The sequence below is a fragment of the Flavicella sp. IMCC45537 genome (assembly GCF_057197705.1).
Genome location: NZ_CM170067.1, coordinates 1,903,157 through 2,018,499 on the forward strand (window position 1 = coordinate 1,903,157; position 115,343 = coordinate 2,018,499).

The 115,343-nt window shown below is 33.9% G+C and carries 78 protein-coding genes (2 of these 78 running past the window's edge); 25 read left to right on the forward strand and 53 right to left on the reverse strand.

What is annotated here, in order from left to right:
• The 3 genes in view from AC2DGP_RS07950 to AC2DGP_RS07960 are tightly spaced (at most 34 nt apart) and all read left to right on the forward strand, a layout consistent with a single transcriptional unit that may run on beyond the window.
• Positions 1–684: the 3' portion of a mannose-1-phosphate guanylyltransferase gene (locus tag AC2DGP_RS07950; RefSeq protein WP_484492462.1), read on the forward strand. 387 nt of this gene lie to the left of the window's left edge; only the last 684 of its 1,071 coding nucleotides appear in the window; the start codon falls outside the window, past its left edge; it ends in the stop codon at positions 682–684.
• A 34-nt stretch (positions 685–718) separates the two neighbouring features.
• A complete protein-coding gene (locus tag AC2DGP_RS07955) occupies positions 719–2,182 on the forward strand; it encodes a DUF389 domain-containing protein (RefSeq protein ID WP_484492463.1) in 1,464 nt (487 codons plus the stop codon).
• Positions 2,183–2,197: 15 nt separating this feature from the next.
• The gene (locus tag AC2DGP_RS07960; RefSeq protein ID WP_484492464.1) at positions 2,198–2,695 is read left to right on the forward strand and encodes a metallophosphoesterase family protein; all 498 of its coding nucleotides are present in this window, start codon (positions 2,198–2,200) and stop codon (positions 2,693–2,695) included.
• On the opposite strand, the gene dnaG is transcribed toward AC2DGP_RS07960, so the two are convergent.
• Positions 2,696–4,783, reverse strand: coding sequence for a DNA primase (gene dnaG, locus AC2DGP_RS07965; protein ID WP_484492465.1), 2,088 nt, complete (start codon positions 4,781–4,783; stop codon positions 2,696–2,698).
• 140 nt (positions 4,784–4,923) lie between these two features.
• Between dnaG and AC2DGP_RS07970 the strand changes: the two genes are divergently transcribed.
• A complete protein-coding gene (locus tag AC2DGP_RS07970; RefSeq protein WP_484492466.1) occupies positions 4,924–5,487 on the forward strand; it encodes a DUF3575 domain-containing protein in 564 nt (187 codons plus the stop codon).
• Positions 5,488–5,542: 55 nt separating this feature from the next.
• Here AC2DGP_RS07970 and clpX read toward each other — a convergent pair whose 3' ends face one another.
• Both clpX and clpP read right to left on the reverse strand, forming a co-directional pair.
• Positions 5,543–6,781, reverse strand: coding sequence for an ATP-dependent Clp protease ATP-binding subunit ClpX (clpX, locus tag AC2DGP_RS07975; RefSeq protein WP_484492467.1), 1,239 nt, complete (start codon positions 6,779–6,781; stop codon positions 5,543–5,545).
• Positions 6,782–6,829: 48 nt separating this feature from the next.
• Complete coding sequence (clpP, locus tag AC2DGP_RS07980; protein ID WP_484492468.1) at positions 6,830–7,492, reverse strand: ATP-dependent Clp endopeptidase proteolytic subunit ClpP; 663 nt, start codon at positions 7,490–7,492, stop codon at positions 6,830–6,832.
• 296 nt (positions 7,493–7,788) lie between these two features.
• On the opposite strand from clpP, the gene AC2DGP_RS07985 reads away from it, so the two are divergent.
• From AC2DGP_RS07985 to AC2DGP_RS07995, 3 genes are all read left to right on the forward strand, one after another.
• The gene (locus tag AC2DGP_RS07985) at positions 7,789–8,391 is read left to right on the forward strand and encodes a tRNA (guanine-N1)-methyltransferase (RefSeq protein ID WP_484492469.1); all 603 of its coding nucleotides are present in this window, start codon (positions 7,789–7,791) and stop codon (positions 8,389–8,391) included.
• A gap of 122 nt (positions 8,392–8,513) precedes the next feature.
• Positions 8,514–9,848, forward strand: a complete 1,335-nt coding sequence (locus AC2DGP_RS07990) for a DEAD/DEAH box helicase (RefSeq protein WP_484492470.1) — start codon at positions 8,514–8,516, stop codon at positions 9,846–9,848.
• A 367-nt stretch (positions 9,849–10,215) separates the two neighbouring features.
• Positions 10,216–10,860, forward strand: coding sequence for a T9SS type A sorting domain-containing protein (locus AC2DGP_RS07995; protein WP_484492471.1), 645 nt, complete (start codon positions 10,216–10,218; stop codon positions 10,858–10,860).
• A 243-nt stretch (positions 10,861–11,103) separates the two neighbouring features.
• Here the strand turns inward: AC2DGP_RS07995 and tig are convergent, their stop codons facing one another.
• The 4 genes from tig to AC2DGP_RS08015 form a co-directional block, all read right to left on the reverse strand.
• Positions 11,104–12,426 (reverse strand): trigger factor, encoded by a 1,323-nt coding sequence (gene tig / locus AC2DGP_RS08000; protein ID WP_484492472.1) that lies wholly within the window; start codon positions 12,424–12,426, stop codon positions 11,104–11,106.
• Positions 12,427–12,498: 72 nt separating this feature from the next.
• A complete protein-coding gene (locus AC2DGP_RS08005) occupies positions 12,499–12,867 on the reverse strand; it encodes a phage holin family protein (RefSeq protein ID WP_484489541.1) in 369 nt (122 codons plus the stop codon).
• A gap of 121 nt (positions 12,868–12,988) precedes the next feature.
• Entirely contained in the window at positions 12,989–13,756 is a 768-nt protein-coding gene (locus tag AC2DGP_RS08010; RefSeq protein ID WP_484489542.1) for an alpha/beta fold hydrolase, read from the reverse strand.
• 10 nt (positions 13,757–13,766) lie between these two features.
• Positions 13,767–14,486 carry a pyridoxine 5'-phosphate synthase gene (locus AC2DGP_RS08015; RefSeq protein WP_484489543.1) on the reverse strand — a complete coding sequence of 240 codons (720 nt, stop codon included), beginning with the start codon at positions 14,484–14,486 and terminating at the stop codon, positions 13,767–13,769.
• Positions 14,487–14,588: 102 nt separating this feature from the next.
• On the opposite strand from AC2DGP_RS08015, the gene AC2DGP_RS08020 reads away from it, so the two are divergent.
• From AC2DGP_RS08020 to murI, 8 genes are all read left to right on the forward strand, one after another.
• A complete protein-coding gene (locus AC2DGP_RS08020) occupies positions 14,589–15,248 on the forward strand; it encodes an acetoin utilization protein acuB (protein ID WP_484489544.1) in 660 nt (219 codons plus the stop codon).
• Positions 15,249–15,273: 25 nt separating this feature from the next.
• On the forward strand, positions 15,274–16,170 hold the full coding sequence (locus AC2DGP_RS08025; RefSeq protein ID WP_484489545.1) for an NAD kinase: 897 nt from the start codon (positions 15,274–15,276) through the stop codon (positions 16,168–16,170).
• A gap of 125 nt (positions 16,171–16,295) precedes the next feature.
• Positions 16,296–16,997: a type IX secretion system protein PorG gene (gene porG / locus AC2DGP_RS08030; RefSeq protein ID WP_484489546.1), complete on the forward strand. Its 702-nt coding sequence runs from the start codon at positions 16,296–16,298 to the stop codon at positions 16,995–16,997.
• Positions 16,997–17,749: an undecaprenyl pyrophosphate synthase gene (gene uppS, locus AC2DGP_RS08035; RefSeq protein WP_484489547.1), complete on the forward strand. Its 753-nt coding sequence runs from the start codon at positions 16,997–16,999 to the stop codon at positions 17,747–17,749. The genes porG and uppS overlap by 1 nt, the downstream gene beginning before the upstream one ends.
• Complete coding sequence (gene bamA / locus AC2DGP_RS08040) at positions 17,742–20,330, forward strand: outer membrane protein assembly factor BamA (RefSeq protein ID WP_484489548.1); 2,589 nt, start codon at positions 17,742–17,744, stop codon at positions 20,328–20,330. Before uppS ends, bamA begins: the two co-directional genes overlap by 8 nt.
• A gap of 40 nt (positions 20,331–20,370) precedes the next feature.
• Positions 20,371–21,009, forward strand: a complete 639-nt coding sequence (locus tag AC2DGP_RS08045) for an OmpH/Skp family outer membrane protein (protein WP_484489549.1) — start codon at positions 20,371–20,373, stop codon at positions 21,007–21,009.
• Positions 21,010–21,046: 37 nt separating this feature from the next.
• Complete coding sequence (locus tag AC2DGP_RS08050; protein ID WP_484489550.1) at positions 21,047–21,547, forward strand: OmpH/Skp family outer membrane protein; 501 nt, start codon at positions 21,047–21,049, stop codon at positions 21,545–21,547.
• A gap of 108 nt (positions 21,548–21,655) precedes the next feature.
• On the forward strand, positions 21,656–22,444 hold the full coding sequence (murI, locus tag AC2DGP_RS08055; protein WP_484489551.1) for a glutamate racemase: 789 nt from the start codon (positions 21,656–21,658) through the stop codon (positions 22,442–22,444).
• 52 nt (positions 22,445–22,496) lie between these two features.
• Here the strand turns inward: murI and rho are convergent, their stop codons facing one another.
• On the reverse strand, positions 22,497–24,233 hold the full coding sequence (gene rho, locus AC2DGP_RS08060; RefSeq protein ID WP_484489552.1) for a transcription termination factor Rho: 1,737 nt from the start codon (positions 24,231–24,233) through the stop codon (positions 22,497–22,499).
• A 341-nt stretch (positions 24,234–24,574) separates the two neighbouring features.
• Here rho and AC2DGP_RS08065 point away from each other — a divergent pair, with 341 nt between their 5' ends.
• The 6 genes from AC2DGP_RS08065 to rpe all read left to right on the forward strand — a co-directional run bounded on the left by AC2DGP_RS08065 (position 24,575) and on the right by rpe (position 30,209).
• Positions 24,575–25,009 carry a DUF4293 domain-containing protein gene (locus AC2DGP_RS08065; protein WP_484489553.1) on the forward strand — a complete coding sequence of 145 codons (435 nt, stop codon included), beginning with the start codon at positions 24,575–24,577 and terminating at the stop codon, positions 25,007–25,009.
• Between the two features lie 213 nt (positions 25,010–25,222).
• Complete coding sequence (locus AC2DGP_RS08070; protein ID WP_484489554.1) at positions 25,223–25,888, forward strand: response regulator; 666 nt, start codon at positions 25,223–25,225, stop codon at positions 25,886–25,888.
• Positions 25,889–25,995: 107 nt separating this feature from the next.
• A complete protein-coding gene (locus tag AC2DGP_RS08075; protein WP_484489555.1) occupies positions 25,996–26,664 on the forward strand; it encodes a hypothetical protein in 669 nt (222 codons plus the stop codon).
• A gap of 15 nt (positions 26,665–26,679) precedes the next feature.
• Positions 26,680–28,473: an ATP-binding protein gene (locus tag AC2DGP_RS08080; RefSeq protein WP_484489556.1), complete on the forward strand. Its 1,794-nt coding sequence runs from the start codon at positions 26,680–26,682 to the stop codon at positions 28,471–28,473.
• 115 nt (positions 28,474–28,588) lie between these two features.
• Positions 28,589–29,452 carry a sigma-70 family RNA polymerase sigma factor gene (locus AC2DGP_RS08085; protein ID WP_152285620.1) on the forward strand — a complete coding sequence of 288 codons (864 nt, stop codon included), beginning with the start codon at positions 28,589–28,591 and terminating at the stop codon, positions 29,450–29,452.
• A 100-nt stretch (positions 29,453–29,552) separates the two neighbouring features.
• Positions 29,553–30,209: a ribulose-phosphate 3-epimerase gene (gene rpe / locus AC2DGP_RS08090; protein WP_484489557.1), complete on the forward strand. Its 657-nt coding sequence runs from the start codon at positions 29,553–29,555 to the stop codon at positions 30,207–30,209.
• Between the two features lie 144 nt (positions 30,210–30,353).
• Here rpe and AC2DGP_RS08095 read toward each other — a convergent pair whose 3' ends face one another.
• The 3 genes from AC2DGP_RS08095 to galK all read right to left on the reverse strand — a co-directional run bounded on the left by AC2DGP_RS08095 (position 30,354) and on the right by galK (position 33,369).
• A complete protein-coding gene (locus AC2DGP_RS08095) occupies positions 30,354–30,974 on the reverse strand; it encodes a hypothetical protein (RefSeq protein WP_484489558.1) in 621 nt (206 codons plus the stop codon).
• Between the two features lie 176 nt (positions 30,975–31,150).
• The gene (locus tag AC2DGP_RS08100; protein ID WP_484489559.1) at positions 31,151–32,191 is read right to left on the reverse strand and encodes a UDP-glucose--hexose-1-phosphate uridylyltransferase; all 1,041 of its coding nucleotides are present in this window, start codon (positions 32,189–32,191) and stop codon (positions 31,151–31,153) included.
• Between the two features lie 5 nt (positions 32,192–32,196).
• Complete coding sequence (galK, locus tag AC2DGP_RS08105) at positions 32,197–33,369, reverse strand: galactokinase (RefSeq protein WP_484489560.1); 1,173 nt, start codon at positions 33,367–33,369, stop codon at positions 32,197–32,199.
• 105 nt (positions 33,370–33,474) lie between these two features.
• Here galK and AC2DGP_RS08110 point away from each other — a divergent pair, with 105 nt between their 5' ends.
• Positions 33,475–34,176 (forward strand): NUDIX hydrolase, encoded by a 702-nt coding sequence (locus tag AC2DGP_RS08110; protein WP_484489561.1) that lies wholly within the window; start codon positions 33,475–33,477, stop codon positions 34,174–34,176.
• Here the strand turns inward: AC2DGP_RS08110 and AC2DGP_RS08115 are convergent, their stop codons facing one another.
• Entirely contained in the window at positions 34,177–34,599 is a 423-nt protein-coding gene (locus AC2DGP_RS08115; protein WP_484489562.1) for a CBS domain-containing protein, read from the reverse strand. It abuts the gene before it with no gap.
• A 121-nt stretch (positions 34,600–34,720) separates the two neighbouring features.
• Between AC2DGP_RS08115 and AC2DGP_RS08120 the strand changes: the two genes are divergently transcribed.
• Positions 34,721–35,134, forward strand: a complete 414-nt coding sequence (locus tag AC2DGP_RS08120) for a hypothetical protein (protein WP_484489563.1) — start codon at positions 34,721–34,723, stop codon at positions 35,132–35,134.
• A gap of 37 nt (positions 35,135–35,171) precedes the next feature.
• On the opposite strand, the gene AC2DGP_RS08125 is transcribed toward AC2DGP_RS08120, so the two are convergent.
• The 21 genes from AC2DGP_RS08125 to AC2DGP_RS08225 all read right to left on the reverse strand — a co-directional run bounded on the left by AC2DGP_RS08125 (position 35,172) and on the right by AC2DGP_RS08225 (position 75,554).
• The gene (locus AC2DGP_RS08125; protein WP_484489564.1) at positions 35,172–35,918 is read right to left on the reverse strand and encodes a hypothetical protein; all 747 of its coding nucleotides are present in this window, start codon (positions 35,916–35,918) and stop codon (positions 35,172–35,174) included.
• An 86-nt stretch (positions 35,919–36,004) separates the two neighbouring features.
• Complete coding sequence (locus AC2DGP_RS08130; RefSeq protein ID WP_484489565.1) at positions 36,005–37,066, reverse strand: T9SS type A sorting domain-containing protein; 1,062 nt, start codon at positions 37,064–37,066, stop codon at positions 36,005–36,007.
• Between the two features lie 59 nt (positions 37,067–37,125).
• A complete protein-coding gene (locus AC2DGP_RS08135; protein ID WP_484489566.1) occupies positions 37,126–38,574 on the reverse strand; it encodes an arylsulfatase in 1,449 nt (482 codons plus the stop codon).
• A gap of 175 nt (positions 38,575–38,749) precedes the next feature.
• Positions 38,750–40,432, reverse strand: coding sequence for a hypothetical protein (locus AC2DGP_RS08140; protein ID WP_484489567.1), 1,683 nt, complete (start codon positions 40,430–40,432; stop codon positions 38,750–38,752).
• Positions 40,433–40,442: 10 nt separating this feature from the next.
• Positions 40,443–42,200, reverse strand: coding sequence for a RagB/SusD family nutrient uptake outer membrane protein (locus AC2DGP_RS08145; RefSeq protein WP_484489568.1), 1,758 nt, complete (start codon positions 42,198–42,200; stop codon positions 40,443–40,445).
• 18 nt (positions 42,201–42,218) lie between these two features.
• Positions 42,219–45,311, reverse strand: a complete 3,093-nt coding sequence (locus AC2DGP_RS08150; RefSeq protein WP_484489569.1) for a SusC/RagA family TonB-linked outer membrane protein — start codon at positions 45,309–45,311, stop codon at positions 42,219–42,221.
• 121 nt (positions 45,312–45,432) lie between these two features.
• Positions 45,433–47,310 (reverse strand): right-handed parallel beta-helix repeat-containing protein, encoded by a 1,878-nt coding sequence (locus AC2DGP_RS08155; protein ID WP_484489570.1) that lies wholly within the window; start codon positions 47,308–47,310, stop codon positions 45,433–45,435.
• Positions 47,311–47,709: 399 nt separating this feature from the next.
• Positions 47,710–48,150, reverse strand: a complete 441-nt coding sequence (locus tag AC2DGP_RS08160; RefSeq protein WP_484489571.1) for a cupin domain-containing protein — start codon at positions 48,148–48,150, stop codon at positions 47,710–47,712.
• Between the two features lie 4 nt (positions 48,151–48,154).
• Positions 48,155–48,868 (reverse strand): DUF2490 domain-containing protein, encoded by a 714-nt coding sequence (locus tag AC2DGP_RS08165; protein WP_484489572.1) that lies wholly within the window; start codon positions 48,866–48,868, stop codon positions 48,155–48,157.
• A gap of 202 nt (positions 48,869–49,070) precedes the next feature.
• Positions 49,071–50,633 carry a sulfatase-like hydrolase/transferase gene (locus AC2DGP_RS08170; RefSeq protein ID WP_484489573.1) on the reverse strand — a complete coding sequence of 521 codons (1,563 nt, stop codon included), beginning with the start codon at positions 50,631–50,633 and terminating at the stop codon, positions 49,071–49,073.
• Positions 50,634–50,648: 15 nt separating this feature from the next.
• The gene (locus AC2DGP_RS08175) at positions 50,649–52,457 is read right to left on the reverse strand and encodes an alpha-1,3-galactosidase-related protein (RefSeq protein ID WP_484489574.1); all 1,809 of its coding nucleotides are present in this window, start codon (positions 52,455–52,457) and stop codon (positions 50,649–50,651) included.
• 186 nt (positions 52,458–52,643) lie between these two features.
• Complete coding sequence (locus tag AC2DGP_RS08180) at positions 52,644–53,495, reverse strand: T9SS type A sorting domain-containing protein (protein WP_484489575.1); 852 nt, start codon at positions 53,493–53,495, stop codon at positions 52,644–52,646.
• Between the two features lie 132 nt (positions 53,496–53,627).
• Positions 53,628–57,404, reverse strand: a complete 3,777-nt coding sequence (locus AC2DGP_RS08185; RefSeq protein ID WP_484489576.1) for a T9SS type A sorting domain-containing protein — start codon at positions 57,402–57,404, stop codon at positions 53,628–53,630.
• A 399-nt stretch (positions 57,405–57,803) separates the two neighbouring features.
• Positions 57,804–60,317 carry a glycoside hydrolase family 2 TIM barrel-domain containing protein gene (locus AC2DGP_RS08190; RefSeq protein ID WP_484489577.1) on the reverse strand — a complete coding sequence of 838 codons (2,514 nt, stop codon included), beginning with the start codon at positions 60,315–60,317 and terminating at the stop codon, positions 57,804–57,806.
• A gap of 18 nt (positions 60,318–60,335) precedes the next feature.
• Positions 60,336–62,123 carry an arylsulfatase gene (locus tag AC2DGP_RS08195; RefSeq protein ID WP_484489578.1) on the reverse strand — a complete coding sequence of 596 codons (1,788 nt, stop codon included), beginning with the start codon at positions 62,121–62,123 and terminating at the stop codon, positions 60,336–60,338.
• Between the two features lie 272 nt (positions 62,124–62,395).
• The gene (locus tag AC2DGP_RS08200) at positions 62,396–63,763 is read right to left on the reverse strand and encodes a sialate O-acetylesterase (RefSeq protein WP_484489579.1); all 1,368 of its coding nucleotides are present in this window, start codon (positions 63,761–63,763) and stop codon (positions 62,396–62,398) included.
• A 72-nt stretch (positions 63,764–63,835) separates the two neighbouring features.
• On the reverse strand, positions 63,836–66,427 hold the full coding sequence (locus AC2DGP_RS08205) for a VPS10 domain-containing protein (protein ID WP_484489580.1): 2,592 nt from the start codon (positions 66,425–66,427) through the stop codon (positions 63,836–63,838).
• Positions 66,409–69,018 carry a WD40/YVTN/BNR-like repeat-containing protein gene (locus AC2DGP_RS08210; protein WP_484489581.1) on the reverse strand — a complete coding sequence of 870 codons (2,610 nt, stop codon included), beginning with the start codon at positions 69,016–69,018 and terminating at the stop codon, positions 66,409–66,411. Before AC2DGP_RS08210 ends, AC2DGP_RS08205 begins: the two co-directional genes overlap by 19 nt.
• A 7-nt stretch (positions 69,019–69,025) precedes the next feature.
• The gene (locus AC2DGP_RS08215; protein WP_484489582.1) at positions 69,026–70,249 is read right to left on the reverse strand and encodes an SGNH/GDSL hydrolase family protein; all 1,224 of its coding nucleotides are present in this window, start codon (positions 70,247–70,249) and stop codon (positions 69,026–69,028) included.
• A 5-nt stretch (positions 70,250–70,254) separates the two neighbouring features.
• Complete coding sequence (locus AC2DGP_RS08220) at positions 70,255–71,883, reverse strand: sulfatase-like hydrolase/transferase (protein ID WP_484489583.1); 1,629 nt, start codon at positions 71,881–71,883, stop codon at positions 70,255–70,257.
• Positions 71,883–75,554: a VPS10 domain-containing protein gene (locus AC2DGP_RS08225; RefSeq protein WP_484489584.1), complete on the reverse strand. Its 3,672-nt coding sequence runs from the start codon at positions 75,552–75,554 to the stop codon at positions 71,883–71,885. Before AC2DGP_RS08225 ends, AC2DGP_RS08220 begins: the two co-directional genes overlap by 1 nt.
• A gap of 585 nt (positions 75,555–76,139) precedes the next feature.
• On the opposite strand from AC2DGP_RS08225, the gene AC2DGP_RS08230 reads away from it, so the two are divergent.
• Positions 76,140–77,264: a LamG domain-containing protein gene (locus AC2DGP_RS08230; protein WP_484489585.1), complete on the forward strand. Its 1,125-nt coding sequence runs from the start codon at positions 76,140–76,142 to the stop codon at positions 77,262–77,264.
• 63 nt (positions 77,265–77,327) lie between these two features.
• Here the strand turns inward: AC2DGP_RS08230 and AC2DGP_RS08235 are convergent, their stop codons facing one another.
• From AC2DGP_RS08235 to AC2DGP_RS08270, 8 genes are all read right to left on the reverse strand, one after another.
• A complete protein-coding gene (locus AC2DGP_RS08235; RefSeq protein WP_484489586.1) occupies positions 77,328–79,166 on the reverse strand; it encodes a sulfatase-like hydrolase/transferase in 1,839 nt (612 codons plus the stop codon).
• A gap of 11 nt (positions 79,167–79,177) precedes the next feature.
• Positions 79,178–81,001, reverse strand: a complete 1,824-nt coding sequence (locus AC2DGP_RS08240; protein WP_484489587.1) for a sulfatase-like hydrolase/transferase — start codon at positions 80,999–81,001, stop codon at positions 79,178–79,180.
• Positions 81,002–81,309: 308 nt separating this feature from the next.
• Complete coding sequence (locus AC2DGP_RS08245) at positions 81,310–83,082, reverse strand: hypothetical protein (RefSeq protein ID WP_484489588.1); 1,773 nt, start codon at positions 83,080–83,082, stop codon at positions 81,310–81,312.
• A 30-nt stretch (positions 83,083–83,112) separates the two neighbouring features.
• A complete protein-coding gene (locus tag AC2DGP_RS08250) occupies positions 83,113–84,948 on the reverse strand; it encodes a sulfatase-like hydrolase/transferase (RefSeq protein ID WP_484489589.1) in 1,836 nt (611 codons plus the stop codon).
• 260 nt (positions 84,949–85,208) lie between these two features.
• Positions 85,209–86,585 (reverse strand): family 43 glycosylhydrolase, encoded by a 1,377-nt coding sequence (locus AC2DGP_RS08255; protein ID WP_484489590.1) that lies wholly within the window; start codon positions 86,583–86,585, stop codon positions 85,209–85,211.
• A gap of 11 nt (positions 86,586–86,596) precedes the next feature.
• Entirely contained in the window at positions 86,597–88,951 is a 2,355-nt protein-coding gene (locus tag AC2DGP_RS08260) for a glycoside hydrolase family 3 N-terminal domain-containing protein (RefSeq protein ID WP_484489591.1), read from the reverse strand.
• A 5-nt stretch (positions 88,952–88,956) separates the two neighbouring features.
• On the reverse strand, positions 88,957–90,483 hold the full coding sequence (locus AC2DGP_RS08265) for a sulfatase family protein (protein WP_484489592.1): 1,527 nt from the start codon (positions 90,481–90,483) through the stop codon (positions 88,957–88,959).
• Positions 90,484–90,534: 51 nt separating this feature from the next.
• Positions 90,535–92,214 (reverse strand): apiosidase-like domain-containing protein, encoded by a 1,680-nt coding sequence (locus AC2DGP_RS08270; RefSeq protein WP_484489593.1) that lies wholly within the window; start codon positions 92,212–92,214, stop codon positions 90,535–90,537.
• Between the two features lie 473 nt (positions 92,215–92,687).
• Between AC2DGP_RS08270 and AC2DGP_RS08275 the strand changes: the two genes are divergently transcribed.
• Positions 92,688–94,283, forward strand: a complete 1,596-nt coding sequence (locus tag AC2DGP_RS08275; RefSeq protein WP_484489594.1) for a tetratricopeptide repeat protein — start codon at positions 92,688–92,690, stop codon at positions 94,281–94,283.
• A 43-nt stretch (positions 94,284–94,326) separates the two neighbouring features.
• On the opposite strand, the gene AC2DGP_RS08280 is transcribed toward AC2DGP_RS08275, so the two are convergent.
• The 12 genes from AC2DGP_RS08280 to AC2DGP_RS08335 form a co-directional block, all read right to left on the reverse strand.
• Positions 94,327–95,868 carry a sulfatase family protein gene (locus AC2DGP_RS08280; RefSeq protein ID WP_484489595.1) on the reverse strand — a complete coding sequence of 514 codons (1,542 nt, stop codon included), beginning with the start codon at positions 95,866–95,868 and terminating at the stop codon, positions 94,327–94,329.
• 42 nt (positions 95,869–95,910) lie between these two features.
• Positions 95,911–97,422, reverse strand: a complete 1,512-nt coding sequence (locus tag AC2DGP_RS08285; RefSeq protein ID WP_484489596.1) for a sulfatase — start codon at positions 97,420–97,422, stop codon at positions 95,911–95,913.
• A gap of 22 nt (positions 97,423–97,444) precedes the next feature.
• Entirely contained in the window at positions 97,445–99,916 is a 2,472-nt protein-coding gene (gene galB, locus AC2DGP_RS08290; protein ID WP_484489597.1) for a beta-galactosidase GalB, read from the reverse strand.
• Positions 99,917–99,995: 79 nt separating this feature from the next.
• The gene (locus AC2DGP_RS08295) at positions 99,996–101,483 is read right to left on the reverse strand and encodes a sulfatase family protein (RefSeq protein ID WP_484489598.1); all 1,488 of its coding nucleotides are present in this window, start codon (positions 101,481–101,483) and stop codon (positions 99,996–99,998) included.
• Between the two features lie 167 nt (positions 101,484–101,650).
• On the reverse strand, positions 101,651–103,084 hold the full coding sequence (locus AC2DGP_RS08300; RefSeq protein ID WP_484489599.1) for a carbon starvation CstA family protein: 1,434 nt from the start codon (positions 103,082–103,084) through the stop codon (positions 101,651–101,653).
• A 34-nt stretch (positions 103,085–103,118) separates the two neighbouring features.
• The gene (locus tag AC2DGP_RS08305; protein ID WP_484489600.1) at positions 103,119–106,148 is read right to left on the reverse strand and encodes a glycoside hydrolase family 2 TIM barrel-domain containing protein; all 3,030 of its coding nucleotides are present in this window, start codon (positions 106,146–106,148) and stop codon (positions 103,119–103,121) included.
• Between the two features lie 9 nt (positions 106,149–106,157).
• A complete protein-coding gene (locus AC2DGP_RS08310; protein WP_484489601.1) occupies positions 106,158–108,506 on the reverse strand; it encodes a glycoside hydrolase family 2 protein in 2,349 nt (782 codons plus the stop codon).
• Between the two features lie 182 nt (positions 108,507–108,688).
• On the reverse strand, positions 108,689–110,164 hold the full coding sequence (locus AC2DGP_RS08315; protein ID WP_484489602.1) for a sulfatase family protein: 1,476 nt from the start codon (positions 110,162–110,164) through the stop codon (positions 108,689–108,691).
• A gap of 6 nt (positions 110,165–110,170) precedes the next feature.
• Positions 110,171–111,571 carry an arylsulfatase gene (locus tag AC2DGP_RS08320; RefSeq protein WP_484489603.1) on the reverse strand — a complete coding sequence of 467 codons (1,401 nt, stop codon included), beginning with the start codon at positions 111,569–111,571 and terminating at the stop codon, positions 110,171–110,173.
• Between the two features lie 4 nt (positions 111,572–111,575).
• Positions 111,576–112,928 (reverse strand): sulfatase, encoded by a 1,353-nt coding sequence (locus AC2DGP_RS08325; protein WP_484489604.1) that lies wholly within the window; start codon positions 112,926–112,928, stop codon positions 111,576–111,578.
• A gap of 197 nt (positions 112,929–113,125) precedes the next feature.
• Positions 113,126–114,883: a sulfatase-like hydrolase/transferase gene (locus tag AC2DGP_RS08330; RefSeq protein WP_484489605.1), complete on the reverse strand. Its 1,758-nt coding sequence runs from the start codon at positions 114,881–114,883 to the stop codon at positions 113,126–113,128.
• A gap of 153 nt (positions 114,884–115,036) precedes the next feature.
• Positions 115,037–115,343, reverse strand: partial view of an L-rhamnose/proton symporter RhaT gene (locus tag AC2DGP_RS08335; protein ID WP_484489606.1) — the end only. The gene runs 689 nt beyond the window's last position; 307 of the gene's 996 nt are visible here — the last part of the coding sequence; the start codon falls outside the window, past its right edge; its stop codon occupies positions 115,037–115,039.

Consider the following 115,343-nt stretch of genomic DNA (forward strand, 5'->3'; position numbering starts at 1 on the left):
CAAACTTCTTATGACGCTTGTACAGAAGAAGATATCTTGATGACCTTAGGTATAAAGCCTAACTCGCCTAATACTGGATACGGCTATATACAGTTCAACGAGGAAGCATCAGAAATAAAAAAAGTAAAACAATTTACAGAAAAACCTAAGCTTGAAAAAGCAAAAGAATTTTTAGCACAAGGAGACTATCTTTGGAATGCTGGAATATTTGTTTGGTCTGCAAAAAGTATCATCAAAGCTTTTAAAGAACACTTACCGGAAATGTACCAATTGTTTCAAGCAGGAGAATCTACTTGGAATACAAACGAAGAACAAACCTTTGTCAATGCAAATTATGCTAAAGCAGAAAATATTTCTATTGATTTTGGAATCATCGAAAAAGCAAATAATGTTCACGTACTGCCTGTTGAGTTTGGTTGGAATGATTTGGGTACTTGGGGATCTTTATATGACAAAAAGGCCACTAATACATCTGAAAATATTACCATTGGAGGAGAAGCTATCTACAGAGAATCTGAAGGGAACATTGTAAAAACCCAAACACATAAAAAAGTAGTCATTCAAGGCTTATCTAATTTTATCGTTGCTGAGAAAGATGGTGTATTGATGATCTGCCCAAAAGAAAAAGAACAAGACATTAAAGAAATTGCATCTCAAGCAAACCAACAATTTGGAGAAGTATAAACAAACTACCTTCAACTGAAACTCGCTTTAAAGAATGGAAAACAAAGATCAGGAAACTGAAAAATTAGATGAACACAAAGAGGAAGTTAAAAAAACTTCCTCAGCATTAATTCAAAGTGTTAGAACATTTTTAGTAAACTTACTTGACATTAGAGAAGGAACTGATCAAAAAGAAACTATTCAAAAAATAAAGGATGGAATACAGGTTAAAAGTCATACTGCCTGGATTCTGATTTTCTCTATATTGATTGCCTCTATTGGATTAAATACCAGTTCAACGGCAGTTGTTATTGGAGCCATGCTAATATCTCCATTAATGGGACCTATTCTTGGAATTGGACTCTCTATTGGAATAAACGACATTGACACCTTAAGAAGCTCGCTTGTAAACTTAGGAGTGATGGTTGGACTTAGTTTAAGTTCGTCATTTATATTTTTTAGTATTCCTTTATTTCAAGAAGCCACCCCAGAAATTATCGCGAGAACGCAACCAGATGTGCGAGATGTACTAATTGCTATTACAGGTGGATTGGCATTAATTATTGCGTTAAGTAGAAAAAAAGAGCTAACCAATACAATTGCAGGTATTGCTATTGCTACTGCTTTAATGCCCCCTCTATGTACTGCAGGGTATGGCTTGGCAACCATGAATTTCAAATATTTTGGTGGGGCGATGTTTTTGTTTACCATCAACACTATTTTTATTGCATTGGCAACCTTTGTAATTGTGAAGTTTTTGAACTTTCCAATGGTTCGATATATCAACTCTGTAAAACGAAGAAAAATATCTCAAATAGCCTCTACAGTCGCTTTGATTATATTTGGCTTTAGTATCTATTTGTTTTATGGACTTTTTAAAAAAAACCAATACATTTCAAACGCACAAAGCTATATTGAACTCTTAGGAGAATCAACAGGAGCAGGAATCATCAATTCAAAAATTGACTATACCACTAGAAATATTACAATAATTGTATTAGGCCATAATATCAAAAGAAGTGAACTGCCTATATGGGAAGAAAAACTTCCAGCCTATGGATTAGAAAACACAACGCTGGAGATTCACCAAGATGAAGAAACTTCTAAGTTGATTGACGAAATAAATGTAATCAAAGGTTCTTATGTGAAAAACCAAGAATTGATAGCCTCGAAGGATGAATCGATTTTTGAAAAAGATGAAAAAATAAGAAAACTGAGCTATCAACTTGAAAAAATTGAAAAACGCCAAATTCCCTTTGTAAATATTAGCCAAGAGGCTAAAATTAACCACGCTGGGCTTAAAGCATTGAGTTTTTCAAACTTAATCAAAACAAATTTTGAAAGAATTGACACCATTCCCGTCTTCTATATTCAATGGTATGATAGTATTCCGAATACAGAGAAGCAAGAGGTACAGTTAAAAAAATGGCTCAAAAAACGTCTAGAATTAGACTCTCTTCAACTCTACCATTTTTCTGGTTCTAGTGATCAAAACTTTAAAGGCAAAAAAATAAAATAAGCCTATTTCAATTTCATGAAAAAAATTCTTTTATTATCGGATACGCATAGCCATATCGATGACGGTATTCTAAAATACATAGCTCAAGCAGATGAAGTTTGGCATGCCGGTGACATAGGTCAAATAAAAGTTGCTGATACCATTAAGAAGTTAAAACCATTTAGAGCGGTGTATGGCAATATTGATGACAAGACCGTTCGGGCAGAATATCCATTAGATTTACGTTTCACCGTAGAGAATGTTTCTGTTTGGATTACTCATATTGGAGGGTATCCAAATAAATATAATTTTAGAATTCTGGAAGAAATAAAAAACAATCCGCCAAAATTATTTATCAGTGGACATTCCCATATTTTAAAGGTTCAATATGATCAAAAACTAAATCTTTTACATATGAATCCTGGAGCAGCTGGCAAGCATGGTTTTCATCAAGTACGTACTATGCTGCGTTTTGAAATAGATAAGGAAGAAATTAAAAACTTAGAAGTTATTGAGCTTGAAAAAAGAAATTAACTACAGTATTCTATTCAATTTCTCAAAAAGTTTAGTTTTTAAGGAGGTATAATCTACCACCATTTCTAGGGAAGCCTCTCTACTTTTCCCTTCTACTAATTCTGCAGTTAGCTCTTTAATTTTTCTTTCAATCAAAACCCTTCTTAAATTAAGAATCGCGTCTGTTACCATTTTAGGCAACACCTCATCTTTCGCTGTCACAACAATATCTTTACTCTCCCAATCACTTAGAATATGTTTTTCATCATCCATTAAAATATCCGTAACAGTCTGTGAGATTTCTGTATCTTGATGGCTTGTCAATTCTTCTATGGAAATATTTTGTTCCACATTTAATTTATTAATTATTTCTAAATAAATTTTCTGAAATATAGAATGGGAAAATTCTACTTCATCATCCTGTAATTGCAGATACAATTCCTGAGATACAATATTAGAATACTCTTCCTTAACCATTTTAACAATCCCAAATTCATTTACCTCTTCAATCCAATCAATAAACTCTACTTGGTTATTTCCGTAAATCAATAATATTTTAATGATTTCTCTTTCATACAACTCTAATGTATTGACTTCCTTTGGTGCATTTTTTTTAGCGGCTAAACCAGCTTTTTCACTTGCTTTTCTTTGAGCACGTGACATAAGTGAAGGCTCTCTAGATTCACTTCTTCTAGATTCTGAACTTCCGCTTCTATCTCCTCTAGTTTCACCTTTTAAACTGCGTTGATTTTCTCTTTCAGCTTTTCTTATTTGCTGCTGCTCTTTCTGATAGGCTTCTCTTTCAAGTTTTTTACTAATCTGAGCCAACTCATTAAAAAGCACCGTTTCCGAGATTTCCATAATCCTAGAACACTCCTGTACATATACCTCTCTTTGTATATTATCTGGTATTTTAGAGATACTTGTAACTATATCACGAATCAGATTTGCTTTTTTTATAGGGTCGTTTTCTGCCTCTTTCATTAAAAGAGACACTTTGAAATTTATAAAATCTTTAGAATTGCTTTTTAGAAACTCTTTTAATTCTTCTGTGGATACGCGTTTTGAAAAACTATCAGGATCATCTCCGTCAGGAAATATTAAAACTCGGACATTCATTCCTTGTTCCAATATCAAATCTATCCCACGCATGGAAGCACGAATTCCGGCTGCGTCTCCATCAAATAAAACCGTAATATTAGGTGTTAATCTTTTGATCAATCTAATTTGATCTGGCGTAAGTGCCGTACCAGAAGAGGCTACTACATTCTCAACACCTGCCTGATTCATAGATATCACATCTGTATACCCTTCTACCAAATAACAAGTATCTTCTTTAGAAATGGCCTGTTTTGCATGATAAATACCATACAAAACCTTACTCTTATGGTAAATTTCGCTTTCCGGAGAGTTTAAATATTTAGCGGCTTTTTTATCTGCTTTTAATATTCTTCCTCCAAACCCCAAAACACGACCACTCATACTATGAATCGGGAACATTACACGACCTTTAAAACGGTCAAACTGCTTCCCTCCCTCTTTTACTATGGTGAGCCCTGTCTTAGACATATAATCAATGTCGTACCCTTTTCTGATGGCCGTATCTGTAAATGCAGACCAATCGTCTAAATTATATCCTAATTCAAACTTTTTTATTGTTTCATCAGAAAAACCACGCTCTTTAAAATAACTTAAACCAATGGCCTTCCCTTTGGGATTATTTAAAAGAACATCATGGTAATAGTCTTTGGCAAAGTTAGAAACCACATACATACTTTCTCTTTCATCTGCCGCTTCTTTTTGTTCGTTTGACTGTTCTTCTTCTTCAATTTCAATATTGTACTTTTTCGCCAAATATTTGATAGCCTCTGGATATGAAAAATGCTCATGTTCCATTAAAAATGTTACTGCATTCCCTCCTTTTCCAGTACTAAAATCTTTCCATATTTGCTTTACAGGTGACACCATAAAAGAAGGTGACTTTTCATCTGTAAACGGACTCAATCCTTTAAAGTTACTTCCCGCTTTTTTTAAGGTAACAAATTCACCAATTACCTCCTCTACTCGAGCAGTTTCAAAAACACGGTCTATGGTACTTCTTAAAATCATTGAATCTTCAAAATTTTGAAAAACAAAAATAACTAAGATTATTCATTAAAAAGAATTCTAGACTCTTTTTCATAGCGAAAACTTAACGTAATTAGGATTTAATCTAAATAATATATCATTACATTCGCTCAAAAATAAATATGAAGAAATTAAAACATAGGTTGATTTTATTATTAATAATAACATCAGTCACACAAAGTAAAGCACAAGAAGAGAACAAAAAAAACAACGAACTTAAAATCAATGCCCTAACTCTTATAGCATTTGGAGCGTTGGACTTTACTTATGAAAGAGTTTTAAATCATGAATCATCTATTGGTTTATCTGTTTACGTACTTGGTCAAAACAATTTAGATGCTGAAATATATAGAACCTTATCTATCACACCTTATTATAGATCCTATTTTTCAAGTAAATACAATCAAGGTTTTTTTATAGAACTATTCGGTATGTATTATGAAAGAAAAGATGAACAATATTACTACAATAATTATGACAACATAGACGGTTCTTTTCAATACCAGGATTATAACACTACCACCTATAAAGGCGGGGCTATCGGGATAAGCGTTGGTGGAAAATGGGTTACCAAACGTGGATTTATTGCTGAAATTAGCGGTGGTCTTGGACGTATTATGACAAGCAACAATGATGAAGTACCCGTAGTTGGTAGAGGAGGAATCACCATAGGAAAACGATTTTAATAAAAAAAGGGATTCAATTGCTTGAATCCCTTTTATATTATTTTTACCACAACTTTCAACTAGCTGCTTTCAATTTCTTTAAAGTAGTATTTGTCAGTTTTGCAACTGCATATTCCTTATCTACGTTAAATTCTTTTTCATCTGAACTTGGTAACTCAAACATGGCATCTGTTAATATAGCTTCACAAAGAGAACGTAAACCACGAGCTCCTAGTTTATATTCTAAGGCCTTTTCTACAATATAATCCAACGCTTCATCTGCTATTGTAAATGCAACATCATCCATTTCAAACAATTTAGTGTATTGTTTTACTAATGAATTTTTAGGTTCTGTTAAAATAGAGCGTAATGTTTTCGCATCCAAAGGATTCATATAACTTAGAACAGGCAAACGTCCAATAATCTCAGGAATCAATCCAAATGTTTTTAAATCACTTGGAATAACATACTGCAATAAATTTGTTTCATCAACATTATCCACGGCCATAGCCGCAGAATAACCAACAGCTTGTCTGTTCAAACGGTTGCTAATATTTCTTTCAATTCCTGCAAAGGCACCACCAGCGATAAACAAAATATCTTTGGTATTCACTTCTACAAATTTTTGATCAGGATGTTTTCTACCTCCTTTTGGAGCCACATTTACAACTGTTCCTTCCAATAATTTTAACAAAGCCTGTTGTACTCCTTCCCCAGAAACATCTCTAGTTATTGATGGATTATCCCCTTTTCTGGCAATCTTATCTATTTCATCAATAAATACAATACCTCTTTCTGCTTTTTCAACATCATAATCAGCAGCTTGTAGTAACCTACTTAAAATACTTTCAACATCTTCACCAACATAACCCGCTTGCGTTAAAACAGTAGCATCAACAATAGAGAATGGCACATTTAACATTTTTGCAATTGTTTTCGCAATCAATGTTTTACCGGTTCCAGTTTCTCCAACCAAAATCATGTTACTTTTCTCTATCTCAACATCATTTTTATCGTCCTTTGGTTGCGTCAATCTTTTATAATGATTGTAAACCGCCACAGCCATAGTTTTCTTTGTCTGATCTTGTCCAATAATGTATTGTTCTAAGAAAGCTTTTATCTCAGTTGGCTTTTTAACTTCCAACTCCGAAACAGCAGATACGTCATCTGCTTCTAAAATTTCTTCTAATACAATTCCATGGGCTTGTTCAATACATTTATCGCAAATGTGCGCATCCATACCTGCAATTAACAGATCTGTTTCCACCTTTTTACGTCCGCAAAATGAACACTCTAAATTTTCTTCTTTCGACATCTTTCCTTAATTATCGCATGTAGTTATTCACCAACCACATATCTAATTTTATTTATTTCTAGATAAAATTTCATCAACCATTCCATAAGCTTTCGCTTCATCAGCTTTCATCCAGTAATCTCTATCTGAATCATCATGAACCTTTTCAATAGACTGGCCTGAATGCTTTGAAATAATTTGATACAATTCATCTTTCAACTTTAATATTTCCCTTGCAGTAATCTCTATATCACTTGCTTGTCCTTGTGCACCACCTAAAGGTTGATGAATCATTACCCTTGAATGAGGCAACGCAGATCTTTTTCCTTTTTCTCCTGCACACATTAAAACTGCTCCCATCGATGCTGCCATTCCTGTACATATTGTTGCTACATCTGGTTTGATAAATTGCATAGTATCATAAATACCCAATCCTGCATATACACCTCCTCCTGGAGAATTTATGTAAATAGAAATATCTTTATTAGCATCTACACTTTCTAAAAATAATAATTGTGCTTGAATAATATTTGCCACTTGGTCATTGATCCCAGTTCCTAAGAAAATAATTCTATCCATCATCAATCTAGAAAACACATCCATTTGTGTGATATTCATTTGACGCTCTTCCATGATATACGGAGTTACAGAACTTCTAATTTTATCATAGTGCATGCTATTAATTCCGTGGTGTTTTGTTGCGTATTTTTCAAATTCTTTTCCGTAATCCATTTGATTCTATTTTTTAATTATAGTTTGTAAAGGTACTAAGTTATTCCTTAAAACGAGTTATTCATTTGTAAATGAAATCTCCATTACCCTTAGGAATATTTGTTTGGTTAATATAGAAAATAATCTCAAAACAATTAATTTATTTAAGATTCTTTTTTACCACAGCCTTAGGTTATGATTCCACAATTATAAAGTTCAATTAGAATTTTACAGTTTGGGCATATTTGTATACTAACCGCATATTTTTGTCGTTAGATTTGTATAAATTTACAAACCACATATAGAAAACCACAAAAATGAAAAACGGAAAACTTATTATATTTTTATTCCTATTTATAGCCTTCTCAGTAGGTCATGCTCAAAAAAAGAAACTAGAAAATCCATTTGAAACCAAAGGAGATTTAAATAGTCAGTTTATTTACCTTGAAAAGACCTCGACCAACTACAAAGAATATAAGGTAATCACTAAGGTTAAGTTCAATAAATTACATAAAAATGTATTAGACTCGATGGCAAATCAAAAAAAGCTATTGAATTTGAAACATGAAGAAAATAATACTCAACTAACTGAAATCAATAAATTAAAAAGTGAGTTGGCAACTACCAAGGAAGCTTTATCTATGGCCAACACCAATAAAGATTCTATTAGTGTTGTGGGACTAAGCATGAATAAAAACAACTACAACTTGATTGCTGGAATCATCATTTTCACTTTACTTGCCATAGCACTTTTCTTCTTTTACAAATACACCAATAGTAATATAGTTACCAAAGAAGCAAAGCAACTTTTACAAGAAACTCAAGACGAATTTGAAGCCCATCAAAAAAAATCATTGGTTAGACAGCAAGAGCTTAGTCGAAAACTTCAAGATGAAATCATAAAAAACAGAAAAGATTAATTTTAGAGAGCTTCCAAATGGAGGCTCTTCTTTTTTATATGTGTATCGTTTAATTTATGAGCTAAACCATTTTAGTATGGAATCTTAAGATTACCTTTGCAGCACAATTGAAAAATAAGATTATGAGGTTTTCTGACTTAAAACTAAACACACCTTTATTAAATGCTCTTGATGATTTAGGCTACGATTATGCAACACCTATTCAATCCAAAGCATTTCCTGTAATATCATCAGGTAGAGATGTTGTTGGGATTGCACAAACCGGAACTGGTAAAACCTATGCGTATTTACTGCCTCTATTAAAGCAATTAAAGTACTCAGAACAAAAACACCCAAGAGTCCTAATTATAGTTCCTACGAGAGAATTAGTAGTACAAGTAGAAGAGGCTTTAAAAGAATTAACTCCCTACATTAATACCCGAATTGGTGGTGTTTATGGAGGAGCAAACATCAACACTCAAAAACAATTAATTTTTGAAGGGTTAGATATTTTAGTAGCTACTCCTGGAAGAATTATTGATCTAGGGTTAAGTAAAGTATTAAACTTAAAAAAAATTCAAAAATTAGTTTTAGATGAAGTTGATGAAGTTTTAAATTTAGGCTTCAGACATCAATTAGAAACAATCTTAGATTTGCTGCCAGAAAAGAAACAAAGTATTTTATTTTCTGCGACAATGACCACTGAGGTTAAAAATATAATTACTACCTTTTTTAGAGCCCCATTAACTGTTGAAATAGAACGCTCAGGAACACCACTTGAAAACATAGAACAACGCATTTACAATGTAAAAAATTTCTATACCAAGGTTAATCTACTTAAATTTTTACTTGCAGATAAAGCCAGCTATAGCAAAGCCCTAGTATTTGTAAAAAACAAAAGGGTGGCAGATAAACTATTTAGCGAATTAGAAAACTCTGGAGACAACGATGGAATTTCTGTAATTCACTCTAATAAATCTCAAAACTACAGATTACAAGCAATAAAAGGATTCCAAGAAGGATTGCATCGAATTTTAATTGCTACAGATGTAATTGCTAGAGGTATTGACATTGAGGGAATCACACATGTAATCAATTTTGATATAACTGATGACCCAGAAAATTACATTCACAGAATTGGTAGAACGGGTAGAGCAGAAAATGAAGGAAATGCTATTAGTTTTATTACAGAAAATGATCAAGAAATTTTAGAAAACGTTGAAACGTTGATGAATCTAAAAGTCGAGACTGTTGCATTTCCCGAAGAAGTTGAAATTTCTTCAAAAATGACGGAAGATGAAATGCCGGTTGAAGTCATAAAACCTTACCAAAAGAAAAAATCTAAAGAGTTTGCACCAGGACCAGCTTTTCATGAAAAGAAAGAGAAAAACAAAAAAACAAACCAAGGTGGATCTTACAGGAGAGAATTGGCTAAAAAATATAAAAAACCAAAAACAAGAGGTCAGAAGCGAAAATAGCCTCAAAAACACAGATCAAATAATAATAAAAAGCTTTTAGGGACACCTAAAAGCTTTTTTATTTTTAATCTCATTCCAATTGATCACCGAAAAACAGCCAACTAAAATTAATAAAAATAGATAAAAACTTGACTTCAAAAACTCACTGGCTCGTCATTAATTAATGAAACTCAAAAAGGTCAATTCTTAAGTTCCCACCACAACTCAATATATTCAATAATAACTTTGCTATCTAACATGTTAACTAACATGTTAACTAAGTAAAAAGAAAACCAAAATAATCGCAATGAGGCACGTGTAAACTTTCTCCCCGTCTTTAGAACCACTTTATAACCTAACTTTGAAACTCACTTAAAACTATTTAATTATGAGAAAAATTACTTTAACATTTGTGTTGTTACTTATTGGGTTCCTTTCAAAAGCGCAAACAATTACTCAAAGCACCATTACCTCTGCCATCATCAATACAGATGGAGACAATGAGGCAATAAGTTGGTCACAAACACCTGCTACCGCTTTAGAAATTACCTTAACAGACTTTACCGCGGATACAGAGTATACGGTATACAATCAATTTAGAATTACTGATGTATCAGGAGACCAATGGGCGGGTGGCTCAAAGGTAGTCACTACAGATGCATCAGGAAATGTTACATTCACATTCTCACCTGGTTTTTTTGGAGGTGCAGTATTTACCGGAACAGAAACAATTGGATTCTGGAAATCCAATACGAGCGGAATAGAAGCAACCCAAACATTCTCAATTACACTACCTAGCCTTGCTACAAAAGAAACATACGATTTTAACACTTTAAAACTTACTCCTAATCCAACTACTGGTTTAGTTAACATATCTGGAAACAACTCCGCCATTGACCAAGTTGAAGTATACAACACATTAGGCGAAAATATTGGAAACGATTTGGACTTAAGCACCTACGAAAACGGACTCTATTTTATTAAAATCTACTCTAACGGCAAAAGCACAACCAAGCAGATTATCAAGAAATAGACTACATCAAAATGCTTTTAGGACAAACCTAAAAGCATTAAAAAAAAGAAACAATGTTGCTCATTAAAAAAGTAGTTACTATGTTTTTCCTACCCCAAAAAAGTCCATTTCTAATTACTAAAAAACAAAACTTAATTCTAAACCACTTGAACTTATTACAGGTTAAATAAACTATATTTACAATAGAAATGAAAAAAGCTCTAAGGTTTCCCTTAGAGCTTTTTCTTTATACTTTTAAATTTCTTATTTGTATACTTCTTTTACGAAAGCATCATAAGAAACTTCTTTCTCTTTGAAAGTGATCGTTTCTTTATAGAAATCTAATAATTTTTTACTTACCAACTGGTCTTGTAAACGCTTTGCTTCATCTTGGTTACCCAATACTCTGTTTGCGATATCTTCCAATTCTTTCTCTTCTGGATCTAAATTTCCGTACTGAGCCATTTGAGCTTTGATAAATCCTTTAGCATACTCTTTTAACTCTTCGAAATCTAATTTAATGTCATTAGCTGACATAATTTTACTTTCGATTAATTGGTAACGTAAACCTTTTTCAGACTTTTCAAACTCTTCATTTGCTTGCTCTTCAGAAATTGGGTTCTCTCCAGCAGTAGCTAACCATTTCTTTAAGAATTCTGCTGGTAAATCAAACTTAGTATTCTCTACTAAGTATTCCGTTACTGCATTTAATAATTGTTGCTCAGATTGTTGTTTGAACTGACCTTCTGCATCTTCTTTGATTTTAGCTCTCAACTCTTCAGTAGTAGCTACTTTTCCTTCTCCAAAGATTTTATCAAACAATTCTTGATTTAATTCAGCTAATTCAGTTTCAGTAATTTCCTCAATTGTAAAAGTCAAAGGAATTTCTAATCCTTCAATTTCATCATGACTCAATCCTAAAGCTCCCATTAATTTATGGTTGTCTTCAAATAAGTTTTTAGTTTTTAATTCTAAAACATCTCCAACTTTAGCTCCTACAAATTTCTTTACGTTTACTTTTCCTTTGATATCAGATACAGCAACAGTAGATTTCTTTTCGATTTCTTTCTCTGCATTTACAAAAGTACCAGTAACATTAGAAGTTTCTTCTACAGCTTCTTTTTGGATAACATTTCCAAAACGAGTTTGTAAATTTTCAACTTCTTTATCAATCAAACTATCTTCAGCGATAATGTTGTATTGAGTAATTTTTTTCTTCGCACTTAAGTCAACTTCAAACTGAGGAGCTAAACCTAATTCGAATTCAAAAGAAAAATCTTCAGTATCCCAAGAGAATTCCTCATTTACTTTTGGTAAAGGATTCCCCAATATATCCAACTTTTCTTCAGTTAAATAATTGTTCAAAGATTCTTGCAACATCTTATTGATCTCGTCAATCATGATAGATTTACCATACTGCTTTTTAACCATACCTAAAGGCACATGTCCTTTTCTAAATCCAGGGATATCAGCTTTTTTACGGTAATCTTGTAAAATAGTTTCTACTTTCTCTTTGTAATCTGCAGCCGTAATATCAACTTTTACAACAGCATTTAACGAGTCTATACTTTCTTTTGTAATATTCATCTTAATTCTTTGACTTTTATATTCCTTAAAATTGGGTGCAAAAATAATACTTTTTTGCGAATTGAACAATCTTTAACTTATTCTATTTCTTGGAGTTTGGTCATCTTCAAGCAACAATGAAAACAACACAGCTCTTACCCCCCAAAGCAATAAGCTAAAAAGTAAGGCCGACATAAATCCATTTACATAAAAACCATCAACCATATTACTAGCCATCAATACGATACCTGCGTTTATAAAGAAGATAAACAATCCCATACTTAAAATAGTAGCGGGCAAGGTTAGCAAAATCAGCACGGGTCTTAAAAAGGTATTCAATAAGGCTAGAACCGCTGCAACCCAAACAGCAGAAGTGTAGTTTGTTACATGTATAGAAGGTAATAAATTAGAAATAATCAATACCGCAACTGCAGTAACCAATATTTTTATAAGTGTTTTCATATATTTAAATTTAAATAAACAACAGCCAAAACAATACCATTCTGTTGTATCATGACAAGTTAACAAAAACACTGACAATAAAACAGTTAATAAACGTAGTGTTTATTTAAAACTCAAATTCTTACGAATTCAGAAAAGCTAGGAGTGCATTCATAAAATCTGTAGGATTTTCAGCATGCAACCAATGACCTGCATTTTCAATTGTAACTAGCGTGGCATTTGAAAAATGCGCCTCAATAAGCGGAATATCATCGTCAGATATATACCCTGAATTAGCGCCTTTTAAAAAAAGCACCTCCCCATCATACTCTGTAAATGCTGCCAATGGCGCTCCTACTTCATTATTGTTTTCCGTTAAGCTTTCAAGATTGAACCTAAAAGCAAGTTGGTCTTTAGTTTTTCTATATACATTTTTAAGTAAAAACTGCCGAACTCCAACTTCATCAATATATTGCTTCAAAATGCCATCCACTTCTGTTCGTAATGAAATCTTAGAAAAATCAACTGCATTTAAAGCTTCCAATATTTGATGGTGATGTGGTGGGTAATTTTTAGGGGCAATATCTGCTACAATTAACTTCTCTACTTTTTCAGGAAAAGTCACAGCAAAAGACATCGCAGTTTTCCCACCCATTGAATGCCCTAATACAATAGCACTTTCTAGCTTATGAAAATCATAATACCCTTCTAAGTCTTCCACTAATAATTCATAATCAAAATCGTCAGAATGAAAACTCCTTCCATGATTTCTCTGATCAATTAAATGAACTTGATAATTTTCTGCGAGTTTATTGGCATGAGATTTCCAATTATCACCCATACCAAAATACCCATGTAAAATAAGTAACGGAGTTCCTTCTCCCTGAATTTTAGAATGTAAAACTTCCATAAATATTTAGCTAGTCAAATTTCATCTTATTCTTATACATATTCACCACATTTTCTAATCCTAAATACAAAGATTCAGAAATCAGTGCATGCCCAATCGATACTTCTGCAAGATGCGGAATATTTTTTGCAAAAAACTCAATATTCTCAAGACTTAGATCATGCCCAGCATTCACTCCCATTCCTAAATCATGTGCTAATTGGGCGCAAGCTGCATACGGTTTGATCGCTGCTTCATTTCCTTTAGCATACTCAACTGCAAACTCCTCTGTATACAATTCTATCCTATCGGTTCCTGTAGCGGCAGCACCTTCAATCATTTCCGGAATTGGATCTACAAAAATGGAAGTTCTGATTCCTTGAGACTTAAACTCGCTTATTATAGTTTTTAAATATTCTTGATGTTTTATGGTATCCCAACCAGCATCCGAAGTTATATTATCATCTCCATCAGGCACCAAGGTAACTTGCGTAGGCTTAATTTCTAAAACCATTTTCTTAAATTGCTCAATAGGATTTCCTTCAATATTATATTCAGTCGTAACCAAGTCTTTTAAATCATAAGCATCTTGATAACGAATATGACGTTCATCTGGTCTTGGGTGAATCGTAATTCCTTCTGCACCAAACCCCTCTATATCCGAAGCTACCTTAAGCAAATCTGGAGTATTCCCTCCTCTTGAATTCCTTAACGTCGCTATTTTATTAATATTCACACTTAATTTTGTCATTATATTTTTTGTATTTTAACTATTCGAAACAGCCATTTTAAAAAGGCAAAAATACATCATTTTACATGAAATTTTATTAATTTGCGACAATTAGAAAACACCATGAAATTAGAAGATTACATCTCGAACGATTTACCTACGTTAAACTTTAACGAAAGTGTTTCAGACTCAAAACTAAAAACTAAAGATCAGTTAGTTAGTCATTTTCCGATACTTCAAAATAATAAATTATTTGGTTCTTTATCGGCAAGTGATTTGCAAACTTTCAGCGATGAATCAAAATTAATTTCTGAATACCAATATTCGTTTGAATCATTTTTCGCGACAGATGAAGATAATCTAATTGATTTATTAACTCTTTTTGCAACAAACGAAACGAATATTCTACCGGTTCTGAATTCAAAAAAGGAATATATTGGCTTTTACGAACTAAACGAGATCCTAAATATCTATGCAGAAACTCCTTTTTTAACAGAAGAGGGTATCGTTTTAATCCTTGAAAAAGATACAGCAACGTATTCTATTTCCGAGATTACTCAAATTTCAGAATCCAACAATGCCCTAGTCCTTGGCTTGCATGTTTCTCTAAAAAATGAAAAAACCACACAGATTACACTAAAAATAAAAACAGATATCATTGACGAAATTATACAATCATACAGACGTTATGAATATAATGTAATCTCAAATCATGAGGATGACTCTTATTTAGAGGACCTAAAAAACAGATCTAATTATTTACAAAGATATTTGAGTATCTAATCTTACTCAACACAAAACACAAGAAATGAATAAAGTTGCCATTTTTGGACAAGCGTATAAAAATACGGATCGACAATACTTTGAAATCCTTATTGAAAACTTAAACAAATTCAATATTGAAATTTTAATCTATAAAGAGTTTGTAACCATTCTTGACGAATTAGGAGTTGAAAATCTAAATTATAAAACTTTTCAAAAACATGAAGATTTAGACAGCACCTTTGATCTACTATTTACTCTTGGAGGAGATGGAACCATCTTAAATGCAGCAACACTTGTAAAAGATTTAAATATTCCCATACTAGGAATTAATACCGGAAGATTAGGTTTTCTTGCTACGGTTCAGAAAAAAGAAATTGAAAACACAATTCAATCTTTAATCGACAAAGAATATACCATCCAAGAAAGAGCGGTTTTACAAATTTCTACAAATGATGAAAATATTCATTTTAACGATATCAACTTTGCCTTAAACGAAGTAACTATTGCACGTAAAAACTCTACTTCTATGATTGGAGTAGAAGCCTATTTAAATGACGAATATCTAACCACATATTGGTCTGATGGATTGGTTGTTGCCACTCCAACGGGATCTACTGGATATTCTTTAAGTTGTCATGGACCGATTATTATGCCAGAATCAAATAATTTTGTACTAACACCTATTGCTCCTCATAATTTAAGCGCAAGACCTTTGGTTATCCCTGACACCACAGAGATTAAATTAAAAATTATCGGAAGAGAAAAGGAATTTTTTCTTTCTCTAGACTCGAGAGTATCTACAGTACCTTTTGAAATTGAACTTACTCTAACAAAAGCTAATTTTCCTGTAAAAATCATCCAATTAAATCAACAAACTTTTATAGGAACCCTTAGAGAAAAATTATTTTGGGGAGAAGACAAAAGAAATTACACAAACTAACGCCCCTATTCACACAGATAAATTATTCCCTTACAATAAAGCTACTATATTTAAGTTAATAAAAAGAGAACGTATTACTTAACAAAGCAAATTGAAATATTTATATTTGCACGCTATTTTAAATTATGAGGAAAAATTTAATAATATTAACATTTATCTGCTTTGGAGCAAGCTGTTTTGCCCAATTACATGAAATAGGAGCATCAATTGGAGGAAGTAACTATAGTGGAGATATAGGAACTTCAACACTTGTAATTCCAAATGCACCTGCGTTTGGACTGATGTACAAATACAACAGAAACCCAAGAATTGCTTATCGTGCATCTTTCACTGCTATGAAAATAAAGGCGAACAACGCAGATTCTAAAAATGCAATCAGACAACAATTTGATACACCTGTAAATAAAACTGTTTCTGAAATTACAGCAGGAATTGATTTTAATTTTTTCGATTATACTGTTTCACATTGGCATAAATCGCATACCCCATATCTGATTTTCGAATTGGCTGCTTTTCATTACAAAGCTGCACAAGGTACCGCTGACAATTACAGTTATAAAAACAAATTTGGAATCGCACTCCCTTTTGGTGCTGGATATAAAGTTCAGATCTCAGACAATCTAATTCTAGGGGCTGAGATCCGCATTCGATACTCTTTTACTGATGATTTGGATGATAGTCAATTTTACAAAGATGAAATACTGACAAATCACCCAGAAAATGCTAAATTTGGGGACCCCAAAACAAACGACTGGTATGCATTTACCGGTTTCACCTTGTCTTACACCTTTGGTAGGACTAGATATTACACAACAAGAAGACGCTAATGGATTACTTTACTCAAATAGACTCAAATAAAATCCCTCAACATGTTGCTATCATTATGGATGGTAATGGTAGATGGGCTAAACAGCAAGGAATGAACCGAATATTCGGTCATAGAAATGCACTTACATCTGTAAGAGAGTCTGTAGAGGCAGCAAGCGAAATTGGAACTAAAGCAATTACATTATATGCTTTTTCTACAGAAAATTGGAACAGACCCAAACTTGAAGTAGACGCTCTTATGAGTCTACTTATAAACTCTTTAAAAAAAGAATTACCCGGCTTTCAAGAAAACAATATCAAAGTTAATGCTATTGGATGTTTAGAAAGCTTACCCAAAAAAGCACAAAATACTTTAAGAGATGTTATTGAGGCAACCAAAACGAACACAAAAATAACGCTCACCTTTGCTTTGAGCTATGGTTCTCGAGAGGAAATTGTTCAAGCCGTACAAAACATTTCAAAAAAAATTGTTAATAATGAACTTTCAATTGAAGAAATTGATGAAAAAATTATTAATAATCATTTATATACAGTTTCTTTGCCTGAAGTTGACCTAGTTATCAGAACAAGTGGAGAACAACGTATTAGCAACTTTCTATTATGGCAAATTGCATATGCAGAATTTCATTTTACAAATGTTCTTTGGCCAGATTTTAGAAAAAACGATTTTTATAAGGCTGTAGTTGAGTATCAAAATCGTGAACGACGCTTTGGAAAAACAAGCGAACAAATTGAAAACCTAAATGAATAGTATCAAAATATTAACTCTTTTTTTGAGTTTTGTATTATGCACAAGCATAGCCACATCTCAAGAAACTGAGTCCTCCACCACTACTTCATCTGTTCCTTTTGAGAGTGGAAAAGAGTATATTTTAGGTGAAATCTCTGTTGTTGGAGCGCAACAATTTAGCGAACAATCAGTAAAAGTATATTCTGGGCTTAAAACCGGTCAAGTTATAAAAATTCCTGGAGACAAGCTTTCAAGCGCAATCAAAAAACTTTATGGTACAAAAAGATTTAGCTCTGTAGAAGTCTTTATTTCTAAAATTGACGGAGATACCGCTTATCTAGAATTCAATGTTACTGAATTGCCACAGATCAGTAGTATTACCATATCAGGAATCAAAAAATCAAAAGCAAAAGATTTAAGGGAAGAAGCTGACATCAATAAAGGTGATATGCTTACTGACAACCTAATGGTAACCACCAAAAATTACTTTAAAAAAACATATACTGACAAAGGGTACCTTAAAACAAAAGTAAATCTTCATACTCGAAAAGACACCACAGAAGGAAATGCTATGGACCTTTTAATCTCGGTTGATAGAGGTAAAAAGATAAAAATTAAAGAAATTTCTTTTGATGGAAATAAAGATATAAGTGATGCTCAATTAAGAACTTTTTTTAAAGATACCAAAAGAAAATTTTGGGGTAGATTCTGGAAGTCTTCTAAATACATCAAAGAAAAATACAAAGACGATCTACAAAACTTACTAGACGAATATAGCGAGTTAGGGTATCGTGATGCTAGAATCATATCTGACAGTATTATTTGGAACAAAGATGACAAAAGCATTAGTCTTCAAATTAAATTAGAAGAAGGGAAACGTTACTATTTTGGAGACATCAACTTCCTTGGAAACAGTAATTACACCACTGCCCAATTAAATCGTTTCTTAAGAATTGAAAAAGGTGATGTTTATGATGCCAAATTACTTAATGAAAGAGTAAAAGGCGATGGTTCACCTGACTCCGAAGATATTTCATCTTTATACCAAAATAGTGGTTACTTGTTCTCTCAAGTAAATGCTGTTGAAACAAGGGTAGATAACAATGAGATTTCTGTAGAAATCAGAATCCATGAAGATGACCCTGCCACAATTAGAAATGTATCAGTATCTGGTAATGAGGTAACGAATGATTTTGTTGTTTATCGAGAACTTAAAACGAGACCAGGAGATCTATACAGTAAGGAAAATATTATCCGTTCTATTCGTGAAATCTCGCAATTAGGTTTCTTTGATCCTGAAAATGTGACTCCTGATTTAAAACCTAATTATGCAGATAAAACCGTTGATATTGACTACTCGGTTGTTAAAAAAGGTTCCAGTCAAATAGAACTGCAAGGAGGTTACGGTGGTGGATCTTTCATTGGAACATTAGGATTGTCATTTAACAATTTCTCTATAAGAAACTTATTTAATGGTAAAGAATATAAACCTTTACCAATGGGTGATGGTCAATCTCTTGCCTTGAGACTTCAGGTAAGTAGGTACTACAGCACACATAGCTTTTCATTTACAGAACCTTGGTTAGGTGGTAAAAAGCCTAAATCATTTTCATTTTCTGTTTACAATTCTCGACAATATCAAGTTGATTTCACATCAAACAATGTTGACAAAAGCAGACGTTTGAATATTTTTGGAGTAACGGTTGGTTTAGGGCAACGTTTGACATGGCCAGATGATTTCTTTACGCTTAGTCAAGCTATTAGTTTTAAACAATACGACATCAACCAATACAATATTGGATTGTTAAACTTTGAAGATGGTACAGGAGTTTCTAATAACCTATCTTACAGCATTACCCTAGGAAGAAACTCATCAGGACCAAGTAGAATTTTCCCTACCACAGGATCAGAATTCAGTGTTTCTGCAAAATTTACTTTGCCTCACTCATTATTCAGCAGTACAGATTTCAGTACCATAGAAGATGACCCAGCATATAGAGATGATGCTTACGGACCAAATGGTGAATACTTAGGTACAGTTCCCAACCAAGGGCGAATCAACGAAGCACGCTATAAATGGTTGGAATATTACAAACTTGGTTACAAATCAAAATGGTATACCAAATTGATTGGAAAATCTGTATTGATGACACAAATAGAGTTAGGGTACTTGGGGTATTATAATGAAGCGTTGAAAGACATGCCATTTGAAAGATATTACGTAGGTGGAGATGGATTGCAGCAAAGTCAATTTGACGGTAGAGAAATTGTAGGTTTGAGAGGTTATGAAAACTCTAGTCTTTCTGGTGTGAATGGAGGAACTATCTATAACAAATTTACCATGGAAGTTAGATATCCAATTACTTTAAAACCCTCTGCGTCTATTTATGTATTAGGATTTTTAGAATCAGGAAATTCATACCAAGACTTTCAATCTTTCAATCCTTTTGATGTGAGAAGATCTGCTGGACTTGGAGTACGTATATTTATGCCTGCTTTTGGTTTATTAGGTATAGATTTTGCAAATGGACTTGATGCTCCTCCAGGTAGTTTCCAACCATCAGGATGGCAAACACACTTTATTATTGGTCAACAGTTCTAATTTACTATATTTGTTTTCGTAGAAATTTTTGAGTTAAATAATGTTAAAAAAACTTTCCATATTAATCATTTTCATAAGTTGTGCTTGTATTGGTCAAAAACCACAGAGCATCGCTTTTATAGACATGGAGTATATTTTACAAAATGTACCAGGTTATGAGAAAGCACAATTAAAATTGGACTCTAAGGCATCGCAATGGAGAAAAAAAATTGAACGTTCTGAAAACGAAATAAAAAACCTAAAATTAGAACTTAACAATGAAAAAATACTTTTAACGGAAGATCTTGTAGTAGAAAGACAAGAAGATATCCAAATAAAAGAAAACGAATTATCAAAAATGCGTGCTAGTTACTTTGGAACAAAAGGAGCTTATTTTGAATTAAGAAAACAATTAGTTCAACCGATCCAAGACGAAGTATTTAATGCCATTCAGCAAATAGTAGCAAGAAAAAAATATGACTTTGTTTTCGATAGAACTAGTGATCTCACAATGCTATATGCAAATCCAAAGTATGATATTAGTAAAACGGTAATCTCTTACATTACGAAATCAGAAAAAGAAAGAGAACGAGAAGAGGCGAAACTTAAAAAAGCGCAAGCTAAAGAAGATCTAGAAAAAAGAATTGAAGAGCAAAAGCGTAAAAAAGCAGAAAGAGAAAGTAAAATTATCCATAGATAAAAATAACCAAAAGAATAAATATTAAATAATTACAAAGATGAAACATTTTAAAACTTTATTAGCAGCAGTAGTGATAACACTAGGGATGTCTACTTTCACTCAAGCTCAAAAAGTAGCACATATTAATTTTGAAGAGATTGTATCTAAAATGCCTGAAACTCTTAAACTTCAAGCAGATTTAGAAAAACTTGGTAAAACATACGGTGAAGAAATCACTAATGCTCAGAAAGCATTAAAAGCTAAGATTGACAAGTATACTGCAGAAGAGGTTTCTCAAACAGCAGCTCAAAACGAGGCAAGAATCAAAGAAGTTCAAGCTGATCAAGGAAAAATTCAACAACTACAACAAGTTGCTCAGCAAGAACTACAACAAAAGGAGAAAGCAGCTCTTGAGCCAATTATTAAAAAAGCACAAGACGCTATCAAAGCGATCGCTAAAACTAAAGGTTTTGTTTATGTTTTAGACTCAAAAGCACTTATCGTTTCTGAAGGTGAAGATTTAGGTCCAGCTGTAAAAACAAAATTAGGAATTCAATAAGGAATTCACACTTTATCTGAAACTCGTTATTCCAATGAATAACGAGTTTTTTTTTGCTTATTTTAGCCCCTAACAGTTTCATAAAACAACTAATTAGAAGATTTTCTCATGAGTACAAAGCCTATAGGAATATTTGATTCTGGAGTCGGAGGTCTCTCTATTTGGAAAGAAATCATTGATTTACTTCCTATGGAAAACACTATATATCTTGCCGACAGCAAAAACGCTCCCTATGGAGAAAAATCAAAGGAAGAAATTTTAAAACTTTGTATCAAAAACACTGAAAGGTTAATGGAACTAGGCTGTAAACTAATTGTTGTAGCATGCAATACAGCCACAACAAATGCAATCAAAACCTTACGTGCTACTTACAACATACCTTTTATTGGTATAGAACCTGCTATAAAACCAGCAGCTCTACAAACAAAATCCAAAATAATTGGTATCCTAGCTACCAAAGGCACTCTGAATAGCTCCCTATTTGCTGAAACTTCTAAAAAGCACATGAATGGTATTAGAATAATTGAAACGGTCGGAACAGGTCTTGTACCACTAATAGAGCGGAACCAAATAGAAAGCCCTGAAATGGATGCGCTTCTAATGAAATACATAACGCCCATGTTAGCCAAAAATATCGATTACCTTGTACTTGGATGCTCTCATTACCCCTTTCTTATTCCAAGCATAAAAAAACTAACAGGCGATTCTGTTTCTATTATAGATTCCGGAAGAGCAGTTGCCAAACAAACAAAAGCAATTCTTGTTGAAACCTTAAATATTAATCAAACTGGTAAAAACTTAGGGCATCATAGGATTATCTCCAATTTGAATGTAGGTTCGGCTACATCCTTAATTGGTAATCAAAAAAACCTTGAAATAGTTTTAGAATCTTTTTAAAAAAAAACGGACCGCATAAGCAGTCCGTTTTTCAGATGTTTTATTTTGGTTACTATCCATTCATAGAAATAAGAAACTCTTCATTATTTAAAGAATACTTTACTTTATCACTAATAAATTCCATTGCTTCAATAGGATTCATATCAGCCAAATACTTACGTAACACCCACATTCTTTGCACTGATTTAGCATCAAATAACAAATCATCTCTTCTTGTACTTGACTTGATAAGATCAATTGCAGGGTAAATTCTACGGTTAGAAATATTTCTATCCAACTGTAATTCCATATTTCCAGTACCTTTGAATTCTTCAAAAATTACTTCATCCATTTTAGAACCAGTTTCTGTCAATGCAGTTGCTATTATGGATAAAGAACCTCCATTTTCAATATTTCTTGCAGCACCGAAAAAACGTTTTGGTTTGTGTAATGCATTTGCATCAATACCTCCAGATAAAATTTTCCCGGAAGCAGGAGCTACGGTGTTATAAGCTCTTGCCAAACGTGTAATTGAATCCAAAAGAATTACCACATCATGTCCACACTCAACAAGTCTTTTTGCTTTTTCTAACACAATATTTGCAACTCTAACATGCTTCTCAGCCGGTTCATCAAACGTAGAAGCAACTACTTCTCCTTTTACACTACGTTGCATATCTGTAACCTCTTCTGGTCTTTCATCAATTAAAAGAACAATCTGATAAACTTCCGGATGATTCTCTGCTATTGCTTTTGCAATATCTTTTAACAACATGGTCTTACCTGTCTTTGGTTGGGCAACAATCATCCCTCTTTGTCCTTTTCCTATTGGAGCGAACAAATCCATAATTCTAGTTGACAATGTTTTTTTCCTGTCTATTAAATTAAATTTTTCATTCGGAAACAAAGGAGTCAAATGCTCAAATGAAACACGATCTCTAACCACATTAGGAGGTAAACCATTTATTTTAGAAACTCTAATTAAAGGAAAATACTTTTCACCTTCTTTAGGAGGTCTTACATTACCAAGAACCGTATCACCTGTTTTTAAACCAAATAATTTAATTTGCGATTGACTCACGTAAATATCATCTGGAGATGATAAGTAATTATAATCTGAAGATCTTAAAAAACCATACCCATCAGGCATCATTTCTAACACCCCTTCACTTTCAATAATCCCATCAAATTCATAATCAGGATCTCTAAATTTAGTATTACTCTTATTGTGATTCTTTTCTTTATGTTGATTTTTATGTTGAGGAGTTCTTTTTTGATTCTGATTTGGGTTCTGATTTGGGTTCTGATTTGGGTTCTGTCTTTGTTTCCCATCATTATTCCTATGTTGTGGTCCTTTAGACTTTACACCTTCATTAGTTTTTTGATTCTCAGAACCAGCCACGTCCTTAGTTGGAGCCTTAGAAACATCATTTCGTTCTACTCTTTTCTTAGGTACACGAGGTTTATCTTCTTTTGCACTAATATTTTTATCGGAATTAATAATTTCCTTTTTAGCTTCTACCTTGATTGGGGCAGAAGCAGGTACAGCCTCTACTTCTTTAGAAGTTTCATTTGGCTTTGTGACAACCGGATTTTCTACTTTCACTCTTTTTTTTCTCGGTTTCGGAGCAACCTTTTCTGTCTTTTCAACAGTTTCTTTTGCAGACGCACCTTCAGCAGCTTGAGCATCTAAGATTTGGTAGACCAAATCAATTTTTTTCAATTGACTTGTTTTTTTTAATCCTTTTTCTTTTGCAATAGCCTGTAACTCAACAAGAGTCTTACTCTTGAGTTGTGAAATTTCAAACATGTTAATGTGTATATAATTTATGATATTCTTCTAGTGAAAATAAAATGAAGAAGAATTGGATATGATTTTTGTGAATTACTAACCCATTAGAAGTTTTGAAGAGTTCAAAACACCCTAACGTAGTATCAATATGAATAACAAATATATAATTTTATTCTTTAAAACATAAAGTTTATAAAAAAAATCTAAAATATACAGCCACATTCTAGCCATACAAATTTCTGTATATCAAACTACTATTGATCATTCAAAATATAATACACAAGTTAACTTCATTTTTTATTGAATATTCAAACAAGAAAAACTATTTTTGTTCACCAAAATTATCAGTAATTAATTAAATGATACAACGAATCCAGTCTATTTACTTGTTATTAGCAGCCTTTATTTCAGGTGGAGTTGTGTTTTTTGTTTCCTTTCTAGGAAGTGAAAACAACAATCTTTCTAATATAACAAGTTTAATCACTGATGATCGTTTCTTAATAAAATCAATTGGAATTGGTTTTTTCATTTCAAGTCTTTTATCTGCATTGTCTATCTTTTTATTCAAAAACAGACAAAATCAATTTGTACTTGGACGATTAAACATTCTAATCAACTTCTATTTATTAGGTGTATTGTTATTCGAGTCTCTAATGGTATCTGGAGAAACTAACGTTTCGGAGAAAGGTATTGGGGTAACTCTTCCAATTATTGTTATTGTTTTGCTCGTCATGGCTAACAAAGCAATTAAAAAGGATGAAAACCTTGTAAAATCTGTAGATCGTTTGCGATAACCCTAACATCTTAGTTTATTTATGCGGAAAAAACCTGAAGTTCAACTTCAGGTTTTTTTATGGATAAAACACTAGTTTGAATTTATCAAAATTCTAACCAAAAAATACTTTATATATTTGCTTTTAAGGCATCCCTATTTTTAGGGATATGTAAATTTCGCCTATAAGCAGGATTGTGAGTAACCTATAAACCATTTAAATTTGTAACAGCTAATGGAAAATAAAGAAATTATTAAAGTTCATATTGCGGATGATCATCAAATATTAATTGACGGAATTGAAGCAGTATTAAAAGATGAAAAAAATATTGAAGTTGCAGGACACTCACTTAACGGACAGGATGTACTAAGTTGGTTAGAGGATAATAAAGCGGATGTATTGGTTTTGGACATTAACATGCCAAAGCTTGACGGATTGGAAGTTTTAAATCATTTATATAAAAATGGTATCAAACAACCTACAATTGTATTATCGAGTTACGATGATGTTAAATTGGTAAAAGAAGTACTGAAAATTGGTGCTGATGGTTTTTTAGCAAAAAAATGTGCTGGAGAAAACATCGTAGAAGCAATCAACTCTGTTTACAATGGAGATCAATATTTTAGTAAAGAAGTTCAAAAAGACCTAGTTGCTGCGGCAGTAGGAAGAACAGTTAGAAAAAAAGTACATCAAGATGGTGTTTTCACCAGCTCATTGACAGATAGAGAACTACAAGTTTTAAGGCTAATTAGTATTGAATTAAGTACTAAAGAAATAGCTGAAAGACTTAACATCAGCACAAGCACTGTTGACACCTACAGAAAAAACCTGCTTTTCAAAACAAAAGCAAAAAATTCAGTTGGATTAGCAATGTATGCTGTGAGGAATAAATTATTATAAAATCAGATCCTACCCCTAATATTTGATTTTACTGCCCTAGCCCTCAAAAGCTAGGGCATTTTTTTACAAACAACGAACCATTTAATAACCATATATACCCTAAAATTATGAAAACTTTTTACAAAAGTCTGGCTATTGCAGCCTTAACAATCGGATTAACATCTTGTACCGATGATTCAAATTTAACAGAAGAATTAAGTAAAGAAACTTCTTTAAAATCATACTCTTTATCAACAACAGAAGATGGAAGCTTTATTTTAGAACATACTTTAAGTGAAGGTAACACTTCTACAATTGTAAGTGGTTCAGAAGGAAATGAAATCATCATTTCTGAGGGAACTACAAACGTGAACAACACAACGGTTTTACCCTTGGTAAACAACCAAATTAAATTAGACTTTGTTAGTAACGATGACATTAAAATCCCTGGAATAAGCATTTTAGACGATAAGATTTCAACAACTGCGAGTGCAAAAACTATTAAAATTGTTAAAGATTATAAATTTAGCTTATTAGAAGATGGTTCTTATCAATTGGATTTTAAACTAAAGAAAAACTTTGTAGCGACTTTTGGATTTAATGACGAATTAAACAGACATGAAATTTATCTAGATCCAGGTGTTACAGAAGGCAAAAACAATTATTCAAAAAATTATCTTAAATTCGACGGAGAAAAATTAAATATTGTATTTATGCGTAATATAAGTACAACTACTTTAAGTGCTAGAACTAGTAACAATTATAAAGTAGATCCTCCTGAGTTTGTAATGCAATAAAAAAAACCATTATATATGAGTAAAAAAATTTTAAAAGTTTTTTTTACTTTGGTTCTTTTTGGAACTTTTAACAAAATATTAGCCACTGACGGTTTTTCAGTGGCTTTTGTTGTTGATAAAATTCATGAAAAAAATGATTTACCAAAATTACTTAAAAACGCGGAAGAATTTGTTGCATCAAATGAAATAGAAAAGGCTTTAACAGAATACCTCAAGATTATCGAAATTGCTCGAATTAGAAATAATTTGAAAGTTCTATACATTGCAAATTCAGAAATAGCAAAAATTTTTAAAAACATAAATAATTTTCAAAAAGCTATATTTTACAATAAAAAAGCATTATCCCTCTCAAAAATCCTTAAAGACACCTCCTTTATTATTAACAGCAATCTAAATTTGAGTGCTAATCACTTTAATCAATATGTACAGGATAGTCTTAAATATAATAAAAGTAAAGACACTCTATTTTACTATAACGAAACTGCCTCTAAGTACATTGGTACCAACCCAAAATATTTACGTCAAAAGGCAGAGCAATATAATGGTTTATCAATAATATATTTTCTAAACAATAAACATAACAAAGCCCGAAACTATGTCAAAAAAGCACTTGACATTCAAATTAAAAGACAAGACACGATTGGACAAGTAATTTGTCTAAATACATTAGCAGGTAATGATCTTAAATTAACGAAATACAATGAAGCTAAAGCCTATTATTCTGAAGCTTTAGATTTGTTAAAAAATTCTAGGTCTAATAGAAAAACTAGTCTACAAAGAATGATCAATGCAAATTTAGCTTGGACCTATTACAAAACAAAAGATTACATAGCCTATGAATATTTAAACAGAGCAAACAAAATTGCCGATAGTTTAAGGAATGCCGAATTTGATGCCATTATAACTGAAATTGAGGCCAAACACAATGTAGACATCATCAAACAAAATGCTGCAAAAAAACAATTACTTCAACTTCAAGAAAAAAAACGATTTGAGCTCATTATCATAAGTTTAATTGTTTGTTTATTTATTATAGTCTTTATTTTTTGGATCTACACTAAAAATGCAAAGCTAAAGGACGAAAACAAAGATCTTGTTATTGAGAAAACGCGGTTAATGAAAGAGAAACAAATTGAACACATGGAATCTCTCACCCGTATCAAAATTTTAAATGCTACACTTGACGGAAAAGAAGCGGAACGTAGACAAATAGCGGAAACATTACACGACAGTGTAAGTGCACTTCTTTCTGCTGCCAATCTACATTTGCAGGCAAGTAAAAACAAGGTAGTTGGTAAGATCCCTATAGAAATAGATAAGACTCAAACTATCATTGATGAGGCCTCAGGGAAAATCAGAAATTTATCGCACGAACTTATCTCATCGGTTTTATTAAAATTTGGACTAAGCTATGCCATTCAAGATTTTTGCGAGAAATACTCAAATACCGATTTAGAGATAACAGCATCTACAGAAAATCTACAACGATACGAAGAAAGTTTCGAAATCAAGACCAATAATATCATTGAGGAACTGGTAAACAATCTTATAAAACACAGTCGTGCCAAAGAGGGCCATGTTAATGTTATGGAATATCGGAAAAACTTGCATGTAGAAATTGAAGATAATGGAGTTGGGTTTGACACCTCCAAAAAAATAGAATCTAACGGTATAGGAATCCATCAAATTGAGGCAAGAATAAAAATGATGAAAGGATCTTTCAAAATACATAGCGTAATTGGGGAAGGAACCAGAATTGAATTCACGATCCCAATAACCTATAAACCAGCAGAATACACATATTATTAAAAATAAAACAAAAAATAACTACTATTTTTTGTAACATTTTCAAACGATCATACGTATATATACAAGCGGAGAAGACTGAGACTCAACTCGACTTCTGCTTAGCATTTGCAACACTATGAGACAACTGAAAATTACCAAGCAGGTTACCAATAGGGAAACTGCATCGTTAGACAAGTATTTACAAGAAATTGGAAAAGTAGATTTGATTACTGCCGATATGGAGGTAGAATTGGCACAACGTATTAAAGCGGGTGACCAAGTAGCGCTAGAAAAACTTACCAAAGCAAATTTACGTTTTGTGGTTTCTGTAGCAAAACAATACCAAAATCAAGGATTGACTTTACCTGATTTGATTAACGAAGGAAATCTGGGATTGATTAAAGCTGCAAAACGTTTTGATGAAACACGTGGATTTAAATTTATCTCATACGCTGTATGGTGGATTCGTCAATCTATTCTTCAAGCACTTGCAGAACAATCACGTATCGTTAGATTACCATTAAATAAAATTGGATCTATCAACAAGATTAATAAAATGTACGCTTTCTTAGAGCAAGAAAACGAGCGTCCGCCATCAGCTGAAGAAATTGCTAAGAAATTAGACATGACTGTAAATGATGTAAAGGAATCTATGAAAAACTCAGGTCGTCATGTCTCTATGGATGCCCCTTTAATTGAAGGTGAAGATTCTAATTTATATGATGTATTGAATTCAGGAGAATCTCCTAATCCAGATAAAACGTTATTACATGAATCTCTTAGAGTTGAAATTGAAAGAGCTCTTGAAACTTTAACTCCTCGTGAAGCTGATGTTGTAAAATTATATTTTGGACTTGGGGAGCACCAGCCAATGACTCTTGAAGAAATTGGAGAAACTTTTGACTTAACAAGAGAACGTGTACGTCAAATCAAAGAAAAAGCTATTAGAAGATTAAAACACACTTCAAGATCAAAAATCTTGATGACTTACTTAGGATAACCAAGTATTAATAATCAACTACCAAAAACTCTCGATATACCTATCGAGAGTTTTCTTTTTTTATACTATTTTTGCAAAATAATTATTCAAACATAAAGAAATGAGCAAATTAATTGCCCCTTCGGTTCTTGCAGCAGACTTTGCAAACCTTCAAAAGGATATAGAAATGGTTAACAATAGTGACGCCGATTGGTTTCATATTGATGTAATGGATGGGGTATTTGTACCTAATATTTCATTTGGAATGCCAGTGGTTCAAGCAATCAAAAAACACGCAAAGAAAACAATGGACGTGCATTTAATGATTGTAAATCCAGATCAATACATTCCTACTTTTAAAAAAATTGGAGCAGATATATTGACTGTTCATTATGAGGCTTGTACACATTTACACAGAACACTTCAAGCAATTAAGGCAGAAGGAATGAAAGCAGGAGTTGCTTTAAATCCTCATACTCCTGTCGCTGTTTTAGAGGATGTAATAAAAGATATTGACATGGTATGTATCATGAGTGTAAATCCAGGTTTTGGTGGACAATCATTTATTGAGAATACCTATAAAAAAGTACAACAGTTAAAAAATCTAATCGATTTTGCTGGAGCTGATACTCTTATTGAAATAGATGGTGGGGTTACCAATAAAAATGCCAACTTATTAGTGGAAGCTGGTGCTGATGTATTGGTTGCAGGTAGTTATGTATTTGGTGCTGAAGACCCAATTACAACCGTTGCAGAGCTTAAAGCAATGATCAATTAATATATTCTATATAAAATAAAAAAGGTGATACATAAGTATCACCTTTTTTTATATCATCCAATACCAAAGATGATACAACTTTTCTCAATTAAATTACCCCTAATAAAATGAGAAATTCTTTTTCACTTTCTTCTTTTAATTTCATTAATCAGCTTCACTTACAGACAGTCCATTGTTGTTTTGCTTCCAATTTTTGTCCTGTAAACCTGCGTCACTTATACTGCTATCTGAATTTTCTTCTGGAGTTTTTTCTAGGAACTCAATCTTTTCAATTACCAAATCTCCGTAAGAACTTGGGCTGAATAGATTCCTCTTCTCATAATCCTGAAACCCTATTTCAATAAAATCATGATCACCCTCCTCAGTATAATTCTTCCAGTTTTCTCCTGATAAATCATAGTAATAAGTCGTAGCGACCGGACTTCTGTGTAAAATTTCATCCGCTAAATATACTTTCTCTTCTGTTATATTCCCATTAGTATGAGCGATGCGTAATGTTTTTATATTATCAGATTTTATCTTTACTGTTACTGCTAAAATAGGTGTCTTTTGGGCGTCAATATTAGCAGCATCATGCTTGATTTTTGGAGTCTTGTACGCCTCCCAATTCAATTCATATCCCTCTGTAGTAATACCTGAATTTTCACTAGAACCACCAGATTCAATCCAACCAAAAGTTTCGTGCATTCCTTTAAAATCAAAGCTTTTTTGAGCAATCATGAATACTGGAGCCAAAAATATATAAATAAGTAAAACTCTTCTCATAATAAATAAATTAAGTGGTTCAATAAACTATACCTCAAAAGTAAAACAACAAGCTTTTTTACCATTGCGTTTATCGATAAACGACTTATTTCTATCGTTGAATGGAAGATCTTAAAAGTTTGGGCATAAAAAAAGCCAAAACATTTCTGTTTTGGCTTATATAAAATATCAAATTTTTATTGCTTTGAGTAATGAACTTTAGGCAGTGCTTTTAAAGTAGCCGCCGCTTGCTCAGCTGTAATATCACGTTGTGGGCTTGCAAACATCTCATAACCAACCATAAATTTCTTAACTGTTGCCGATCTTAATAGTGGTGGGTAAAAAGACATATGAAAATGCCAACCCTCATGGTCACCGCCATCCGTCGGACTTTGATGAATCCCAGCAGAATAAGGAAAAGAAACTTCAAATAAATTATCATACATTATGGTCAATTCTTTTAAAATAGAAGCATAAGATTCCATTTCACTTTCTGACAACTGAGAAATATTTTGGTAGTGCTTTTTAGGAACAATCATTGCCTCATATGGCCATACTGCCCAATAAGCTATCAATGCAACAAAATCGTCATTTTCAACCAATATACGTTCTCTATCCCCTTCTAACTCTTGTTTGATATAGTCTCCTAACAAACTTTTTCCATTCGCATTAAAATATTCAGCTTGCTTTTCTGATTTCTTCACAATCTCACCTGGAATAGATCTCTGCGACCAGATTTGACCATGCGGATGTGGATTACTACAACCCATAATAGATCCTTTATTTTCAAAGATCTGAACATAATTGATTCCTTCTTTAGAACCTAAATCTGTATATTCGTTTTTCCAAAGTTTTATTACTTTGGTAATACTAGACTCCTCCATCAATGGAATTGTCAATGAGTGATTCGGAGAAAAACATACTACTTTACAAATCCCTGTTTCAACTTCAGATTTTAACAAACCATTTTCAAAAGTTGTTGGCTCATCATTTAGAATTGCAGCAAAATCATTTTGAAAAATAAAAGTATCCTTGTATTCTGGATTTACATCATCACCAACTCTTGAATTCCCAGGACATAAGTAACAATTTTCATCGTACTCTGTAGTATCCATCACTGCTTTTTCCTCCTTCTTTCCTTGCCAAGGTCTTTTTGTTCTATGTGGAGATACTAAAATCCATTCTCCAGTTAGAATATTATACCTTCTATGCGATGTTTCATTAATATTTGTTGCCATTATAATTATATTTTTTGAACTCCGTTATTTGTTTTTACTGGTATTGGTGTTAAGTCAAGATTACAAGCCTCTTTGTAAGCCTTTGTCGCATCAGCAACAAAACTTTCAACATTCTTTTCATCTATTAAATTTATGGTACATCCACCAAAACCACCACCCATCATTCTAGCTCCTAACACTCTATCATCTGCTTTCGCATAGGCCGCTAAGAAATCTAATTCAGGACAACTTACTTCATATAAATTTTGAAGCCCATCATGTGATTGATTTAAAAGTTCACCGACTAAGGTAAAGTCATTATTTTTCAATGCTTCTACAGTTGCTTCAACTCTTTTCTGCTCTTGAATTACATGCGTAGCTCTTTTAACTCTATCCTCACCGAGTTCAGATTTAAACTCTTCAACCATTTCCTCTGTAGCTTCAACCAAAGTCTTCACTTCTGGATATTTAGCTTGAATAATTTCCAACGCAGATTCACATTGTGCCCTTCTTTCATTATAAGCACTATCTGCTAAATTATGCGATACATTTGTGTTTAACAACAATAACATATTCGTGTTCATCGCAGCTGGTATCGTAGAATATTCTAAAGTTTCGCAATCTAAGAGAATAAAGTGATCCTTTTTCCCTTTAACAACCGCAAATTGATCCATCACTCCAACATTTGCTCCTGAAAATATGCGTTCTGCATTCTGACACAATCTTATAATTGTAATATCATCAATTTCTAAAGAAAATAATTCATTTAACCCTTTAGCAAATCCACACAAAAGTGCTGCTGAAGAAGAAATACCAGAACCAATAGGTAATTTACTATCTAATGAACAATCAAACCCAGAAACTTTTCCCGGTCTAATTTTATCTATTTCAGAAAGGACACCCGATAAATAACTCAGCCAACCATCACCTGGTTTTTCAGATACCGTTATATCAAATGAAAATCCTTCACTAAAGTTTTTACTTAAAACATTTGAAATTGTTTCACTATCATTCTTTTTAAAAGAATAGTAAATACACTTATCAATTGCTGCTGGCAACACGTTACCTCCATTATAATCAATATGTTCACCAATTAAATTAATTCTTCCTGGTGCCTCAATATTCAAAACATCAGAATCTCCTGATGTAAAGATATTGTCTATTCTATCATATTCTGCCTGCGATAATTTCGTACTCATTTGACGCGATAATTTAAGTTAAAGTTTTACAAATATAATAAATGTATTTAATACATTTATAAAAAAGATGTTAAAATCCACCAATTTTATTTACTTTTGAATTCTATGAGCAGAGAACAATCAAATTTCTACAGTACACAGGACAAAATATTAATTGCAACAGATTGTATTATTTTTGGCTTCGATAATCAATCCATTAAACTACTGATTTTCAAGAGAGAAATTGCTCCGTTTGCTGGAGAATGGTCTCTTATCGGTAGTTTTGTGAAAAATACTGAGAGTGTTAACGATGCTGCCAAACGTGTTTTAACCGAAATTACTGGACTGGAAAATGTTTTTATGCAACAATCAAAAGTTTATGGTGCTGTTGAAAGAGATCCTGGGGCACGCTGTATTACGGTTGGTCAATATGCACTAATTAGAATAGAAGACCAAGACATTGAATTGGTAGAAAAACACGGAGCGGTATGGCATGATTTAGATGAAATGCCAAATTTAGTTTTAGATCATAACCAACTAGTAGAAGATGCTTTAGCTCAATTACGATTGAAAGCAAGCTATCAACCAATCGGTTTTGAATTACTTCCAGAAAAATTTACAATTCCAAGCTTACAGAGACTTTATGAATCTATTTATCAAAAGAAATTTGACGATAGAAATTTTAGAAAAAAAATTATTGCACTAGACGTACTGACAAAATTAGAAGAAAAGGATAAATCGACTTCTAAAAAAGGTGCATTTTTATACAAATTCAACAGAACAAAATACGATAAACTAGTTGAAAAAGGAATCAACTTCAAACTATAGTCAATTATACTGTGCGATCAAATAATTCAGTAAATCTGTTGTAGTTACAATTCCAATCAATTCGTGATCCTCCACAATAGGCAGTGCATGAAATTCATTTTTTGACAAAATTTCTGCCACCTCCTTAATAGTTTTGGTTGCAATTATTTGAATCGGATTTTTTACCATTACTTGCTCAACACTTAAATTTTCTAAATAAGTATCTTCTGTTTCTGGGCTATGCTCTTGACTCATATCAGTAAAACTTATTCTTTGTAAATCGGTCAAACTTAAAATACCAATAATATCTTTATTTCTTACTACTGGTATATGCCGTATTTTATAGCTTTTAAATAGCTGTTCCGCATCTAACAATGAATTACTCAAAGTAAGAGCAATTACATTTGTGGTCATAATTTTTGAAATAGGCGTATCACGATCCATAATTTTTAGTATTGGTTACACCATATAAATGTCCTAATCTTTAAATGAATGAAATATGATATCTATCAGTATTCAAAAAACGTTTACTTTTGCAACCAGTAACGAATAAACAATTTCAAACATGCATAAAAAAGTTGAAGAATATATTGACAAACATCTTAACACAGTAGCAATTCTTGATGAAGCTGGTGTTGGATTTGAAAATGTCTCTATTTTAGAATTTAACACACATCACGAAAATGGCGATGTATTTAAAAATCAAAAAGACGAGTTGTATGGAATTGCTATTTTAAATGCGATTACTGCAGAAAGTGCTCAAAAAATAACTAGAGAAATTAAAAAAAACAAATCATTGACTGTTTCTAAATTAAGTGAAATGGTAAACAAACATTATTTAAAATGTTTAATTTCTGAAAATTCACCAGCTTATAACACTTGGAAAAAAGGGGACTCAGGTGTTGCCTCTTTTGAATATAATGATTTAAAAAAATCAATTATTCCTAGTTTTACAAATACATCAGCAGAAAACAGATAAAAAAAGAGTTCCAATTGGAACTCTTTTTTTTAGAAAATTAATCCATACCATATTTAAAATTAACCCAGGAATAACTAGAAATCCCCCAAGTTCTTTTAATGTTTTTTCCGGTAATAGTGACTAATAAAGAATTAGTTGCCTCCAACCTATCATTACGGTAAGTTCCCATAACGCATTTATAGGCTACGTTAAAATAAGCGTTGTCTTTAATTTCGATATCTAAAAAGTCAACATCAGCAAATTCAACTGACAAACCATCTTCAGCAATAATAGTTTTCTCAATATATTCTTTAAAGTCGTCATGAGAAAACCTTGAAACCGATGCTTTATCGTCTTTATCTATTGAAATTCTACTTACTAAATATTTCGAATTAAAATATTGAAGAACATCATTTGGGTCTTTGCTTTTTATCAAATTAGCCCAAGACTTGTGCATTTTAAATACCAAATTTTGAATTGCCTTCTCCTGTTTCGAAAGAACAGGTTTTTCCTCTTTCTTTTCTAATTTAGCAATTACATCAGCAAATATTTTATTTTCATCTTTTAGTCGATCAATTTCTTTTTTCTGAATATGTATCTTTCGGTAAAACAAATCAGATTTTTTATTTAAAGTATTGACACTATCAATTAAATCATCATATTCAGTTTGCTTCAACTCTAAACTATCGGCCAATTTTAACAGTTCTTTATTATCAACTGTCTGATTCTGTCCACTAGAACTTTTTTTGTTTTGACAAGAAGCAACAAGAATTATAAGGGATAAAAATATTATTTTACTTTTCATATTTATTTTTGTTTGATTAAACTAAAGTAAATATAATCTTTTTCAAAAGAGTTTTAAAAGTTAGGTCTGATAAAAGTCACAGCAGTTTAATTTTTTATCAGCCTAAAATTTTCTGGTTTATCAAGAGTTAAAACCCCTGAGTATACGCCAGAACTCAATTCCCTTAGATCCATCGAGATCCATCCATTTTCTACTTCTCTTGTTCCACTCCAAACTATTTTACCGAACGAATTAAAAATGGCTACAAATACGGTTACTCGGTTACTTGGAACATAGATCCTAAATTCTCCTTCCGTTGGATTTGGATAAATAACAAACTCACTAGTAAGTTTCTGATGTACCACTCCTTCACATGCCACATTTGATGAAATTTTGATTTCATCTCCATGTTTAGAAATCAATTTAATTTGTTTTTCAGAAGTGGTTAAAACCATCTCATCATTTAAGGAAATCGTATATGGAGGTGTCCCAGTTTCAATATCAATTGTAGCCATACCTTTATCAAAACCCATCTTAGACAAAAGTTTTTCCCCTTGGGGAATTTGAAGAGAATAACATTGTTCAAAATTCAAATTTTCAATGGAAATGCATAAATTATGTTCACCTGAGAATAAATTTTCGATTTCTAAAGATTCCATAAAATTAAATTCTACTCCATCTAAATTTGCCGTATAATTCTGACTTGATTTGGCTTCAATAATTATCTTACCATTATTTTTATCTAAACATGTTTCACCCACTGTTTGGATGCTAAAGTTATCTGTTTCCAAATAATCTTGATTCCTTTGAATCCTAATATCATCTATGTAGACCTCCCCTTCTCCAACTCCTAAAAAATCTTTCTGCATTTCTATGCTAAAAAGTGCATCTGACACTTCTGTAGTCAAATAAAAATCTTTTTTTAATTCAATCCACGATCCTTTTTCAATCCCAAACAAATCCCAAGTTACTTCAATTGGTGTTTCCGCCAGAATAACTGACTTAATCCCTCTAAGACTCGCCCCTTCATTCACCCAAACCAACATACGTATATCGTACTTGCCCGGAAGCAAATTGACCCGGTAATCACTTAAAGACTCTCCAGCAACTATTTGATATTTTTCCTCACTAACAACTTTGTTATTTTTTACAACTTGAGAAAATACCAAGCACTGACATGATAAGCCTAAAACAAAAAAACAGTAATATTTTAAAAGCTGCTCATATTTCATTTAAATGGAAAAATTTCTGACTCTATATGGGATTCCTTAATAATTCGCTTCATATCCTTCACTACTTCCGGATATTGTGATGCAACATCATTAGACTCTGATGGATCTTTTTCTAAATCAAATAACTCAAAAGTTGCCTTTTTGGGATTTTCTATTTGATATGCCACCGCTTTCCATTTTCCTTTTCTTGCAGCTTGACGACCACCTTTCCCATGAAACTCCCAGTATAAAAACTCATGCTGTTCTTGAGTTTCTTTACCCAATAATGTTGGTAAAAATGACACTCCATCACTTTGCTTTGGGGTTTTAACACCACCTAAATCCGCAATTGTAGGCATTACATCCCAAAAAGCAGATATGTGTTCTGTAGTAGAACCTGCTTTTATTTTATTTGGCCAGACTGCTATAAAAGGACTTCGAATACCACCTTCATACAGATCTCTCTTCATTCCTTTCAACCCTCCAGCCGAGTTAAAAAATTTAGGATCAGCTCCACCCTCTCCATGAGGCCCATTATCACTAGCAAACATGATAATTGTATTTTCAGCAATTCCCAATTCATTTACTTTATCAACTATTTGTCCAACATACATATCCAATCTATCAACCATGGCAGCAAAGGCGGCATGCGGAGTTGGTTGCGGGCAATAATGTTTCGGAACCATATTAGGTCCATAATCTGATGTATAATTGTCCGATTCCTCAGTATGAGGTATCTCTGCATACCTCCCTTTGTATTTTTCAAAAATTGGATCCGCCGGTGCAATCATTTCTGCATGTGGCAATATTATCGGTACATATGCAAAAAATGGCTTGTCACTATTTTTCTCAATAAACTCTAATGTTTTCTTTTGAATAACATCTGGAGCATAGGTTACTTTATGCGTCCAATCATTTCCTTCAAGCAATACTTTTTCTTCATTATGCCAAATATGAGTTGGATAATATCTATGAGACATACGTTGACAATTGTACCCAAAAAACTCATCAAATCCCTGGCGCGTGGCTCCTCCTTCCGTTGTTACAAACCCTAAACCCCATTTACCAAAAGCCCCGGTAACATAACCTGCCTCTTTCATAACCTCAGCAATGGTAATAGAACTCCCTTTTAAAGGCTCTTGTCCCTCAGTCCCTAATTCTTTATTTCCTCTAATATGAGTGTGCCCTGTGTGCTGACCAGTCATTAGAGAGGATCTAGATGGCGCACAAACAGAAGTTCCACTATAGTGCTGCGTAAACTTCATTCCGTTCGCAACCATAGCATCCAAATTAGGCGTAGAAAACTTTTCTTGTCCATAACTACTTATATCTCCATACCCCAAATCATCCGCCAAAATGTAAATTACATTTGGTTTTGATTCACTAAGTTTTGGTTTTGATTCAGCACAAGAATTTAAAATACATAAAGCGCTTAACGCTAAAATTTGACTGATTATACTTTTCATGATTCGTTTATATGTTCTTTAATTATAGGTCAATAGTTATTCAAATATACTTCAGATAAGAAAAGATTCCGTGTATCTCAGTTTATAAAATGTATCTAAAGGTTTATACGGCTGTTTTAACAAAAAAAGAGGCTATGTCAAACACAGCCTCTTCCAAATAAATTTAATAAAACTATTATGGTCTTGGATTTAAAACAACCCAACTTTGATTATCTAAGAATATTACTTCTCCATCTAACGAACTAGCATTTTCAGGTGTAGACATATCAAAATTTAACTTCACACCAGATGCAACGTCCGGTATAGTAATTATTTGAGAAAGTGTAACCCATTCACCTCTCGGCAATGATTCTATATCCCATGTATATACTGTAAAAGGAGCAGCTAATGTTGTTAAGAAATTTTTCATCGTATTTCCAGACTCCAAATAAACATCAATAGAAACTAAATATTCACCACCAGTTAATCCCGCTGGTTTAGAAAAATCTGAACCTTGTAATTTGACAACTGTTGAAGCTCTTGTATATTTCATACTAGCGGTACCTTCAGAGGCTTGTTCCTCGGAACGTGTCCACATTGGAGCTGCAGCTGTTCCATTCTTATTACCTGCCCAATAACCTGTACAATTTGCTGATTTCCAATTATCTTTAAATGTTTCAAAACCTGCCCACGTTTGGACAAGTACATTATTCCCAGCTTCCATTTTTACAGCAACAGCGCTAAAATCAGCCAAAACTCTAGCATCCACAGATACAATATTACCACCAGCAAAAGAAAGATCAATTACATCAGTGTTATACACCTTTTCGGATAAAACCAATTCAATAATCGTAGCATCCTCATTGTTTATTCTAGCGGTTTGAACAGCAATATTACCATCAAAACCAGCACCCGTATTGGTCACATGAACCGTAAAATTATCTTCTTCTGAGATCAATGTTTCTACTTCTCCTGTAACGGCGAAAGAAATTATTTGCTCATCACCATCTTCCCCTACAACAGGTTTACCAGACTGTACAAAAGGCTGAGAAGATCCAATTACATTTATTACCAATGGAATTAATTTTCCTACAGTATTACTTGGCACACCATCTCCACCTCTAATCGATTCCATAGAAGCTGTAAACTCTCCTAACTTATTATATTTGATAAATGTTGGATTCGCCCCAGACTGTTCTGGACTAGCACCTGGTGTATACCATCTACCTCCCGTAGGCCTACCTGTTGAAGTTTGATCTTCGAAATACAATTCTGAACCTGCTTCAATAGTAACTTGATCCCAAGTTCCCATTTCACTTTCCTTAGGATATTGATCCTCAGTAAGCGTTAACACTTTTGTTAAGATTGGATCATTTGAAGGATCAGTCAATCTATCTACAGTATACACATTACATGCCGGATTTACATTTGCAAACACATCCACTTTAAAAATAGTATCTAATACCCATTGTCCTCCTGTTAGTACAGAACCTACAACAGAATCTTTAAATACATTGTGCAATTTAATTTCCTGAATCCCAGGTTCCGTAAACAAAACATTTGCTTGAGCTTCTGTCGATACGGTTCCAGCATTTGGAATTATAAAATCAGAATACACACTGTCCAATTCAGTAAACTCAGAATTTAAAAATTTACATGAGCTTGGGATCGTCCAAGTATGCTCAATAGCATTGGTCGACAAATCCTTATAAATAACATAGTTATCTATATTTAAAACTTTATCTGTTTCATCCCAAGTTCCACTTGTATACAATGAAAAACTCGAATAATCATTATACGGGAATTCATAAGCATTATCACAACTTGCTGCTAAAATAAAAGCAAACAAAAGTGATTTTAATATCAATATTTTTTTCATCATTTAAGTTTTAGTTATTTAGTTCTTGGTTGTATAAAACTTCACTCAACGGTAACGGTAAATAATCATGTAATTCACTGTTATAACGTTCAGCTGCTTGCTCATATTCCTTTATCTGAATAGTTGGGTCAGTAGGATCAATAGGACTTAAGCCTTGCATGATTCTAGATTTATTTCTGTTCACTGGTTCATCACCTTGCGTTGTATAGTTATCTAAATAAAAATCCATTGCAGCTAAATCTTCAAAACGCTGTTTTGAAATCCCCCACCTTCTAAGATCAATAGTTCTTTCGGAGAAACCTTCTAATGAGAGCTCCAAAGGTCTTTCCACTTCTTGAATGTGTTTTCTTAACGTTTCTTGAGTATAAACCACTAGATTAAAATCATGATTTGATCCATCTGGCAAACCTATCGATTCCACTCCCCATCTCTGACGAATTTCATTTATGTACGAAATAGCCGAGTCTAAATCTCCTGTCTCCGTCAAACATTCTGCATACATCAAATACACATCTGCCAAACGATATACTACCACATTTTTACCTGACTTCCATCCTGTAGCAGCAATATCAGCCTCCGAACTAGCTATATCATGATTGGTAAACTTTTTAAACAATGAAAAAATTGTTCCTCCAAAATTAAAAACAGTATTCGCTGCAGGATTCTGATAATACTCAGACTCTTCATCATTTACAACGGCAATCATTTGTGCCGCTCTTAACGGAACACTTCTCAATTGGCTTCCACCAGCACCATCATCAACATAATTTCTAGCATCATTTGAATCCAACGTCTCATTAGAATAAGCATGTGTCAGCCAAGCCGATGGAACGAAATATGCCGACCCTTGAAAAGTTCCAGTTGGACCCGAAAATCTTGCCCATCTACTAAAAAAACTTTCCTCATCCCAATTAAGATCTTCTAACTGATGCTCACTTGCATAATTAATTTCAAATATCGACTCTGAATTAAAATCACCTTCAGATCTAAATAGTTTACCAACGTCATTGCCTGTTAACAAACTGTAACCATAGGCAGAATTATTGATAACATCTGATAGGTATGTCATTGCTGTTGTATAATTTTGTGTATACAAATAGCTTTTTCCTAAAATTGTAGCTGCCAAACCAGCAGAAACTCTCGTTTTTTGTTCTTGTTGAGCTGGTAAATTTTGATAAGCATACTCTAAATCACCTCTAAAAAATTCTTGAACGTCTGCCGAATTAGATAAAGGTTTAGAGAATTCTGTTGCACCTGCAGGAACTTTATCTCTTAAAATAATATTTCCTCCATTATATTCTGAGTGTAAATAAAAATGACACAACCCCCTAAAAAATCTAGCTTCTGCCATTTGAGTTGTCCATCTTTCATCAGCTTTAAATTCAGCTTCCAACCCTTCTAATCCTTCAATTACTTGATTGGCTCTCCATATAACTTGATACAAAGCATTCCATTTATTTGTAACATCTACTATACTATTGTTAAATGTTTTCTCATACCAAGGAGTGGCTTTAGTGTAAGGGTTTGTTCTTGATTTTGGAAAAGCTAAATCAGACCTCCAAGCCTCAACATCAAAGCCAAGAATAAAATGATTATACATTGCTCCATAAACGGAAGTTAAGGTAGTATTTGTTTCTTCCAAATTTGACCAATAAATATCCGCTGAAACACTATTCGGATTTGATTCTTCTAAAGCCTCATCTGAACATGATATGAATGCACTTGTCATTAATATCATTCCTATGAAATATATAAATTTTGTTTTCATATTAATGTGTTTTTTAGATTAAAAAGTAAATTTAAGTCCCAACGTATATAAAGCACTTACAGGGTATCTAGATACATCTAAACCTCTCCTAGCAACATTACCACCCCCGACTTCAGGGTCATAACCTTTGTATTTTGTAAAGGTTAAAGGATTCTGAGCTTGTAAATAAATTCTAAAATTTGAAACCCCCATGTTTTGGCAAATTGCAGGTCTTAACGAATACCCTAATGCTATTAACTTCAATCTCAAGTAGTCACCACTTTCCAACCATTGATCCGTTACCCCAGTGTAGTTATACAAACCACTTTTAGAATCACCAGTATGTAAAGGAATATCAGATGATGAATTATCAGGTGTCCACATTCCAGTTAAAGCCTTATGAGCTCCATTGGTAAAAGCAGCTGCATTGTTACCGTTCAATATTTGAGAACCAAATGTACCATACCAATTCATTACCAAATCAAAGTTTTTATATGAGAAATTAGAATTGAATCCCATTTCAAAATCAGGCAATGCGCTCCCCATATAATGCTTGTCATCTTCGTTAATTTTGCCATCATTGTTGTGATCAATATATTTTAGATCTCCAAGTCGAGCATTTTGTCGTCCATCTAGTTGAATGTACTCATCTAATTCCTCCTGTGTTTTAATAACTCCATCAGTTTCGTATAAGAAAAAAGAACCAACTTCGTACCCCTCAGCCAAAACAGTGGTAATTGAATTACCGTCTCCAGAAATCAAAGCGGAATTACTATTGTAAATCAAACTCTGTCCCTCGGCCATTTTGGTGATTTTATTTTTGTTCTTAGTATAAGTAAGACCTAATCGGATTCTACTCTTCCCAATATTTTCTTGGTAATTTAAAGCCAATTCTAACCCTTTATTGGTCATGTTTCCAATATTCAAAATTACATTAGGGTCATAATAAGCTCCTGCCGATCCAGGCAAACGCACTGGAAATAACATATCTTTTTTCTCTGTATTATAAATATCCGCGTTTAAAGTAAATTTGTTTCTTAAAAACGACACATCAATACCAAAGTTAGTTTGTACAGATGTTTCCCATTTTACATTCTTATTGGCATAAGAGTACATTGCTGCTCCAAAATCTACGTATTGGTCAGCGGGATCAAAAATATAATCTGGTCCTTGGTTAATAGCACCGGAAAATTCATAGGCAGGAAAACTATCGTTTCCTACCGTTCCAACACTTGCTCTAAACTTAAAATTGTTTACAATTGGTTTTACATCAGACCAAAAATCTTCACTAGATATATTCCAACCTGCCGAAACCGATGGAAAGGTTCCCCATCTGTTAGCGGCTCCAAATTTAGACGAACCATCTCTTCTAATCAATCCAGAAAATAAATATTTTCCTTTATAATTGTACTGTAATCTCGCTAAAAACCCAACTGTTTGGGTTGTATAATTAAACCCAGAAGTAGCATTAGGATTGATTGTTGCACCATTTAGCACTTCTATACTATTGTTAGCAACCCCTTCTTTTCTTGCTGTAAAATCTTCAAACTGCTCTCTTAAATAGGTCAAAGACACCAATCCGTTAAAGGTATGATCTCCAATTTTCTTTTTATAATTAAAACTCCCATCCCATGAAACAGAATTAAATCTTGTGTGTTGGTGTTGTACCCAACTCTTTGTAGGATCCACCTCAACAGTGTCATCAGTGATATCAACAACTGCATACTTAGGAACAAATGTGGTATTCAATCCATTGTTTACATTTACCCCGGTTCTAGTAATAAAATAAAAATCAGGTGTAAAATTGTAACTCAAACTTAAACTTGCATTAATTTTATCTTGTCTTCTCTTATTTTTTCTCTTTAAAGCTTGAGCTAAATTGTTGGCAGGTGTTGTAACCCCACCGCTACCATTGGTAAAAATCACATCTTGACCTGGTTCAATTTCAGGATAATAAGGAGGGTATTTCATGGTTGTTATTAATAAACCAGAACTTACAATATCTTTATCATCTAACGTAAATGCCAAACTCGTATTAATCTTCCATTTCTCAGATTTATAAGTAGTAGTAGCTCGCCCATTCAATTTTTTATAACCAGAATTGATAATCGTACCCTCTTGATCAAAATAACCTACAACAGCATTGTAAGTAAACTTATCCGTTCCTCCAGTAATATTTAAATTATGCTGTGTTGTTCCAGCATAATCTACTAAAACATAATCTCTAAATTCGTTATCATTATTCAACCATTCTGAATTTCTATTAGGTCCTGGCTCAAATTGATTCGAGACTAAATTGTATTTTTGTACTTCAAACCTCAGTTTTTCATCTGCATTCATCAATGGAGTACCTGTTCCTAAAGACTGGATTCCATAAGATGTTGAAAAAGTTACTTTTGCATTTCCAGCTGTACCTCGCTTGGTGGTAATTAAAATCACCCCAGCTGCACCTCTTGTTCCATAGACAGCAGCCGACGCCGCATCTTTTAATATATCTATTGTTTCAATTTCGTTTGGACTCAATTGAGGATCGCCTTGTTGAGGAATACCATCGACAACAAATAATGGTGTATTACTCCCAGACAAAGAAGTAATACCTCTAATTTGAATACTGGAAGCCTCCCCTGGTTCACCACTTGCAGCCGTAACGTTTACACCCGCTACCATACCTTGCAAAGAGTTGGCCACGTCTGCAGCTACAAAATCCTCAATGGCTTCTGCCTTTACTTGTGCAACTGCTCCTGTAACTTCTTTTTTCTTTTGTGCTCCATATCCAATAACGACAACTTCTTCTAGCTCATCTACTAACGCCGTTAAAGAAACATTCACGGTCGTTCCAGAAACAGTGACTCTTTTATCATCCATTCCCATGTAGCTAAATTGTAACACATCACCATTGGATGCATTGATGGTAAAATTCCCATCAAAATCTGTAGTGGTTCCAGATGTTTTTCCATTTCGAGTAACTGTTACAGAAACTCCTGGGATAGGCATACTATCCTCTGCCCCTGTTACAACACCACTAACAGAATTTTCTTGTGCTTGTACGGACAAACTAGAAAAGATGGTTATGAAAGCGGCAAACAGAATCCTGAATACCACTTTGCTATTTTTAGTTTTATTAATTTTCATAAGTATTTGTTTGGTTAATTGATTTTTCTAACTCTTAGAATTATTCATAAAATTCATTTAAGAGGTAATTAGTTTCGTTTTAAGTTTGGTTTCTTTTCATATGGTCGTGTTAAGTTAAGAATTATTTAAATTTCACTTTTTCTGATTTTGAATCATTTGAGATTTTCTGCTTGGCTTTCCCTTTGTATTTATTTTTTTTGAAAACTATATTTTTAGAAGACTTCAATCTTACTATAGGATTCTCTGAGAATAGTTGAGGGAAAGTACCTGAGTTGGTAATGGTATTTTTTGTAAACAACAGACCATCAGTATTAGCGATTTCTAGTATTAAATTATCAAAATGATTGAAAGTATTATTTGAAATCTCTATGTTCTTAAAGGCTATATTTTGATTATCATCATCCGTCACAAAACGAATCACCCCTCTATTATATCCAGAGTGATTACAGTCTTGAAATATATTATTACGAATAATTACATTTGCGGCATTTCCGGACTCATACCAATGTCCACTTTCAACCGGAACTAGGATTGCTTCCATTTCTGTACTAAAGAAATTATTTTCAATAACCGTTTTTACCGGATTTGAAATCAAAAGTCCTCTTGCTCTATTATTACTTATCACACAGTTTTTTACCAATAATTCTGGATAGCCATCTAAATTCTCAATCAAATCTCCCGGCTTTAAATCAGCTGGTATCTTTTCATTAAATCTAACAATATGATACCTACTATTTAATTTATCTACACTCTTTAAAGTCAACCTATCATAAGCAAAAAACGAATTAGTCAATCGTACCAATCCAATGGTCTCACCATTTTTACCAATTTGAAAACCTTGTTGTTGATGATGGCCCATTCTTACTCCTATAGAATAATCATCTAATATCTCAACAACTTTTTGATAGGTTCCATGTACATTCGTTGCATCATCTAATTGATTGTTAAAAGTTGAATTTTTCAAGGTTACCTTACCACTGCATCCTACGAAATGCGTAGCATCTGCTGTAGTAGAAACCATTCTACCATGTGATGGCGTAATATTAAAATGATCCAATAATAAATCTGATGAATTTTCTGCTATTATCCCCATACCTCCTGCATGATGAATTTCAACATGTTCTCCCACAAACCCAGTAGTATTTGTAACTCTAAAAGCAGGAGCAACTCTATTATAACCTTGCTGACCTTTCATCACTAAAATCATTCCTACAGGTGGCAATTTCTTTTTGTGTCCAAATAACCTAACCACTCCAGGTTCTAACTGAACAACTTTTAATCTATTTTCTGTACCAATTTTTTTAAGGTTGGGAGCTCTATGATCAATTTCGTACTTGTATTCTATATTTTCAATGTTATGACTTGATTTTACTTTAGCCCCTAAACTTATATTTGTGTAAGATTCGGTATCAAAAGCGATAGCTTTTCTTACAGGATCATATAAAATAGATTGTCCGATTCCATGCTCGTAATATTCCTTAACAAAAATTAATTGTTCATTTCTAATTTCATAAGGATATTCATCTGATATTTTCATATCAAAAGAATGTTCTTCTTCGTTGTGACCAATTATCAAACCTTCACTATGAAAGGCTTGTGCCCAATCAATACTAATATTTTTAACTTTTACGTTTGAACTCCCATCAATAAGGAAAGGAATCATGATTCCATGGAAAATGAACGTTGCTCCATTTCCATCTACGGTCACATTCTTAAAATCTCTTAAGGGAAATGCCGTCCTAACCATCAAATCTCCATGATTAGAAATATGTTCGAACGATTCTAAACCTTTATCCGGATAAAAATGATAAGTTCCTTTTTCAAATGAAATTTCAACGTTTGCACGAGATTCTAATCTCAATATCTTTTGAAGAACATGTGGTGTTGCATCTTCCTTTATAGTGGTTGAAAACTTTATTACATTATTCGTTTGCCCAACAAGTGTTGAGACGGCAATGAAACAAATTCCAAATAAAAATTTGATTTTGTTAATTTTCATAATTCCAGTGTTGATTAATAGGTTCATCAAATAAGCAAATTGCCTATTCAAGCACTGTAAAATTGAAATTTATTAAAAAAGTAAAGGTATTTAGGGGTAAATATGTTGTACTCTGGGGTAAAACAAGTGTGTTTACCAGTGCTTTAATTGCACACAACCTACTGTTCTACTATGACTTAACAAAAAACAAGACTTATAAAAGTGAAAAGGTCACATATTTAATCAATCAGAATATCTAAAACCACCTAAAAAGATACACCACACTAAATGTCTATATCAAATTCAATGGAATTCTTTAAGATTTTTTCAAAACAGGCCAAAATTGATTAGCCCAAGTTATCATTAGAATGAATGTTTATTACCCAAAACACATTATTATAAAAATAACTGCCTGACATATTAATGTACAGAATCCTCATTGGTATCTTTTAAAACAGTAATCGGTACATCTACATTACCAGAATAAAACACCACAATCTGAGCAGGCACATCTTGTTCATTTATCCCGTAATGGTATTTATTTACCAATTCTACAATAACATCTCCTTTATTTAAAAAAAGTTCTTCTCCCTCTTCATCAACAACCTTTAGAGCCCCTTCTAAAAGAATTCCAGAATTGATCACAAGATGTTTATGCCATTTTAATTTGGTATTAGGTGGTATCGTAATTTTTAAGACGGTTACCTTTGGCTGTCCTTTTCCATAACTTGGTAATTGATCCCCATTCCAGCTAGTTGTAGTTTCGGCAAGTTTTTCTAACACAATCTCCTTGTCATATTCTTTAGCACAAGAAATTAAATACAATGATGCTACCCACAAAACAATTAAAACCTTCTTCATAATGTTATTTTCTAAAATCCATCGTTTGTTTATATCCTAACCACAAAATCCCGAACTCATCGGAAATATCAGGAATATCTTTTGAAACGGATGTAAAGTTGTAAAACACAAACAATTTATTTTCTTTGTTAAACTTCACAACCGGTCCGACCAAAAATCTATTTTGAACTGAGAAATCAAAAAAGTCTCCCTTACCAGCACTAAATAAAATTTCATCCCCCACCACAAAAGACAACTTTCTTTCTTTATTGGAATGAGATAAATTTAGCAAAGGAAAATCGAACATAAATCTATACCTAAATCTAAAGTTGAACGTGCTTTCCGAAGGAACACCACCATCGGCAGCAATATTTATAAAACGTTGCTCTATACGTACCCTATTTCCAAAACCTATTTTCCCTAATTTATGACTTGAATTTAATTGTTGATGCGGTCTGAATTCTGTTACTTTTCCTTCTCCATGAAAATGAGTTTTAAAAAAAGCCCCTCCAAGAATTAATTTAAAATTTGGATTAAACGTATAGGAAACTCCTGAACGAATAAAATATTGCGAAAGATCTACAAACCTACCTTCTTTTAATCGATATCCTGCATCAGAAGAAACACCCCATGCATTAGATATTTTAGAATTATTATAATATTGAAACCAAACTTCTTCTACGGCAGGCCTTGATTCCTGAGAGAAACCATTTATAACAGATAAAAAAACACTTGCCAAAAGAAAAAATTCTTTTTTAAAATTAGATCGTATATTCAAAACACTCATTATTTCCCCAGAAACCCAATGGCTTCCCTTTATTTTGTTGCTCCGCAAGTTATTCAATTTCTAAATATTTAAATCCACTATTTTTAATTTTTTATATAAAAAAAACACTCATAAAAATATCTATAAGTGTTTCTAATAATCAGCTGAAAAAAAATTACATCCTTGTTAAAAGCGACTTTATCTCCTTTTCAATTTTAGGGTTTTTATCACCTGACAATTCCATATAATTCCTCAACTCCAAGCAAAGTTTTTTTACCACCGACTTGTATTTTGAATCATCGACAAAATTTATTACTTCATTTGGATCTTTTTCTATATCAAACAACCATGGTTTCTTGTTCGCTATTATATGCAGTTTATACCGTTGCGTTATTGCGGCATAATGTCCCAGTCTCGTAAAAGTTACATCATTCCAATCAGAGGGAGCGTTACCTTGTAAGATCGGTGTTATATCCCTTCCTGCAACCGGTGGACATTCAACTCCTAAAAGATTCAAAAAAGTAGGCATCCAATCTGTATTATTAGCAGCTAAATTCACTACATTTTTTCTTGGAATTAAAGGGCTATTATTATTTTGCCCATGTGCTAATACAAACGGTATTTTTGCAGAAGCTTCATGAATCGTTCCCTTATTTGACCTAGCATGTTCTCCTAGCAAATCACCATGATCAGAAGAAAACATGATAATCGTATTTTCAAAGATCCCCTCCTCTTTTAATTTTTGCATAATCCTACCGATATTATCATCAATCAATTTGACCATTCCTAAATATTGGCGAATGTCATGTTTCATTTTTTCTTGGTCATCTGACTTACCATCAGGTTTTTGCCAAGACTGCAAATGTTTTTTATTTTTCTGTGCTATATGGTAGGTTTCAGGTAATTTCACCTCTGCATTATCCAACAAAGTGTCATACGGTGCCCGTACTTCATTTGGCGTATGTGGATCTGGTATACTAACCACATAATAAAAAGGCTTACTTCGATTGTCTTCAATAAATTCAATCGCCCTATCTGCCAACCAATCCGTAGTATGTTTTACATTTTTCGATCTCTTATCAGCAAACAACTGTTGACCATATGCATCGGTTCCTATCAACTTTGGTTTTTTAGCTGCTCTGTAAGGATTCCCTTCAGAATCAATCCCTTTATATTTATCATGCCCTCCATTAAACATGTAACGTTTATCCCGAAAACCATAAGTATCTTCAGGATGTCCAACAGGATAAGGAGACCACCATTCATCTTTATCTTTATTTCCATTGATACCATTGCTTTCAGCCAAATGCCATTTTCCAGCATATCCAGTTACATATCCCGCATTTGATAAAACATCTGCAATAGTTACTACTTCAGGTTTTAGGTATTTTCCATCCCCTTTTTTATTAGAATTGTTGGGAATCCCTAAAGTCATTGGGTACATTCCGGTAAACATAGATGCTCTTGAAGCTGTACAGACTGCTGCACTGCAATACATCCTATTAAAAATAGTTCCATACTCCGCCAATGAATCTATGTTAGGAGTTTCAACAACGGCTTCTTTTCCCCAAACAAAAGCCTGATCCGAAGTCAACTGGTCTCTATAACAACCAAGTGTTCTAAAATTATGCTCGTCTGTAATGATCCAAATTACATTTGTTTTAGGTTGATGCTGTCCTTGAATTTTAGACAAGGATAAAAACAAACAAGCCACTAGTATTAAACTATATCTATTCATTTCTCTGTTTATAATTTATTTAGAAATCCCTTTATTCTTACTTAGCTTAAAATTAAGATCACTATCGATTTTCTTAATGGATATAGGCCATTTAAAACCCTTAAATTTATTTTTCGATAGCACCGTTTCTTCACAATAATTAAAGTCAAATGCAGGCAATTCACTTCCAACTGGATAATATGTTGATAATTCAATAGAATTCCCTTCTATTTTCAAACCTTTGACAGATTTCGCATACACCAAATGACCATTAAAACTTTTAATTATATTGTTAGAAAAAGTTATATTAAAATGATATTTTTCATCTCCTAAGTATTGTTCCGTAGTCAACATGGGAGAAGCAAATAATGGGTAAGACTCACCATTTCCATAGCCTATATTTTCAAATACATTATTCTTAATTACAACATTCCTTACACCTCCCGATTCATACCAAGATTTATTATCTCCTTCTATTAAAATGCCATGCATCTGAGATGAAAAATAATTATTCTCAACCAACACATTCCCCTTTGTAGTAATCAAAGCGGACCTTGCACGATTCTTACGAATTATATTATTATTGACATATAAATCCGGATTCCAGGTAATATTTTCAAAAGAAAGAAGTCCTTTGGTTTTACTAGGTAACTCAGCAACAGTAATCAAAACACGTTTGTCATTTAAAATTTTAGTTTTTGTAACGGTCATTTCTTGAATTGGCAAAACCGTTTCTCGTGATGTTAGCATAATTTTATCTCCTGGCTCCGCAAAAACGAGTCCCCATTGCTGTTTATGGCTAATTTCACATAAAAAAGTATTCTCCCCTTGGTATTCAACTACTTTTATATATGCTCCATGCACATTGATCCCATCATCCATCATTTTCTCTAACAAACAATTTTCAATCTTTATCAATCCCTTACAACCTAGAAAATGAGTTGCATCTGCTCTCGTAGACATATGTCTATCAGATCTTGGAGTCACTTTAAAGGTATCCAAGCTAATGTTTTCACATCTTTCTGCAATCAAACCCATTCCACCTGCAGCATAGACAGTAACATTGTTTATAAAATTATCTTTAGAACTAGATAAATGAATCGCTTGGGCAAATCTATTCCCGCCTGGACTAGGTCCATAGGTAGCAAAAACAGTTCCTACGGGTGGAGTTTTCTTAGTAATATTTGTAAACTTAACTGTCTTATTGGTTAGTTTTGAAACTTTCGTTTTGGAATTATATTTTAAAAAATAATCCTTAGTATGCCACATGGCCGCCTTTTTCTCTCCATCATAGGCAATATTTTGACCAATTATATCCCACCAGTCATAATGATGGAAAAGAATTTGATTCTCTTTTACATCAAACTCAAATTGCCCTTTATTTACTTCTGCAATGAATGAATTCTCATTGGTATTATTTTCTAGTACGATTAATTCATTTACAAAAGAATGTTCCCAATCAATCGTAAAATTTTTAAGAACTGTATTGGTACAACCCTCTACCGTTATGGGGCAAATTTTCCCATGAAACATAAATGTAGATCCATTTCCATCTAAAGTAAAATTGGTAAAATTAAATAGAGGAAAAGCCAATCTTTTCAAACTATTGTCATGATTCGTTACAGCTCTATACTGTTCTATGGCGTTTTCAGGATAAAACTCATATTGTCCTTTTGGAAAAAACAATGTGATTCCCTCCTTACCTTTTAAACTATCTATCAATTGGTTTACCTCAAAAGTTACATCCTTTCCTGGTTTAATTCCATGGTCCGCTACATTGATCATTTGCGCAAAGGAAGTAACACTCTTTATTAAAAGTAACCCTGTTAAAATAATTTTCTTCATTCATTCATATTTAACTCCCCTTTTAGAGAGATTGATTCAGTATTCATATCAAAAATACCCTGACAACATACTTTTCATGTCTTTAAGCGTTTAATTTATGTATGCATACATCCAAAACCGTCTTTTATAGAAAAGAAAAAGGCCTCATGTTTCCATGAAGCCTTTTTAAATAATTGAACTTAATAACTACTGAATCACTACTTTTGTAACAAAAGTTTTCCCTTCAGAAATCACTTTTACAATATAAATTCCAGAATTTAAACCTGAAACATTTAGGGATGTATTTGATGAAGTTGTCTTGATACTCTCAACAATAACTCCCGAAATATTGGCCAACTTAACTACACTACTTTTCGGACATTCAATATTTAAAAACTCATTTTTCGCTACGGGATTAGGATAAATACTAACTCCATCTAGTGGATTTGAAATTTCACTAGATAATACTGACGCAAACGTTACTACAATATCATCAATATATACTGCACCATCATCAGAAGTATCTTCCGGATCTGCATTAGCTGGAAAACCATTAAATTTTAATGAAAACCAACAATCGGTACCTGCTATAGATGCTGTGAACGGAAGAATTAATGGTTCCCAAATATCTTCAGTTAAACTTGTTAAACTAAAACTTAATGGTACTGTTTCAGTTGGGTCTCCTCCGGTATTTGTGTAGGTCACCACTAAATTTGAAGGATAAGCTCCAGTTACCCTAGCTTTCAATGATAGGGTATAATTTGCTGCCATCATATCAAATTTCCCAGTAGATCCATCTCTCCACGTCTGAAGCTTCGCTCCAGCCGTTTCATTTCCTTCTACAGGTAATTTCATACTGTGTGGAGCACTACTGTAAACTTCATCCGTTGTAACCAAACCTGCTGTTTGTGTCCATGCCTCAGCAGGTCCATCTCCAGGTGTTGAACCAGCAACATCGAAACTAAAATCATCGAAACTGAAGTTTGAAACCTGTGCATTTAAGCCCATTCCTGTAATCATTAGAGTCGCAAGACTCATTTTAAGTAATTTTGTAATCATAATTTAAATTTTATTGTTTTATCGTACAAAACAACTTAAATCACAAAATCAAATTGTATCAAGGAATAAAAAGGATGTCTTTACAGGTAAAAACCATCCTAAAAAAATAAATTGCTCTTTATAATTGAGCAATTAGTCTTTTACAAACGTTCCTGATATCACTGCATTATCACTACTGATTTTATAAAAATAGACTCCTGGACTAAGATGAGCTACATTGATTCCTGAATCTGTTACTTCGGCAACAGATAACATAACTTTACCTTGAACAGATACGACCTCGATACTAGAACTACCCTCTAAATTACTAACATATAAAACATTTTGTACAGGATTTGGATAAGCAAAAACGGAATGTTTCAAAACAACATCTTCTGAATATACCCCTTGACAGTCCTTATTAGTTTTAACTTCTAATGTATTAATCCCCTGTTTCAATTGAAGTCGAATATCATCTTTTTGGGTTACAAATTTCTCATCATTTAAAGTAACTGAATACAAACTACCACCTTCCAGATGTAGTTCTATTTTTTTCGAATTTTCATCCACCTTTGAAGCAACTTGCAATTCTTCAGGCTCTCTTATCACTAAGTCATATTGTTTTGTTGTTGCGTCATTCCCAGGTTCAACTATAGTCAATTGATAATCTCCTTTACCTAAATTTTCAAAAATCACATTCCCAGAAAACTCAACCGTCTCATTTATACCTGATCCTATAATCGTTGCACTATAGCTCTTTGACTGCTTACTTACAACATTAACAGAGCCATTTTTTTCTCCAAAACAGGTTGCTCCAACTGTTACTACACTAAGAACATCGTCTTCTGTAATGGATGGATCCTTTGCTGTATACCAACCACTTCCTCTTGTGGAGGTATAAAATTTTCCAGGCACATTAAAATCTATAGCAATATCATTAATTCTGTCAGCTTGACCATTGCCTTTATTTATTTTTCTCCATGTATCCCCTCCATCTTTAGATACATAAGCACCTCCATTTCTTAAATCAACCTTAGAGTTTGGTAAGGTAGATAATAAGATAATATTCGGATTGTATTTTGCTACTTCAATTCTATTAACCCAAGGATAATCAAATTTTTTCACCCAAGTTTCCATATCGTCATCACTTACAAACATTCCACCCGTATCCTCATTCTTAAAACCAGTGGTAATATATGCCTTCCCGTCAGAAGCAAAATGAATATCGTTAACTCCAGATCCAGCTCTCAAAGAATTCGTACTTGCTACTTCTTGCCATGAATCCCCTCTGTCTAAACTTTTATACAAACCTCCATCATCATTTATAACAGCCGCGTACAGAATATTGGTATCATTAGGATCAAAAGCTATTCTCGCAACATCTCTTGATGCAGGCAAACCTGTATTAACTTCAGACCATGTTACTCCTCCATCAGAAGACCGATGAACTCCCCAGCTTTGAGAACTATCACCAACCCACTCTAGCTTCAAACTAGACTTAGGAACACAGAAGTACATATAATCCGGATTATTTTTATCTATCATTAATCCAATTTGATGCACTGCTTGATCACCACTTCCCGGAGGTGCGGGAGCCCAAGGCTCAGGAATAGGAGTTCCTATCGGGGCCCAATTTGCACCAGCATCTGTCGTTTTATAAATTTTACCTCTTCCTGATTGTCTGAAAAATGTAGCAAACCAAGTATTTTTTTCTGTAGGATGCACCGCAACGGAACTTACTGAATGTTCTTGTTTTACGCCACTACTATTAAAGACCAACTGCATCACAGAGCCTCCTTGGGCGTTACTTCTAACTGTTGGACCTTCTTCATTTGTAATCCATAAACTATTTTCTCCGGAAGGACAAAACACTCTATTAGGCCATAATTCAGATTGATAAAAGCCATGCCCGGGAACATTACTATTTCCGGCTCCAACCCATCCCTCTAAATCAAATTCTGATTCTTTTGCCTCTTCATCATCAATATCCAACCAGGTATCTCCTTTATCATATGATACAAAACCAATTTTTGCCAATTGCGTGTATAACACCGTTCCATCTGCATTGAACCTAGCAAAATTACATCCTTTCCTTTCGTAATTATCACGTTCAAACCAATCACTTTTGTATTTAAAAGTTACATTAGAAGACATTGGGTTGTTTCTGATATCTACCCAATAATGATCATCATCTCCATTACTCCATTTTTTTCCATTTCTAAAAGTTACAAACCAATCCGTTCCGCCATTTGAAGTTCTCCATATCTGTCCTGGTCTAAAATTGTTTTCCGATGCATTAGAGTAATCATTTATTAGATATACATTGTTTACATCATTCGGATCCACTGTAATCATATTATACCTTGTGGTGATACTTGTAGGTAATACAGGATAGGTGGTTTGTGCTACTTCCCATGATTCTAATCCAAAATAGTGAGCTATAGATTGATAATAATCTTTAACAACATCTGCATTTCCACTAAACACATTAAGATCAATAGGTAAATTGCTAGTCACATTTGACCAGGTCTCCCCCCTATCTGTACTTTTAAAAATTCCACCTTGATCATTTTCTACTGAAAGCCCAGAAGCAGTGCTTTTTTCTTTCCAAGTAACATTACTTAAGGCGTAAATAGTAATTTGGTCCGTATTTTTATCATGATGCATCGACATTGACCTAATCATATCATGATCTATACCATCAGATTTTAAAGTCCAAGTTGCGCCAGCATCGGTACTTTTATAAAACCCATAATTTGAACCTGCATATACAATAGAATTATCTACGGGATCTACCAAAATAGTTTCAAATTCTGCCTGTGTATCTATCCCTGTATTCGATAATGTCCAAGTTTCTCCTTTATCAATACTTTTCCAAAGTCTTCCATTTGCATTAGGGTCAACATGTGTTCCTTTAGGGTCCGATTCTGGATATAAAATACGACCATAATCTCTCATTCTACCTGCTCCTAAATACCAAATATTATCATCTGTTGGATCTACTGCTGCTACAGATAAATAATTAGCGCCTACGGCAGTCTGTGCTGTTTCTATCAACTCCCAAGTTTTCCCTCTATCAGTGGATCGATATATATCTCCTTTTGCTTTTCCTGTAGAGATTCCATAATCCGCATCTTGTCTAGAAAAGTCCAAAGAATACATTTCTAACGGACCTCTATAACCTGAACTAAAGGACCTTGCATCTTCATTCATTATAGTTTCATAAGTAAATCCTCTATCAGTAGATCGATAAGAATTCCCCATATTTGGACTTGTAAAATGTATATCCGGATCTGTTGGATGTGTATAAAAACAACGGTTATTACCACTCATACCAGGTCCAAACTGAACCCATTGAACTGTTTCATCTGATTCTAAATCAGTCGTTTTTATTTTATCAAAAAAACCTGGTATTACCTTTTCTATTTTAAAATCATCAAAATAATATTCGCCACCACTAGAAACATTGTCATTTGGTCTTAATGAAAACAAAACGTAACCATTTGAATCGCTGACAGTAGGGGAAAATTCAGTACTATAATCCGACCAATCAGAATTAGTCAATGAAAAATTTATATGTCCTATTTTTGTACCATCAGAACTAAATATTTTTATATTCGACTCATTATTATCACTAGGAGATATCGCTTTATACTTAAACGAAATTTTATAGACTTCACCTTGCTCCCAAGTAATAACAGGCTTTGTTGTAAGGTTACCTTTCTGATCAGCTCCATTAAACTTCATTTGAAACCCATACAAATCAGTATGTTTCGAAACCGTATTGATTTCATAAATCGGAAGACTTGCATTGAATTCTTGCCAATCTTCTAATAAATTATTTTCAAAGCCACTAAAGAAAAGCACCTCTTGAGAAAATGTAAAAAAAGGAATCAGCAAAAATATTTTAAACGTACATTTCAAATTCATAAAAATTTATTTTCGTTACCTACAAAGATGAGCTTAAATTTCTAGATTTATTATTTCATATGTTTGATAGGCCCTAACAAATGTTTTGTTAAAAGAAAAAAAAACGAAACCACTATATAGTTAAGATATATACAGTGAGGTAATTTTAACTATAGTCAATGTTGTTTTTTATCAGCTTTTAAAGGTGCTTAGTTTATATCGTTCAAAAGAACTTTCAGGAATACTCGCACTCCATTTTTTTTAACGTTAAATACTATTTCCCTAAACACTCCAGCACAGGAATTATTCTTCTTTTCATTTCATTATTACAGAATTCAAACTACCCAAAGATATACTATTGCACAAAAAAAGCATCTTTTAAAATTAAAAGATGCTTTAGTTTAGGACAATTTTGAGTGTCTATTTTACTTCTATTAACACGGTGTTACTTTTCAAACCATCTGCCTTCGCAGATATTAAATTAACCCCACTAACATTTCGTTTAGACTGAACTAACAATAAAGCTTTCCCGTTGGAAGTCTCCAAAGATTTAGATTTAAAATCCTGGATATTTTTCACAGAACCATTATCTACTCCTAACGTGGTCAATTTCCCATCTACGGTAAAAGTAATTTTAGCTTCTTCTGCAGATACCTCATTACCGTCTTTATCAATTAATTGCGCTACAACGTGAGCAACATCATACCCATCACTTTTCAAGGTTGTATGATCGATAGTTAGTTTAATTCTAACGGGTTTAGATGTTGTTTTTAAAGTAGAAGAAACCCCTTCACCATTGTTTACAGCTTTCACAGACAATACACCTGGTTGAAAAGGCACTACCCAACGTAAAATTCTATCGGGACTTCCGCTTAATGACCTAAATCCTAAAGATTTTCCATTTAAAAACAACTCTGCTTTTGGCATATTACAAGGAACTTCAACCACCACAAGTTCTCCTTCTTTATAATTCCATTTTTTCTGAGCTTTATGGTTATTCCACTTTAATTTTTTTGTTGGAATATTTAATTTTCCACTTAACTCATCATAAAATGTAGAATCCGTCAATGTATAGGTTCCGATGGCAACATGTGGTTCATCAACCCAAATACTTTTAAAATGATCCCAACCTATTTTTTCAAAGCCTGCAAAATCAAGGATATCGCCATCCCAACCTTTTTGTGGCCATTTTTCATGAGCTTCTCCCATATAATCTATACCTGTCCACATATACATACTGTAAACCATTGGATCCTCAATAATTGAATTCCATTCTTCCCAAGTACCTGAATTTTCATTTCCTGTAAAATGCATTTCTGGATAATTTTTCTTACTCCAGTCGTATTGGTTTATTTGATAACTAAATCCAACAATATCTAATGCTGCTGCATACCCACTTGCTAAACTAGCCACAGGTATAATTAAATTCGCTGTAATCGGTCTTGTAGTATCTACTTCTTTTGCCCAAGTAGACAAACGTTTTGCTGTCTCAGCCAATTTATATTTCCTGTCAGGTAGCGCATTATATCTATCCTTCATTTCTTTGGCTGTCAATTGAGGTATTCTATTCCAATAACCACCAGTACCTGGATCCCATAAACCACTAACATATTTGTAATCTTTATAAGTCCATTCTATTTCATTTCCTATACTCCACTCAAAAATTGCAGCGTGGTTTCTGTCCCTCAACATAGCTCTTTTCAAATCACTTTCTCCCCATTTCTGAAAATGCTCCGTGTAACCTGTTGTAATATAATCACTTTCTCTTTCAATCATATTCCAACGTTTATCCTTTGGATTATCAAATTCGTCAAAAATTTCAGCTTGGACTAACATTCCCATTTCATCACATAAATCTAAAAACTCTTGAGAAAAAGGATTATGAGAAGTCCTAATCGCATTGACACCAGCCGCTTGCAATTTTTCTAAACGTCTTCTCCACACTCCCTTTGGAACAGCTGCTCCAACCAATCCACCATCATGATGAATACAAACTCCTTTCACAAAAATATTCTCACCATTTAAGGTTAACCCTTTTTCCTTATCATGGATAAATTTTCTAATCCCAAAAGTAGTGGTAAACGTATCAACCTCTTCTCCATTCAATAATATTGACGTTTCCGCTTTATATAAATGAGGAGAAACTGTATTCCACAACTGAGGACTTTCAATATTTATTACTTGACTAAACTCAGACTTATTTCTTCCTCTTACCCGTTGTTTTTTTGAAACTACACCTACAACTTTCCCTTCAGGGTTCAGTATTTTAGTTTTTAGCACAAAAGACTTGGATGCCTTATTTTGATTTTCAACTTCTAAAGCAATATGAACCTCCGCTCTATTTTGGTTCACAACAGGTGTTGTTACAAAACCTCCCCATATTGGGATATGCAATTTATCTACAGAAACTAATTTTACATTTCTATAAATACCACTTCCAGAGTACCAACGGCTGTCAGCGTATCTAGAATGATCTACATGTACCGTTAAAACATTGTCGGATCCGTCTGTCTTTAAATATTTAGTCAACTCAAAATAAGAAGGAGAATAACCATAAGGATTCTCTCCTAACAACTTTCCATTCAACCAAAAAGTAGCATTGTTATAAACACCATCAAATAAAACATAAAACGATTGTTTTTTTACATCTCCAGGAGTTTTAAAATGTTTTTGGTACAAACCAACTCCTCCGGGTAAATACCCTGTACACCCTTCAAGTTTTTCACTAAAAGAAGCCTCTACACTCCAGTCATGAGGGAGTCTTATAGCTCTCCATTTTTCATCATTTAACGGTAGCTCTGTAGGTAGTTTTGTTTCTTCTACCAGATTAAACTTCCAATCAAAGTTAAAATCACTTTCTCTTTCTTGACCTTTCGAAACCTGTAACGTGAAAATTGTGAAGCACAATAACGACAAGCATAATTTAATTCTCATTTTTTTTATTTTAATTAATTACTTTTTTCCTAAATATTTGACATATGTATAGTAAACACCATACTTACTTTTTCCTTCAATAAAATCATTCACAAGAAATGTTTTTCCTATTGACAAGCGCACTTTAAAAGTGACTGCTTCATCAGTATTGTGAATCTTCTTTTCATGTATTTGATTCTGCACCTTAAGGATTGCCTTTTCTGGCTGTATTGTTTCATATTTAAACAAGCCTTTTGGATTCACGTTTGGAATCCCCCAAATTGCCCCCCTACATTCTAGAGGCCATCTTCTTAACTGAATCTCATACAAACCTTCTCTTTCTATCCTTAATGCATGAGTATTGTTCTTATTTTTAACTCCTGCCGCCACTTGCTCACATTTCCAAATTCCTCCATCTTCACCAATTGCATGCTGAATTGTTAATTTAATTTGCGCTTGTTGGTCATTGCCTATTACTTGAGTTGGTAATTCGCTGTACTCAGAATTCTGTTTCGTTTTTTTAAGAAAACGGGCATTTTCTGTCAACATCTCATCCATCAGTTCAGGATAATTGTCCGCTAGGTTATTAGTTTGTTTCGGGTCCTTTTCAATATTGTATAACTTTTCTCCATTTATCAATCTCCATTCGTTTTTCATGATACATGTCTGATCAACATCCTTGGGCTGTCGCCAATCCTGACGGTGATGAACATAAGCAATTCTTGATGCATTTTTATCCTTTTGGTTTGTTAATACATTCGAAAAATCTATACCGTCAAACGAGACCTTACTTGGAACTTCTAAATCGCATAAATTAGCTAAGGTTGGAATCAAATCAACATGTGCAGTCAATGTCTCTACATCTTTACCTCCAGAAATGCCTCCCCCAGGCCAACGTATAAAAAAAGGAACACGATGTCCACCTTCTTGTTTGCTTCCTTTAATTCCTTTATACCCTTTATTATATCCTAAAGTACCATCATTACTGTAACCGAACCTAGTTCCGTTATCACTCATGAATATCAAGATGGTATTATCTAACAATTTTTTATCCACCAAGTATTGATAAAACTTTCCAAAATTCTCATCAATGTTCGCAATCATTCCATACAGATTGGCACTAATAATTTTTTCACCTTCTAACGCTCTATAAGGTTTCGCATATTTTTCATCAACAATCAGAGGATCATGCGGTGCATTTGTTGGTAAATAAACAAAAAACGGGCTTTCTTTATTTTCTTCAATAAAATCTATGGTTTCCTTAAACCACACATCTGTACAATATCCTTCAAACTGTTCCGGTTTATTATTTCTATAATACACATCATTGAAATAACTGTTACCCCAATAATCAGATAATTCACCTACACCACCGGCCAAATGATGTACGGCCGTATCAAACCCCATATCTGTGGGTCTTAACGGATAATTATCTCCTAGATGCCATTTACCAAACAACCCCGTTTTATACCCATTACTTTTAAATGCCTCTGCTATGTTAAAGGTATTTTCAGTTAACATATCTCTTCCTTTAAAGGTAGCCCAAGCCCCATTATTAATTGGATACTTACCGGTAACTATTGCAGCACGTGTTGGTGTACATAATGGGCTAACGTGAAAATCTGTAAGTCTAATTGCCTCTTCGTAAAAAGCATCAATATTTGGTGTCTTTAACCAAGGATTCCCCATACATCCTAAATCTCCAATTCCAAGATCGTCTGTTAAAATCAAGATTACATTAGGAGGATTATTCTTTGTGGTTGCATTTATTGAGTGATTCATAAATGAAATCATCAAGCAACAAAGAATAATTTTAGACACTTTCATAGGTTTAGAGTTTAGTTGGATAAAACTACTTAATTCAATCTATTAGCATTAGAACAAATCACTCAAAAAACAGAAGATTTTCTTTATACAACACAGTTTTCCCTAGACAAAAACTAAACATTTATATATCTCCCCAAAAACAAGAAACTCTGAACGTTCTAAACGTCAAGAGTTCTTTGAAAATTTTAATTTCTATGTTTCTAAAAAACTAGTTGAAAAAATGATTGTTTTTTGTCTTTACAACCATCACTGCATAAAAGTCGTATACTATTTTAATAGTCGATGCCCGTAAAAATATCCTTCCATGATTGACTGCTAAAACAGGATGCAGGCAATCCAGCAGTATTAAATAAAGAACCTTCAACATAAGAACTCCAAGCATAACGTACATGTAATGGTTTTGGCACTTGCTCTGAAACCACTTCTAAGCAAGCCCCCTTCTTAGTTATTTTAGCCGTTGCCGGATAAAATATACCGTCCACACCAGCTAATTCAAAATCTTTCAAAGGTTTCCCCAGACTTGTAAGTCCGTTTGCGGTTTCATCAAAAAATACGGTCACCTTATTTCCTTTTATCATTTTTGATTTGTAAACAGGTCCATTGCAAGTAATTCCCGTAATTCCATAATCGTTATATAATGCTAAAAGAGCCAAGCGTTCCCCTACTTCCTTTTTTTTAGGAGGATGAATTCTCGTTTTATATCCAACATCGTTAATCACGGCCATTCCTGTTTTTGGAACTGTTGACCTTGTTTTTAGTTGTGCCTGTTGAATTCCGACCCATCCATTGCCACCAGGACCATAGGGGGCTAATTGCACAAAATAAAAAGGATAATCTCCTTGTTTCCATTTAGTTCTCCAATTTTTAATCATTGCAGGAAATAATCTTGAATATTGTTCCGGATTCCATCTATTTCCTTCTCCTTGATACCAAATTGAACCTTTTATGGTAAAAGGTATTAAAGGATTGATCATTCCATTAAATAAAACAGCCGGGGATTTAGTATTTACTTTTTGAGAAGAAGCATTTTTAAACTCTGGAAATTCACGATCTAAAACATCTCTTGAAGTCCAAGCTTGTAAAGGAGTTCCTCCAACATTACTAGAAATTAATCCTACCGGTACATCTAAAGATTCTTGAATCATATTTCCGAAAAAATAAGCTACAGCACTAAATTCAGCTGCCGTTTTAGGGCTAGCAACATCCCATTGACCTCCACAAACATTTAAAGGTATATTGCTCACTGCTTTTTGAACATTAAAAAATCGCAATTGAGCATTTGTACTTTTTAATATTGCTTCGTTGCTTCCTTCAATATGCTGACCTGGCCCTCCTTTAAGCTTCATTGCCATATTAGACTGCCCTCCGCATAGCCAAACCTCACCCAAAAGAATATCTTCTAATAGAATTTTCTTAGATCCTTCTACCAGCAGGGTATATGGACCACCTGCTTTTCCTGTTTTTATGATTGTATTCCAAACTCCTTTAGAATCAGTTTTGGTCTTAGCGACTTCTCCCCAACTACTGGAAATGGAAATTAATTTATTAGGTTTATCAACTCCCCAAATATTCACTTTGGTATTCCGTTGCAACACCATGTGATCTTGAAATACCGAAGCAATCTTTGTTTGTGATGACATGTTTAGACACCCAACAAACACCAACACATAACTCAACACGTTTTTTATCATCATAAACTAATTAAGAAACTACTATTCAGACCAGCCTTTATCTGTCCCTTTTAAATAACCAATTGCCCAACCACTACCTTTTTGAGAACACCAAAAAACATCCTCTCTATAGGGATCCGGCTTTATATCCACAATTCTATCATGTTGCCCCAAACCATTATTTACTTTAGTCCAAGAGACACCTCCATCTAAAGATAGGTAAGCGCCTGGATTTAATTTAGATTTTGAGTTTTTCGTTTTTGGTGGCAGAGGAGCCGAAACAGTTATAATTTTAGAATTTACGGGTGATGTTTCACATTGCCAAACATAAGGCATGTCAAATATTTTTTCCCATGATTTTCCATGATTTTTACTTCTCCATACACCGCCACCTTTGTCGGTTGCAGCTTCATTTCCACAAGAAATAAATAGATATTTCGTATTTCTATCGATAAACACATTATTCACAAATTCAATTTCATCGGGTATCGAAACTTCCTTCCATAAACCACCTTTATTGGTAGATTTAAACAATCCTCCATTCTCACTATTTACAGCGGTATATAGGGTTTCAGGATTATCAGGATCAAGTACTAATCTTCTAACACTATAAGCTTCAGGAAATCCGTTATTGATTAATTCCCAATGACAACCACCATCAGAGGATCGATAAAACCCATAATCCCCTCTAGTCAATTCCGTTGCATAAGGTCCAGACACTTGAGAAATTGGTTTTCTGGTTGCACAAAAATACATGTTATTTGGGTTTACCGGGTCTATTGTTAAAGAGTTAACAAAAACCAACCTCATATGAGTCGGTACATCTGCATCAAAAATAGTGGCAATATTTTCCCAAGTTTTACCACCATCAGTAGACTTTCTAACCTTCCCTCTATTATTTTGTCGATATGACATAAAAAAGATAATATTTGGATCCTGAGGATGCACTGCCACCGTACCTGCAGAGTGAGAACCTCCATGATGAATTTGGCCTTCTATTTGTGTCACAGCAACATCCATTTTATCAGCATGATCCCCCAAAGGTGCCGTTTGCCAAAGACCATGCTCTCCACTACAAAATAAATATCTATCTTTTATTCCTGTCTCTAACAACATAGTTCTCCCGGGTAAATTACTACCACCTCTACCAATCCAGTTTTTACTACCTGGTTTGCTTTCATCATCATCAATCTGTTTCCACGTATTCCCCCCATCGTTTGATGCCAATATTTGTTGGTCTAAACATATATACGGGGTTCCATCTACACTTAATTCTAAAAACCTATTACCCCACGATTCTTCTTTCCTATCCATTTCAGGTTGCATATGAGCAAAAGTTGTATTCATATTCACATCATTGCCTCTAGATTTCCAATAAGCTTTATCTTTTCCGTCAATCCAATACTTACCTTCTCGTGCAGCAGCTTTCCATGTACGCCCACCATCTTCAGATTTCCAAACACCACCAGGTAAAAAGGCCTTATCGTGTTTGCTATTGTGAGAAAGATAGATTTCATTTTTATCTTTTGGGTTTACCTGAATCCGATGCCAAACATCCAAAACTTTTGTTGGATACTCAGGATGTTTTAATCGAATAGACTTTATATTCGTTTGAAACCAATATGCAACAGAATTCCAATATTTATTCTGCAAAGTTTTACTTGATATTTGACTCATATCTACTGCCAAATCTCTGGTAATATTCTGCCATGATTTTCCGCTATCTAAACTTTTAAAAACTCCTCCTTGAGTTTTCACAGTACTTCCACTTCCAATAAAAGCCGTTTGTTCAACCAAATACAAAACGAATTCCTTTGATTTTTTATCATAATAAAAATCCAAATCCCTAGGTCTATTTACAGGCAATCCTTTTGCGCTCATCTCCCAAGTAACTCCTTGATCAATACTCCTAAACAAGCCTTCATTTGTTGCTGCTATAAGTACATCAGAATCGTTAGGATCTACTACAATTCTTCCAACATCAATTTTAGGTGAATTGCCTACTTTAAACTTCTCCCAAGTACGTCCCTTGTCTCTACTGCGATAAATTGAATTTTTATTCGTTTTTCCAGCTTGGCCGTTTTGATGACGCCAATTCTTTTTCACATTCCAAAAATCACCAGGACCGACATACCAATTTCTATCATTAGAAGGGTCAACAACAACCACTGAATGACGACCTTTAAAAGTTTCTATTTCCTTCCAACTTCTACCTCTATCTAAGGTTTTATAAAGTTTTCCTCCTCCAGAAATTGACATTCCAAAATCAGCATCCTGATAAGAAAAGGCAAAATTACGCATCCTTGCCAAGTCTTTTCCAATGCCATTTGGATCTTTAACCGTTTTCCAACTTTTTCCTCCATCCCAAGAACCATAGGTATTATACATATCCGGAGACATCATAATTACATTTTTATCCGTTGGATGACACCAAAATTCTTCACAATAACCCGACATTCCCGGACCAACTTGCCTCCATTGCACCAAGTCTTCAGAGTCTACTTCTTTTGAGTGCAATTTTTTAAAATATTTTTTATCTAATTGCGCATGACTCATAAATGAACCCAGCAAAAAAAACACAAATAGCGTTACTGCTTGCCTTATCAATTGATTCCTTATTTTTCTTGTAACCATCCTTCTTTACTTCCGTTTAGATAAGCAATAGACCAAGCACTACCCCAAGATGCACACCACAAAACATTTTTATTATATGGATCTGGTTTTACATCTACTATTTTATTTGGTTGTCCCAAACCATTATTTATTTTAGACCAACTTTTTGCTCCATCTGTTGTAAGGTATACCCCAGGATTCTTAAATTTAGTAGCATAATGCCCTGCTACGCTGATTACAATTAAATCCTGATCTACTGGAGATGATTCCACTTGCCATACAAAAGGGGCTTTAAAAATTTGTTCCCATTTTTTTCCATTGTTTTTACTCCTCCAAACTCCACCTTCTTCATAAGTCCCGTTTTTTCTTCCTGTGGCGATATAAATATTTTTATTATTTCTATCAATAAAAACATTATTTACAGCTTTTATCATAGAAGGAATTTTTATTTTCTTCCAAGAATCTCCTTTATTGGTAGATTTATATAACCCACCTTTATTGTCATTGGTTGCGGCGTAAATAACATTTGGATTCTTTGGGTCCAATTTTATTCTTCTCACACTCGCCCCACTATGGAAACCTTCATTACTCATTTCCCAAGAGTATCCACCATCAAACGAACGATAAAACCCAAGACCTCCTTTTGTTAATTTAGCGATACCATTTCCTACTTCCGCAATTGGCTTTTTAATAGTACAGAAATACATATTATTAGGATTTTTAGGATCAATAGTCAAGGAATATTGTGGTACCAACCCTTGATAAGATGGATTACTTCCTTCTAAGATTGTAGAAATATTCTCCCAAGTTTTCCCTCCATCTGTACTTCTTCTTAGTTTCCCTCTATGCTCTTGTCTCCAAGCCAATAAGTACAATGTATTTGGATCATTTGGATGTACTGCAACTGTTGATGCCGAGTGTAAACCATGATTTTTATGATGATCATGTACCTGACCTTCTATTTGCTCAACTGCAACCGCTTGTTGGTCTGGCCAACCATCTAAATCAGTTGTTTGCCATAATCCATGTTCTCCACTACACAACAGCCTTCTAGACTTAATTCCTGTCTCATGCAACATAAATCTTCCTGGTAAATCACTGGCACCTCTACCAATCCATTTATTACTCCCAGGAGAAGTTTCATAATCATCTATTTGACTCCATGACTTTCCATTATTATCCGATCTTAACGTTTGCTGATCAATGCCTATAAAAACGTCACCTTTGGAATTAATCGCTAACATTCTATTTCCTGATCTTGCAGGTTGATTGTTCATATAGGTTTGTAAATGTGCAAACTCAACATTTGTACCTACCGAATTTCCTCTACTTTTCCAATAAGCATCATCTTTTCCTCCACGCCAATACATCCCTTGTCTAGCGCAAATCGTCCATGTTTTCCCTCCATCCTCAGTTTTCACTAAATCTCCAGGACCAAATGTTTTATCATGTTTTTTATTAAAAGCTAAATATATCTCATTACTATTGGTAGGATTGATTACCATTCTATTATAAACAGACAGTGTTTTAGTAGGCAGTTTTCCCAAACTCTTTTTTATTTCCTTTTTAGAAATCCCAAACCAATTGGCAATAGTATTATAATACCTGTCTTTTTCTGGAGAGAAGGAAATTTTATTCATATCAAAATATAAGTTCCCTGTAATATCCTCCCAAGATTTCCCTTCATTTGTACTTTTGTAAACACCACCCTTTGCCGCAGTAGTATTCCCTGATTTTTGATAAACCGTTTGCTCTACCAAATACAGCTCAAAACCACCTGTTTTCTCATTATAAAAAGAAGTAAAATCTCGTGGTAAATCATTCGGTAACCCTTTATTTATAGACTTCCATTTTTTACCGCCATCCGTTGTTTTATAAACACCATAATTAGTAGCTATAAAAACGACCTTTGTGTTTTTAGGATGATAAACAATTCTTGCTACATCTAAATTTTCAGAGATATCAGTTGCAATTTTTGTAAAAGATTTCCCTCCGTTAGTCGTTTTTAGAATATATCCATAACTCGATCGACTGCTATATTTTCCATGGATATTTTTCAAACTCCTGTGATTATTTTTCACATTCCAAAAATCACCAGCTCCAATCATCCATTCGTCATCATTCTTTGGGTTGATTGCCATTTTAGTATGAGCATTGGTGTATTTACTTCCTTTTTTCTCTCTTTTAATTTTATAAATTTCTTTCCAATTCCTTCCCCTATTATAAGAAGTATAAACACCTCCAGCTCTTTCTAAAGCTACGCCAAAATCTGGATTTTGCTTAGAAAACACAATATCTAGAACACGCTCCATATCCCTACCATCTCCATCTGTATCTTTAAGAGTTTGCCAAGATTTTCCATTATCCCAACTACCATAGCTCACATGCATATCTGGTCCCATAAACATGGTATTAGAATCTGTAGGATGACACCAAAATTCTTCATTATAACCTGCCATTCCAGGTCCAAATTGTTTCCAAATAATATTTTGATCCGAAACAACCCTTTCATTTTTTATTTTTTTAAAAAAACTATTTGAATTTTTAGACTTCTGAGCATTTCCAATGAAACAGAAAAGTACAGCTACTAGTGTTATTTTTATTTTATTCATAATGATATTATTTTATTATTTTATCGGACGCACCAACAACCCAAAATTGACCACAATAAAAGGAATTTCCTTTTGCTAATTTTGTGACAGTTAATGTAGCTGTATGCGCAGCGTATTCTTGTTCCTCACCATAGAAATAGCGTGAAAACTTGGGAGACGGACGATTCTTATTTTTTGATTTCTTTTGACTAAAACTGTATTTCTTAGAAGTTCCACCGTCTATCTGAACCTCAACTTCAAAACCTTCCCCTATCGGAATAGTTGTAAAAGCAATATTTGTCCCCGTCCACTTTATAGTTATTTTTTCTCCAACCTTATCACATTTAATTGCAGTGCCTAATATTTTTGAAGTTCTAAATTTATCATCTTTATAGACGGGATCTTTTTTTAACTGAACCAAACTCCAACCCGTACTTCTATCTGCATTTTCAACAGATACTAATTCAGCTTTTCTAAAATAATTTTCTACTAAAGGCTTTGGTAATTTGTGTTCTGCAATACTACCTTCCCCCTCTAATTCTATAATAGATTTCGCAATTACATCTTTATAAATTTCATAACCATCTTGAGTTGGGTGCACATTGTCCCTACAAAACACTTTTTGTCCCTTCTTTACCGAGTTTTTATTAAAAACAAAGTTTCCATTATCTAACTGCTTTACCACCTCTATACCAAAATCAATAGATGGGATATTATAATGAATAGCCGTTTTTTCAATCTTTTTCCCTTCACCATGTTGTAATCCTTCTCTAAGATTGGTAATCATATTTTTTCCAACAGTATATACAAAACAGACATCTATTTTAGGATCAAATTCCCAAATTTGTCTTACCAACCCTTCGTGCGCTCTTACCCCAAACCCCGAAGAACCATTGACACGAAACTCGATAAACACCAAATCTGGATTTGAATTCAAAAGATCTTTCTTTAACCTACAATTTGCAAAATCAGCTCCCGTGCCAGGAACCGCGGCATTGATCATTTCAAAAGACGTTTTAGGATATTGCTTCTGAAACCAAGAAAAAGATTTTGGTCTCCAACCTTCTTGATGGGTGATACTTCCACCCAAGTAAGCTATTTTAACTGTTTTTCCCTTTTTCAATTTAGAAAAAAAGTTGGGCAAACCTCCTCTAATCCGTAACTCTTCTGTTGTGTTTGAGTTTTCCTGACTATAGGAATTCGTTTGAATGCAAAAAAAGCAAGTAATGATCCATACAATAGAATATCTCATAACCCTTATTTTAAAACCAACTTATCTACTTTACCATAACCATTCTTAGGAGCATCATGTTCAGTTTCATGTAAATCAAAATCCACAATAACTTTCTTTAATTTATCCCTTTGATCTCTGTGTTCCTTTGAAACTTTTGACCAATCTTTAATGACAGGAAAACTTATCAAATCAGAAGGATTTATACTTACATCATACCATACATTATTACCATCTTTCATCACTAAATCTCCTCTCACAATTTGAGTACCTTTATGATAGCCATAGATCCATTCTCTATGTTTTTTTTGAGTGGTTGTTAAAAAAGGAATCAAACTTTCTCCATTGATCTCATAACTTTCAGGAATTTCAACTCCTCCCAAATCCGCTATGGTTGGTAACATATCAGAAATATTTACCAAAACATCTTGTTTTCCCTTTTTAGTCATATTCAACCCGGGAGCATAAATAATCAAGGGTACATGCGTTCCTTTCTGCGATACTTGCGTAGATTTTCCATAGCCGCTAGTACCATTATCAGCACAGAATATAAATATGGTATTATTCTCTATTCCTAGCTCTTTCAATTTATTCATATATAACCATACTTGATAATCTAAATAATTGATATGGGTATGAATACCATCTTCGGTGATAGTTCCATGAGTATTATACTTACCATCATCACCTGTAACATGAGGTGTTACTCTAGTATACTTTTTACCATCCCATGAAATTTTTGGGGTACCAGGCCATTTGTTGCCAGATTCTGGGTGCAAAAAATCAAATGCATCATGCCCCAAATGACTCGTATGATATACAAAGAAAGGCTCTTTTGACTTTTCTTTTCTTTCAATAAAATCAAAAATATATTCCAGTTCAATATCTGGACCAAACGTACTCAAGCCAAAATTCTTTTTAGATTTTTTGTCATTTGGCCACCATTCTAATTCTTTTTTAGCGTCAGGATGATTCATTAACTGTACATGAGGCTTCCAATACCAGCCAGATTGAACATAACTTTTTTGAGTCAAAGGTTTGTTTGTATCTGCATTGTATATTTTCTTCTTTCCATTTACTTTTCTTGTTTCTAATCTGAAATCGGTTGTATGGATGGCTTTGTTGTAAGAGCCCTCTCCAGGAGTAAAACAGCCTTCATCAAAAGGAAAACCGGAGATATTCATCTGAGTTTTACCTCCCCAAAAGGTCACATATCCACCTTTTTTTACTACATGTGCAATGGTATGAGGAGAACTATCAAACAAATCCCATGTTCCTTTTCCACTAGGCGACTTACCTTTGTCTTTATTATGCCACCATTTATGCTTGTGTGCATATCTTCCCGTCATCATCATAGCTCTACTTGGACCACAAACTGTTGCTGCCCAAGCCGTTTCAATATAAACACCCTCTTTTGCTAATCGGTTTAAATTTGGTGTTTTTGCCCGGTACTTTTCATCTTGCGTATCTCCTCCTTTTAACTCCTCTCCTTTAGGTAAACTCCAAGTATCACTACCATAAATTGGCAATTCTCTCGCACTAATATCATCAGCAAACAACAAAATTATATTCGGTTTCTTTTGAGCCTTTCCAATTACGACAGTTAAAATCAAAGCAAGGACAAAAAGTCCAACTATTTTGTTTCTATTTTTCATCAGTTCTTTATAATTATTTGTCTTAATACTAGTTTCGAATTACTGCGTAGCGTTATTATATAAGTTCCCTTATCTAGAGAGGATACATCGATAAATTTTTGGTTTAAAACCCCTCTTGTAAAAATCTTACCGGTTGTGTTTACAATACTATACTCCACATCTTTAGCATCTAGATTATGCAGGTATAACTTACCATTTCTTATGGGATTTGGATAAACATATGTTTTGGTAGTATCTGCGGAATTTAACTCATTTATAGACAAATTATCAGAAGGTAATATTGCTTTATACCAAGCACTTCCCCAACCTGCACACCAAAGAATATTTTCATCAACTGGATCTGGTTTCAAATCTACAACTCGATCGGAATGAGCTAGACCTCTATTTATTTTTTTCCATGTAACACCTGCGTCCTGTGACAAATACACTCCTGGATTTAAAAACTCACCAGTCATCGTAGGTATTTGAGCTGCAACAGAAATTGTAATAATATCGGAATTTACAGGGGATACCTCTGCCTGCCAAACATAAGGTGCTTCAAATATTCGTTCCCAATTTTCTCCCTCATCAGTACTTTTCCAAACACCTCCACCTTCAATTGTTCCAGAGCGTGACCCTGTACAGATAAACATATCTTTTGTATTTCTATCAATAAAAATATTGTTTACTGATTTAATTGCACTTGGAATCGTCATTTTGGAAAAATTTACGGCTCCATCTATTGATTTATATAATCCCCCTAAATCATTAGTCCCCCATTGATTCATTGCAGCAAAAATTACCTGAGGATTATCTGGGTGCATTGTTATTCTGTGGATACTAGATCCTTCCGGAAAATCGCCATTACTCACAGACCAATTATAACCACCATCATTAGATCTATAAACACCATACTCTCCTAAAGTTAAATCTACTCCAGCACCTCCACCTACTTCTGTTAACGGCTTATATATAGAAGTGAAATACATATTCTCCGGATTCACCGGATCTATCAATAAAGAATACTGCGTCGCTACAGACTCCCATGAACCATTATCGGCATCAAATAGGGTCGCAATATTTGTCCATGTTGCTCCTCCATCTGTAGATTTTCTAACCTTACCACGATGTTCCTGCCTCCAACTTAAGAAGTAGATAATATTCGGATCATTTGGATGCACAGCGACTGTAGAAATGGAATGTGCTCCATGATTTCCACTATGATCGTGTACTTGTCCTTCTATTTGCTCAACCGCTACCGCGTCTTTATCAGGCCAATCCCCTAAATCTGTAGTTTGCCATAATCCATGCTCTCCACTGCATAGCAACTTTCTTCCTTCAATACCTGTTTCTAACAATAAAAATCTTCCTGGCAGATTGGTATTCCCTCTACCAATCCATTTATTACTTCCTTCGGCTGTTTCATCATCGTCAATTTGTGACCATGTATCACCATGATCTTCTGATCTCAATAACTGTTGGTCAATCCCTGTAAAAACATGTCCTTCAGAATTTATTGCCAACATTCTATTCCCTGAACTTTCCGTTTTATTATCCATAGCAACCTGTAAATGTGCAAAATCTACATTCGCACCTAATGGATTGTTTTTTGATTCCCAATAGCTTTTATCCGTTTCATTGATCCAATAACTTCCATTTCTAGCACAGGCAAACCAAGTAATTCCACCATCTTCTGTTTTCCATAAATCTCCAGGTCCAAAACCTTTATCATGCTTTTTATTATGAACCAAATAAATTTCGTTCTTGTCTAAAGGATTCACTTCAATTCTATTATAAACAGGAATAGTCCATGTAGGATAAGTTGTATATAGTTCCTTAGATTCTGACTTGCTAATCCCCAACCAATATGCTACAGAACGATGGTATCGATCTCTAACATTATAATCCGATATTTCCTGTAAATCCAATCCTAGATTACCTGTTATATTCTGCCAAGTCTGCCCAGAATCAGTACTCTTATAAACCCCACCAATGGTATTTATAGAAGTCCCGTTTGGAATATATTTAGTTTGATCAGTAGTGTATAGAATAAATTCACCATTAAAAGAATTGTAATATGAAACTAAATCTCTTGGTAAATTATTTGGCAAACCTGTTCCACTTGGCAACCAATTTTCACCTCCGTCCGTGCTTCTATACATTCCATGACTTGTTGCCATAATTATAACTAATGGGTTGTTAGGATTAAAAACAATTCTTCCTACATCTAAATTATTCGAAATGTTTGTTGCAACTTTACTCCAAGTAGCTCCTTGATCCGTAGTTCTCCAGACATATCCATAATCAGCTCTCGTCTGTAATTCTCCATTTGGGTTTGATAAACTTCTATGGTTGGCTTTTACATTCCAAAAATCACCAGCCCCGACAAACCAAATATTATCATTGCTAGGATGTATCGCTATTTTTGTATGTGCTTTTCCTAAATCTTTAACCAAGCTCCAAGATTTCCCCTTATCTAATGTTTTAAAAATTTCACCTTCTCGTTCTAAAAGCAAACCAAAATCTGGATTTTGGGTAGAAAAGACAATGTCATGAATTCGACGCAATTTGACTCCTGTCCCATCCCAATCTTTTAAAGTTTGCCATGTTTTTCCATTATCCCATGTTCCAAAAGCAGCATGCATATCAGGACCACTAAACATCACATTCGGATCTGTTGGGTGGCACCAAAACTCCTCACAATAACCAGAAGTACCAGGACCAAATATTTTCCACTCAACATCTTCTTCAGAAACTACTTTTTGGGTTCTAATTTTTTCAAAAAACGGCAATTCTGGAAGTGAAAAATCTAAAACTGCATAGCCTAAATCATCCTCTATTCTCCAAATTTCTTCAAAATCAAAAGTTGTGTAGTTCGAGGATATCAAAAGATCATCTGTACTCAATCCAACAGCATTGTCATCACTTGCCCCTGAACTAATTGCATAAAATGAATTTGTTGGGGGAATTCCATTTTTCTGAGAATTATCAGGATCATTCTGTATAGTAACAATGGCATTTCCACCCGATACTGTACCATAAAAAGCAACTCTATTAATAGTGTGTTCTCCTCTTATTACACCCACGATTCCACCACAACCCCAACTACCATCAATATTAGTAGTACTGTAACAATCTTCAACAGTTTTAGTTCCTCCATTAAACATGACTCCCACAATTCCTCCGGCCCAACCACCGTTACCAACATCAATATCTCCATTCGTTGTACTACATTTTGAAATACTTCCTCCATCTTCAAGCACACCAATAAAGGCTGCTACTCTACTGTAACCATTCGCTGAAATGGAAATATTATTCATTGCCAATTCAGACACTCGTCCACTAACAGACCCAAAAAGGCCTGTACCATCAAGTAAATCAACCGGTAGGGTTATTGTTAAATTAGAAATAGTATGTTTACCACCTAACAAACTACCGCTAAAAGAAATAGCCGCGGTTCCAATAGGTGTAAAAGCAAGACCAGACATATCAATATCCGTTGTAATTATGAAATGTTTATCCCAATCATCACTTGTATTACTTAAATTAACAAGTTGACTGCCTTCTGATATTCGATACGGATCTACTTCTGTACCTTCTCCTCCTGCATATTGAGCAAATCCATAAAAATTGATCAACAATAGAAATAGAATTCGAACTGAAAACTTTATTACGTTTTTTAATCTCTTCATAAAACTTAGATCTAACTTATATTCAATAAGCTATATTATATCAATTATAGGAATTTGAATATCATGTATGGTTAATTATTAGCTTGTTATGTTTAAATCAATAAATTCAAACAAAGTACCATAAAGAACATAACTCACTTTATTACAACAACTTAAAGCCTTTAACTATTTTAAGTCTAGTCTTAAACAATAATAAATAAAGAGCTTCTTGGTACTATGAACGAATCTTACTCTAATCGTTTTTTTTCTAAAATAGAGACTATTCTTAAACTGCACTCATTTTTTAAAAAACAAGATTTACTAGAAAAAAAATAGACTATTTACGGAAAGCACAAAAGCACGTTTTTATTGAATCTCAGATAAAAAACCGATTAAATTTTCAAAACAACATCAGAACAAACAATTAGAACAACTGGAAAACAGTAAGCATTAGTCTATGTAATTCTATTTAATAATATAAATTATTAAAAAAATCACAAATTAAAAAAACAGTACATAAACTCAACATACCTGTAGTTTTACTCGATTTCTAGAAGAAAGAAAATAACTTTATGACAACATAAACCAATTAAACTAACCAATATTATGAGAAAACTAGCACCATTATTTTTAACAGCTTCATTTTGCGCTGTTTTGATAAGTTGTCAAGAAGCAGAAACCATTGAAAACATGAATCTAGAAGCAGAAAATTCTGTTTTACACGAAAACAAAGAAGATGTTTTGGCAAAAATGTACAATTGCCTCCTTACAGATTTAGTCCTTTTTGATAGCCCGGTCAACAATAACTTATCACAAGTCAATAGATCCAATTACGGAATGGGAAACTGGAAGTTGATTGATGAACTATCTGATGAATTTAATTACCCTGGTGGAAAATCATCTCCTGATTTTACTAATAAATGGAAACTAGGCTTTGTAAACAACTATACAGGTCCGAGTCCAACAGTATGGTCTGGGGATCAAGTTACTTTTGAAACAACCCATGGAACTAACAGAGACTTAGTTCTAAAAGCAATTCAAACAGGTACAGGAACAGCTAGAAGATTAAAATGTGGAATGCTTTCCACCAAAGCCAAAAGCAGTTACCCATTATTTCAAGAAGCTAGAGTTAAAATAAGTAATTCACAATTAGCCAATGCGGTTTGGATGTTAAGTGACGATCCAGGGACAACGGAAGAAATAGACAACCTAGAAGCATACGGACCAAGAATAAGAGCAAATGGAACCCAATGTGACTTCCCATATTTTGGAGATAGAATTCACTTGAGTCACCACACTTTTAAACAAGAAAACGGTGTTCGTTTAGATTACCAGCCCCATAAAGACACTTGGATGTCACGTAAAAAAGATAATAGTTCATGCAGTAGAGATAACGAAGTAGTCTGGAGTGAAAACTATCACTATTTTGGTGTAAAATGGGAAACTCCTTCAAAATTAATTTATTTTATTGATGGAAAACGAGTTAAAATCATTCAAGGACTAAGAGCTGATGAAGGAATTGATCCTGAAAACTACACTACTTGTGGAGATGGGTTGACAAGAGAAATGCATATGATTATTAGTCAAGCTTCACAAGCTTGGAGATATGGTGGATTCGATGGATTCTGGAATAGTTCGGATACAAAAACAGGTAACGACACCAAAATGAGAATCGATTGGATTCGTGTTTACTCCCCTTCCGGGAATCTCAACAAAAGGAGTTGTAATTGATCAAAACCACAAAAAAAGGAACAGTCATCTGTTCCTTTTTTTATCTATTTAATTCTGAAAATTTTATTTCATTTTTAATTTATGGTCATGAGCACCTATAGCAAATTCACTCTTATACACAGTAGTTCCATCTGCTTTTTTACCCCAACCTACTTCAATTCTACCATCACCTAAAACTACATCAATCAATTTCTTTTTTAAAACCTCAACTACATTTTTATATTTCTTATTAAATGCTAAATTATTTAATTCATGAGGGTCTTTTGAAGTTTGATATAAACAAGGATCTAATTCTTTATAAGTAGCTGTTCTTGCCCATTCCATATTTTCTCCTCTTTTTTTAGACGGTCTAGACTGAATCGAAAACATAAAATCCTTGGTTCTTATAAATGCTCTTGGACCAGTCACAGCATGGTTTTCACCTACAACATAATCTCTTGATTCAACAGAACCCGATACAATTTCAGCCATATCAAATCCATCTAAATAATCATACTTGTTCTCTTTCAAAGAAGCACCAGCGGCTGCTAAAATCGTTGGAGCAATATCCACAAACTCTGCAAAATCTTCAACTACTTTACCCTCTGGGAAAGCTTTTTTATCAGAAGAAACAACGACTATAGGATTATGACTATCCACTTCCCATGGCGTAAACTTAGAAACTGAACCATGATCATTCAATTTCCAACCATGATCACCACACACATATACAATCATCCAAGGCTGATTTTTTGACTCACTATATTCAATAAAATCATCTGTAGCTTGTCCTACCAAAGCATCACCATAAGCACAAAACGCATAGTAATCTTGAATCATTTTTTGTTTTTCTTCTTTAGTAAAGTGATCAGAATACGATGCTTTTACCTGCTTTTGAAACTGTTTTGGCATACGCTCTAGTTCTTTTTTATCAAAAGCAGGAACTTTATAACTATGCTTTTGAAATCGATCTCTATAACTCGCCGGTGGTAAAACTGGTGTATGTGGAAAATCAAAACCTATATGACAAAAGAATGGTTTCTCTGTATCAACTCCATTAAAAGTTCTTGAACCTGCTTTGAATTCTTTATTCTGATTTCTCAAATAATCATCAAAAATAGAAGCGTAATACCCATCTCTAGTTTTACCTGCTTTTCTTGGACTAACACCACTAATTATAGGGGCTGAAAATGGAGTCATGGGCCCTTTCTTTTTATTGTACTCCATAAAAATATCGTATTTCTCCATTATTTTTTTTGCTTCTCCTTCTCTTTCCGGAAACTGTTTTTCGTAATCTTTAGAGCGATACTCAAATTTCCCTTCCTCTGTTACAAAAAACTCCATGCTTTTGATAGGTGTACTTAACTTTTCACCATCAAGTGTATAAAACCAATCTTTACCCCAATCTGTTAAACCATCTTTCCTTAATTGCTTAAAGCTAATATCCTGCTGATACATTTCAGCTCCTTGCATTCTTCCATTTTTTTTAGTTTTTAATCGAACCCCAAGTTTTCCTATATGAATTGTTTCATAACCCAAAGCCTCCATTTGTTCAGGCAAACTAGGTCTCATATGTGGTGCTAAATTATTATGATACTCAAATTCGTACACCCCAGATCTAAATGGATATCGTCCATAATGCATAGATGCTCTTGAAGGAGCGCAACCAGATGCTTGACAATAGGTATTGATAAAAGTAGTTCCCATCTTAGTTAATCTATCCACGTTAGGCGACTCTACATAGCCCAATTCACTCATTTCTCTACCATGTAGCATTTTATTAAAAGCTCTAATAGCATCATAGCGTTGATCATCTGTTAAAATCCAAAGTACATTAGGCTTTTGCTTTTGTGCCAAAACATTTTTTGACACCACACTCAATATTGCAAAGAGAGCAACTGTAATTATATTATGTATTCTCATGTTACTATGTATTAGTTTAATTTTAGTTTATTATCATGTGCACCTGGATCGAAATTACTTTTATATACCTCGGTTCCAATAGCCTTTGTAGTTTTACCAAAGTTATCTCCACCCCAATTCACTTCAGCTCTACCATCACCAATAACAATCGACAATAACTTCTTTTTCATTTGCATGGCAACTTTGGTATAATTTGAATCAAAAGCCAGGTTATTTAGTTCATTTGGATCCTTCGAAGTATGATACAATGCAGGATCTAACTCTTTATAAGAAGCCGTCATTGCCCAATTCATATTTACTCCGCGTTTAGAGTTCGGTCTTGTTTTAACCGAAAACATAAAATCCTTTGTTCTAATATAAGCTCTTGGCCCAATACTATGATGACTTTCTCCGATCACGTAATCACGTGCAGGGATTTCTTTTGAACTTACTTTTTCTAAATTAACTCCATCCAAATATTCAAAACCACTAGCTTTTAAATTTGCACCTGCAGCGGTTAAAATGGTTGGTGCAATATCAACGAACTCGGTAAAATCTTTAACAACCTTTCCTGCGGGAAACTTCTTTTTATCAGAAGAAACCACAATTATCGGATTATGACTGTCTATTTCCCAAGGTGTATTTTTAGCAATTGAACCATGCTCATTTAACTTCCAACCATGATCTCCACATACATAAACAATCATCCATGGCTGCTTCTGTTTTTTGCTGTAATTGATAAATTCTTCCACAGCCTCTCCAATCAATGCATCCCCATAGGCACAAAAAGCATAATAATCTTGTACCATTTTTTGTTTTTCTAAATCCGTAAAATCATCAGAATAGCTCTTTCTAACTCTTTTCTGAAAAGCTTTCGCCATTTTGTTGAATTCTTTTTTTGTCAGTTTTGGAATTTTATAGTCATGTTTTTGGAAGCGTTTTCGATAATCCGAAGGTGGTAACACAGGAGTATGTGGAAAATCATAACCAATATGTGCAAACAACGGTTTTGAGGTATTTACGCCTTCAAAATCGGTATTTCCAACCTTAAAAGAACCGTTTTCGTTTTGCAAAAAATCAATAAATGCACTTGTATAATTACCATCACGTGTTTTACCTGCTGGCTTAGGACTTACCCCATACAATACTCCACTATTGAACTCACTTTGGGGATGATTTTCTTTGTTATTGTACTTAAAAAATAAATCATATTTTTCAACTGCCTGCTTCGCCATTCCCGCAAACTGTGGATTTTCTTTTTCTAGTTGTTCTGACTTGTATAAAATAGAACCATCAGCATCTTTAAAATAAACCACATTACGAACTGGTTTTTTCAATTTCACTCCATCTATCTCTTTTAAAATGCTTTGCTTTCCCCACTCAGGCAAACCCTCATTTTCAAAAGTTTTAGAATCTACATCCGTCTGGTAAATATCTGTCTTCACTGCTTTCCCATTTTTCAAAGTTCTCATTCGAACTCCCAACTTACCAACATGCATTGTTTGATACCCTAATTGCTCCATTGAGTTTGGTAACAAAGGATATGAATTCTCTGTATTGTTATTGAAATATTCAAACTGGTACACTCCAGATCTAAATGGATAACGTCCGGTGTGCATTGAAGCCCTTGAAGGAGCACAGCCCTGTGCTTGGCAATACGTATTGATAAATGTGGTTCCTTTTTTAGCTAATTTATCCACTTGCGGAGATTCTACATATCCTAGTTGACTTTCCTTCGTACCACTCATAATTTCATTAAAAACTTCAATGGAGTCCCATCGTTGGTCATCTGTTAAAATCCAAAGTACATTTGGTTTTTGCTTTTGGGCACTTATAAATTTGTTTACCGAAAACATTAGAACTAATGAGCAAATGAAAAATCTATTTAACAACATTGTGAATTTATTTTAAATTTCAATACTCAATAGTACGATTATTCAAACGCCTTGCATTTCTCAAATGTTTTTTAAGCTATAGGATATGTTTTGCTTCAATATACAAAAAAACACAACAGTCAAGAAATCATCAAACAAAAGAAACCCCTTTTAAACACTGTGTAAACACAATATTTGAAAGGGGCTAAACATGATATTTAAATTCACGAAGTATAGTCTTTGTATACTCTAAAATTCTAACTTTTCATCTATTTTCAGATTACAACATATTAAAAATTCACCTTTATACTTTTCTTGTTTTTTTCAACAGAAGGAATATTATAGAATTTCTTCAAATCGTCACCTTCTCCAACCTCGATCATAAAATTTCCTTTTCTCATCACTTTAGGCTGAAATTCTGAACCTTTTATTCTTAAAGACAATATTACTTCTTTTGTAAAAGCATCCCTAACGGTAACTACTTGATTCTTTTTAGAAATTTTAAGTACAGGGAGTTGAAATCCATCTTTAATCTGAAAATTATCCTGCTGATTAAAAACAACTGGCCAACCGTCATACTGTTTACTCTTTGGATTTGTAATATCCACATTTCTCTTCCAACATTCAAATGTAACTTCTCTTTCAGCCTTATTAAATTTAATTATTCCATAGCCAGCTGCTCTACCATCCAAGAGGTCCTCACGAGGTTGATTATCTTTATGTGTAGGATTCGCTACTGCATGAACGGTTATTTTATTATGAAATGCATCTTCATACTCACCAGTATAATTTGGTGCTTTTGCTTTTTTATTTTTCCCAGGTTTCTCCGGATTCCACCATCTCATCCAAAAATTTGCGGCAGCAGGAACAGCAAAAGAATACCCTGCATTATTCCATTCTTCCACCCCGTGATGTACTACAGAACCAAGATGCTGGTCTCCTGCAATCATGCAAGAAAAACTTTTTCTTATTACTTGGAGCGCCTTATTTCTACCTGACTGTGGCCATCCATTAGAATCAACACTATACTTCATCTTTTTATCAATTGTAGGTGTATGTGTTGCTAAATTGGTGAAAATTGTTTGAGATAGTACCGCTTTCATTTCAGCACTTTCCCAATCTGTAGTCCAATCTTCAAGAAATTTCAACTGTCTATCACCCAAAAGAGTTGCCCCATCTACATCCATCTCCAGTGTATTACTATATCTCTTTTTTTCTAAAACTCGTTTTGGACCCGATTTAAACTTTCTATCTTCCAAAATAGCAAAACTAACTCCTCCCCAGTTAAAATCTGTATAGTAAACTCCAATTCCTCGTTCTATTGGCGTTGGATCATAGGGGTCTGGCAAATGACTTGTCTGTGCTCTTTCTACTTCTTTTATGTAAGCTACCGGCATATAATATCCACCTTGATCTCCATCTCTACTGTCGATTTTTTTTCCGCCATTTCCCCATAAGTTTCCTTGTCCAACATCATGATCATCGGGAATTGTAATGGTTGGTGTATTTTTTATTATATCTCCAAATACTTCTCCAAATTTCAACCAATTCCCATAATGATTACTATGATCATAAACTTGATCACCTGCAAAAAACAAAACATCTGGGTTCAACTTTTTTAAATTATCGGTAATATCCTTAGCTCCGGCTCCACCATGTTTTTGGTAGGTTGACCAACAAGAAAATGCAGCCATCACAATCTCTTGCTTATCCATAGGATTCTGACGAATCATCCCTTGATAGTTTGCCTGTTTGTTATAAAAAATTCGATAAGCGTGTTCGCTGTTATCATTCCAATCATCAATTCTAAAATGAGCGGTATAGCCCGGATAGTTAATTTCAGACTCTTGAACGGTTTCCCATTTTCCATTTTGTTTTATTTGTAAAGATGCTCTAAATGGATTGTAATATTTAACCGGATAAAACTGCGCTGTAAGTTTTAGTGTTTTTTCATGTACCGTGTACATAGCAAAACATACCCCATTTTTATTAGTCTTTTTATTTTGTCCGTTTATGGGAAAAACAACACATATCAGCAATAATACTTTTAAGAAATTCTTCATATCACTTAATTTATCTTATTTTTTTAAGACCTATAATTTTAGTTTATAATCATGCGCTCCTGGTGCGAAATTACTATGAAACACCTTGGTACCCGTTCCCCATTTTTCCCAGTTAATCTCAACTCGATTATCACCAAGTACAATATTTAACAATTTATTTTTCATCTTTTCTGCTACCGCGGTGTATTCTTTATCAAAAGCTAAATTATGTAGTTCTTTAGGATCTTCTTTAGAACTATATAAGGCAGGATCTAAATCCTCCCAAGATGCTGATAGCGCCCATTTCATATTTACTCCTTCTTTTTTAGAGGGTCTCGTTTTTAAAGACAATACATAATACTTGGTTCTTATGTATGCTCTTGGACCCGTTACAGCATGGCTTTCTCCAATAATATAATCTCTAATAGGAGCCGTTTCAGCAGCCGTTTCGGCAAGATCAATTCCATCCAAATATTTAAATTTATCCGAAGCAATATCTGCACCTGCCGCTTTTAAAGCAGTTGGAGCAATATCAACAAATTCAGTAAAGTTTTTGACAATTTTCCCTGCTGGAAATTTTTCTTTATCTGATGAGACCACAATCATTGGATTATGACTATCCCATTCCCAAGGAGTAAATTTTGAAATCCCACCATGTTCATTCAATTTCCATCCATGATCACCACAAACATAAATAATCATCCAAGGTTGTTTATGTTTTTCACTATACTGAATAAAATCATCTGCCGCTTGTCCAACCAATTGATCTCCATATGCGCAAAAAGCATAATAATCTTGAATCATCTTTTGCTTTTCTTTTTTGGTAAAATGGTAAGAAGATTTGATCGTCACTTGCTTTTTCATTTGCTGCGCCATTTCAGCAAATTCGGCTTCACTAAAATCAGGAACTTTATAAGTATGTTTCTGAAAACGTTTTCTAAACTCTGCAGGAGGTAATACTGGTGTGTGAGGAAAATCAAATCCTATATGTGCAAATACTGGTTTTGATGGATCTACTCCTTTGAATTTTAAATCACCAGCTTCAAAGGTCTTTTTTTCATTCACAAGGTATTCATTCAAGAAGTAAGCATAATACCCATCTCTTGTTTTACCTGCTGGTTGCGGACTCACCCCAGAGATAATCATACCTTTGTATATAGACTCCTGCTGTCCTTTTTTGTAATGCCTTAGTAAATCGTACTTTTTAGTAACCTCTTTGGCCGTTTTTCTATGCTTTTTAGACCTTTCATTAAGTTGTTTTGATACAAATTCAAAATCTCCATCTGCATTGACAAAATAACTGATATCTGTTATAGGCTTTTCGAATTTTTCTCCCGCAACTTCTGGCCACCAACCACCGCTACAGTAATCTGTCAATCCTTGTTTTCCTAAATTTCTAAAATCGATATCCGTTTGATAAACTTTATGAGGCTTGGTTTTTCCATTCTCTTTCAAACCTTTTAAACGATAACCTAGTTTCCCAACATGAAAAGTTTGGTATCCTAACTGTACCATCTGCTCAGGCAATGAAGGTTTCATATGCTCGGCTACGTTATTATGATATTCGAATTCATACACACCCGACCTAAAAGGATAACGTCCTTGATGCATAGCTGCTCTTGAAGGTGCACAGCCAGTTGCTTGACAATAGGTATTCACAAATGTAGTTCCTTTAGCTGCCAATTTATCCACTTCAGGAGATTCAATATAACCCAATTCGCTCATTTCTCTGCCATCTATAGCCTGATTGAATGTTTTCACAGAATCATACCTTTGATCATCGGTAAGAATCCATAAAATATTTGGTTGAACTTCTTGAGAAATCGCTTTCTTCCCTAAAAACAGGAAAAGAAATAAAACAATAGTTGTTGTGCGTTGTAAATTCATCTAAAACTTATTTAATTGTATTTCACAATATTAAATACAATATAAGAAGTTTAAACAACCAAATGTATTTTTTCTTAGACTAGATGTTCTTCGTATTAAGAGTATACCACCAAAAGATACTTGATTAAAACTTACGCTTTATTTTTTTTAAAATTTGTAAAATTTAAAAAGCTATGCTTTCTAGATCTAAACTTCAAATTCACTAGATTTTATATCAACAAAAAAGTCAATAATAAAAGACCACTAGTTAAAACTTCAAATTAATTAATAATTATTTCATCTAACTCCCATTCTCCTTCTGCAACGCCTACAAAAGGTTGCAGAGCAATTTGCATTAACCTATTGTTAATTTGTCCAAATTCAGAAAGTTCAATTTCATATGTTTTAAACTTGTTATCATTAGCAGATATATCAATAGTTACCCATTTCTGCCGCTTCCAATCTACAGGCGCGGTTTGAACACTCCAAAATGAATTCGCTTTTTCATCCCTCGTATAAACCGAAAACTTCATTTGAGTTGCTTCACTTTTATTTTTAATTTTAAAAACCACTTTAGAACAAAGCCTCGTATCTGTATACAACCAAGGTGCACTTCTTATAATAGCGTTTTCTTCAAATACTTTACCTGATAGTTTTCCATCTTCAAACATCAAACTAGTCCCATGGATCGCTTTCCATCCCATTGTGCTATTTTGAAATTGGAATGGCCGCCCTGGTTCTGGATACATACGATCGTCCTTTGGAATAATAATAGTTCCATTTGAATTGAAATTAACAGGTTTCAAACTGGCTCCTCTAAAAAAAGCGCTGATATCATGATTTTCTTGCAGTACATATTTTTGACCCTTCCAATCAAAAAAACTAGTATGACCGCCCCTCAGAAAGGCACCTTGAAAAACATATGGTCCATATAAATCTTTTGACATTGCATACCGACTTCCAAAAACCAAATAATACGCATCCTTACGTTTAAATAAAGTTGGCTTATCTTCTGCGCTAAAGAAATCACCATTCTTATCCTTAATTATTATTTTTTTTGGCTTGCTGCTCAAAGATTTCATATCCTTTGCAAGGGTTGCCATATAATAAGTTCCTACGCCAAAACAAATCGTATATATGTCATCCTCAATAAATATCTCAGGATCATAAGGATGTACAGGAACAATACCTTTCGGCAGCAAAGGTTTCCCTAATAAATCTTTATAAACACCGGTAATATTATCTGCCACCATTACTCCAGTATCAATATTCCTATTAGAAAAAAACCAATAATACTTTCCATTTCTCTCACAAACATCTCCAGCCCAACAGTTTGGTTTATCACCTATGTAGGTATCAGTTGGTAAAATATTTCTGTGATGTTTCCAATTTATCAAATCACCGGTAGACCACACTTCCCATCGATCCATCGGAAAAGACGATGTAGGGTTCCATGACTTATCATGCCCGCAAATAATATACACACTATCATTTTGTACCCAAGCATGCGGATCTGCCATTCCATGTTCAGGAACAATTACCTCTACCTTTATTGGTATATGCTGCTCCTTATTTTTATCATTACCCCTTCTCTGTTGAACACATGAAAACACAAATACTACGAAAGAAACAAGTAATATACTTTTTAACAATCTCATATTTTGATTATTTAATTCGATTTAGAGAAAAAGACTTCTCTTCCTTTCTCTAGAACAAAATCACCTCCTGTTAATTTTATATCTCCTTTCAGTTTTAAATCCGTTGAGGATGCTCCCGCCTTAAAAGTATACCTTCCCTCCTCAACAATCCATCTATTGTTTTTATATTGAGCCAACTGTTGTGGCGCAACTTTAAAAACTACTTTTTTCTTTTCACCTACTTTTAAATACACTCTTTGAAAACCTTTTAATTGAATTGGTTTCATTGTTGTATTCTTTTCTTTCGGTGACACATATAATTGAACTATTTCTTCTCCATCTATGGCTCCAGTATTCTGAACTGTAAAAGAAACTGAAAAACGATCACTATTTGTTTTTGCTTTAGCTTCAATTTTAAAGTCTGCATATGCATAATTAGTGTAAGACAAACCATACCCAAATGGATACAATGGTATATTTCCTGACTGATACCCATTTTGGTAATTCACCTCCACTCTGTCTTGAGAATTAGGATAAGTAACACATAACTTTGCAGAAGGATTTACTTCACCTATTAATATATCAGTAATTGCATTTCCTCCTTCTTCTCCAGGAAACCAGGCATTCAATATCGCAGCACATCTACCTTCTATTTTATCTATTACTTGTTGTCTACCTCCGAATAAAACCAGTATTACCGGTTTTCCTGTAGCAAGAAGTTTTTCTACAAAAGCCTCCTGATCCCCTGGTAATCCTATTCCCTTTCTACTCCTTCCTTCACCGTTTAAAGATATATTTTCACCAACTGCAGCAATGATAACATCGCTTTCCTTAGCAATCTTTAAAGCATACTCTAAATTTGGTTGTGGAAGCCCTTGAACTGTCAATAATTTCAATTTACCTAAACGACTATCTCCATATCCATCTTTGTCAATTTTAGCTTCTAAACTAGCACTCCAATCACAACCACGCTCATGCATAATTTCTACATCGTTACCTATCCTATCCTCCAAACCTTCTTTTAAGGTCACTAATTTCGGATTCAAGGCATCAAATTGCTCTCCTTTCCAAAAAGCTCGCATGGCTTGATAAGTATAATCGCCCAACAATCCCTGAACAGTTGCTGCATTTGGTCCAACCAACGCAATTTTTTTAAGATTTTTTTTCAAGGGTAAAACACCGTTATTTTTCAACAAAACAATGGATTGACACGCCGCTTCATATGCTAGCATCCTGTTTTCTGGCGGATCAAAATCTAAAGGGCCATCGGTTCCAATTTTTGGATTTCTTTCTAACAAACCTAACCTATACTTCATAGTCAATGATCTTTTAACCGCTATATCAATGGTTTCCTCAGTGATCAAACCTTTCTTTATTGCTTGCGATAAAAATGGGAAAGTTGTTGGCGACGACAATTCAATATCTGTTCCGGCGTTGATCGCCATTGCGCCAGCTGTCATTAAGTCTGGAGCTTGTTTGTATTTTTTATACACCATCGTAATTGCACCATAATCACTCACCACCAATCCATCAAAACCAATTTCCCTTCGTAACATCTGATCTAGCATTGTTGGATTTACTGAAATAGGTAATGATTTATAGATTCCATAAGATGGCATTACACTTTTTGCACCTGCCACTTTTATACAGGCTTCATGTGGCATCAAATATTCTTCATATAAAGTTTTAACATCATTGTTTTTGGTACCATATCCAGCAAAATGTTTTACGGTTGCAGCTACCCCTGTAGAAAGATCTTCTCCTTGCAATCCCTGTACAAAAGCAACACCCATTCTGGCGGTCAAATAAGCATCCTCTCCATAACTCTCTTGATGCCTATTCCAGTGAGCTGTTCTACTTAAATCCAACATTGGAGATAAAGCAAAAGTAGCCCCTGCAGCACGCATACTAATCCTAGTAGAATTTGTATTTCTTTCTACTAACTCAGGATTCCATGAACATCCGATTCCTATTTGCTGTGGAAACGTGGTTGCACCCAAAGTTGCAAATCCCGTAATGGCCTCTTCATGAAAAATAGCAGGTATTTTATTTGCTGTTTCAGTGACTAGATACTGCTGAACTTGACGCACTAAATCCCTTAAAGCTTCTGGCTCCAAAGCTTGTCCTGTAGAAAACTGACAAAAATGCCCAATTCCATATGGAATATGTTCCCGACATTTTTCTAAGGAAATTTTGCCATCTACCATCAATTCACGAATTCTAGTACCTGTTACTTGAGCAATTTTTTCCTCTAAGGTCATTTTAGCCATTAAAGCCTCAACTTCTGTCTCTATTTTTGAATTACTAAAAGGTTTATAAGTGTTTTTCTGGGCAACAATAACGCTTTGAAAAGAAAACAACACCAAAAGAAAAAAATACAGTCTCATTTTAATTACTTTTTAATATTAGAATATTCCGTACCTCGAATCGCTTCAAATTTTTTCAATAACTCTGCTAATTTTTTAGGATTTTCAGTCGCTAAATTATGTTTCTGACTTGGATCATTTTTTAAATTATACAATTGATATTCCGTTGTAACTCCCGTTTCCACAAATGAATGCCAACTCATTTTGGCTCCTTTATAAGGAGGAATCATCACCCAATCACCGGTTCTATAAGATGTTTTGGATCCTGCCTCTAAAACCAAGTCTTTTCTTCCTTTTTTACTTTTCCCCACCAATGCGGATAAAACATCCTGGCTATCTGTAGCTTCAACTTCAACCTCAACAAGATGCGCTAAGGAGGCTAATAAATCAATCTGACACACCAATGCATCAGAAACCTTTGGTTTTATCGTACCTTTCCAATAAACCATAAACGGAACTCTAGTCCCAGCATCAAATAAACTATACTTTCCACCTCTTAGCACACCAGCAGGTGTATGTTTTCCTAATTTCTCAATGGCGTCATCATAATATCCATCTTGTAAAACAGGACCGTTATCACTTGAAAAAATTATGAGGGTATTTTCCAGAACACCTTCTTCCTTCAATGTTTTCATAAATTCACCAATCATAAAATCGGCTTCTAAAATCACATCCCCTCTAGGCCCCATTCCTGATTTACCGACAAATCTTGGATGCGGTGTTCTTGGCACGTGAGGTTGTTGCAATGCATAATATAAAAAGAATGGTTTTTCTTTATGATTTCTGACATACTGTTGAGCTTTACCTAAGAAATGATCAGCCATATCTACATCACTCCATTTTGCCGCTTCACCACCTTTCATGTATCCAATTCTTGGGATTCCATTTACAATGCTATTATTATGCCCATGATGCCATTTCATAGTGGTTAGTTCTGGATTGTCTTTACCTGTTGGCTCTCCCTCGAAATTTTTGTTATAACTTACAGAAATAGGATCCTTTGGATCTAAACCATCAACTCTACCATTTTTTATATAAACCGTTGGTGTTCTGTCTTGTGTTGCCGCTAATATATAGGCATCATCAAATCCAACCTCATTAGGCCCAGGAGTAATGTGTTCATTCCAGTTTACATCACCAGCACCTAATCCTAAATGCCATTTTCCTACAATAGCGGTTTGATACCCAGCTTTTTTAAACATTTTAGGCAACGTTTCTTGTTTTGTAGTAATAATCAATGGTGCAGAACCTGGCAATATTTTTGCTTTAGGGTTTCTCCATGGATATACTCCAGTTAACAATCCATATCTACTTGGAGTGCATGTTGCAGAGGTTGCATAACCATTTCTGAATTTAACACCCTCATCCGCTAATACATCCATATTTGGCGTATGCAATTCTGTTGCTCCATAGGCGCTTAGATCACCATAACCTAAATCGTCTAAATAAATAACTACTACATTAGGTTTTGGTGTTTTTTTTGCAAACACGACAGATTGCACACATAATAAACTTACAACAAACGTAAGCGCGAGGGACATTTTAAATTTCATTTTATTCGTATTTAGAATGCAATACCAAGAGGGTATTGACTTTATTTATGTTTATTTTAAATTTCTAATAATTAAGATAGCATCAGCCTCATTTCTCCAAGGACGTTCATCCCAAAAACCATATTTATGTTTAAATTCTAAGGAGACTACCTCTGTAAACTCACCCGTTATAGTATTGAACCATTGCCAGGTGGCATTCTCGTAATTGAACTCATTATTTAACAAGCGCTTGATATCATCAGAGTGAACTTCTTTCGGCATATATTGCATTACTGCACCTTCCTTTCGGTTTAGCAATACATAAGACCTGCTATTGTATTTTGTTATGGGCTCAAAATTCTCAAAATGAACCGTATCAAAAAGAGATTTCATATTTTTAAAATAATCAAACCTTGGCCTAACTATATTTTCTGGCTGCTCATACGGATTATGAATCACAGCACTCCATGCCGCTGCCTGCCAATAATAAGTAGTATAAACCCCTGCAAACAGACACAGATAATTTCTACGTAAACAAATTTCTGCATTTGAAAACCCGCCGGGAAAAACGTTGTAAGGTGATGCCTCATACCCCCCGTGTTCAATATTGAAAACGGGCTTCAAAGGAAAATTCTTATACACTTTTAGCATACTTTCATGTAATGATAATTTCCAGTCTTGGGTAGAAATAAAATCAACTTTATCCTTATGATTTTTACAAAATCCATAATCATGCACCGAGACTAGTCTATTAAAACCATCCAAATCTCTAGTACGATCAATACGCTCTTCAATATGTTCTACAATATTTTTATTCTGTTGGATAGCTATTTTATTGGCAGCCTCTTTCGATACATCCCAGATAACATTCGGAAAAGCTTGATATCTTTTAATTACATAATCATAATATCTATTATCAGCGTCTGAACCTGCTTTTGGCCACGCCACTTGTTTATTCCAGACATAAATCATCAAATGACTTACAATTTCATTATGATGTAATTCTGAAATAACTTTATCAAAATGCTTGAAAAAATCAACATTTAAAGAAGAATAATCTGGCGATGTATTAGAACCTAAAAAGGGAAAAATATCTTCTCTGGCACCATAATTATGTTCTGGATGTTCTGCAAGATTTTCATCTTTTACCCAATCCAAATCAGGATCATAGGCATATACATTCATCACAACTTGATTGAATCCATTTTGTTTTATCAAGTTTAAAAGATGTTTCGTTTTTGGAATTTCCTTTTTCCCATAATCTAAAGCAAAAAGCCAATCACATTCAAAAGCGAGATTAAAATAATGAGTTCCATCCTCATAATAAAAATGTCTCGGGTCTTGATGGTTTTTCACAATACCACCATGTCTGTCAGTTTTAATATTTTCCCGTACATCAAACTTTCCTCGTTTACCATGAAGCTCTTTTATTTCGGAATCTATTCGAAATGTTTTTTCACCTACTGTTCCACTTGAATACCTTAACACCCATGATTTTTTACCATTGTAAAACAGGGGTACTTTTTGCGTTTTCACTCCATCATCAACAATAGCGATTACATTTTTCTCAAAAGGATTCTCAAGTTCTTCTTTACAAAGAAACACAAGATCATTCACTTCCCACTGAACCGTTTTTACAGTTTTATAACTCCTTGGATTCTCAACAACTTGAATTTGAGAAAAGCCATAATTAATAAAAAAAACAAGAAATGCTACTAAAGTAAATCTTGTCCTGATCGCATGATATTTCATAACCTAATTCTATAATTATTCATAAGTAGTCACAAGTTACATAAGCAATTTGGTATATCAACTATCATAAATCCTCTGTAGCCTTAATAAAACCATATGATTCACACATTCATACTGATAAAAAACTGAACCCAATTCATCCTTAAGAAAACAGTTTCTAACGTTTTTTAATTTCATGCGTTTTTAAACACCAATTTTCGTCTTATTTCTACACTTTACTACCTAAGAAAAATTCCATAAAAACCGAGTTCAAAAAATAAAACCTGTAAAAAAAATAATTCTTTAATCAAAAACAACCGCAAAAAGCAATAGTCAAATACTATTCAAAAAAATTAAACCCCCTAGAAATCAACTCAACAGAAACAAACAGAACACACAGAATATCTGACAGTTAAGCACTCATAAAATCGCTTGCATAATTAAAAACCACCCTAAATACATCTGATATTTCTTATCTTTGGAAGATGAAATATATGACACTGCTTAGACAAACTTCGCTACTTTATTTTTTATTATTATTTAAAACGCTGATTTTTTCACAATCTGAGATCGATCATAAGGGTACTAGTCAAGGACTCACAACAGGACTTAGAAAAAACTTAACAAGTAACAGCAATCTTAATCATTTGACGACAGTGAATTCTGTTGAATTGGAAATGAATATTGCTAAAAAAAAGAACGACACTTTACTTATTGCAAGATTACTTCATAAAAAAAGTGACCTATACACGTTTACTGGACAATACGATTTGGCATATGATGCCTTGTGGGACGCTATGTTGCTCACGGATAAAATTGGGCACAACTCTACTCTTTTATTAGTTCATAGAAATTTAGGACATCTATATGATTTGTATAATAAAGATTCTCTGGCGCTAAAACATTTAAAAACTTCTCTTGAGATTTCTAAAATAGTAAACAAAAAAAAGAAAGGAAAATTACACGAATTGATTTCCTCTTACTTTAGCTTGGCATCTTTTTATCGCCAAAGAGGCAATTATGACCTTTGCTTGAAATATATTGATTCTTGTGAAATAGTTGCAGAAAAAACAAGAGCTTTGCCTTATGTTATGACCGACAAAGGTTATTGCTATATGAAGCGAGGAAGGTTAGATAAGGCTGAAGAACTTCTTTCCAAAGCCCTAGCTCTGCATAAACAAAAAGAAACTCCCTATCGAATCGTGAATCTAATGTTCTTAGGCGACCTTAAAAAACTAAATAAGGAATATGATAAAGCTCTTTTCTATTACAAAAAAAGTTTAGCACTTCAAGAAAAGCTGCAAATGCATAAAGAGAAAAGACCTGAAATTCTTCAGAAAACGGCAGATATTTATATTTTAAAAGGGAATCTAAAAGAAGCCATAAGCTACATCCAAGCCTCGAAAGAAAGTTCAGAAAAACTATTTAGCATTACGAGCAACAACAATCAAAGACTCTTCGAAATAAAAAACAAATACGCGCATGAGTTGGCGCAAAACAAAAAATTAATTGAAAAGCAGCAAGAGAACCTTAAGAAAAACAAAACCAAGCTTATTAGGGCTTTTTCTGTATTTATCTTTATCATCCTGTTAGTGATTGGAGCCTATATTTTTTATTATCAAAAAGAAAAAATAAAAAACCTTTCCCTTATCAGACAACATGATCAAGACAAAACGAATGCTGTATTAGAAGTAAAAAGTAAAGAATTGACGGCCCATGCATTAAAAATGATTGAAAAGGAAGAAGCTGTTCAAACACTCTTAAATATTATAAAAAAATCAAATCCAAAAGAATATCGTTCTCTTTCTAACAAGTATGCCAAGGGCACTGATAATTCATGGGAAGAGTTTAACCTCAGATTCACTGAAGTTAACAATCACTTTTATGAATCCTTATGCAAAATGCACCCAAATTTATCAGCTACTGAATTAAAACATTGTGCATTAATAAAGTTAAACTTCAACAGTCATGAAATGTCTAAGTTTCTAAATATTTCACTCCAAAGTGTTCATACATCAAGATATAGAATTCGAAAAAAAATAGGTTTGGATTCTAATTCAAGTCTAGAAACATATATTGGAGCGATCTAAAAAAAAACCTGAATCATAAGATTCAGGTTTTTTTTTTTTTTAATCATTTAAACTGATCGTACTCAGGATTTATTTTTGCATTTTTAAATCTCGGTCTGTCTTTCCAAAAATCAAAAGTTGCTTTCAATTGAACGGATGCTTCAGGGTATTGACCTTGATCATCAGTTTTCTGCTCCCAATCCTCTAACACCTTTCTGTGCTCCTTTAATATTACAGCATAAGTTGCATCTTGTGCCAAATTATTCATTTGATGAACATCATTTTTTAAATCATACAATTCTTCTACAGGTTTTACACCAAACCAATGTGCATCTTGATAAGGGGTAAGTTTCCCTTCAGCATGCAATTTCTTCAAGTCTTTAACAATTGCTTTTTTATCTCTATAACCAGCTTGCATCATCGGTCTTTCTGGAAAGTAGTTTTTTATATATCTAAAATCTTTAGAAACTACAGTTCGTATCCTATCAATTGTATAATCACATCTATCTCTTGCCCCAATGATATAATCCTCCTCTTTTAAATCAGTAGCGAACAAATCTCTACCATCCAAATACGCAGGCATTTCAGCTCCAGCCATTGCTAACGTTGTTGCAGAAACATCCAACAAAGAAACCAAATCCTCTCTTACCTGACCAGCCTTTAAACCTGGAAAATTCCCTTTGATCATCAATGGAACTAACATTCCACCTTCATAACAAAATTGTTTGTGTCTTAAAGAAGTATTACTTCCATGATCAGAAAAGAAAAATATAATCGTATTCTCTAATTCGCCATCGGCTTTTAATTGAGCTAATAATTCTTCTACTTTCACGTCGGAACCACGATTTGCATTATAGTGATCGGTCCAAGCTTTTCTTTGGGATTCAATATTTGGAAAATAAGGTGGTAAAGGAACATCATTAGTTGCTAACCTTTCTCCTTTTCTAACATATTTAGAATCTTTTTTACCCCCCATCAATTGCATTTGACCAAACCAAGGCTGATCCTTATCTTGTCTATCAGACCAATTACCAACTGTATAAGACATATAATCAACGGCAAAATTACCTTGCCAACCATTCATCCCAGCAACGTAATTCTCTTCCGTTCCTGTGCTATACAAAGCTCTTCTATCATAATGAAAATTATAATCATCCTTCCCACTATTAAATGTAAAATACCCTGCTTCTTTCATCAATTCAGGAATGGTCTTCATTCCTTTAGGTAATTTAATCCTTAACGCTTCCGGAACAAGCTCTCCATTTGTGTATCTGCTTGAACGATGATTATGTGTTCCTGTTGTAGTCTGCATCATACCTGTAATCATTGCTGACCTACTAGCTGAACAAACAGGAGCCGTAGCATAAGCCCTTTTAAACAAAACACCATCTCCCGCTAGCTGATCTATAACGGGGGTATGGCCAGCATTTATAGAATCACCATAACAGCCCATAAAAGGCGATAAATCTTCCGCTATAATCCATAAAATATTAGGTTTTTTAATTTCTCCCTTTTTAGAGGTTGATGAAGAGGAACAACCTATATTAATAATAGCAACAACAAACATTGCCATTGAAAACCTTGATTTAAAAAATGTATAATTCATTATATAATTTATTGATTATTATTGTTATTATTACTACAAACCCTAGTCCAATTCCTTTAAATTTCTACTTTCCTTGATGGTTTCATCTTGGTCAGCATCAACATAATTTTTAGGTTTAGGGTCATGTTTTTTCGAGGCCAACTTTCTGTCTTTAGGAACATATACTTTTAACTTCTCAACCTCTTTTCGATACTTTTTTTCTTTAATAAGGTTCCTTTTTTCTAATGGATCCTTTTTTACATCATACAATTCTTCAGTCCCCGATAAATAATTGATATAATGATATTTTGAACTTAATACAGAAGTACCAGATGATGATATAGTAATCCCTGGGTGCTCCCAATTGGAGTTAACATCCTTCAGAATTTTTGAAAAATCATGACCTTCAATATTTTTCTTTTCAGGAAGATTACACAAACTCACTAAAGTAGGATACATATCTACTAATGAAACCGTTTGATCTGCTAAAATTGGTTTTTTCATACCTGGCAATTTTACCAGTAAAGGAGTATGAACAACCTCGGCCCAAAGTGTGTTTTTTAGATACCTTTGTTTCTCTCCCAAATGCCATCCATGATCTCCCCAAATCATCACAATTGTATTATCAGCATGGCCACTTTTCTCAAGTGCATCCATCACCAAACCAAGACATCTATCTGCAAAAGAAATACTTGCCAAATAAGCCCTTGTTGCCTCTTTTTCTAAACCATTTTTTTTCACCCATTTGTATTCACCTGTTGGTTGAAAAGCTTGCTTTCCTTTCGGAGTTTTAATGTCATTCAAATCCGTTTCATCCACAATAGGTGCTTTGATTTTATCTAAATCATACATGTCAAAAAACTCCTGAGGCACAAACCAAGGCAAATGAGGTTTGATAAAACCAACCGACATAAAAAATGGTTTGTCAAATTCTCGTTGTAATTGATTCACTGCCCAATCCGCAACCGCGTAATCAACTGTTTCATCAAAAGAATCTTTTGTTGGTCCCCAACTTAATTTACTTTGTTTTGATATGAACTCAGGTTTCTTTACACCATTTATTACTCCTGATTTCGATGCCGTTAAAAATTTAGGATCTGCTTTATCATTGTTATACCTTCTTCCTCTTGCAAATTCATCGTAAGCCCAAGCCCCAAAATCTGTTTTTCCATTGGAGGTACCATGTTTGTGAAAAATCTTTCCATTAGATAAAGTATGATATCCATTTTTTGAAAAATATTCAGGAAGTGTTGCATTTTTTTGAACCACCTCAGAATATATCATATTATGAGCATTACCATAAATTCCCGACGTGCTTGGTAAAAACCCAGATAAAATTGCGGATCTTGAGGGGCCACAGATAGGAGCCGTACATACCGCATTTTTAAAAATCATTGCGCCATTTTCGCAAAACCGATCCATATTTGGGGTAATCGCCTGCGGATTCCCTCCCAAAGGACCAATCCAATCATTGATGTCATCAATAGCAATAAATAAAACATTTGGTTTTTTTTGAGCATTTACAACCGCCGCAAACGCCATTATAAACAATACTATAAATTTTCTCGTTCTCATTTTTTATTTTTTTTCAAATCAATTAATTCGAAGAAATAATTAATTTTTGTGATCTTAAACCTTTAGAAACTGCTGTTAATTTTATTTTCCCCGTTTCTCCTTTCTTTGATCTAATCACCACCAAAGCCATTCCATTAAACACTTTTCTTTTTGTAGCTTGAAAAGACTCGTGATTTGTTGGATCTCCATTACCAACAGCTACAATTTCACCTGGGCCCGAAATACTATAACTAACCGAATTATGAGTTCTTGGAACCATGACTCCTTTTCTATCGGCTATTTTTACTGTTATAAAAGAAAGATCCTGTCCGTCAGCGCTAATCACATCCCGATCTGCCTCTAACAATATTTTACTAGACTTCCCTGTTGTTTTAACCTCATCAGAAGCCCATTTTTTTCCGTTTTTATATGCCACCACTTTTAACGCACCTTTTTCGTACAGAACATCTTTCCAAATGAGCCTGTATTCAAAAGCCCCCTTCTTTTTTCTACCTAAGGATTTTCCATTTAAAAATAATTCAGCTTCATCTCCTGATGTATAAACAAAAACTGGTGTAACCTCTCCATTTCTTTCTGGCCAGTTCCAATGTGGCAAAATATGCGCCATGGGTAACTCAGGTTTCCATTTAGCTTGATATAAATAATATCTATCTTTTGGGAATCCACATAAGTCAACAATACCGAAATAAGAACTTCGTGGTGGAATTTGTTTTCCCATTTTTGCCAACTCTTCTTTCATCCTTGCCTTTTCAGCAGGATCGGAAAAATTCAACAAATTAGTTTTATCCTTATTGTAAGGGGTTGGCTCTCCGATATAATCAAAACCAGTCCAAACAAATTCACCAAACACCCAGGGATATTTATCTTGTGCCTCAAATTCCAAATCTGGTCTATAGGCCCAATTAGGTGCAGAATAGTCATAGCTACTTACTTGAAAAAACCCACCATTTCCACTTTTTTTATTATCAAAATTCACAGGAAAAAAGTACTCACCTCTTGAGCTAATTGTAGAAGCCGTTTCACTTCCATACAAAGGAAGATTAGGGTTTTCTTTTCTAAACTGCTCATACATATGTGGTTTATAATTAAAGCCAAAAACATCTGCAGTTTTTTCAAAACCATTCGTAGCAGCTTCTGGTCTACTATTTCCAAATGTAGTTGGACGTGTCGTATCTACTGAACGAATAATATCTGCTAATTTTGATGCGATTGGAGCATCATTCGCCTCTCTTAATTCAATCATTTCATTTCCTGTACTCCACATAACAACAGAAGGATGGTTTCTATCTCTCTTTACCATTGTTACCAAATCTCTTTCATGCCATGCACCAAATAATCTAGCATAATCATTATCTACTTTTTTCTTTCCCCATACATCAAAAGCTTCTACTTGTACTAAAACTCCCATTTTATCACACAAATCCAAAAACTCAGGAGCAGGTGGATTATGTGAAGTTCTTATCGCATTGACTCCAAAAGATTTCAAAATTTCTATTTGTCTCTCAATGGCTCTAACATTTACCGCAGCCCCTAAAGGTCCCAAGTCATGATGTTGACAAACACCATTCATTCTAACCTTTTTGCCATTAAGAAAAAATCCATCTTTGTTATATTCTATAGACCTAATTCCAAAAACTGTAGTATAAACATCTACTACTTTACCTTTTTTAAGAAGTGATGTTTTAACCGAATATAAATTTGGATTCTCTAATTCCCACAAGGCTGGGTTTGCAACTTTTATTATACTTGGTTGATAATAGGCTACTTTTGCTTCTCCAATTTTTACAGATGTTTCCCCTTTTCTAAAAATCTCATGCAGTATTTCCACCCCTTCAGTATCCCCTGAAATTTCGGTTTCAATTCTAACCAAGGCTTCCGAAGATGAAACTTTTGGAGTTGTCACAAAAGTTCCCCATTGTGCTACATGGATGCTCTGCGTTTTTACCAATCGCACATTTCTATAAATCCCACCTCCAGGATACCAACGAGAAGAATTTTCTTTATTATCTAATCTCACTGCAATTGTATTTTTCCCAGCTTTTAAATACCTAGATATTTCAAAACCAAAAGAAGAGTATCCATAAGCCCAGTCACCTACATATCCTCCGTTCACCCAAATGCTAGTGTTAGACATGGCACCGTCAAACTCTACAAATACTTTTTTCTTTAAATCTGCATCAGATGCTGAAAATTCTTTTCTGTACCAACCTATTCCAGCCCAAGGCAATTTCCCCGTTTGATTAGGTAAATCTGCCCTAAACGGACCTTCAATTCCCCAATCATGTGGTAAATTCAGTTCTCTCCAGGTAGCATCATCATAATCAACCTCATCCATATCTGCAGGTTCTTCAATTTTAGATCCATCTGGCATGTTTCCGAATCTAGCAAATTTCCAATTTTCATTAAATGACGTGATTTCACGTGTTTGACTGAACACCTGAAAAACAGTGAGTAAAAAAACTCCTACTAAAAATAATCTATGTATTCTTTTCATAATCTATATCCCTTTTCAAACAGTAAATTACTGAATATTCTTATCTTTCATCTAGTCTAATTTATTCCTTTGATAGCTATTAATTAACTGTTGCTATCTTAGAGGTTCTCACCTCAATATAGCTTTTCATCATTTTTTCTATTCTGTTTTTCTGTTTTGGATCTTCAATTAAATTACTTGAAGAATCTTCAAATAAATTAGCTTCCAAATCATATAATTCAACAGGAACTAAATTTTCTAAAATCCCTGGTTTATCCCCCTTCAATATAAGTTTCCACTTCCCATCTCTTATCGCGTAACTTGGACCTCCTTTAGACTGATGCATCAAATAAATATGTGCAGGCTTTTTAGGAGATTCCCCTTTAAAGTAGGGCAGTAGATTTGCTGAATCAAATACTTTCGTTTTATCCAGTTTCTGAGCAGACAATGCAGCAATAGTAGCCACCATATCTTGCCCAACGACAGGCTCTTTTGATACAGAATTAGGTTTGATAACCCCAGGCCATACAGCTATAAAAGGAACTCTATGACCTCCCTCATAAATAGACCCTTTGCTACCATTTAATCCATTACTAGTGTCATGTCCCGCTTTTTTCATGTTTTGATCAAAAGACAAACCTCCATTATCTGAAGTAAAAACGAAAAGCGTATTTTCATAAGCTCCAGTTTTTTTCAAAGCTTCGATCATCATTCCGACTTGGACATCCAATTCGTAAATCATATCTCCATGAACTCCAGGTGTGGTTCCAGCCACTTTTTGACCATTTAACATCGCAGGAGGAGTATGTGGTATATGTACAGCTTGACTACAGTAATACAAAAAAAATGGCTGTTTTGATTCTTTTTGTTTATTGATATAATCCACTGTTTTACTTACCAAAATCCCACCAACTTCTGTAGGGTCCCAATTGGAATCCCCTATTCCAGACCTATCATTATGTTTTTTTGAAAATTTATAACCATTTTGAATCGAATTAACTTCCTTTAAAACTGAATTTGGTTTTATTTTCATCCATTCGCGGTTTTCATAAAAAGCAAAAGGCTTATTTTGAATCCCTTCAGGTAATTCTACCGCATAATCAAATCCATAACTCAATGCGCCACCAGTTTCCTTTCTATAATCTACTTTTTTTCCTTTTTCCCATGAGCCACCAAATCCCCATTTCCCAAAAAAGGCCGTATTATAACCACCTGCTTTGGCTATCCTGGCCCCGGTAGTAAAATTGTTGACATCAATGAGAGCATCTGCATTTGCCGTCCAAACTCCATAAGGTTTTTGATTCCTGTAAGAATAATTCCCTGTCATCATAGAGAACCTTGTGGGTGCACAAAGTGAGGCTGGTGAATGGGCATCGCTAAAGCGCATTCCCTCAGAAATAAGTTTATCAATATTTGGTGTCATAACAGCTGGAGCGGTTTTTGACCTTTGTTTATGATAAAAACTAATATCTCCTAATCCTATATCATCTGCCATCAACACAACAATATTTGGCTTGTTCATTACCTTTTGTGCTTGCATATTTAAAACACAAAACATGATTGTAACACAAACAATTATTCTTTTCATTATTCTTTAGTTTAAGTCTATTTCCCGTAAAAATAATCACAAACAAAAGGAAACATGTCCTTATACGTCTAAAGTATGTACTTAAACGTAAACTCTTATTTAGAAGACAAAAAAAATGGTTTCAGTAAAAACCAAAACCATTTAAAAATTTCATACTTGCTAATCAATCAAGCTACCTTTTTATGTCTCTTTTGTTCTTTCTTGGATAGAATTGTCCATATCGACAAGCCAAGAGCAACCAATATTCCAACCCCCACAGATACACCATAAGACAGTCCAAAACCTTCTGACGCTACAAGAATATAAGAAATGATAACGGTAGTCATAAAAGCAGCAGGTACTAAAACAAAAATAAATTTACTTCCTCTATCTTTCATGTATACCGTTGCTGCCCACAATACGATAGTGGCTAATACCTGATTAGACCAACCGAAGTATCGCCAAATAATTGCAAAATTCACCTTTGTCAATACAAAAGCGATCACAAACATTGGAATGGTGACGTATAATCTCTTAATTAATTTTCCTTGATCAATATTAAAAGAATCCGCAATCGTTATCCTGGCACTTCTAAAAGCTGTATCCCCTGAAGTAATTGGTGCAGCTACAACTCCAAAGATTGCCAAAATACCACCAATTTTCCCCAACATCGTATTACAAATAATATTTACAACCCATGCTGCATTATGTCCTTCCACTGCCATCGTTTCTGCCAATTGCTCTATTCCTCCAAAAAAAGCCATTGCAACTGCAGCCCATATCAAAGCCACAATACCCTCTGTAATCATTGCTCCCATAAATACTTTTTTCCCATCTAATTCATTAGAAATACATCTCGCCATTAAAGGAGATTGAGTAGAGTGAAAACCAGAAATAGCTCCACAGGCAATAGTAACAAAAAGCATTGGAAACAATGGATATTTCTCCGGATTTTCGTGAATATTAGTAAATGCATTTAAAGTTAATTCAGGAACTGTATAATCTCCAAAAATCAAAGTAAAAAACAAACCGACCGCCATTACTAATAGACACATTCCAAAAATAGGATATATCTTCCCTATCAATTTATCAATAGGGATAAGTGTTGCTAAAATATAATAAAGAAAAATTCCTGATATTAATATAGTAACATTAAACCCCGTCAGTTCTTGAAGTATGGAAGCAGGACCTTTTACAAAAACGACACCTACAATTATCAACAGTCCAACCGAAAAATAACGCATAAAATGCCTTACTCCCTGACCTAAATACCTTCCCACAATTTCTGGAATACTTTGTCCACCATGTCTCATTGACAACATCCCCGAGAAATAATCATGTACAGATCCCGCGAAAATAGAGCCAAACACAATCCAAAGGAAAGCCGCTGGCCCCCATAACGCTCCTGCAATAGCTCCGAAAATGGGTCCTAGTCCAGCAATATTTAAAAACTGAATAAGAAATATCTTACTAAGTTTCATTGGAATAAAATCCACTCCATCTTGTTTACTTATAGCAGGTGTTACTCTTTCTCCATCTGCTCCAAAAGTTTTCTCAACGAATCTTCCATAAACAAAATATCCTGCTATAAGGATACCAATACATACAAATAATGTAATCATAATAATTATTTTTCTTTTTCGTGGTACAAGTATATCAATTTACTTTCAAAGCATCAATAGACAATCCATCATCCTCTAAAGCAGTAATCCTAATGGTATTTGCACCTTTCCCTAAATTTACCTTTACCTTAAACACACCCCATTCAGTTCTATATTTGGCAGTAGCCGGAAGCTTGATTTCCTTACTTTGATCATTGATACTTAGTAAAACTTTATATTCATTCCTTATTTTATTTAAGGCGCTATATCTAATTTCTAATTCAAACTCTCCTTCACTACCATCATTTTCTTGATACCATTCAATATACCCACCACTATTTCTACCAAAATCGACATATCCCTTACCTGTAAATCCTTTTCCTTTAGAAGATACAATAGCATCGTTATAAGCCGCATCTTCAGCCTGATCTCCACCAGGAACCGCGGCTAAAGCTTTTGCATCCCAAACAAAACCATCTTCTTTCCCAAAACTTTCTTCTAAATACTGAACTGTACTTCCATATACAACAATTGCTTTAACAACAGTTCCAACCTCTACTCGGAATGGTTTGTTATACTCAAAAGACTTCATATTTGGTCTTGACCCATCTATTGTATAATACACCTTTAACTTTCCTTCTGCCTTCACTCCACGTAAGCCAATAGTTTGCACATCAATACTTACCATATTTGAACTTACCAGTCTCTTTTCCCCTAAAATGGAACTGGCTAATAAGGTGATTCCACCAATATTTGAAGTGGACTCCACATAAGCTCTTGTCAATCCAAAAAATGCAATCCTATCTTTTGCCTCATAATGCTTTTCTACATCAATTGGGCTTCCATTATCTAGGGCGCGAATCTTCCCATTTCCTATAACGGAAAAAGCGGTTCTATTTTCGCCATACGGATAAAAATTACCATTTGAATCAGTTGTAGTTACCCTAACTTGAACTACATCGTTTTTTTCATTAGACAGCGATTCTCCATCAATTGATAAGGCTATCTTTGAAGGATGACTTGCTGTTTTTATTCGCTTTTCTTTTACATTTATCCCATCTTCATATGCAACTATTCTTAACTCACCTGGTTGCCAAGGAACCAACCATTGACAAGCCATTTCACTCCATTTACTGCCTGGCTTTTTTCTACCAAGAGAAACATCATTTAAAAACAACTCTAGCTCTTCATAATTCGTATAAGCCCAAATAGGAATTTCCGTACCCAGTTTCATGGTTGGATGTGTCCAATGAGGAAATACATGTAACATAGGAGTTTTAGTCCATTGACTTTGGTATAGGTAATACAAATCTTTTTCAAAATTTGCCATATCTATTGCTCCCCCCATAAAAGATTTAAAAGGCCAGCCACCATGCACATAAGTCGCTTCTCCAATATAATCATGCCCAGTCCACCTAAATGACCCAGCATAATTTGGAATATCTCTTAATTGCTCAATATTTTGTCTAGAAGTCAACCGAACCATCGCATTGTCATAACTCGAATTGAAAATTTGCTTGTAATTTTGTTTTCCTGATGCCCCTGTCCAATCATAGGTAAAAACCTCTTTTTCTGTTAAGTCAGGATATTGGTATGGTTGTTGCCTTTTATTTGGATATCCATCTCTATACCAAGTTTTTGTTCTATAAAAACCACGCACCTGCCAAGTATGTGTGTTTTCAGTACCAATAAAAACTCGATCGGATTCCAGAGTATCAAACCATCCCATTTTCTCACTACTTCCGTTCACCCCAAATACATCCATATATTCTGATCCTGAATGCCCTGATGTTACAGGTCTAGTAGCGTCCAACTCGTGGCAAGTTTTAACTAAATCCGCACCTACTTCACCGTGTGTTTCATTCCCTACACTATAAATGACTACTGACGCATGATTTCTATCTCTTTTTATCCAATCTGACAAATCCCTTTTCCACCAATCCTGAAAAGCATGAGCACCATAATCATTGGCCGCCTTTTTCATCCACCCATCAAAAATCTCATCCATCACAAGCATTCCCATTTCATCACACATGTCATAAAATTGTGGTGTTTGAGGATTATGCGCTGTTCGGATTGCATTACAGCCCATATTTTTTAATTGCTGTATTCTATATTTTAATATTTTATCCGGTACTGCGGCACCTAATGCCCCAGCATCTTGATGATTACAAACCCCTTGAAGCTTTACATTTTTACCATTGATCCACATTCCTGTTTTTGGTTTCCATTCAATATCTCGCATACCAAATTTAGTCTCAACCTTGTCCACTAAGCTTTTTCCAATATAAACTTCACTAACGAGTGTATATAAATTAGGGGTTTCAACCGACCACTTTTTGGGATTCTCAATTATCAGCTCTTGATGAATTGTATCTAATGCATGTTTTTTAAGTCTGAATTTATGATCTTCTTCTACAACACGTTTTCCATTTGCATCATATACGGATGATACTATTTTAAGCCTCTGATTTTCATCACTAACATTGGATAACTCAGTCTCCACAGAGATAGAATTTCCTTTTGTTTTCACAAAAACTCCGGAAGTTGGAATGTGAATTAATTCTTTCACTTTAATCCAAGTATTTGCATAAATACCACTTCCTGTATACCACCTGGCTGATGGTTGCTTATCATTGTCTACACGAACGGCAAATGTTATAGTTTCAGAATCTTTTGCGATCTCACTAATATCATACGAAAATGATATCCAACCATAAGGACGTACGCCTAACTGTTGACCATTTGCCCAAACAGTACTATTCATGTAAACACCATCAAAAGCAATTTCAACATGTTTCCCTTTCCATTCTTTAGGCACTCTAATGGTTTTTCTATACCAACCAAAACCGGCAGGCAAATAACCGCACTGCCCGCCCATAGGATTATTGATATCATAATCTCCTTCAATACTCCAGTCATGAGGTAAATCTAGCACTCGCCAAGAGGCATCTTTAAAATAAGCTTTTTCTGCTCCTTTAATATCTCCAACACTAAATTTCCAACCTTCATTAAAATTTATAATATCTCTTGCCTTTAGACCTAGAGACAAAAAAAATAAAAGAATAAAAACTATTTTTCTCATAATTATTTTCTAATTCAAACTTTTAAAATCAAATGTAGCTTTTAAATCATTTACTGCCGCATCAATTTTAATTTTCCCAGCCTTAGCACCTATTCTCAATAAAACAGAAGCCGTACCACCCTCTACTTGAATTTCACCCACATTCATAATTTCAGCATCACCTTTTAATTCAAGAGAAATTTCAGAAAAATAATCATTCACTATAGTTCCATTTTCATCTAATACATCTATATATAAAAACAATACATCATTTGAATTTGCTTGAGGTGCCTTACCACTTTTATCTAATCGAATGCGCAATGCACTCGCGTTTTTAGGTGTATTCACTATACTAGATTTAATTTCTTTTCCTGCAACATACCCTACTGCTCTTAATTCACCAGCTTGAAATTTTTCTAACTTAAAAGTAAATGGAGGGTGCGATAAATTCGTTGTGTTTTTATTTTTATCTGGAACTTGTCTAGCAATCAGTTCGTTATTTAAATACAATGCAACTTCATCACAATTACTAAACACACGAACATCAGTAGAAGATTTTTCATCCCAATACGAAGCTATTTTTAACACCGCACCAGATTCAAAATCTCTCTGACTTTGGTAAAAGTAATAACCAAATTTCGGCAATCTAAAAATATCCATAATTCCAGAATATTCAATTTCATCGTGATATCCTCTGTTGTAATCATACATTACCCAATAACTATCAGAATAGGCGGCTGTGTTCATATTGTCATTATGAGATTCTTGTAAATTATAGGCTTGTTGCAATAAATTTTTCTCCCCAGAAGAGAGTACTTGTCTGCTGCTCATTTCCAAACGTTTCGTTTTAGAAAGTTTGTCTTGATTCAAACCGGCATTAGAAGAATAATATTCCCAATCTCCATATTCTGATACAGAATAGGGTTTTGGTTGAATTTCATCATAATGATGTAATAATCTGTGCTGACGTGCTTGCAAGAAAATATCATACACATCATTCATCCAACCACAAGAGTATACATTTTCACCTGGATACTCCTCATGAACAATTTTATCTAATGCTTCCATAAAGAAAATAGGCATTTTTGTTTCATTCAAGGACACTTCCCAAGCCAAAACCGAAGGTCTATTTCTATCTCTTCTAATTAAATCTCTTGCAGAATTGTAACAATATTTTCTAAACATATCACTGTCCAAATAATATTGCCAACCTAAAATTGCATCTATTACCACTAACCCTAATTCATCACAAGCATCCATAAAAGCTGGTGATTGAGGATAATGGGACAAACGAATATAGTTAAAACCACCATCCTTAATTTTTTTAGCATCTCTATACTGCGCATTATCAGAAAGTGCATAGCCCACAAAAGGATACTCTTGATGGCGATTTACCCCTCTCAAGAAGGTGCGTTTACCATTGATGTACAGTTTATTTTCTTTATCAAAAGTAAATTCCCTTATTCCAAAACGTGTTGTTTTAGAATCGACAACAACGCCATTTGAAAACACCTCTGTTTTTAAATGATATAAATTTGGACTTTTAGGAGACCATAATTTTGGTTTTTCAATTTTAATATCTTCCACAAATTCAAAATCACCATTAGAAGCTATCTTTTTATCCTGTGAAGTCGATTGTGAAACGAGTTGATCCTTGAAATATACAGACTGGATTAGATATACATTCTGAGCTTCTTTTTTTTCGTTGATTATATGCGTTTTTATTTGCACTGTTGATTGCAATTCTGAGACCACTGGAGACGTAATAAATATACCCCCTCCAGCAACTTTATTTGCTAACACTGGATGCGATATATATACCTTTTCTTTCAAACTCAAATACGCATTACGATACAAACCACCATACATATTAAAATCCAGTTTTTTCAAAGGTTTCGGTCCTGTAATTGCATTATCTCTATTATTTAAACGAATGGCAACAACATTTTTTTGGTTTTCTATAATATATTTGGAAACATCTACAACAACGGGTAAATACCCTCCTTGATGCACAGCAACTTGCTCTCCATTTACCCATATTTGGGAATGGTTCATTGCTGCCTCTAATTCTAAAAATATTTTTTTATCCTCTGTACTTTTTGAAGGTTTAAATTCTTTTCTATACCAACAGATTCCTTGCCATTGGTTATTCACCACCAACGGTTCTATATGCGCCGTATGTGGTAAACTCACCAATTTCCAGTTAGAATCATCAAAGTCCCTTTTGGAGAATTCTTCATCTGCAACTTCAGACTCTTTTAAGAGTTTGAATTTCCAATTTGAATTGATTTTTATTTTGTTTATTTCACTTTTCTCACAAGATATATTAAGAAAAGAAATCAGAAATAAACTTAAAATTACGGTTGTGAATTGTTTCATGCTTTATATTTTAATCTCTCATTAGTCTTTGTTAAAAAGAACATCTATATCAAAATAACACTATTAAAACAGGCAACATGTCCCTATACGTCTAATTATTGTGTGTTTGCGTAAACAAATACTTAAGTCTATTTAAAATCAAGTAAATAAAAAAAGAAGCATTATTTCTAATGCTTCTTTTTTTAATTTTTATGCGCTTTTTTATACAAACCTGTTATCCTTTTATAACCAATCTCCTCTCCTGCTTTCATTCTTTCATACTCAGATGGCAATTCTTTTTCTAACCATTCTAATACTGCGGGTCCTTTCATTATAAAAGGATCATATACATCACTAACCGGTTTCATTTTTTTATCAAATCGTTTGGTTTCCTTACGTAACTTTTTCAATACTTTTTTGTATTCTGGATTGTTTGCTAAATTATTTAATTGATACGGATCATTTTTCATATCATACAATTCTTCCTCAGGCTTTCGAGGCTCAAAAAACGGTTTTTGATAATCATTCAACTCACCCTTTGCATGCATAGCTCTCATGATATGAACTGCAGGTCTGTAAAACTCAAGATAAGCTTGATGTGCATCGTAGGGAATTTCCGGCTTATCATTTCTTATATAAGCCCAATCAGCAGAAGTAATAGACCTTGACTCTTCTAAAATCTCATCCCATAAGTCTCTAGCTCCATAAACATATTCTCTATCAAAATCTTGTTTAAAAATAGGCTGTCCTGTCATATATTCAGGCACTTCGACACCTGCATAATCCACAATCGTTGCAGTTATATCAGTAGAAGCAACTACTTTGTCACTTACCACACCTCTATTAGCATCCATTGGGTTATATATAATTAAAGGAATCCTTAACCCTGGGTCTTGTAAATAGCCTTTTCCTCGAATATTGCACCTTCCATTATCACCAATAAAAATAACAATCGTATTCTCTGCCATACCTTTATCCTCAAGCTCTTGGAAGATCATCCCAACTTCGGCATCCATATACTCAATTTGATCTAGATATTTTGCCCAATCCAATCTAATTGCCGGATGATCCGCCATATAAGGAGGTAAACTAAGTGTTTCCGCATTTACAGGGTGTTTTGATTTCTCTCTAATTTCTGTCCACCACGGGCCTCTATGTGTTACTTTTAACTGTATTTGCGCAAAAAACGGCTCATCTTCTTTAGAGAAATTATTCTTTTTATCAAACAAACCAAACTTTTCCTTTCCATCCCAAGGACCAACAGCCTCGTGCTTAAAATTTACATCAATTTTTTGACCATAGGTATAGACTTTTTCATGTCCTAAAACACAGGTATACCCAGCATCCCTCAACAATTTTGTAAAAGGTAAAAACTGTTTATTTAAAGGTTCATTTCTATTACTTCTGTGGTGTTGCGAGTTTGTTTTTACTTGATGTGTCCCTACCATCATAGAAGATCTACTCGGAGAGCAAATAGGATTGGTAACAAAGGCATTGTTAAATAACACTCCCTCTTTAGCCATTTTATTCAAATGAGGTGTTTTTACATTTGGCATTCCGTAGCACTCCAAATCTGTACTCATATCCTCAGCCATCAACCAAATGATATTTGGTTGCTTTTGTGCATAAACACCATTTAACAGAATAGAAACTAGGGTTAAAAAAAATATTTTTTTCATTTTATCTTATTTAAAAACTCCACCAGAAAATGGATAGTGCTCATCTTTTACACTTTCTCTTTTTAATATTCCGTTTGCTTTAGCGACTAATTTTGGATATTTAGAAGAAACATCTTCCTTCTCAAACAAATCTTCTTCCAAATTATAAAGTTCTGTATGGTAATTATCAGCATATCTAACAGCCTTCCATTTCCCAAATCTTGTAGCTTGTCTGAACCCTTTTACTGATCTTCCTTCTTGTATTTCCCAATATAAAAAATCATGCTTTTTTTGCACACTTCCTAGTAGTTCCGGAGCAATAGAAATCCCATCAGTTTTATTAGGTATTTCTGCCTCCCCTATTTCAGCTAAAGTTGGCATAATATCATAAAAAGTTGAAGGATGATTGCTCACTCCTGGTTTTATTTTACCAGGCCAGTAAGCAATAAAAGGAACTCTCACACCACCTTCATAAACATCTCTTTTATATCCTTTTAGACTTCCTGAACTATTAAAAAACTTATAGCTATGATGGTTTTCATTTGTAGGTCCGTTATCACTAGAAATCAAAATTAACGTATTTTCTAATTCTCCACTTTCTTTTAATTTATCAAACATCCTTTTAATCTGATCATCTAACATCGTAATTCTTGCAGCATGCCTTCTTTCTATTTCTGGCCACTCCTCTAAATATTCGTTGTATAAATCATTTTTACTCAAGAAAAATTCATGAGCATGTGGAATTCTATAAGACATATATAAGAAAAACGGCTTGTCATCAGCTTTTGTATCCAAATAATCTAGGGCAAAATTAGTTCTGAATTCATCCAAACATTTATAATTGTTATAGTTATAAAAAATAGAATCTTGATTGTTATTTACCCAATGAACTCGTTCATCAATCTCTATCCCTTTATCAGACACTCCCCATTGTTCTTGTACGGCATAATCAAACCCTCTTCCTTTTGCCCATGTACTAGTATCCTCCGGTACTCCAAGGTGCCACTTACCAATCATTGCCGTTTGATAACCTGCACTTTGCAACATTTCACCTATTGTTTTTTCTGACTTTTTTAAAGGAACACGATCGTATTTATTAGGATATTGCCCCTTATTCCCTCGTATTCGAACATGCCCTGTATGCATCCCGGTCATTAACACCGCTCTTGATGGAGAACAAACAGAAGTACCAGCATAAAAATCAGTAAACCGAATTCCTTCTGAAGCTATTTTATCTAAAAAAGGGGTTTTTATCACTTTCTGACCATAGGAACCTAATTCTCCATATCCTAAATCATCAGCCAATAAAAAAATAATATTTGGTTTCTTTAATTTCTTTTTTGAAGCATTTTTTTGAGGCTCTTGTTTTCCGCAAGAAATCACCCCCATTAAAACTGCAACTGCTAATACTACTTTTGTTAGTTTCATTTTACTATTCTTTTAATTGTTCTGGGCCAAAAGCAGGCACAGCCTTCTTTTCCCATTTTGCTAAATCCTTTTTTAATTTAGACTCTATTTTCAATCCTTTTCCTATCAAATCTTTCTCTTCAGATCTATCCTCAACTACATTGTACAATTGGTATTTCCCTGAATGATATTTAATCATTTTATAATCTCCATTAGTAATAGAAGCATATTGATCTTCATAACTTCTAAAACCAAATAGATTTCTATTTTTGATATCTTTTCCTTTAAGGATTGGCATCAAACTAACCCCGTTTATTTGCTTGTCTTTGCATTTTTTACCAGAAGCTATCTCTACTAAAGTTGGATATACATCGATAGATTGTACTGGAGTATGGCACACCGTATTGGGTTGCGTTACACCAGGATAATAAATCATAAATGGAACTCTAGCTCCTCCTTCTGCTAAAGTATCTCCTCCTTTTTTACCTCCTCTTAATGGAGCATTTGAATAAGCACCTCCTTGATCTGATAGAACAATTATTACTGTATTATCCGCAATACCTTTTTCTTCTAATGCTTTTCTTACACGTCCAACAGAAGCATCCATTGCTTCCACCATGGCATGATGATCGGCGTATTTACCAGTGATTCCTCGTGTCTTATATTTTTTCAACAAGTCTTTTCTACCGACTGATGGTCCATGTACAGAATAATACCAAAAAGACAACATAAATGGGTCTTTTTTATCATAACCCTTTATAAAATCAACTGCTCCATCTGTCAAAACATCCGTTAGATAATCCCCCTTTTTATAAGCTGCCATAAAATCTCTTGGGTCTCCACCTTTAAAAAATGGGAAATAATAACTTTTAGGATGTCCATGATCTGTTACCCCAAATTCTTTGTCAAAACCTTGATCAATTGGGTAACGCCCATCATGGCCTAGATGCCATTTTCCAACAAACATATTGTAGTATCCATATTCTTTTAATCTTTCAGCATAGGTTATCTCTTCAAGTGGCAAATAATTTAAAGAAGGCATTTGAACCGGATCGCTAGGCCATAATCCATATTTTGCATTTGGATTTTTAGGATCTAAATGTATATGCCTTACCATTTGTAAACGAACAGCCTCTTTTCCCGTAAGTAAAGACAACCTACTTGGACTGCATGTTGGAGTTGGAATATAAGCTCTTTCAAAATCCAATCCTTCCGTTTTTAATTGATCTAAATTTGGTGTTTCAAAAGAATCATTTCTATAGCCTATATCATTCCAACCATAGTCATCCACAAACAACAAAACGATATTGGGTTTATCTTGTGCTTTCATCACAAAACTTCCCATTAGCAACCCTAAAATCAATAAACTTTTTTTCATCTTAATTACATTTTAATAATGCCTGATACGAAATACAGACATTCTAATTATTTTTTTGTTTCTGTTGGTATACGAAATGTTGTGGAGAGTAAATATTGATGCAAACCCAACAGTATACCTTTGTATTCATAAAAAACATGGACGTAAAGCATCCCTTACATCCATATCTTGATTCAACTTATATATCGTTTTTCTTCTTATTCAATCACTATTCTTTTGGTAAATTCACTTTGACCCGATTTCAAATGCACCAAATAATTTCCTTGATTTAATTTAGAATGTAAACTAAATCTAAATTCGTGGTCTCCATGACTAACCAAATTTTCTTCGGCAAAAATTAAGTTACCTGCAGAATTAAATATGTTTACGGACACTTCAGAATCAACAACTGAATTAAAACCAGCCAAGAAGTCATTTTCCTTTTTTGGGTCCTCAAAAACATAACCAGAAGTTGCTTCATCTTCCCATACATCCGAAACATTTGCCAAACCAGGAAATGTTTTAACAAAATTAGGCATCGAATTGGCCTTCCATGCTTTTTCTAATTTTCCATTATCAAAAAACTCTGGCTGAATATGAGTCTTTGACCATTCATAAGCTTCTTTCACCATCTCATCCACAACTTTTTTATGAGAGCTACTTAAATTTTTTGTTTCACTTATATCTTTTGAAATATTGTACAAATTCCATTTGCCATTTCCTGAACTATATAATTTCCATTGGTCTTTTCTAACTCCAACTCTATTATTAGTTGCTGTATGTCTCATTGCAAAAATGGATTTCCCTTTTCTTGCATTTTTATTTTCAACAATATAATCTAAAATATCAATTCCATCAATCACTTTGTTTTTCGGGATTTTGGTTCCCGCTAAACCAGCAAACATCGGATAAAAATCAAGAGCTGAAACAGGATAATTATATATTTTACCAGCCGGAATTTTGTTTGGCCAATGCATAAACATAGGAACTCGAAATCCGCCTTCGAAAGTATCCCCTTTCCCTCCTCTCAAAGGTGTGTTTGTAGCCATCCCTACTTTATCGGTTCTACCTCCATTATCGCTCAAAAACACGATTAACGTATTCTCATATTCTCCATTTTTTTTCAAAGCCTCTACTAACTCACCTACGCCTCTATCCAAAGCATATACCATGGCTGCGTAAATATGTCTCCTATCATTTTTATATGTAAAAGAATACGGCTCTGACTCCAATATTTTTTTATCTTCTTCCTTTGCTTCTAAAATACTATGTGGCGCATTATAAGACATAAATAGCAAAAATGGTTCATCATCATTCTCCTCTGAGTCTTTAATAAATTCAACTCCTTTTTTAGAGAACCAATCCGTCAGATAAACATCTCGTGGTTCATCCGCAAGCTTCTTATTCTCTCTCAATGGACGGTTATAGTCCCATTTATTACCATTAGCATAAGCATCCAAATATTTTGATGTAAAATAATTATGACCTCCTCCTAAAAAACCATAAAAATAATCAAACCCTCTTTCATTTGGATGGTACTTATTTTCCTCACCCAAATGCCACTTTCCAATTAAGCCTGTATGGTAATTAGCACTTTGAAGCAATTTGCTAAAAAACACTTCATTAGTATCAATCCCTTTTTTTGAATCTTGTTTCAAGTTGAATTGCGACCCAATACCATGTGGATACCTCCCTGTTAACAACCCCGCTCTACTAGGTCCGCAAAAAGAATGTGCTACGTACGCAGAAGTGAACATCATCCCATTGGAAACAAGTTTATCTAGGTTAGGAGTAGCTACATCTATTGCACCATTAAAACCAACGTCTGCATAACCCAAATCATCTGCAAGAATAAAAACAATATTAGGCCTTTGCGGAGGGTTTGATGCATAACATGTTTGTGTATAGAACAACACCATACTGCAAACAGCAACAAAAAAATGTACTAACTTTTTTATATTTCTATTAGATTTCATCATGAAAATTTATAATTACTCTCACAAAATTATAAGCAAGTTAGTAATAGAAATAGATTAATTTATTCCAAAATTTACATTTCTTAACCCAATTAACAGCAAAAAAAAAGCTGAAGTAATTACTTCAGCTTTTATACTATTATAAAAAGACTATTAATACCCCATTACAACAACTGCAATGATTATTACGAGAACTCCTAACAACATAATATTAAATGGCTTTTTAGCTCCTTCCCATTCTTTGTTTAAATAAGACCACACATTACCAACTATCAACGACAATCCTAACATTATTGGCCAAGCAATCACATCACCTAATTTTCCCATTAGAGTAGCACCTTGTCCGTAAATACCTAAAGCTCCAAACCATAAAAATGCTGCACCAATAGCCCATCCATATGCCTTACCTGAGTCTTGTGTTCCAAAGGAATCCCATGTGTTATTTTTAAACAATAAAAAA

What these genes read in the sequence shown, in the direction of transcription:
- AC2DGP_RS08230 (WP_484489585.1), top strand. Translation starts at nt 76,140, where the DNA reads ATGAGAAAACTAGCACCATTATTTTTAACAGCTTCATTTTGCGCTGTT.
- AC2DGP_RS08220 (WP_484489583.1), bottom strand. Translation starts at nt 71,883, where the DNA reads ATGAAAAATAGAAACAAAATAGTTGGACTTTTTGTCCTTGCTTTGATT.
- AC2DGP_RS08255 (WP_484489590.1), bottom strand. Translation starts at nt 86,585, where the DNA reads ATGAGATTGTTAAAAAGTATATTACTTGTTTCTTTCGTAGTATTTGTG.
- AC2DGP_RS08235 (WP_484489586.1), bottom strand. Translation starts at nt 79,166, where the DNA reads ATGAGAATACATAATATAATTACAGTTGCTCTCTTTGCAATATTGAGT.
- AC2DGP_RS08015 (WP_484489543.1), bottom strand. Translation starts at nt 14,486, where the DNA reads ATGACAAAATTAAGTGTGAATATTAATAAAATAGCGACGTTAAGGAAT.
- AC2DGP_RS08280 (WP_484489595.1), bottom strand. Translation starts at nt 95,868, where the DNA reads ATGAATTATACATTTTTTAAATCAAGGTTTTCAATGGCAATGTTTGTT.
- tig (WP_484492472.1), bottom strand. Translation starts at nt 12,426, where the DNA reads ATGAATATTACAAAAGAAAGTATAGACTCGTTAAATGCTGTTGTAAAA.
- AC2DGP_RS08125 (WP_484489564.1), bottom strand. Translation starts at nt 35,918, where the DNA reads ATGAAAAGTAAAATAATATTTTTATCCCTTATAATTCTTGTTGCTTCT.
- AC2DGP_RS08010 (WP_484489542.1), bottom strand. Translation starts at nt 13,756, where the DNA reads ATGGAAGTTTTACATTCTAAAATTCAGGGAGAAGGAACTCCGTTACTT.
- AC2DGP_RS08180 (WP_484489575.1), bottom strand. Translation starts at nt 53,495, where the DNA reads ATGATTACAAAATTACTTAAAATGAGTCTTGCGACTCTAATGATTACA.
- uppS (WP_484489547.1), top strand. Translation starts at nt 16,997, where the DNA reads ATGGATTACTTTACTCAAATAGACTCAAATAAAATCCCTCAACATGTT.
- AC2DGP_RS08300 (WP_484489599.1), bottom strand. Translation starts at nt 103,084, where the DNA reads ATGATTACATTATTTGTATGTATTGGTATCCTTATAGCAGGATATTTT.
- rho (WP_484489552.1), bottom strand. Translation starts at nt 24,233, where the DNA reads ATGTTTGAAATTTCACAACTCAAGAGTAAGACTCTTGTTGAGTTACAG.
- AC2DGP_RS08225 (WP_484489584.1), bottom strand. Translation starts at nt 75,554, where the DNA reads ATGAAGAGATTAAAAAACGTAATAAAGTTTTCAGTTCGAATTCTATTT.
- AC2DGP_RS08110 (WP_484489561.1), top strand. Translation starts at nt 33,475, where the DNA reads ATGAGCAGAGAACAATCAAATTTCTACAGTACACAGGACAAAATATTA.
- clpP (WP_484492468.1), bottom strand. Translation starts at nt 7,492, where the DNA reads ATGGATTACGGAAAAGAATTTGAAAAATACGCAACAAAACACCACGGA.
- AC2DGP_RS08005 (WP_484489541.1), bottom strand. Translation starts at nt 12,867, where the DNA reads ATGAAAACACTTATAAAAATATTGGTTACTGCAGTTGCGGTATTGATT.
- AC2DGP_RS08080 (WP_484489556.1), top strand. Translation starts at nt 26,680, where the DNA reads ATGAGTAAAAAAATTTTAAAAGTTTTTTTTACTTTGGTTCTTTTTGGA.
- AC2DGP_RS08275 (WP_484489594.1), top strand. Translation starts at nt 92,688, where the DNA reads ATGACACTGCTTAGACAAACTTCGCTACTTTATTTTTTATTATTATTT.
- AC2DGP_RS08305 (WP_484489600.1), bottom strand. Translation starts at nt 106,148, where the DNA reads ATGAGAAAAATAGTTTTTATTCTTTTATTTTTTTTGTCTCTAGGTCTA.
- AC2DGP_RS08025 (WP_484489545.1), top strand. Translation starts at nt 15,274, where the DNA reads ATGAATAAAGTTGCCATTTTTGGACAAGCGTATAAAAATACGGATCGA.
- AC2DGP_RS08175 (WP_484489574.1), bottom strand. Translation starts at nt 52,457, where the DNA reads ATGAAGAAAATTATTTTAACAGGGTTACTTTTAATAAAGAGTGTTACT.
- porG (WP_484489546.1), top strand. Translation starts at nt 16,296, where the DNA reads ATGAGGAAAAATTTAATAATATTAACATTTATCTGCTTTGGAGCAAGC.
- AC2DGP_RS08120 (WP_484489563.1), top strand. Translation starts at nt 34,721, where the DNA reads ATGCATAAAAAAGTTGAAGAATATATTGACAAACATCTTAACACAGTA.
- AC2DGP_RS07970 (WP_484492466.1), top strand. Translation starts at nt 4,924, where the DNA reads ATGAAGAAATTAAAACATAGGTTGATTTTATTATTAATAATAACATCA.
- AC2DGP_RS08075 (WP_484489555.1), top strand. Translation starts at nt 25,996, where the DNA reads ATGAAAACTTTTTACAAAAGTCTGGCTATTGCAGCCTTAACAATCGGA.
- AC2DGP_RS07990 (WP_484492470.1), top strand. Translation starts at nt 8,514, where the DNA reads ATGAGGTTTTCTGACTTAAAACTAAACACACCTTTATTAAATGCTCTT.
- AC2DGP_RS08260 (WP_484489591.1), bottom strand. Translation starts at nt 88,951, where the DNA reads ATGAGACTGTATTTTTTTCTTTTGGTGTTGTTTTCTTTTCAAAGCGTT.
- AC2DGP_RS08050 (WP_484489550.1), top strand. Translation starts at nt 21,047, where the DNA reads ATGAAACATTTTAAAACTTTATTAGCAGCAGTAGTGATAACACTAGGG.
- AC2DGP_RS07995 (WP_484492471.1), top strand. Translation starts at nt 10,216, where the DNA reads ATGAGAAAAATTACTTTAACATTTGTGTTGTTACTTATTGGGTTCCTT.
- AC2DGP_RS08320 (WP_484489603.1), bottom strand. Translation starts at nt 111,571, where the DNA reads ATGAAACTAACAAAAGTAGTATTAGCAGTTGCAGTTTTAATGGGGGTG.
- clpX (WP_484492467.1), bottom strand. Translation starts at nt 6,781, where the DNA reads ATGTCGAAAGAAGAAAATTTAGAGTGTTCATTTTGCGGACGTAAAAAG.
- AC2DGP_RS08190 (WP_484489577.1), bottom strand. Translation starts at nt 60,317, where the DNA reads ATGAGAATTAAATTATGCTTGTCGTTATTGTGCTTCACAATTTTCACG.
- AC2DGP_RS08115 (WP_484489562.1), bottom strand. Translation starts at nt 34,599, where the DNA reads ATGGATCGTGATACGCCTATTTCAAAAATTATGACCACAAATGTAATT.
- AC2DGP_RS08325 (WP_484489604.1), bottom strand. Translation starts at nt 112,928, where the DNA reads ATGAAAAAAAGTTTATTGATTTTAGGGTTGCTAATGGGAAGTTTTGTG.
- galB (WP_484489597.1), bottom strand. Translation starts at nt 99,916, where the DNA reads ATGAAAAGAATACATAGATTATTTTTAGTAGGAGTTTTTTTACTCACT.
- AC2DGP_RS08240 (WP_484489587.1), bottom strand. Translation starts at nt 81,001, where the DNA reads ATGTTTTCGGTAAACAAATTTATAAGTGCCCAAAAGCAAAAACCAAAT.
- AC2DGP_RS08195 (WP_484489578.1), bottom strand. Translation starts at nt 62,123, where the DNA reads ATGAAAGTGTCTAAAATTATTCTTTGTTGCTTGATGATTTCATTTATG.
- AC2DGP_RS07955 (WP_484492463.1), top strand. Translation starts at nt 719, where the DNA reads ATGGAAAACAAAGATCAGGAAACTGAAAAATTAGATGAACACAAAGAG.
- AC2DGP_RS08285 (WP_484489596.1), bottom strand. Translation starts at nt 97,422, where the DNA reads ATGAGAACGAGAAAATTTATAGTATTGTTTATAATGGCGTTTGCGGCG.
- AC2DGP_RS08315 (WP_484489602.1), bottom strand. Translation starts at nt 110,164, where the DNA reads ATGAAAAAAATATTTTTTTTAACCCTAGTTTCTATTCTGTTAAATGGT.
- AC2DGP_RS08065 (WP_484489553.1), top strand. Translation starts at nt 24,575, where the DNA reads ATGATACAACGAATCCAGTCTATTTACTTGTTATTAGCAGCCTTTATT.
- AC2DGP_RS08310 (WP_484489601.1), bottom strand. Translation starts at nt 108,506, where the DNA reads ATGAAACAATTCACAACCGTAATTTTAAGTTTATTTCTGATTTCTTTT.
- AC2DGP_RS08155 (WP_484489570.1), bottom strand. Translation starts at nt 47,310, where the DNA reads ATGAAAATTAACAAAATCAAATTTTTATTTGGAATTTGTTTCATTGCC.
- AC2DGP_RS08295 (WP_484489598.1), bottom strand. Translation starts at nt 101,483, where the DNA reads ATGAAAAGAATAATTGTTTGTGTTACAATCATGTTTTGTGTTTTAAAT.
- galK (WP_484489560.1), bottom strand. Translation starts at nt 33,369, where the DNA reads ATGAGTACGAAATTATCGCAGGCAGAATATGATAGAATAGACAATATC.
- AC2DGP_RS08085 (WP_152285620.1), top strand. Translation starts at nt 28,589, where the DNA reads ATGAGACAACTGAAAATTACCAAGCAGGTTACCAATAGGGAAACTGCA.
- AC2DGP_RS08135 (WP_484489566.1), bottom strand. Translation starts at nt 38,574, where the DNA reads ATGAAAAGTATAATCAGTCAAATTTTAGCGTTAAGCGCTTTATGTATT.
- AC2DGP_RS07960 (WP_484492464.1), top strand. Translation starts at nt 2,198, where the DNA reads ATGAAAAAAATTCTTTTATTATCGGATACGCATAGCCATATCGATGAC.
- AC2DGP_RS08070 (WP_484489554.1), top strand. Translation starts at nt 25,223, where the DNA reads ATGGAAAATAAAGAAATTATTAAAGTTCATATTGCGGATGATCATCAA.
- AC2DGP_RS08095 (WP_484489558.1), bottom strand. Translation starts at nt 30,974, where the DNA reads ATGAGAAGAGTTTTACTTATTTATATATTTTTGGCTCCAGTATTCATG.
- AC2DGP_RS08265 (WP_484489592.1), bottom strand. Translation starts at nt 90,483, where the DNA reads ATGAAATTTAAAATGTCCCTCGCGCTTACGTTTGTTGTAAGTTTATTA.
- AC2DGP_RS08210 (WP_484489581.1), bottom strand. Translation starts at nt 69,018, where the DNA reads ATGAATAAAATAAAAATAACACTAGTAGCTGTACTTTTCTGTTTCATT.
- AC2DGP_RS08200 (WP_484489579.1), bottom strand. Translation starts at nt 63,763, where the DNA reads ATGTCATCACAAACAAAGATTGCTTCGGTATTTCAAGATCACATGGTG.
- AC2DGP_RS08330 (WP_484489605.1), bottom strand. Translation starts at nt 114,883, where the DNA reads ATGAAATCTAATAGAAATATAAAAAAGTTAGTACATTTTTTTGTTGCT.
- AC2DGP_RS08245 (WP_484489588.1), bottom strand. Translation starts at nt 83,082, where the DNA reads ATGAAGAATTTCTTAAAAGTATTATTGCTGATATGTGTTGTTTTTCCC.
- AC2DGP_RS08250 (WP_484489589.1), bottom strand. Translation starts at nt 84,948, where the DNA reads ATGAATTTACAACGCACAACAACTATTGTTTTATTTCTTTTCCTGTTT.
- AC2DGP_RS08020 (WP_484489544.1), top strand. Translation starts at nt 14,589, where the DNA reads ATGAAATTAGAAGATTACATCTCGAACGATTTACCTACGTTAAACTTT.
- AC2DGP_RS08215 (WP_484489582.1), bottom strand. Translation starts at nt 70,249, where the DNA reads ATGAGATATTCTATTGTATGGATCATTACTTGCTTTTTTTGCATTCAA.
- AC2DGP_RS07985 (WP_484492469.1), top strand. Translation starts at nt 7,789, where the DNA reads ATGAAAAACGGAAAACTTATTATATTTTTATTCCTATTTATAGCCTTC.
- murI (WP_484489551.1), top strand. Translation starts at nt 21,656, where the DNA reads ATGAGTACAAAGCCTATAGGAATATTTGATTCTGGAGTCGGAGGTCTC.
- AC2DGP_RS08205 (WP_484489580.1), bottom strand. Translation starts at nt 66,427, where the DNA reads ATGGTTACAAGAAAAATAAGGAATCAATTGATAAGGCAAGCAGTAACG.
- bamA (WP_484489548.1), top strand. Translation starts at nt 17,742, where the DNA reads ATGAATAGTATCAAAATATTAACTCTTTTTTTGAGTTTTGTATTATGC.
- AC2DGP_RS08160 (WP_484489571.1), bottom strand. Translation starts at nt 48,150, where the DNA reads ATGAAGAAGGTTTTAATTGTTTTGTGGGTAGCATCATTGTATTTAATT.
- AC2DGP_RS08045 (WP_484489549.1), top strand. Translation starts at nt 20,371, where the DNA reads ATGTTAAAAAAACTTTCCATATTAATCATTTTCATAAGTTGTGCTTGT.
- AC2DGP_RS08185 (WP_484489576.1), bottom strand. Translation starts at nt 57,404, where the DNA reads ATGAATTTGAAATGTACGTTTAAAATATTTTTGCTGATTCCTTTTTTT.
- AC2DGP_RS08150 (WP_484489569.1), bottom strand. Translation starts at nt 45,311, where the DNA reads ATGAAAATTAATAAAACTAAAAATAGCAAAGTGGTATTCAGGATTCTG.
- AC2DGP_RS08145 (WP_484489568.1), bottom strand. Translation starts at nt 42,200, where the DNA reads ATGAAAACAAAATTTATATATTTCATAGGAATGATATTAATGACAAGT.
- AC2DGP_RS08100 (WP_484489559.1), bottom strand. Translation starts at nt 32,191, where the DNA reads ATGGCAACAAATATTAATGAAACATCGCATAGAAGGTATAATATTCTA.
- AC2DGP_RS08270 (WP_484489593.1), bottom strand. Translation starts at nt 92,214, where the DNA reads ATGAAATATCATGCGATCAGGACAAGATTTACTTTAGTAGCATTTCTT.
- dnaG (WP_484492465.1), bottom strand. Translation starts at nt 4,783, where the DNA reads ATGATTTTAAGAAGTACCATAGACCGTGTTTTTGAAACTGCTCGAGTA.
- AC2DGP_RS08170 (WP_484489573.1), bottom strand. Translation starts at nt 50,633, where the DNA reads ATGAATAGATATAGTTTAATACTAGTGGCTTGTTTGTTTTTATCCTTG.
- AC2DGP_RS08140 (WP_484489567.1), bottom strand. Translation starts at nt 40,432, where the DNA reads ATGAAAAAAATATTGATATTAAAATCACTTTTGTTTGCTTTTATTTTA.
- rpe (WP_484489557.1), top strand. Translation starts at nt 29,553, where the DNA reads ATGAGCAAATTAATTGCCCCTTCGGTTCTTGCAGCAGACTTTGCAAAC.